Here is a 110172-nt window from a genome sequence, read left to right as displayed (position 1 = left end):
AAGATCGGCGCGACGCTGCTGTTCACCTCGCCCTTCACGCCGATGCTGTTCATGGGCGAGGAGTGGGCGGCCAGCAGCCCGTGGCAGTTCTTCACCAGCCACCCCGAGCCGGAGCTGGCGGCGGCGGTGCAGAACGGCCGGCGCCGCGAGTTCGCCACCCACGGCTGGGCCGAGGCCGAGGTGCCCGACCCGCAGGACCCGGCGACCTTCCAGCGCTCGAAACTCGACTGGGACGAGCTCGGCAAGCCCGGCCACGCCGAGATCCTCGACTACTACTGCCGGCTCATCGCGCTGCGCCGCAGCCGCACCGACCTGTCCGACCCGCGGCTCGATCAGGTCGAGGTCTGGCACGGCGACCAGCACCTGGTGATGAAGCGAGGCAACTGCGCGGTGGCGGTCAACCTGGCCGGCACCCCGCAGACGGTGAGCCTGCGGGACACCCCGCGCAAGGTGCTGCTGGCCTCCTCGGAGGGTGTGGTGCTGCAGCGCGACCGGGTCGAGCTGCCGGCCGAGAGCGCCGTGGTGGTCGCCTTCCGCTGACCGGTTGCATCCCGGACGGTCGTGCTCGACGGCCCGTCCGGGATGCCGAGGCGCCGGAACCTCGGCCTCCCAGGGCGGAGCTACGACCGTCCGGGTGCGGGAAGCTCCGATCAACCGGTCGACGGGACAGCAGCATCCATGGGGGCACGGACGCGCCCGGTTGTCGTCCAGGGCTTCCTTGGCGCGCCGGGTTCCCGGCGCTGCGGAGCGCTAAACCTTCACCCCACGCCACTTTTGGCTGAGCGGATAGGCGAGACCGCGTACACCGTGAACCGCCCCTGTGGGATGAAGATCGGGCGCGGTGTGGCGCATCGGGTTGTACGCGGGCGGGTCGTCCACTTCGGTCCCTAATGTGACCCGGCCGACCGCCCGCCCGTCGACGTAAAGGGCGACGACGCCGTGCTTCATCGTCGCTCCGAGGTAGACCTTGCGGTCGCCGCCGGTCCGGTAGGCCATGATCGACCCGTACACGGTGTCGTAGTCGCGGCGGGGCACCGGCAGATGGCGCGTGAACCGGCCTTTGCCGCAGGTCGACACCAGCAGATCGATCGGCGCGTCCCCGTGCACCCGGATCGCGATGCCCCGGATGTCGAGGCGGTCGCCCTTGGTGCCCATCCCCTTGGAGATCCGTACGGTCACCGGGTGGCGCCCGGGACGGTCGAGCAGCTCGGCTCCGGAGTCCCCACCCCAGATCTCCAGCTCACCGTCGAACGTGCGTCCCTTCGGGTGCAGGAAGCGCTGATGCCGCGACTTGACCACCCGGACACCGAGAGCCGTGGCCACGGCGGCGATCGCGACGACACGGACGGCTCTCATGAACCTGGACTACCCGGCGCGGCCCGGGTGAATCCCCCACCAAGATTCCTGGCCGTAGCATTCGTGCGGCACGATGGGGCCGCCATGAATGGGAGGTGGCTGTGCCCGAAAGCTCGAGCCGGTTCGCGTGGCCGCTGCGCCGGCGCATGCCGGGCCCCGACGGGAGCGCCGAGGACATCGCGGTGCAGGACGTCGCGGAACGCGAGGCGGCCGACCGGCAGTTGCCGCCGCCCGAACCGGAACCGCTGGTCGATCCGCCGCCGCGGTTCAACCTGGCCATGTTCCGGCTGGCCGCGCTGGGGCTCGCGCTCGTGCTCGCCCTGGCCCTGGCCGTGGTGCGGGTCTTCGTGGGCGGGCCGCCGTCGGTGGCCGAGCTGCGGGCCGAGTCCGGCGTGGACACGTGGACCGTCCTGCCCATCGGGGTCAAGGACGACCAGCCGGGCGTGGCCTTCCGCGACAAGAACGGGGTCTGGAGCGGCTTCGACATCGACGTGGCGTACATGATCGCCGAAGATCTGGGTTTCCGCCGCGACGACGTGCGGTTCTACGGCATGGAGAGCGAGGACCGGCTGCGCATGCAGGCGGTCGACCTGGCCGGTAAGCGCGTGCCGGTCAAGATGGTCATCGCCAGCTTCAGCATCACCGCCGAGCGTGAGGCCGAGCCCGGCGTGACCTTCTCGCAGCCCTACCTGTTCACCGAGCAGTCGGTGCTGACACTGACCAAGTCCAAGCACCGTGCGGTCTCCACGCTGCGCGACCTCAAGGGCGACCGGGTCTGCTCGCTGTCCACCGCGACCAGCGTCAAGGCCTTCGTGGGTTACGACATCGACGTGATCAGCCGCAACCGCATGCGGGAATGCATCGCCGACCTGCGCAACGGCGACGTCGACGCCGTCTCCACCGACGCCGCCATCCTGGCCGGCTTCAAAGACCGGTTCCCCAGCGAGTTCCAGCACTGGGATCTGGGTCTGGAGAAGACCGAGGCGTACGGCGTGAACGTCGGCGACAACCTGGCCCTGAAGAAACTCGTCGACCTGACGCTGTACCGCTCGTACACCGACCCCGCCGACTCCCGCTGGGAGAGCGCCTACCAGAGCAACCTCCAGTCCGAGACCGCCAACAACAAGACCACCCCGATCGCCGTCGCCCAGCAGCCCCGCGTGTCCCGGCCCGCCATCCGCGAGCTGCCGTGGGAGGACGTCTTCGGATGACCACCACCTTCGTCCCGCGCCGGCGCCGCGCGCAGCTCAACTGGCTGCTGACCGTCCTGCCCGCCTTCCCGCTGGTGCTGCTCGTCCTGCGGCTGTGGTACCTGAGTCAGCAGGATCTGCCGACGATGCTGCTGCTGGTGCAGTACATCAGCCCGCTCGGCATGATCAGCGCCCTGATCATCACGCTGATCTGGACCGTGCCCGCGGTCATCCTGGTGCTGCGCCTGCTCGGCGGCATCCTGCTGGTCAGCAAGCCGGACGACACCGGGCGGTCGCTGCTGGCCGTGACCGCGCTGCGGATGCCCGACTGGGTGGTGCTGCTGGCCGCGATGCTGGCCGCCTTCACGTGGCAGCTGCGCCTGCTGCCCACCCTCTGCATGCTGATCGTGGCGATCCTCGGCCTCACCGCGGCCCAGCGCTTCCGCGGCGTGCGCCCCCTGATGCTGTGGATCACCCTGGGCGTGCCGATCCTGGTCGGCGTGCTCGTCCTGATCTTCGTCTGGCCCGGCATCACCGCCGCCCTGCGCACCGGCGAGATCTCGACCGCGATCTTGCTCGGCGTGCCACCCCTGCTCGGCCCGTTCCTCACCGGCCCGGTGCCGGCCTCGGCGGCCCGTCTGTTCACCCACTGGCCGGCGGTCGGCGCCGCGCTCATCGCGCCGCTGCTCATCGGCGTCGTCTTCCTCCGCGCGCCCGTCCTGCCCAACAGTGCCGTCGAGGTCGGCCCTTCAGGCAAAGAGATCGAGGTGGTACGAGGTCAGCTGATCAGCGTCGACGACACCTCCACGACGGTGTTGAAGACGACCGGCGAGGTGGAGTTCATCCCCAACGACCAGGTGCGTTCCAAGACCCTGTGCCCCGAGCCGGTACGCCCGCCGGAGAGCAGCGTCGCCGTGCGCGGCTGGCCCCTCTCGGCCTCGGTGCTCTCGTGGATCGCGCCGACACGCCGCGTCACCGAGGTGGACCCGCGATGCCTCGGGCGACCCCTGAATCCCAGCTAGGCGCGTTTTCGGGCGACATGCCGCCGACCACGTGCAGACACGGTTGCAATGATCTGGGAAGCTGCACGCCATGACCTTGCACCTGCGGTGGGCGGCCGTCACCGATCAAGGACATGTCCGGAGCAACAACGAGGACTGTTACTACGCCGGTGACCGGCTCCTCGTCGTGGCCGACGGCATGGGCGGCATGGCCGCCGGCGACCTCGCCAGTCGCCTCGCGATCGAATCCCTGACCCCGCTCGACGTCCCGATCGACGACGATCAGCAGATGGACGCCCTGCACCATGCGCTCGAGGTCGCCAACGGCCGGATCGCCGAGACGGTCGAGGCCGACAACTCGCTGCAGGGCATGGGCACCACGCTCACCGCGGTCATCTTCTCCGGCTCCCGGGCCGCGATGGCCCACGTCGGCGACTCCCGGGCCTACCTGCTGCGCGACAGCCGGCTCAACCAGCTGACCAAGGACGACACGTACGTCCAGATGCTGGTCGACCAGGGCCTGATCCGGCCCGAGGAGGCGGCCGGGCACCCGCGGCGCTCGGTCGTGACCCGGGTCCTTCAGGGCGAGCCGGTCAGCCCGTCGTACGTGATCGTCGAGCCCGAGGCGGGCGACCGCTGGCTGCTGTGCAGCGACGGCCTGACCGCGGTGGTCAGCAACGAGACGATCGAGCAGGAGATGCTCGCGGCCGAGGATCCGAAGTCGTGCTGCGAGCGGCTGCTCGACCTGGCCCTGCGCGGCGGCGGCCCGGACAACGTCACGGTGATTGTCGCCGATCTGACAGCCGGCGACTGACCGTCACGACTGCGGTACCTTACTCCGGTCGCGGATCAGGGGGCCCGCGGCTCGTATCGGGTGGTGATGATGACGGCGCGACTCTTCGTCACGCTGGCGCTCGTCCTCGGTGCCGTCACGGCCGGGGAGCTCACCGGGTCGCGGGGGTGGCGGCTCTTCGAGGACGGCGGGCAGTTGGCCGCGGGCGCGGCCGCGGCCTGGGTGTGTTTCGCGACGGCTCGTGGCCTCGCGGGCATGCACCGGCGGTGGCGGCTCTTCGCCGGCTTCGGGTTGGCCGCGTGGGCGCTGGTCCGGCTCTGGTGGCTGGTCCAGGAGCTGATGGTCCCGGGCCGTCCGGCCGACGGCGTCTCCGACGTCGGCTTCTTCGTGCTGCCCGCCTGCCTGCTGGTCGCCCTGCTGTACGCGCCGTACACGCGGCCGCGGCCCGTTCCGACCTCGGTCCGGCGTGATCAGATCGCGCTGCTGATCGACAGCGTGCTCATCTCCGGGTCGATCCTGGCCCTGCTGTGGTCGGCGGTGCCGTTCGACTGGGGTGGCCGCACCACCGCGATGATCGTGGCCGCCGCCGCGTACCCGGTCGCCGATCTCTTTCTGTTGACCATGGCCGTGCTGCTGTTGCTCACCCAGCCCGGCTCGCGGGCCGGCCGGCAGCCGCTGATCTGGGGCGCGCTGGCGCTGCTGGCCTTCGGCGTCTCCGACACGTTCCGCCTGATCGAGCTGGCCGACGGCGGTCTGTCGCCGCTGGAGTCGGCCGGCTATGTGGCCGGCCCGCTGCTGATCGCGATGGCCGCGCTGAGCCCGGTGGTGGCCGGCGACGGCGCCGCGCCGTTCTCCCACCGGCACGACTGGCTGCACCTGCTGCTGCCGTACATCCCGGTCACCGCCACCGGCGTCATGATCGCGATCAACACGGGCACCGGCAAGCCGCTGTCACCGTTCGAGGCGTACCTGGGCTGGCTGGGCCTGGGCCTGGTGGTGGCCCGGCAGATGTTCACGATCGTCGACAACACGGTGCTGCTCGACCGGGTGTCGGAGGGCCGGCAGCGGCTGCACCACCAGGCGTACCACGACCCGCTGACCGGGGTGGCGAACCGGGCGCTGTTCCACGACCGTCTGGCCCGGGCCGACGGCCGCCCGGTGGCGGTGCTCTTCGCCGACCTCGACGACTTCAAACTGATAAACGACTCGTTCGGCCACGCCATCGGCGACCGCATCCTGCACGCGATCGCCGAGCGCATGCAGCGCTGCGCCGGCCCGGCCGAGCTGGTGGCCCGCCTGGGCGGCGACGAGTTCGCGGTGCTGCTCGACCACCGCCCGGCCGAAGCGGAGGCGGTCGGCCACCGCATCCTGGCCGCGCTGCGCGAGCCGTTCCTGATCGACGGCCACACCATCAGCGTCGGCGCCAGCATCGGCCTGGTGGCGCCGGCGCCGGGCGAGCCGTTGACGGCGGACGCCCTGCTGCGCCGGGCCGACGCGGCGATGTACGCGAGCAAGCGCCGGGGCAAGGGCACGATGGCCCGCTACGCCGGCGCGCAGGACGGCGGCCCGCACGCCGACCTGCCCCACCTGCTGGCGCAGGCCCTGGAGAGCCACCCCGGCGACGCCGGCTTCGAGGTCTTCTACCAGCCGATCGTCCGCTTCACCGACGGCGCCACGGTGGCGGTGGAGGCCCTGGCCCGCTGGACGTCACCGGTGGTGGGCCCGGTCCACCCGGACGTCTTCGTCTCGGTGGCCGAGCGCACCGGCCTGGTGGCGGCGATCGACGACTTCGTCCTCGACCAGGCCTGCGCCGACGCGGCGTCGCTGGCCGTGGTCTTCGGCCGCCCGGTCGACATGCACGTGAACGTCTCGGCGGCCCGCCTGGCCCCCGGCCTGGAAGACGTGGTGGTGGCGGCCCTGACCCGCCACGGCGTCCCCGCCTCCCGCCTGGTCGTGGAGATCACCGAAACCCGCCGCATCTCCGACCTGACAGCGGCCGCCGCGGTGGTGACCCGCTTGCGCTCACACGGCATCAGGGTCGCCCTGGACGACTTCGGCAGCGGTTTCAACGCCTTGGCCCAGCTCCACTCCCTGCCGGTGGACATCGTGAAGCTCGACTCGACCCTGACGGACGTGGACGTGGCCCCCGACCAGGCGGGCGCCCTGTGCCGCTCGGTGGTGACCCTGTGCGACGGCCTGAACATCGCGGTGGTGGCGGAGGGTATCGAAACCCCGTCCCGGGCGGCCGCCCTGGCATCGCTGGGCTGCCTGATGGGCCAGGGCTACCTCTTCGGCCAGCCCGGCCCTTTGCACCGCCTCCAGCCACCCGCGATCCCCGCCCAGCCCACGGCCCCGTCCTCAGCGGCCCAGCTCTCCTGACCGGTACCGCGTCGTCACCCCGAACGCTGTGTCGCGGATCTGCACGAAGGCCAGCTGCGGCAGTTCCGGGGCCAGCGCGGCGTAAAGGTGACGGGCCACCAGTTCGAATGTCGGGCGGAAGGTGAACAGCTCCGTCCATGGGCGAGCCGCGAGGTCGGCGCAGTGCTCTCGAAGGGTCAGCGCCGCCGCGTCGGTGTCGAAGAACCAGCCGCGCTCGGTCAGCTGCTCGTCCTCGAACGCGACGCCGGCCGTGACCACGACCTCCACCCCTTCACCGGACGCCAGGAGCGGCAGGCCTTCCCGGGCCCGGACCGGCGACGGCAGCCCTTGCACCGCCCGGAAGCGATGCTCCACCTCGACGAGATAACTCACGGGACCTCCCTGGCCGACCGGAGCCGGGCTTGGACGCGGGCTTGGACGCGGGCTGGGGCAGCGGGCCGGCGGCGAGGGGATTGGCACGGCGGCTCCCGGGTTGATTGAGGCTTTGGGCGGCGGGTCAGCGGGTCGGTTGCGCTTTGGGGGGCGGGTCAGCGGGTCGGTTGGACTTTGGGTGGCGGGTCAGCGGGAGCGGGTGGGGTCGGCCTGGGTGGCGGGTCAGTGGGAGCGGGGTTTGGCGCGGCGGGTGGGTTCGGCGGTGGTCGGGTCCTCGGGCCAGGGGTGGCGGGGGTAGCGGCCGCGCAGTTCGGCGCGGACCTGGGGGTAGCCCTGCTGCCAGAAGGACGCCAGATCGCGGGTGACGGCGACCGGGCGGCCGGCGGGGGAGAGCAGATGCAGCAGGACCGGCACGCGGCCGTCGGCCAGGCGTGGTGCGTCCCGCCAGCCGAAAGCCTCCTGCACCTTGACGGCGAGCACCGGCGCCTCGACGTCGGAGTAGTCGACCCGCACCCGAGAGCCGCTGGGCACCGGAAGCCGCTCGGGCGCCACCTCATCGAGGCGCCCCGCCACCGACCAGGGCAGCAACCGGCGCAGGCTCGAAGCCACATCGACCTTGCCCAGGTCGGCCCGGCGCCGGGCCGACCCGAGCTCGAGCCAGTCCTCGGCCCGCGCGAGAAGGGCCTCGTCCGACACGTCCGGCCAGGGTTCGCCCATGGCGGCGTGCGCGAAGGCCAGCCGCTCCCGCAGCTCGGTCGCCGTGCGGCTCCAGATCAGCAGCCCCAGCCCTTCACGGTGCAGCCCTTCCACGAGCGCCGCCCGCACCAGCGCCGGATCCGGATCGTTCAGCCGCCGCTCCACGAGCGTGATGGCCCCGAGCCGCCGCACCCGGCGCGCCACGACATCGCCATCCACCCACCCGATCTCGACGGCCTCCACCGCAAGCGTCCCAGCCGCCTCGACCGCCGTGGCTTCATCAAGCGGCGCCGCCGCCCGGATCCGCGCCGTACGCGCCCCCGCCGCCCGATCAGCCGCCGCCACCGCCAGCCAGGTGACCCCGGCCAGCCCCGTGCCCGGCGTCAGCTCCGCCGCGGTCCCACCGGCCATCAGATAGGCCCGCCCACCGGCCTCCCGAACCCGCGCCACCCGCTCCGGATAGGCCAGCCCCACCACAAGCCCCGCCGCCAGATCATCCGGCACCCGCTCACCCCGCCCAGCCTCCGCTCGTCCCTGGCCGCCGTCCTTCGCTCGGCCCGGCACTTCCGGCCCGCCGCCCCGGCTCTGTTTCTGCGGCCCGGAGACCTGGATCTGGGCCGCATGCCCGCCGTGGCCTGCGCGCCCGCCGGTCTGGCCCGCACGCTCGCCGGTCTGGCCTTCGCGCCCGCCGGTCTGGTTTGCGGGCCCGCCGATCTGGTCTGCGGGCCGCCCGCCGGGTCGGCCCTGTTTTTCCCTGTCGTCGGCTTGACCTCGATCGCCGCCTTCCGCGCCGGCCCTGTCGTCGGGCTCGGGGAGGGCGGCGTCGGTCACGTCGGGGATGGTCTCGTCGGTGGGGTTGCGGGTCAGGGCGGCGGTCAGGCGGCGCACCTCGTTGCGCCATGTGGGGTCGGTGGCGCCGCGGGCTCGGCGCCAGGCGGCGACCAGGTCGTCGGTGGTGGTGCGGTCGTCGTCGAGGAGGGCGACGATCTCGGCGGCCCGGCGCGGGCCGACCAACGGGGCGCCGTCGAGCAGGGCGCGGGCCAGGCGGGGGTGGAGGCCGGCGTCGGCCAGGGAGCGGCCGCGCGGCGTGATGCGGCCGGTGTCGTCGACGGCGCCCAGGTCGCGCAGGGTCGCGGTGGCGGACTGCAGGGCGCCGGACGGTGGCGGGTCGGGCAGGGACAGGCCGGTGCCGTCGGGGTGGCCCCACAGGGCCAGATCGAGGGCGAAACCGGTCAGGTCGGCGGCGGCGATCTCCGGCTCGGGCTGGGCCGGTAGCCGGTCGTGCTGCGCCTCGGACCAGCAGCGGTAGACGCGGCCGGGCGCCTCACGGCCCGCGCGCCCGGCGCGCTGCACGGCGGCGGCCCGGGAGACCGGCACCGTCGCCAGGGCGCCCAGCCCGCGCGCGTGATCCATGCGCGGCACCCGGCTCAGCCCAGCGTCGACAACCACCCGAACTCCGGGCACCGTCAGACTGCTCTCGGCCACGGCCGTCGCCAGCACGACCCGCCTCCGCGCGCCCGGCTTCAGCGCGGCGTCCTGCACCGCGCCGGGCTGTCGCCCGTGCAGCGCGATCACCTCGACCCCGGCGTCGGCGCGGCCGCCGCCCAAGCCCGCGCCGCCCAGACTAGCGCCGCCCAAGCCCGCGCTGCCCATGCCCGCGCTGCCCATGCCCGCGCTGCCCATGCCCGCGCTGCCCGCGCCGCCCATGCCCGCGCCGCCCATGCCCGCGCTGCCCATGCCCGCGCTGCCCGCGCCGCCCATGCCCGCGCTGCCCATGCCCGCGCTGCCCGCGCCGCCCAAGCCCGCGCTGCCCGCGCCGCCCAAGCCCGCGCTGCCTGTGCCCGCGCCGCCGCCTTGGGCCGCGCTGGACGCTGGCTGCGTGTGCGGGGCTGAGCGCACGCCCGCGAGCTTGCCGGCTACCACGTCGATCTCGCGCGCGCCGGGGAGGAACACCAGGATGTCGCCGGGGGAGTCGGTCAGGGCCCGGCGCACTGTGGCGGCCACGTGGTCGAGCAGGCGAGGGTCGACGCGCAAGCCCAGTGGGGGTGTGATCGGGGTGGGTGGTGGGCTCCAGCTGACCTCGACCGGGAACAGTGGGGACTCGGCCGCGACGACCGGGGCCTCGCCGAGGATCTGGGACAGCCTGTCGGCGTCGGCCGTGGCTGAGGTGGCCAGGACGGCCAGGTCGGGGCGGAGGGCGGCTCGCACCTCGATCAGGAAGGCCAGGGCCAGGTCGGTGTCGAGGTGGCGTTCGTGGCACTCGTCGAGGATCACGGCTGCCGTGCCGGCCAGCTCCGGGTCGCGCTGGAGGCGGCGCACCAGGACTCCCGTGGTCACGACCTCTATCTCCGTACGGCGGGAAATCTGTCTGTCGCCTCTGACTGTGTAACCCACCCGGTCGCCGACGCGCTCGCCGAGCAGGAACGCCATGCGGCGGGCGGCGGCGCGGGCGGCCAGGCGGCGCGGCTCGGCGACCACGACGCGGCCTTTGCCGTCCGCCAGCGCGAGGGGGACCAGCGTCGTCTTGCCCGTGCCGGGCGGCGCCACCAGCACCGCCGCTCCGGCCGCGGCCAGCGCCTCTCGCACCCGGGGCAGCACCGGGCGGATCGGAAGGGCGGGCAGGGCGTCGTCGGCGATCAGCACCCGACCATCCTCGCTCAGAGGTACGACAAGCTCGCCGAAGGCCGGACCGTCTGGCAATGTGTCTGAAACCGGAAAGGACTGCACCCGTACGAGTTGGCCTGCTTGACTGATCGACTAGAGGAAGGGGTTGCCCGGATGGACGCGGTCGAGGTGTTCAACTCGATGCCCGCCGTACACCTCGGTGAGAACCTCAAAGCCTGCTGCGCGGCGCCCACCTGGGGTGCGACGGTCGTCGCGAGACGGCCCTACCGGGACCGGGCCGCCATTCTGGCCGAGGCCGACGCCGCCTCGCGGGCCTTGAGCTGGGAGGGTGTGCTCACGAGCCTGGCCGCTCACCCGCGCATCGGTGAGCGCGCGGCCGGCGACTCCCAGGAGGCCGCCTGGTCGCGGCTCGAGCAGTCCACCGCCGCGCAGAGCGATGATCAGGCCGAGTTGAGAAAGGTCAATGAGGCGTACGAGCGCAAATTCGGTCATGTCTTTTTGATCTTTGCCAGTGGGCGCTCGCAGGCGGAGATCCTGGCCGCGGCCCGGGAGCGGCTGGGCCACGACGAGGAGACCGAGCGGGCGATCGTGTCGGACGAGCTTCGCAAGATCGCGCTGTTGCGGCTGGAGCGGGTGATCGATGCCCTCGCATGACGGCACGGAACCCGAGTTCCACGTGAAGATCTCCACGCACATCCTCGACACGGTGAGCGGCGAGCCGGCGCGCGATGTCTACGTGCGGCTGGAGCGGCGTGACTCCGAGGGCTGGCAGCAGGTGGCCGACGGGCGTACCGACGACGACGGCCGGCTCCGGTTCCGGGCGCCGATGCGCGAATGGCAGGCGGGCGGCTTCCGCCTCTTCTTCTACGTCGAGCCCTACCTGGGCGACGACTGCTTCTTTCCCGAGGTCACGGTCGCCTTCCACGTCCGTGACCCGGAGCGGCATTACCACGTGCCGCTGCTGCTCAGCCGCTACGGCTACACCACCTATCGAGGGAGCTGACGGGCGTGTCGATCGTGCTCGGGGAGAACCGTTACGGAAAGGCGGAGACGCGGCTGGTCCGCGTGTCCCGTGACGGCGATACGCATTCGCTGATCGACTTCACGGTCGGCGTGGCCCTCTCCGGTGATCTCGCCGCGACCCATCTGACCGGCGACAACGCCGGGGTGCTGCCGACCGACACCATGAAGAACACGGTGTACGCCTTCGCGAAGGAGCACGGTGCCGGCGAGCCGGAGGAGTTCGCGCTGCTCCTGGCCCGGCACTTCGTGACCTCGCAGCCGCAGGTGCGCGCGGCCCGGGTCAGTGTCGAGTCGTTCGGCTGGGAGCGGCTCGGCCCGCACTCGTTCCAGCGGCGCGGCGATCACACCCGTACGGCCGTGGTGACCGTGACCGTCGAACAGACCGAAGTGATCTCGGGGGTGACCGGGTTGACGCTGCTCAACTCGACCGCGTCGGAGTTCCACGGCTTCGTCCGCGACAAATACACCACCCTGCCCGAGACCACCGACCGCATCCTCGCCACCGCCGTCGACGCCCGCTGGCGGCATCTGACCGACGACGCCGACTGGGCGAAATCGTTCGAGGGCGCGCTGGACGCGCTGATCAAGGGCTTCGTCAACACGTACAGCCATTCGCTGCAGCAGACGCTCTTCTCGATGGGCAGTCACGTGCTGCGCACCCGCGACGAGATCGCCGAGATCCGGCTCGTGCTGCCCAACAAGCATCACTACCTGGCCGACCTGTCGCCGTTCGACCTCACCAACGACAACGAGGTCTTCATCGCCGGCGACCGGCCGTACGGGTTGATCGAGGGCACCGTGACCCGCGACGACGTGCCCGAGGCGCTGACGGCGTGGTACCAGTGATCGTCATCGAGAACGTCGCCGTGGCCACGGTCGACGCCGAGGACACCTATCACGCCGACGGGCATGTCGTGGTCGGTGACGACGGCCGGATCGCCGCGGTCGGCGCCGGCCGTTTCCCGGCCGACCTGCCGCGGGTCGACGGCACCGGCTGCCTGGTCACGCCCGGCCTGGTCAACACCCACCACCACCTCTACCAGTGGGCGACCCGCGGGCTGGCCCTCGACGAGACGCTGTTCGGCTGGCTGACCACGCTCTACCCGATCTGGGGCCGGCTCGACGCCGAGATCGTGGGCGCGGCCGCCGGGGCGGGGCTGGGCTGGCTGGCTCTCTCCGGCTGCACCACCTCGATGGACCACCACTACGTCTTCCCGCGCGACGGCGGGGACGTGCTCGAGGCCGAGATCGAGGCGGCGCGGCGGCTGGGGGTGCGCTTCCATCCGACCCGCGGCTCGATGGACCTCAGTCGCAAGGACGGTGGGCTGCCGCCGGACAACGTGGTCGAGAAGACCGACGAGGCGCTGGCCGCCACCGAGGCGGCCATCGACCGCTGGCACGACCCGTCACCGGACGCCATGCTGCAGATCGCGGTGGCGCCCTGCTCGCCGTTCTCGGTGACCGAGCGCCTGATGAGCGAGGCGGCCGAGCTGGCCCGCCGCAAGGGCGTCCGTCTGCACACGCACCTGGCCGAGACGGATGACGAGGAGGACTTCTGCCGGGAGCGCTTCGGATGCACCCCGGTGGAATACGCGGAACGCCTCGGCTGGCTCGGCGACGACGTGTGGCTGGCGCACGGGGTGCACCTCGACGACGCCGCAATCGCCAGACTCGGGGCTACGGGTACGGGGGTGGCACACTGCCCGAGCTCGAACGCGCGCCTCGGCGCCGGGGCGGCCCGGGTCCGTGAGCTGCTCGACCATCGCGTGCCGGTCGGTCTGGGCGTGGACGGCTCGGCCTCGCAGGAGGCGGCCCACCTGGGTGAGGAGTTGCGGCAGGCGCTCTACACGGCCCGGATCCGGGGCGGGCCGGGCGCGCTGAACGCCCGCGAGGCCCTGCGGCTGGGCACGATGGGCGGCGCCCGCTGCCTGGGGCGGCAGGACGACCTGGGCTCGATCGAGGTGGGCAAGCTGGCCGACCTGGTCGTGTGGCGTCTCGACGGTCTCGGCCACGAGGGCATCGACGACAAGCTGGCGGCTCTGGTCTTCGGGCCGGCCGCCCCGGTCGAGCTGTCCCTGGTCGGCGGCCGGCCGATCGTGGAGCGGGGCGAGCTGGTGCACGGCGACGCCGAGACCCTGGCCCGTGAGGCCCGCCGAGCGCACGACCGGCTCCTCCGTACTTAAGGAAGACTTAAGAAAGTTCGCCGATAAAAACGTTATTCAGAATGGAGATCGCGGCCACCTGCGGCGTTGAAAATGGTTATTCCTAAGTCTTTCTCCAAGGTTTGAAATAGGTATCTTCAATCTGCATACTCCCTGGTGAACGGTCCCCCCACTTGTCACCTTTCACCTGGAACGGCAGAACGAAGAATGCGGACTGACTCTCAGCACGTCGCCCCGCCCCATCCGCGCACCCGGCGCCGCGTGACCCGCACCGTCCTCGGCGCGGCCGTCGTCGTGACCCTGGGCGCCAGCGGCGTCTACATCGCCAGCGCCAACGCGGCCGAGACGGTCGTCCCGGGCCGCCTGCAGGCCGAGGCCTTCTCGGCCCAGTCGGGCGCGCAGACGCAGAACACCGACGACAAGGACGGCGGCAAGAACGTCGGCTGGCTCGCGAACGGCGACTGGCTGCGCTACGACAACGTCACCATCGGCTCGACGATCACCGCGCGGATCGCCTCCGACAACGCGGCCGGCGGCTCGATCGAGCTGCGGCTCGGCTCGCCTACCGGCACGCTGCTGACCACGATCCCGGTCGGCCGGACGGGTGGCTGGCAGAAATGGGCCACGCGGACGGCCAACGTGAAGGCGCCGGCCGGCAAGCAGAAGCTGGTCGCGGTCATGAAGAGCCAGCAGTCCTCCGACTTCGTGAACGTCAACTGGTTCACCCTCGGGGCGACCACCCCAGCTACCTCTACGCCTACGACGGCGCCCACCACCCCGCCCACCACCCCGCCTGTTCAGACCGCCGGCTGGGTGACCATGGATCAGGCCAAGTGGAAGGCCCAGCTGGCCGCCTTCAACGCCATGACCCCCAAGGCCATCACCAACAACCCGGTGCGGGTCTCGGAGTTCAACGCCTCCTGCACGGTGAGCCACTCGAAGGCCGACGACCCGATCGTGCTGCCCGGCCTGCCCGGCGGCTCGCACATGCACTCGTTCCTGGGCAACGACGCCACCGACGCCTTCACGACGACGGACACGCTGCTCAAGAACGCCGGATCGAGCTGCAAGCCGCTGCAGGACCGCTCCGCGTACTGGATCCCGACGCTTTACGAGAACGGCAAGGCGATCGAGCCGCACGGCGTCACCGTCTACTACGGCTCGCGTCTGCCCGACCCGACCAAGACCGTGCCGTTCCCGCAGGGCTTCCGCATGATCGTCGGCGACGCGAAGCGCCAGGTCGACACCCCGAAGGGCGCACCGGGCCAGTTCTGGTGCGCCGGCGCCGGCGGCGAGACCGGCCGCAGCGCCGACGGCAACTGGCCGGTCTGCGCCAAGACCGCCGAGCTCACCTTCCAGCTGACCTTCCCGGACTGCTGGGACGGCGTACACCTGGACAGCCCCGACCACAAGTCGCACGTCGGCCCGGCCGACGGTCAGGGCAAGTGCAGCGGCAAGTTCCCGGTGGCGATCCCGTCGCTCTCCTTCGTGATCGGATATCCGAGCTCGGGCAGCAGCGCCGGCTTCAAGCTCTCGTCCGGCAACGCCAGCTCGATGCACGGTGACGCGTTCTTCGCCTGGGACGACGCGGCCCTCGGGCACCGGGTCAAGGACTGCATCGTGCAGAAGGCCAAGTGCAACACCGACGGCAACTTCTGACATAACCGGCTGGGGACAAGGGGCTGTGGACAACCGGGCACCGCCCCTTTTTCTCCATTAACGTACGGAGGAAGCCAGCACCGCGAGAGGAGCCGTCGACGATGACCGAGATCCTGTCCGACGAAGCAGTGGCGTTCGTCGCCGATCTGAACCGGCGGTTCCGCCCTCGCCGTAACGAGCTGCTCGAGGCCCGTCAGCAGCGCCGCTTCGGTTTTCTCCCGGAGACGGCTGACATCCGCGCCGCCGAGTGGAGCGCCCCGCCCGCGCCGGCCGACCTGCGCGACCGCCGCGTCGAGATCACCGGCCCCACCGAGCGCAAGATGACCATCAACGCGCTCAACTCCGGGGCCAAGGTGTGGCTGGCCGACCTGGAGGACGCGAACACCCCGCACTGGCAGAACGTCGTCGACGGCCAGCAGAACCTGCACGACGCCATCCGGCGGACGATCTCTTTGAAGACCGAGGCCAAGACGTACGAGCTGGCAGGCGGCCCCTATCCGACGATCGTCATGCGCCCCCGGGGCTGGCATCTCGACGAGCGTCATCTGCCGGTCGACGGCGAGCCCGCGGTCGGCGCGCTGGTCGACTTCGGCCTCTACTTCTTCCACAACGCCAAGGAACTGGTCGAGCGCGGCAGCGGGCCGTATTTCTACTTGCCGAAGATGGAATCCCACAAGGAAGCCGCCCTGTGGAACGACGTCTTCACCTATGCGCAGGAGACGCTCGGCATCCCGGTCGGCACCATCCGCGCGACCGTGCTGATCGAGACGATCCCGGCCGCGTTCGAGATGGAGGAGATCCTCTACGCGCTGCGCCCACACATCTCGGGCCTCAACGCCGGCCGGTGGGACTACCTGTTCAGCATCATCAAATACTTCCGCGACGACCCGTCGATGATCCTGCCCGACCGCGCCTCGGTGACGATGACCGCGCCGTTCATGCGGGCCTACACCGAGCTGCTGGTCAGCACGTGTCACCGGCGCGGGGCGTTCGCGATGGGCGGCATGGCGGCCTTCATCCCGAGCCGCCGCGACCCGCAGGTCAACGAGGTGGCGCTGGCCAAGGTGCGCGAGGACAAGGAGCGCGAGGCCGGCGACGGCTTCGACGGCTCCTGGGTCGCCCACCCCGACCTGGTCCCGGTCTGTCAGGAGATCTTCGACCGGGTGCTCGGCGACGGCCCCAACCAGCTGGCCAAGCAGCGCCCCGACGTCCAGGTCACCGCCGAGCAGTTGCTCGACGTGGCGAGTACTCCCGGCGAGGTCACCGAGAAGGGTCTGCGCTCCAACGTCTCGGTCGCCCTGCAATATCTGGAGGCGTGGCTGCGCGGCAACGGCGCGGTGGCCATCAACAACCTGATGGAGGACGCGGCCACCGCCGAGATCTCCCGGTCGCAGGTGTGGCAGTGGATCCACAACGGCGTGCGCCTGCCCGACGGCACCGAGATCACGGCCGACCTGGTCGGGCGCATCGAGGACGAGGAGCTCGCCGCCATCCGCGAGAAGATCGGCGACGAGGCGTGGACCGCGAGCCGCTTCGACGACGCCCGCAAACTGTTCGAGCGGGTCGCGCTGGCCGACGACTTCGCCGACTTCCTGACCACCGCCGCGTACGACTCGATCGACTGAGATGCGGCTCACCGGCGACGACTACGCCGAGCTCGACGCCCGGCTGCAGGAGCACGACACCCATCTCCAAAGCCGCTATCCGGGGGAGCGCGCCGGCCGCCAGCCGGTGCACACCGTCTACGTTCCCGCCGACCGCCTCGACGGCTTCCGTGACTGGGGCCCGAGCGCGCTGAAGGCCATGGACGAGTTCGGTTTCCCCTGGCGCGAGGAGGGCGTCGAGGCGAAACTGCGCACCGAGCCGATCGAGGACCTCCGGGTCGACTTCGAGGACGGCTACGGCGTCCGCGACGACGACCAGGAGGACGCCGAGGTCCTTCGGGCCGTCAAGATCCTGCGCGACGGGCCGCGGCCGCCCTTCCTCGGCCTGCGGATCAAGTCGCTCGAGGCGCCGACCCGCCATCGGGCGCTGCGCACGCTCGACCTGTTCCTCGACTCCTATCAGGACACCGACATCGTCGTCACCCTGCCCAAGGTCAGTGGCCCGGCCCAGGTCGAGGCCATGGTGGCCCTGCTCGACAAGCTCGGGGCGCCGATCGGCTTCGAGATCCAGGTCGAGCTGCCCAGCGCCATACTGTCGGCCGACGGCGTGGCCACGGTGGCCCAGCTGATCACCGCCGCCGAGGGGCGCTGCACGGGCCTGCACTACGGCACGTACGACTACAGCGCCGCCGCCGGGGTGGCCGCCGCCTACCAGGCGATGGACCATCCCGCCGCCGACTACGCCAAGGCCGTCATGCAGGTGGCCGCCGCCCAGACCGGTGTCCGGCTCTCCGACGGCTCGACCAACGTCTTGCCGGTGGGCACCCGCGACGAGGTCCACCACGCCTGGGAGCTGCATCACCGCCTCGTGCGCCGCTCGCTCGAAAGGGGCTTCTACCAGGGCTGGGATCTCCATCCGGCCCAGCTGCCGACCCGCTACGCGGCCACGTACGCGTTCTTCCGCGACGGCCGCGACACCGCGATCACCCGGCTGCGCCGCTACGTCGACCGGCAGGACAGCGGCATCGCCGACGAGCCCGCCACCGCCCGCGCCCTGGCCGCCTATCTCCTGCGCGGCCTCGACTGCGGCGCCCTGACCGACGCCGGCTTCTCCCGACCCGAGCTGATGACCTTCCTCTAACGTGATCGACGGGCATCGTTCAAGGAGGCGATCCATAGTCACGGAATGAAGAAACTCGCCCTGATCCTCGGCGCGACGCTCGCCCTGATCTCCGCCGGCGCCTCGGCCCAGGCCACCCCCGGCCGCGGCGACAGCGCGCTGGCCAAGGACCTCGCCGCCGTGACCCGCTCCACCGCGTGGACCCAGCTGTCCGCGCTGAAGCTGAACTTCCCGACGTACCACCCGGAAGGGCTGGTCGTCACCAAGGACCGCTTCTACCTGAGCGCGGTCGAGATCATCGAGCCCACCGTCAAATATCCGGAGCCCGTCGACGGCTACGACCGCACGCCCGGCAAGGGCGTCGGCCACCTGTTCGTCATCGACCGCACCGGCAAGCTGATCAAGGATGTGATCCTCGGCCACGGCATCGTCTACCACCCCGGCGGCATCGACATCGCCGGCGACGACATCCTCGTCCCGGTCGCGCAGTACCGGCCGAACAGCTCGGCCGACATTTACAAAGTCAGCACCCGGACCCTGAAGGCGACCCGTCTCTTCACGGTCCGCGACCACATCGGAGGCATCGTCCACGACCCGACCACCGGCCGCTACGTCGGCAACAACTGGGGCTCGCGCACGTTCTACGAGTGGACGCGCGAGGGTCGCCAGCTGACCACGTGGCCCAACCTGACCAACCTGATCGACTTCCAGGACTGCCAGTACGTGCCCGCCGGCAAGATGGCCTGCGCCGGCATCACCGCGCTCCCGCAGGCCCCGGGCGCCACCGGCAGCTACGAGCTCGGCGGCATCACGCTGATCGACCTGCACCGCCGCGCGATCGTCAACGAGTTCCCGTTCCAGCAGTGGTCCGCCGCCGCCCACGTGCTGACCCGCAACCCCGTCAAGCTCGCCGCCACCGGCTCCACCATCACCATGTGGGCCGCCCCCGACAACGGCGAAGAGGTGGGCGGCACGCAGATCTACACGCTCCAGGCTTCCGTCGGGTAAAACCCCAGAAGCAGACGGCCACGGTACGCAGGGGCAGGCGGGCCAACCGCACCATTGAGCACCCGCCTCCTCAGCGCGACCTTCCTGCCGCTCAAGGCCGTAGCGCGACTTTCGCGCTATTGCATGGCTGGGCCGCGGCTCGCCGGACGCGCCGCCGTACTGCTGGCTTCGCTGATCCGCCAGGCCCAGGCCTCGCCGCATCACGTCGCCGGTTTGGGCGGTTAGGGCAGGCTTCCCCTTGTGCGACATGGGTGATCCGCTACGTTTGCTCGTGTGCGGACGCCGATCAATGTCTCTACATGGGACGGTCCGGCCGATCGTGTGCCCGCGATCCTGGTGCACGGCACCTTCACGTGGGCGGAGCTCACGTTCGAGCACCAGCGGCCGCTGGCCCGGCGCCGGCGAGTGCTGCTGCCCGACCGGCGCGGTTTCGGCGACAGCCCCGATCTCGAGGGCGAGGGCGTCACCAGCGACTACGCGGTCGACGCGGACGATGTCGTCGCCCTGCTGGGTGCGGGCGCTCACCTGGTCGGTCACTCGTACGGGGGCACGGTCGCGATGCTCGCCGCGGCCGCCCGGCCCGATCTGGTCCGGTCGCTGACCCTGATCGAGCCGTGCGCGCATCAGCTGGCCGCCGCCGAGCCGGTCGTGGCCGCCGCCGTCGAGGACGGCCGCCGGTTCATGGCCGGAGCCCGTCGAGGAACCCCGGAGGAGTACGTTGCAACCGCGTATCGTGACGCGACCCCGCCCGAGCCGGCCGACCGTCTGCTCCGCGCGGCGCGGACGGCGCTGGGCGAGCGTCCTTGCTGGCTGGCCGAGCTGGCCGTCACGCCGCTTGCGCAGGCCCCCTTCCCGAAACTGGTGATCCTCGGCGGCTGGGAACGGACCCCGCCCGGCTACCGCCCCGGCATGGCCGCCGTCATGCGCACGGTCGCCGCCACCACCGCCGACCTGATAGGCGCCCGCCTCGCCCGGATCCCCGGCGCCGCCCACGAGCCGCAGCGCGAACAGCCCGCCGCGGTCAACGCCCTCCTCGAGAAGTTGTGGGACGGAACGGAGGAGACGGCATGCCCGTCACCGGACGCCTGATCGGCGACAGCCTGCGGCCCGGGGCCGAGTTCGCGCCGCCCGGCGTGCGCATCGTCCGCGTCTTCCGCCAAGATTTGGAAGGCACGCAGACCGCCACCCAGCCCGCGGCCTGGACCGTCATCGACTTCGAGGCCGACGACGCGGAGGCGGTGGCCGGCGCCCTGGCCGCCGCGCTCAACCCCGACGGCGGCTGGTACGCCGACTTCAGCGACGGCGACGACCACATCATCGTCTTCGCCGGCCGGGTCTTCCGCTGCCCGTCCGGCGACTCCGCGGCCGACGAGGCCGCCAAGTCCTACGGCCGCTCGGTCGGCGTGCCCGAGCATCAGCTCGACTGGGGAAGCGCCTGAGGGGACCGGGGGCGTCCGACGCGAGCCGGTCAGTGCGCCCGCTCGTGGGCGCCGGCCGGGTCGACGTGGATCGTGGCCGTCGCCAGGTGGGGGAGGTGGTGGGCCAGCTCGTGCTCGGCGTCGGCGGCGATGTCGTGGGCGGCCACCAGCGTCAGGTCGGCCGGGACGACGACCGTGGCCTCGGCGTGCAGCTTGTGGCCGATCCAGCGCAGCCGCAACCCCGGGACGTCGTGGACGCCGGGCACGTGGCGCAGGGCGTGTTCGGCCCGGTCGACCAGGGCGGGATCGACCCGGTCCATGAGGCGGTGGTAGATCTGCCGGGCCGCGTCGGCCAGCACGAACGTGATGGCCACGGCGATGGCCAGCCCCACCACCGGGTCGGCCCAGGCCAGGCCGAGCCATGATCCGGCCGCGGCGGCGACCACGGCCAGCGACGCGAAGCCGTCCGTGCGGGCGTGCAGCCCGTCGGCCACCAGCGCGGCCGAGCCGATCCGCCGGCCGACCGTGATGCGGTAGCGGGCGACGACCTCGTTCCCGGCGAAGCCGATCACGCCCGCCGCCAGCACCCATCCGGCGTGTTCCATCGGCCGCGGGTCGAGCAGCCGGTCGACCGCGGTCCAGCCCGCCGCCACCGCCGAGGCCGCGATGACCATCACGATCACCACTCCGGCGAGGTCTTCGGCCCGGCCGAAACCGTAGGTGTAGGCCCTCGTGGCGGCCCTGCGCCCGAGCAGAAAAGCGATTCCCAGGGGTACGGCGGTGAGCGCGTCGGCGACGTTGTGCAGCGTGTCGCCGAGCAGCGCGACCGATCCGGAGAAGCCCACGACGACCGCTTGCAGCGCCGCCGTCACCCCGAGCACCGCCAGCGATATCCACAGGGCCCGCATGCCCTCGGCCGAGGCCTCCATCGCGGGGTCGACCCGCGTCGCCGTGTCGTGCGAATGCGGTCGGTTCATGAACCGACCATACGGCCGACACTAGGCATGCGACAACGCGGTAAAAGCCAATGAGCTGCAAGAACGAGCGAATGGCGCCCGAGGTTGCGCGGGTAGCCGATCATGGCTCAGGAACACAGTCAGTGAGGACGTACGCATGCGGATGAGCAAGGCAGTCAGGGCGGTCGCCGCGGGCACGATGCTGGCGATCGCCGCCGGGTGCAGCGCCTCGGGAGACACGCCGCCGGCCGGCGCCCCGAGCGCGAGCCCGACCGCGACCGCGATCGCGAGCGCGCCGGTGCCGAGCACCCCGGCGCCGGACGCCCACCAGGTGGCCCTGGCCGCCCTGCCGGCCAATCTGCGGGCCCGCATCCCGCAGTTCCCACCCGCGCCCCCGGCGACCAAGGTGACACTGCCGCCCGGCGACTCGGCCGGCTGGTACAGCCGCATCCCGACCGACCAGAAGGTCGCCTTCATCACCATCGACGACGGCTGGGTGAAACATCCCCTCGCCCTGAAGCTGTTCCAGGCCTCGAACGTGCCGATCACCCTGTTCCTCGAGATCAACGCGATCAAGGACAACCCCGATTTCTTCAAGCCCTTGCAGGCGGCCGGCGCCACCATCGAGAACCACACGATCAGCCACCCCAACCTGCGGGGCCGGTCGTACGCGTCGCAGAAGCGCGAGATCTGCGGCGGCGCCGACCAGTTGGCGCAGTACTACGGCCGCCGCCCGGTGCTGTTCCGCCCGCCGGGCGGCACCCACGACGCCACCACGCTGCGGGTGGTCAAGGACTGCGGCATGAAGGCCGCCTTCTACTGGAAGGAGACCACCGACCACGGCGTCGTCTTCTACCAGGAGGGCAAGACCGTCAAGCCCGGCGACATCATCCTGATGCACTTCCGCCCCCGCTTCGTCGACGACTACCTGGCCGTCCTCAACGCCATCCACAAGGCCGGCCTGACCCCGGCCCGGCTGGAGGATTACATCCCCTGAGAACGCGGGGCAGCCGCTAGGCTCGGCGGATGGTCGATCTGGTGCTGCGGTCCCGGCGGGTCGTGACGGGCCATGGGGTGCGGCCGGCGGCGGTGGCGGTCGAGGGCGGCCGGATCGTCGGTGTCGACGACTACGACCAGGTGTACGACGCGGCGATCGACACCGATCTGGGTGAGACCGCGCTGCTGCCGGGCTTGGTCGACACCCACGTGCATGTCAACGAGCCGGGGCGTACGGAGTGGGAAGGCTTCGCCTCGGCCACGCGGGCGGCCGCCGCCGGCGGGGTCACGGTCATCGTCGACATGCCGTTGAACAGTCTGCCGCCCACGGTCAGCGCCGAGGCGCTGGCGATCAAGCAGGACGCGGCCCGGGGGCAGACCCACGTCGACGTGGGGTTCTGGGGCGGCAAGATCCCGGGCAACACGCCGGACCTGCCGGGGCTGCACGCGGCCGGGGTGTTCGGGTTCAAGGCGTTCCTGGCCGACTCGGGCGTGCCGGAGTTCCCACCCGTGTCGGGGGAAGAGCTGACGGCGGCGCTGGCCGCGACGGACGCCCTGTTCGTGGTGCACGCCGAGGATCCGGAGCACCTGACCGCGTTCGCGTCGTCGGCCTCGTACCGGGACTTCCTGCGGTCGCGGCCGGCCGAGGCCGAGCACGCGGCGGTGGCCACCGCGATCGGTGCGGCCCGGCGCAGCGGCGGGCGGGTGCACATCCTGCATCTCTCGGCGGCCGGCGCGCTTCCGCTCATCGCCGCCGCCCAGGCCGAGGGCGTGCGGGTGACGGCCGAGACGTGCCCGCATTACCTGACGCTCGACGCGGACGCGATCGCCGACGGGGCCACCGAGTTCAAGTGCTGCCCGCCGATCCGGGACGCGGCCAACGCCGACCGGCTGTGGCAGGCCCTGGCCGACGGGCTGATCACCTGCGTGGTCAGCGACCACTCGCCGTGCACGCCGGAGTTGAAGCGGCGCGACACCGGCGACTTCGCGGCGGCCTGGGGCGGCATCGCGTCGGTGCAGCTCGGCCTGCCGGTGATCTGGACGGCGGCCCAGGCCCGCGGCTACACGCTCGGTGACGTCGTGGATTGGATGGCGCGGCGGCCGGCCGACCTGATCGGGCTGCGGGACAAAGGGCGGATAGCGGTGGGCGCGGACGCCGATCTGGTCGCCTTCGACGCCGAGGAGACCTTCGTCGTCCAGCCCGGGCGGCTGCACCACAAAAACCCGGTGACGCCCTATGCCGGAAAGACGTTGCAAGGCGTGGTCCGCACGACGTGGTTGCGCGGGCACGCGGTCACCGGGTCGGCCCCGGCCGGCATGTTCCTGAGCCGAGAGGACGCTTGATGGACGAATTCATCGCGCTTCCCGACCTGGCGTCGAGGGCGTTCGGCGGCGGCGTCGTCTACGCGAACGACGAGTTCTTCGCGGCCGCCGACCATCTGGTGCTGCCCACCGCGCCGGTCTTCGCGCCGAGGACCTTCGACCACAAGGGCCAGGTGTACGACGGGTGGGAGACCCGCCGGCGGCGCCAACCCGGGTCGGACGTGGCGATCGTGCGGCTGGGCGCCCCCGGTGTCATTCGCGGCGTCGATGTGGACACCGCGTTCTTCACGGGCAATTTCCCGCCGTACGCCTCAATCGACGGTTTGGCCGTTGAGGGTTATCCGGCGCCGGCCGAGCTGGTGGAGGCGGAATGGATTCCGCTGGTCGCCAAGTCGCCGCTCGAAGGGGACAGCCGCAATCTGTTCGCGGTGACCGACGAGCGCCGTTTCACGCATGTGCGACTGACGATTCATCCCGATGGGGGAGTGGCCCGTCTGCGGGTGCACGGCACGCCAGTTCCGGACCCCGCGCTTCTGCCGTCCGAGTTCGATGTAGCGGCCATTGCTTACGGAGCCACGGTCACTGACTGCAGCAACACCTTCTACGGCCACCCCGAGAAAATGCTCATGCCGGGCCTGGCGCTGCACATGGGCGACGGCTGGGAGACCTCGCGGCGCCGCGACGACGGCTACGACTGGGTGGAGATCCGGCTGGCCGCGCCCGCGCAGCTTTCCTTTGTGGACCTGGATACCACCCACTTCAAGGGCAATGCGCCCGGGTTCGCCACGTTGATCGGCAAATCCGACAAGTCGAATTGGGCCGAGATTCTCCCGAAGGTCGCGCTGACACCCGACACCCCGCATCGGTTCCGCGTGGAGTCGCCGACGGTCACCCACGTACGACTCGACATCTTCCCGGACGGCGGCATGGCTCGCCTGCGCCTGCACGGCCGCCCCACACCCGGCTTCCTCGACGACAACTTCCGGCGGTGCCACTGATGGCGTACGACGAAATCCTGGCCCAGCGCCTCCGCGACCGGCTCGCCGAGCCGGACGTCACCGAGCGCAAGATGTTCGGCGGTCTGGCCTTCTTCACCAACGGCAACATGACAGTGGGCGTGCACGCCGACGAGCTGATCGTGCGCCTCGGCCCGGACGGCATCGCGGCCGCGCTCACCCGCCCCGGCGTGCGGCCGTTCGAGGTGGGCGGCCGCTCGATGAAGGGGTGGATCCTCGTCGCCGGCGACCATCTCGACGATCCCGAGCTGGACGGCTGGCTGGCCGAGGCGCGCGATTACGCGGGGGCGCTCCCGCCGAAGTGAGCGGGCGGGGCGACGCGGCGCGCCCACTCGGCCGCCTCGTCGCCGGGCAGCGTCCGCGTCACCACCATCTCCGGCAGCATGAGTGGATAGGAACGACCGAGATTCCAGCTTCGGTGGTACGCCGGCGGGTCGAGCACGACCACACGATGATCCCCCAGCAGCGGGATGCCGGCCGGCCGGCCCTCGTTCCAGATCCAGGCCCCGGTGGCGTCGGTCAGGTTGAACTGCCCCTGAATGCCACCCTCGGGCATCAGCTCGCCGTTGGTGGCGGCGGCCACCCAGGCCGGTCGCGGCGCGGTGCCCGGCAGCCGCTCCGGCCCGATCAAGGTGGCGGCCAGCAGCGTGTGAAGCTGAAAGTTGTCGCCGATGCCGCTGATCTTCAGGTCGTACGCCCGGCCGGTCTCCCGATGCAGCACCAGCAGCGGCTCGTCGTCGAGAACCAGTAGCAGGCCGTGCAGCCAGGGCGCGTCCTCGATCCGGTCGCCGACGGCGGTCGTGGCGGCGGTCAGCCGATCACGGTGCGGCAGTGACAGCCGGGCGTTCTTCTGCTGCAACGGAAGCAGAAGGCTGGGAATCCAGGCGTTCACGGTGAACCAGGCCTGGACGACCTCGCCGGCCTCCTCGGGCGCGATGCCCGAGGCCCGGACGACACGCTCGCGCAGCACACGATATTCGGTGGCACCGGACGGCGGGGCGACGTCATCACCGAGCTCGTCGGCGACCGCCGCGAACTGCGCGGCCAGCTCCAGCCCACCGGCCACCCGGTCGGCGAGGACACCGAGCACGGGCAGCGGATCGCCCCCGATCTCGATGAGGGCCGCCACCAGCGAGGCCAGCTGCCCGCCGTTGCCGAGCGCGACCTGCTCGATCGCCGGCGTGAGGCGGACGAGGCCCGCGCTGAGATCCTCGGTCGAGGACTTCTGCGCCTGCCCCACGACGGCACGGAAACTCTTGGTGGAAGCCCGCTCATCAAGCCGGATCACGGCATCAGCAAGCTCGGTGCAGAGATCGGGAAGGGCCCGCGCGCGACGTCCGAACATCGATGCATCGTACGGTTCCCAGTTGTGACCCGAACCGTGACACTGCTCCTGATCGATGCCAACGGCACGCTGCTGGGCGAACTCCCCCCTTTCGAGACCCCGATCCCGTGGTGGCAGGAGGTCTCCGACTTCACCGAGCGGGCCGGCCCCGCCGACTTCCAGGTGCTGCGCCTCCTGCACGGCGACCGCTCGGCCCCACCCGGCGGCCACGTCACCTATCTCGCCCAAGTAACCGAGAAGACCGCAAATATCCGAAAAATCGGGCGCCCATGGAACTCGGACACGCTCAATGCGACCGGCGCGACCGGCGCGACCGGCGCGACCGGCGCGACCGGCGCGACCGGCGCGGGCGCAGGGGGCGTGAGCGTTGAGCTGGGGCCGCAGGCCAAGCGGGCGGCCTATGCCGAGGTCAACGGGCCTGCGGAGTCTCTGGGGTGGGCGGCGGAGGTTCTGCCTGGGGTCACTGCCTATCAGCAGCGGACCTGGAACCTTTCGGCCATCTGGCGGCTTGATGGGGCCGGCGGCAAGACCGAAGCCTGGCTCAAGCAGGTTCCGCGTTTCTTCGGGCATGAGGCGGAGGTCATTCGGCTGCTCGGGGAAGTCGCGCCCGGGCTTGCTCCGAAGCTGATCGCCGCGGGGGAGCAGGGGCGGATGCTTCTGGCGCACGCGCCCGGGGAGGACCGGTACGGCGCCGGGCCTGAAGTGTGCGCCGACATCGCCGCCGCATTCCATCCCATCCAGCACTATTTCGCGGAAAATCCGGCGGGGCTGAGCATCATTCCGGATGCGCGGCTCACCTTCGAGGTCTTTGTGCGCGTCGCCGAGCCGTACGTCAAAAGCATCTCCGGTCTGGGAAAGCTCCTCGACGATCTCCCGCGGCGCATCGCGGCGATCGCGGAATGCGGCCTGCCCGACACGCTCGTCCATGGGGATCTGCACCCGGGGAACGTCCGCACCGATGATCGCGGGCGGCTGACCATCATGGACTGGGGGGACTGCGCGTTCGGCAATCCGGGGTTCGACATTCTGCGGCTCACCGACGACCCCGGCGTGATCGATGCCTGGTGCCGGCGCTGGGAGGCGACCGGAGCCGATCCTCGGCGGGCCATCGAGCTGCTCCGGCCGCTGGCCCCGCTGCGTAGCGCCGTCGTCTATGCCGGGTTCCTCGAAAATATCGAGCCGTCTGAATTTCCCTATCACGCGGAAGACGTTTCCGCCGCGCTGGCCGCCGCCGCCTCTATCGTGGGGGAGTGAGCCGGCGGGGGTTCCTCGAACAGATCCGGCAGGGCGGTGTGTCCCTGAGCCCGGAGCTGGCCGCCGCGTTCGCCGCCGTGCCCCGCGAGGCCTTCGTCCCGGACGGCTTCCAGCGCCGCGACGGCACGTGGGCCAAGCCGTCCGACGCCGACTTCCTCGAGCTGATCTACAAGGATGACGTGCTGGTCACCAAGGTCGACGGGCGGACGCCGATCAGTTCGTCCAGTCAGCCCTCGCTCATGGCCATGATGATCGAGGCGCTCGACGTCCGGCCGGGTCACCGCGTGCTCGAGATCGGCGCCGGCACCGGCTACAACGCCGCCCTTCTGGCCTCGCTCGGCGCCGAGGTCGTGAGCGTCGACGTCCAGCCCGATGTCGCCGGCAAGGCTCGTGAGGCTTTGAAAGCAGCCAAGATTGATGGTGTACGGGTGGAGCACGGCGACGGCTACGCCGGATCGGCGGGCGACCGCTTCGACCGTGTCATCGTGACCGTCGGCATCGCCGGCCTCTCCCCGCGGTGGCGGGCCGAGGTCGTCGTCGCCCCGGTCGAGCACGCCGGCACCCACCCGGTCCTGGCCGTCCGCGACCGGGCCGGCACGGTCGTCACCCCGTCCGGGTTCATGACCGCCGCCGGCCCGCTCACCGCGGCGCATCCCTTCCCGGCCCCGGCCGCCCCGGGCACGCTGGCCGAGTTCACCGACTACGAGGGGCCGTGCTTCGACCCGCCGCTGGAGCCGCTCACCTACCGCGACCTCTGGTACGCGGCCGGCGTCTGGAACCGCCGGACCACCCTCGCCGCCGTGCCCCACCGCGAGCAGAACGCCCTGATCATCCTCGACCTGACCCGCACCGGCGGCGCCGTGGTCCTGCCCGACGGCAGCGTGCTGGCCGGTGGCGCCGAGGCTGCCGCCTGGGCCGCCGAGGCCGCCGCCCTCCGCGACCGCTGGCTCGGCGCCGGCCGCCCGCCGATGCGTGCCTGGCGCGTCGGTCTCGCCCCGGCCGGCGATCCGGAGGCCCCGATCCTGGTCCCGTCGTCCTGGGAGTTGACCCGATGAGCCGTGTGGACGTGGTCCGGGCCTGGCTGCGCGATCGGGGCGCCGAAAAGATCCCGCACGCGGGCGGGTCCCTCTACGAGCACCTCAACCGCGTCCGCGACCGGGTCGAGGGGCACGGCCTCGGCGAGGACGAGCAACTGGCCGCGCTCACCCACGCCGCGTACGGGACCGACGGTTTTCCGGTCGTCCTGCTCGACGTGGCCGACCGGCAGCAGCTCCGGTCGCTGATCGGGCGGGAGGCCGAGGCGATGGTCTACCGGTACGGCGGGTGCGACCGCGGGCGCACGTGGCGGGCGCTGCCGTCGACGTGCACGGTCTGGAGCCGCTTCACCGGGCACGCCGAGTCGCCGACCCCGGCGCAGCTGCGCGCCTTCGCCGACCTGAGCATCGTCAACGAGCTCGACGTCTACGAGCGGTCGCCCGAGATCGCGGCCAAGGCGGGCGACTACTTCCGGTCGCTCTTCCCGACCTGGGCGCCGCTCGCCTCACCGGCCGTGATGGCCGACTGTCACCGCACGCTCACCATCGGCCCGCCCGGCGGTCACTGAGCGAGCGCCCGTCCGGGTCGTACATGAGCCGGTAGGCCGGCACCGCCCAGATCCGCTGATACCACGGCAGCTTCGACGTCTCGTGCGGCATGATCTGGCCCGGCGGCCGCGGGCCCTTGCCGCCCTCGTCGTGCCACTGCTTCAGGCGGTCGGCGGTGCTGGTCATCACCCGTACCACCGAAACCGGATCCACCAGGTCCTCATCGGACTCCCGGCCGAGATGCTCGCGCGTCAGGGCGAGCCGCAGATCGCGCGGGAAGCGGCGGGCCCCGTCACCCAGCCCGGCCGGGTCGCGCGGCTCCCGCTCGTCGAGCGTGTCGTCGAAGATGGCGTTGGAGAGCTCGCTGTCGTGCGTCCACGAGCGCCGGTTGAAGTTGTCGCTGCCCACGCTGCACCACACGTCGTCGATCACGCAGACCTTGGCGTGCACGTAGATCGGTGTGCTCTCGCTGTTCTCCAGGTCGAGGACGTGCACGCGGTCGGGTGCGGCCATCCGGCACAGCTGGATCGCCTGCTCGCGGCCGACCTCGTTCGGCGGCAGCGCGAACCGCCCGTCGACGTCCGGGTGCCGGGGGACGACGGCGATCAGGTGCAGCTCCGGATTGTCCGTCAGCGCGTCGGCGAACAGCTGGGCCACCTCGGCCGACCACAGGTACTGATCCTCCAGGTAGATCAGCTTCCGGGCCCGCTTGATCGCCTTGGTGTAGCCGCGCGCGATGGTCTGCTCGCCGTTCGACGCGAACTTGTACGGCGGGCGCATGGCCGGATAGGTCCGCAGGACCTGGATGGCGAGCGGCCCGCACTCGGGCGGGTCCGGCGGCTGCTCCGGCAGGCGGTCGGCGCGCAGGTCGGCGCCCTTGAGCTTGTCGGTGACGGTGGAGATCGGGCCGTTCTGGTCGAGCGGCGTCGGATCGTTCCACCGCTCGCGGAACGTCAGGTCGAGCGCGCCCACGACCGGCCCGCGCAGCGCGAGCTGCACATCGTGCCAGGGCGGGGTCTTCCCGTACGCCTTGGCCATCGCGACCGCCTGGGGATCACCGAGATGGCGTTCGTCGTCACGACGGCTGTGGCAGAGATCGATGCCACCGGCGAAGGCGATGTCACGCTCGGGCTGCCCGGGGTGGCGGAGGATCACCAGTTTCTGGTGATGGGAGCCGCCGCGCCGGACCCGCTGGTCGAGCAGCACCTCCCCGCCCGCGGCCTCGATCTCGTCGCCGAGGTTGCGGTTCTCCTCCTCGCTGTAGGCGAGCTTGTCCACGTGGGAACGCCAGAGCAGCCCCTTGACCACCACGCCCCGCTTGGCCGCCGCGCCGAAGAGCTCGACGATCGTCGGCCCGTCGTCGCGCATCCGCTCGTCGGGGTCACCACGCCAGTCGGTGAAGAACAGGTGGTCACCCTCTTGGAGGCTTTCAACCTCCGTTACCAGGCGGTCAAAATAGGCTTTACCGTGAATTAGCGGTTCAGCCGCGTTTCCGGCGACCCAGGTGGGTATGGAGGAGTCCGGGTTGTCACGCTCCTGCGCACTGAGGAACCAGTCAGGCAACGGCACGTCCAACAACCTAAGCCCCCTCGCCGGACCGCGCACCCCGACCGGAGGACCCACTGATGAGCAGTGAGCCGCTGACGACCACCACCGCCGCCACCACCGAAACCGCCCAGGCCGCCGAGAAGGGCCTGCTCATCGCGGTCCTCCTCATCGTCCTGTTCGGTGTCGGAGCCATGCTGTTCATGGCCTAGTCGAGAACCCACTCGTCCTCGCGGATGATCTCCACCACACCCTTGGGGCCGCGGCCGGTGACGGTGATGCCGTCGCCGCCGATCACCACGTCGGTGTGCACGCTCGACATGTTCAGGCCGGCCTCGGCGCGCTGCTTCTCGCTCAGCGCCAGGCCGCCGTCGATCGCGAACGGGAAGCTCTGACCCCACGCGACGTGGCAGCCGGCGTTCTCGTCGAACAGGGTGTTGTGAAAGACGATGCCGGCCCGCGCGATGCGGCTGTCCCGGTCGACCAGCGACACCTCACCCAGGGACCGCGCCCCCGCGTCGGAGTCGAGCTGAGCCCGTACGACATCAGCTCCGGAATCCGCGGTGACCTCGGTGATCCGGCCGCCGGCGAAGGTCACCCGCAGCCCGGTGACCAGCGCCCCGCCCAGCACCAGCGGCTTCGTCAGCCGGATGACGCCGTCCGCGCGCGATTTGTCGGGGCTGGTGAAGACCTCCTCGGTCGGGATGTTCGGCATGTAGGGCACGCCGGCCGGGTCGACCAGCCCGCCGCCGGTCCAGCGCGTGCCCGGCAGCAGACCCACCGTCAGGTCGGTGCCCTCACCCACGTACCGGACCTCGGTCAGCTCGAGCTCGTCCAGCCGCCGCGCCCGCTCACCCAGCGTCGCCGACCGCTCGCGCCAGGCCTCGACCGGGTCGCCGGCGTCGAGCCGCATGGCCGTGCCCACGGCCTCCCACAGCCGGTCCATGTCGGGCTCGCCGAAGATCTGCCGCGCCCAGCCCGGATTGGGCGCGCCCACAGCGGTCCACCGGACGCCGTCGAACAGCGCCCGCCGCATGGCCTGCGACTCCTGGACCGGGATGGCCGCCGCCTTGGCCGGGTCGGCCCCGTCGAGCAGATGCGGGTCGGCGTCACCCATCAGGCGGATGAACGCCACGCCTTCCTTGCGCCACCACTCGGTGCGCTCCAGCGCCCACGGCCGGTTCGCCGTCAGTTGCTCCAGCGTCTGATGGTCGACCGCCTGCCGCCGGATCGGCCCGTCGTCCCAGTCGACCTCGACCCAGCCCGCCCCGGCCCCGTAGGCCGCGGCGACCACGGCCCGGGCGATCTCCAGGTGCGCCGTGTCACTCCTGACCACCACTCCCTGCCCGGGCTGCACGTTGACGCCCACCCGAACCACCAGATCCGCGAACCGCTCGACCAAGCTCATGGGCCCGAGCCTAGGACTCGAGCGCTCTTGGCGGTGGTTCGGCACCGCTGAACAGGGTATGGAGACCTGGTGGAAAATGACGTCAATGACCGGTTCGTACGCGTCCGGGGCGCCGCCGAGCACAACCTTCGGAACGCCGACGTCGACATTCCCCGCGACGCCATGGTCGCCTTGGTCGCGCGGATCGAGGTGCTGCTCCACCTCGGCCTGGGGTACCTCAGCCTCGGGCGCCGTTCCACGACGTTGTCGCCGGGCGAGGCGCAGCGCCTGCGCATCGCCACCCAGTTGCGTTCGGGGCAGTTCGGGGTCGTCTACGTGCTCGACGAGCCCTCCGCGGGTCTGCACCCGGCCGACGCGGAGCCGCTGCACGACGTGTCCGCCGACCTGCCCGAGCCCGACGTCGACGTGCGGGACGTGGCCGGGCTCGTCGGGTCGAACTGCTGTTCCTGCCCGGTACCTACGCGCCGTGCCCCGCCTGCCACGGCGCGCGGTACAACGCGGAGACGCTGGAGGTGACCTACCGCGGAAAGACCATCGCGGACGTGCTGGCGATGTCCGTCGACGACGCCGCCAAGTTCCTCGCCGACGTCCCGGAGACCTCCCGGGCCGTCAGCGCCTCGACCACGCTCACGCCAACGCTGGAACCTGTACGACCGAAAAGTGGGACGTGGTTAGCACCGCTTCGGTCAGGCGAATACCGGTGACGTGCTCCGCGAGATTGAATGCCCGGCTGGAAGCCTCCTCGTCAAAGACGTATTCCGGATCGTCCGGATCGTCGGGACCAAGGTTGAATCCCATCGACCTGAGAACATCGAGCAAGGCGTCCGGATCGCTGCCTTCGCGCCAGGAAGCGTTCCTGAAGTCGAAGGAAACGCGGATCTCCCCGTCCTTCGTCCAGATGAACAACTCGTCGTTGTTCTCGGAGTGATACACGGTAGCGACGTCGGTGCCCTGCGACAGCGTCTCGAGGATCTCCTCGTCGGTGCCGAGCTGGCTGTACTGTTCGACGATCAGCGCGCCGCCCGTCAGCTGGGTGACTGCCACGGAGAACGTTTGCTCGTTCAGATCCTCAAGCCCGGTGATCCGCCCCACCACAGACCCGCCGAGAGCCTTCGCGACCTCGTCTTCAGTGCGACCCTTGACAAAAGTCAAGCAGGACTCCACCGAGAGGCCCGGCCCCGTGACCTCGAACCACCCGTAGTTGTTCACGGCGATCATCAAACCATGGCTCATGAACTGACCCCGCTGATGGCATGCGTGGAGGAGCGCAGACTGCTGACGGCCGCTCTCTGCCTCAGCGGGTGGCCGCCCTGCGCTTCGCGAGGTAGGGCAGCACGAACAGGTACAGGCCGGAGAAGAAGAGCAGGGTCAGCGGCAGCAACGGCACGTAGGAGATCCAGAGAATGGGATCCTCCCGCGCCAAGGCCACGGTGGTCGCGATGACCGTCACGGTGAAGGTGGCGGCGAGCCAACGGTGAATTTGCCGGATCCACTTGTTCATGCCGGTCACGCTAGGGGTGAGGACATGACCGGCGCTTCTCGAAAACTGACCGGCCCGCCTGCTCGACTCTTAAAGCAGCCGGTACAGGGTCAGGGCGGCCAGCGACGGCGCGTCCACGATGTCGCCGCCGCGGAGCATCGCCGTGATCTCGTCGTCGGTGACCGCCCGATGGACCATGTCCTGCTCGGTCGCCTCCCGGTTCGGTTCGCCCTCGGCCAGCTCGGTCGCGAGATAGACGTCGAAACCCTGGGTCGAGTAGCCGTACGCCTCGTAGAGGTGACCGAGGTGGGTCATCTTCCCGGCCCGCAGCCCGGTCTCCTCGGCCAGCTCCTGCCGGGCCAGCGCCGTCTGATCACCGCCCTTGCCGGCGCCCCAGCCGCCCTGCGGGAACTCCCACGCGCGCCGCCCCACCGGATAGCGGAACTGCTCGACCATCCAGAACCCCCGCGACCAGCGCGGCAGCACGAGCGCGAAGTCGGGCTTCTCCACCACGCCGTAGATGCCGGGACTGCCGTCCGGCCGCTGGACCTGGTCCTCCCGCACGGTCATCCACTGGTTGCGGTAGACGACGCGACTGCTCACCTGCTTCATGGTTTCCTTCCGTGCACCCGCTCGACCGTTCCCGCCTTGAGGCGCTGAGATTCGACGATCTCAAAGCCCGCTTGACGTACGGCGGGGAGCTGCCGCCGGGTGAAGTGCTCCCCGGCCGTGGGAATCGTGACGCGTTCCAGCAGCCACTGCGCGGCCCGCACCGGGGCGACGCCGCCGATGTGGTCGAGCAGCAGGAGGCGCCCACCCCGTACGAGAACGCGCTTCATCTCGCCGATCGCCGCGACCGGATCGGGGATCGTGCACAGGCCGAGCGCGCACACCACGGTGTCGAAGGTGGCGTCGCCGAACGGCAGGTGCTCGGCGTCGCCGAGCACCCTTCTCAGCCCGGCCCGGGGCGCGATGGTCAGCATGCCGGCGCTCAGGTCGACGCCGGTCACGGTGACGCCGGGCGGATAGTGGGGCAGTTGCCGTCCGGTGCCGACGGCGACCTCCAAAACCCGGCCGGTTGCCCGCGCCCCGAGCCACTCGCGGCCGCCGGTGAACCAGCGGCGCTCGAGGAACTCGATCTGCCGGTCGTAGCGCGGCGCCGACCGGTCCCAGACCCGCCGCTGCTTGTCGGTCACCGGATCACGTCGATGAGCTCGGCCGCGGAAGTCGAGCGTGGACGGTCGCTGACCTGGCCGTCGCCGAGCTCGACGACCCGCCACCGCCCGTCCGTGCGCAGGGCCAGGTCGACGGTGACGAAGGGCAGGGCGGGGACGGCGCCCTTCAGGAACGACACGTCGATGTCGGGCGGCAACTGATCGGCGGTGTCCGGGTGGGCGGTGATCAGCCGGCATTCGCCGCCGACCCACCACGTGCGCGCCTCGGCGCCGGTGAACTCCTCGAAACGCCGCAGCACGAAACCGCCGGTGAAGTCGTCGCCGCGGAGCTCGCGGAACCGGCGGGCGACGGCGTGGGCTTTCTCGGCGTCGGCCAGATCGGGGATGTACGCGGCCTCGTGCCAGTAGTGCTTCATCGACTTGGTGTAGTCGCGCAGCACCGCGGGCCCGCTGTTGCCGAGGGCGGCCCGGGCCTGGTCGAAGTCACCCCAGGCCGACTCCGGGGTGAAGGGGGCGAGCGCCTCGTACCAGCCGGGCAGCTCATGGCCCTGGCGATACTGCTCGGGGCTGGTCCGCAGGCGGCCGCCACAGGCCTCGGCCAGTCCGGCGTAGGCCTCGCTGGTGAGCATCCATCCGCGATAGACGGCCGGTTCGTCTTCTTGGAAGTCGACCGTCTTCGCGTGGCCCGCGGCCAGGGCATCGTGGTCGACCAGCGTCACCGTGTGGCCGGCGGCGCGGGCGGCGGCGGCCTCCTCGGCGAAGTGCTCGTCGGCGCGGCGCGGATTCAGGACGTCACGAGGCACCAGCAGCATCATGAGCCTTTGATAGCAGGCTTCCGCCGACAACGGTGACCGCGCGGCCGCTCAAATCGGCCCGGCCCAGGCGGGCCGGCCAGTACGGGGTGAGGGCGGTGTGCGCGCCGCCGGTCACCGGGTCCTCGGGGATGCCGTCGGCCGGCGCGAAGAGCGACACGAAGTCGTGGTGCTTTCCGGGTGACGGCCAATGGCGCCCTAGCGGCTCTCCAACAGGAAGCCCTGGTCGCGGAAGGTTTCCACCAGGGTCGCCTCACTCCCGGGCGGGCCCTGGAGGTAGCAGGCGACCGATTTGTCGCTGTCCTCCCACCAGATCGCCCACGGAACCCCCTCCGGCGTTCTGGTGCGCGGGTAGCTGTAGAAACGGCCGTGCAGATCGGAGTCCTGCCGATACCAGGAGTCGCGCCACCCACCCGCATCCTCCAGGTCCTGGTTGGCCTCGCTCGCCGGGCGGTCCTTGGCCATCGTGGTGCTGTCCGGCCATTGCGCGCAGAACAGGTTCATGGAGGAGCCCGGGATGGGGCATTTGTCCATGAGCTGCTTGGTGTTCTTCTTGCTGTAGGGCGAGCAGTCGACGTCGCGCCAGAAGGCCTCGTACGTCTCCGGAAGCGAGAGCGCCACGGCCGCGGCCGACGTGGGCGGCGGCGTGGAGGCCTCCGGCGTCCGCGACCCGGCGGACAGGCCTGGAACGATCCAGACCAGCACGCCCGCGATGGCGACGGCCCCGACGAGAGCGGCCACCGCCTTCACGGTGTTCCCCCGCCCCGGCGGCGCGACTTTCCCCGCCGCGTTACCCGGCGGGGCTTTCCCCGCGCCCACGCCACCGGGCGCGGCCTTTCCCATGTCGGCGCGGCCCGGCGGGGAGGCGGGGCGCTCCACCTTGGTCGGCGACGGCTGCGCGGGCCGGGCGCCGGCCGGCGGCTGGTGGGGGCGCCCGCCGAACAGCAGCACGCGCGCCTGGGCGGCCGTCGGCCGGCTCTCCGGGTTCTTGCGCAGGCACGCCCGGACGCTGGTCAGCAGGGGCTCGTCGAGACCCTCGAGCCGGGGGCGCCGGGACAGGATCGCGTGTGCCAGCTGCTCGCGGTTGTCGCCCGGGAACGCGTGCTGGCCGGTGGCCGCGAACACCATGGTCGAGCCCCACGCGAACAGGTCGGCCGCCGAGGTCAGCGGATCGTTGGCGATCTGCTCCGGCGCCATGTACGGGAACGAGCCGGCGATCTCACCGACCCGCAGCGTCGAGTCGAGCGCCTGCGCGATCCCGAAGTCGATCACCCGGGCGCCGCCCTGCCCGAGGATGATGTTGGCCGGCTTGAAGTCGCAGTGCACGATGCCGGCCTGGTGGATCGCCTCCAGCGCGGTCAGCGCCTGCATGGCCACCTGAAGCAGGTCGCTGTCCTTGAGCGGCCCGTTCTCCCGTACGTGCTCGTCCAGGGTGAGGCCTTCGATGTATTCACTGATGATGTACGGCAGCTCGCCCACCACATCGAAGTCGAGCACCTTGGCCGTCACGAACTGCGCGACCTTGCGCGCGTTCACCAGCTCGCGGTCGAGGTTCCGTTTGAGGGTGCCACTCGGATCCCAGTCCACCCGCAGAACCTTCGCGGCGACCCGCCTCCCGTTCGGGTCGGCGGCCAGATAGACCTCACCCTGCCCGCCCCGCCCGATCCGGGCCAGGGTCGTGTAGGGCCCGATCCGCGCCGGATCGTGCGGCCCCAGCTTCGCCGGTCGCGACATGGGCGCCTCCAGACAAGCGAACACCCATTGTGTGCAGGTGATCACTCTGCGCGCAACGGCCGCCTTTGTCAGGTGCTGTACGTGCCGTCCCAGGGCTCACCGAACCCGAGCCGGTCCGGATAGAGCTCGGCCCACGCGCCCCGCTCCGAATCCGACTCGTCGATCAGGCCGAACGTCACGCCGTCGTAGCGCACCCGGAACGGCCGGACGGCGATGTCACCGGGCGAGGCGCCCGGGAGCCCGTCCAGCAGCCGAGCGAAGATCGCGTCGGCCTCGGTGCGAAGGTCGCCGCGCAGAAACGGCGCCTTTCCGATGAGGACGATCTCGGAGCCGAGGTGGTGGCCGTCGTGATCGAAGCGATGGACGTAGGCGTACCAGTAAAGCCGCTCCCGCTCCCGGTCGGGAGCCTCGTCGTCGTCCCGGCGAGCCCCGTGAACGTTGGCGAAGTACTGCCCGTCGGCGTAGGTCCCGATCGTCTGCACGTGGTACTCGTCGCGGACCATCGGAATCACGGCGGGCAGCGGCATGGCAGCGAGGATAGCCGCGCTAACGGTCGTCCCGGTCGGTGGGCAGCGGACGGGTCGTGGTGGCGCCGTCCGGCGGGATCACCTGCGTCTCGTCGGCGCCGATGACGATCGTGTCGTCCCGCCCGGGATTGACGATCGTGGTGTCGCCCGCCCCTGAAGTGATCACGGTAATGGTCTCGTCATCGCTGCTGGGCGAGGCAGGGGTGTCCGCTGGGGAGCCGGCGGAAGTGGACGAGCGCGGTGGCGGGATCACCTGGGTCTCGTCCGCGGAGGCGGGAGCGGAGGTGGGGCCGGGGGTGGACGGTGGGACGGCGACGGTCGTGGGATCCGGGGCCGAAGCCGGGGCCGGGGCGGGGGTCTGCTCGCGCTGGGCGGCGTAGGCGCGGGCCTGGTCGCGGATGGTGGTGGACTCGGTGGCGGCCCGGGTCAGCCACTGCTCCCAGCGGGACTGCATGGGGCGGATCAGGCCGCCGCCCACGCCGACGATGATGACGCCGGCGATGGTGGCCAGGACGGCTGTCAGCACGGGCTGGGTGACCGAGGTGGCGATGCCCACCTGGTCGAGGGCGGCTATCACGCCGAGCGTGATGACCACGACGGAGACGGCACGGGCCAGGACGCGGGCGTACGGCAGGGCGCCCAGAGCGCTCACGATCAGGTCGGCCGCGGCCCGGCCGATGGCCACGGCCACCACGATGATGACGATGGCCACGAACGCGCGGGGCAGCCACGCGATGACGGTCGCGAGCAGGTCACTGACCGGGTTCGGGCCCCACAGGCCGAAGGCCGCCTGCAAGGCGAACAGCAGGACCGCGTAGAAGACGATCTTCCCGCAGAGGACGCTCGGCGTGATCTTCACGCGGGACAGGGGCGAGCGGTCCAGGCCGGCGCGGGCCAGGCCCTTGGTGGCCGCCGTCCGGAGCAGCCGGGCCACCAGCCATCCGATTCCGACGATGGCGGCGAACCCCAGCGCCGTCGGGACGAACAGCAGCACCGAACGCCACATGTCTTCCATCGCGCCTCCTCACTCTCCTCGCGACCATAGGGCGCAACGACCGAGTCGGCACGGGGACGTTCAGGAGCAGGCGTTTCCGTTGATCGTGCAGCCGCTGGGCAGGTCGTCGCCGTCGGACTGCATGCCGAAGGTGAAGGTCACCGAGTTCCGGGCGCCGATGGTGGCACCGCTGAAGGTGACCCGGCTGCCGCTCGCCGACGCCGAGACGCCGCCACTGAGGACACTGATCGTGGCGCCGCTCGGGATGGTGAGCCTGACCTGCCAGTCTGTGACGGCCGCCGAGTTGGGGTTGTTCACGGTGACCGTGCCCTCGTACCCACCGTCACCGCTGTTGTCGAACCCGTAGACCGCGGTCAGCGGAGCCGAGGCGGGCGTGGTCGGCGCGGGCACGAGCGTCTTGGTCGGCTTCGGGGCTGCGGTGGTCGTGGGTTTCACCGTGACCGGCGTGTTGAGCACGGGCGGTGGCGCTGTCGCGGCCTTCGTGGTCGGCGCCGTGGTGGCCGAGGGTGACGCGGTGGCGGACGGCGACGCGCTGGTGCTCGCGGGCGAGGCCGAAGCCGACGGCGCCGTGGTCGTGGCCTCGGTGGTGGGAGCGTCCACCGTGGGTTCGGCCTCCTCGACCGGCGCCGACGTGGCCACGGCCGCAGTGGTGGGCGCCGGCGACGAGTCCGGCCGCAACACGATGTAGCCGGCCGCCCCCGCCAGGAACACGCCGGCCGCCGCCAGCGCGACCACTCCGGCCCGGCGCCGGTTCCCTTCCCGGTGGCTGCGAGGCTCGGCCCGCGGCGTGGACAGATCGATCATGGCGGTCTCACCCGCCACGGTCCCGTTCTCAGTCTCACTCCAGGGCCCCGCGAACAGCGCGGTCTCGGCCTCCGCGAGCCGCCCACCCGCCGCCGCATCGGCCCGCCCCACCCAGGGGTCACTCTCCGCCGATTCGGCCTTCACACCCTCTTGCCGGTACGAGTCCTCGCCCTCCGCAAAGCGCGCGTACGGGTCGGCCTCGACACCCTCGTGCTCGTACGTCTCGGAGCCCGGCCCGAAAGCCGACCCCTCCCGCCCGTACGAGCCGTCGTTCATCCCCAGGCCGGCGCCATCACGCGGATAGGCCTCAGCCTCCGGCCCCAGCCCGCCGGCCGGCGCCTCGGAGAAATCCTGGTCATACGCACCGTCCGGCGGCCCGAAGGCGTCCCGGCCCCGCGCATAGGCGTCACCCTCCGGCCCGTACGCACCCGCGTCCCGCCCGTACTCGTCGACGTCCCGCTCGTATCCCGCGCCACCAGGCCCGTAGGTCTCGTTCCGGGCGTAGGCGTCGTGACCCGCCGGGTAGTTGCCGTCATGGCCGGCGGAATAGCTCCCGTCGTGGCCGGCGGGGTAGCTCTCGCCGTGACCCGCCGGGTAGTTCCCATCGTGGCCGGCGGGGTAGCCCTCGTTGTGGTCCGCGGGGTAGGCGTCGTTCTGGCCGAAGGCGTCGTAGCCGTTCGCGGGGGGCTCCTCGCGTCCCATCGACGTCGGATACGCTTCATTAGCGACATATCCGTTATATCCGGCTGCCTGGTCGCGGTCGTATCCGTCGCCCTCGGCCGGATAGGCATAGCCGTTCGGCTCGGCCCACGTCTCGTCCGCCGCCGCGGCGCCGTTCCACTCGGCGCCGCCGGTGCGCTGATGGGGGATCTCGCCGGTCCGGGGTGGCTGCTCCTGCGTACCGGAAGCCTGTCCTGGCCATGAAGCCGCCGGCTCCGGCCACGAAGCGTCGCGGCGGGGCGGCCATGACGGGTCGAACGAGGGCCGGGGCGCCTCGAACCGCGTCGTCTCCGCGGCGGAAGGCGGAGCGGCGGAAGGCGGAGCGGCGGAAGGCGGCGCGGCGGAGAAGGAGGCGTCGGTGCCCGGGCTCTGCCGCACGTCGGCGCGGTAGTCCGGTGCGCCATGGCGGGGGCGGCGGTCCTCGGTCACGGCCGCGACTATAAGTGAGCAAGTTAAGGACGGCGACGCGCTCCGGAGCAACAATCGGCTACCCTCAGTGACTTCGCGCGGGGTGGGCTGGGCACGCTCCGGATAGTGCGGACTGGTCGTACCGTCAAGAATCGGACGGTTGGCCGGTGCGGCATCGTCCGAATGGCGGAGTCGGGATACGCTTTCGAGCATGGCCGGCAGCACGGGTGGGGTGAGCCCTTCAGTCATGCCTGAGCTGCCTTCGGCGTCGCGTCTCGTGCACGAGGCCGACTGGTCGTCGACCGCCCTCGGCGCCCGCGACGGCTGGGACCCGGCCGTCGCCGCGACCATCGAGCTGATCCTGGGCTCGCCGATGCCGATGGCGTACAGCCATGGTGACGACTTCCTGCTGATCTACAACGACGCGTACGCGGACCTGATCGGCTCCCTGCATCCTTCCGCGCTGGGCCGCCCGGCCGCCGAGGCCTTCGGTGACCTGTGGCGCGCCCCCGGCCTGGGCGGCGCCGTGCAGGACGTCTACCGCACCGGCCAGCCCTTCCTCGAGGCCGAGACCCAGCTGACCGTGGTCCGCGGCCCGGCCGGCCGGCCCGAGCAGGCCTTCTTCACGCGCGGCCACTCCGTCGTGCTCGACCGGCGGGGCGAGATCGCCGGCGTGCTGACCGTGGCCGCCGAGACCACCCAGGTCACCCGCCGGCTGCAGAGCCTGGGCGACCTGACCGCCCGGCTGGCCGGAGCGCTCACCGTCGACGACGTGGCCCGGGTCGTGCTCGGCTACGCCTCGGCCTCGTTCGACGTCGACCACTGCGTCTTCGCCGTCGACGACGGCGGCGCCTACCGCTATGTGCGCCGCATCCGCGGCGAGATGCTCGACGAGGCCGACGAGCGCCTGCCCCCGGTGTGGAAACGCGCGGCCAACGACCCCCGGGCCCCGCTGGTGGCCGCGGCGACCAGCGGCACGCCCTCTTTCGTGACCGACGGCGAGCCGTTGCGGGAGGTCGCCACCGACCGTCACGAGCAGCGGGTCCGGTCGCTGGCCTCGCTGCCGCTGCGGACCGCGTCGCTGACCGGCGCGCTGACCGTCGGCTACCGCCACGCGCACACCTGGCTGCCGGCCGAGCGCGCGCTGCTGCACGCGGCGGCCCAGTTGGTCGGCCAGGCGGCCGAGCGGGCCCGCCGGTTCGAGGCCCAGCACGGCACGGCCCAGCTGTTGCAGCGGAGCATGCTGCCGGAGCATCTGCCCGAGTTGGACACGTTCCGCATCGCCGCCCGCTACGACGTCGGTGTGGACGGCAACGCGGCCGGCGGTGACTTCTACGACGCGTTCACCCTGCTCGACGGCCGTCTGGCCATGGTGCTCGGTGACGTCGCGGGGCACGACGTGCGGGCCGCGGCCGTGATGGGCCAGGTGCGGGCGGCCCTGCGGGCGATGGCGCTGACCGATCCGGCCCCGCCGAGCGTCCTGGCCGGACTCGACCGGCTGGTCGGCTCGCTGGGCGCCGAGTCGCGCAACGAGGAGATCTTCGTGACGGTCGTGTACGGGGTGCTCGATCCCGCCGACGGCACGATCACGATGTCCAGCGCCGGCCATCCGCCGCCGGTGCTGCGCCGGGCCGGGGTGGCCGGCGAGGCGCCCACGGCCGAGCTGGTCAAGGTGCCGCCGGGCGCGCCGCTGGGCCTGGGCGGCCGCTGGCAGACCGGTCAGGTGCGGCTCGAGCCGGGCGACACCATCCTGATGTTCAGCGACGGTGTCGTGGAGCGCCGCGGCCGCGCGCTCAACGACGGCCTGGACGCGCTGGTCGCGGTGACCGCCTCGGCGGCCAGTGGCGATCCGCGGAACTTGTGTGCGCTGGCGACGACCGCGGTGCCGGGCGCGACCGACGACGACGTCGCCGTGCTCGCGGTGGAGCGTGCGGTCGCGATGAGCCGGTCGGCGACCATGCTGGTGCCGGCCGAGCCGACCGGGCCGTCCCGGGTCCGGCAGTGGATGACCACCCGGCTTCGGGAGTGGAGCCTGCCCGAGGCGGTGATCGGCGCCGCCATCCTGTGCACGAGCGAGCTGACCACCAACGCGCTGCTGCACGCGGGCACGCCGGCTCAGGTGCACATCGACCTGAACGCGGAGCGGCTGCTGGTCTCGGTGGCCGACACGGGCACCCGGGGCACGGTGATCCGTGCGCACACGGACACGATGAGCAGTCGTGGGCGCGGGCTCGGTTTGATTGAAGAGTTGAGCGATTCGTGGGGCACCGACCCGTCGGTGCGGGGGTCGACGGTGTGGTTCGAGATGCTCGTGCCGCCCAGGAGCGCTCCCACGGCCGGCGACTCGTCAGCAGATTAACGATCACGTTACATGTAACGTACGTACGGTCACCTTGTGTAGCGGAAAGACGTTCTAAAGCGGACATTGAACCCCGGGGTAGTGACGGCGCGTATTCATTGCCGTAGAGTCATTCGCAAATCGGGGACGTCCACGTTGGAGCGGTATATGCGGATCAGAGGCTTTGCGCCGTCCACGCCCTGCTGGGTGGAGCTCACCACGTCGAACCCGGATGAAGCCGCCGGTTTCTACGGCGGACTCTTCGGCTGGCGGCTCGACGGTGATCGATTCATGCTCGACGGCCGCGCGGTGGCCGGGCTCAGCCGGAGCCGGTCGGATCGGCCCGAGGGCTGGCTGACCTATCTGGCCGCCCCCGATCTCGAGGGCACGGCCGAGCGTGTCGCGCAGGCGTACGGAAGAGCCTTGACCTGGCCCGAGGAGCGCGACGGGGCCCGCAGCGCGATCGTCGCCGACGGCGCCGGCGCGGTCTTCGGTCTGTGGCAGGCGGCGGGCTTCTCGGGCATGCAGGAGCGCGGCGTGCCGGGCACGATGGCCTGGGCCGACCTGCTGACCGACGACGTGGCCACGGCGACGTCGTTCTACGCGCGGGTCTTCGGCTGGACGCTGACCCACGAGTTCGGCAGCGGCGAGTGGCTGACCGAGGCCCACGACTCGGTGGCCGGGCTGATCACCGGCCGCTACGGCGCCCGCTGGCAGCCGTCATTCCAGGTCGCCGACTGCTCGGACGCCATCGACCGGGTCGCCGGGCTGGGTGGCCGCGTGGTCAACGGGCCGGTCGAGCTGGGCCTGGGCTGCTACGCCGAGATCATCGACCCGTTCGGCGGGTCGTTCGCGGTGACCTCGCCGGTCGCCCGTGAGGTGCGGCTCGACGTCGCCTACAACGACATCATCGGCATGGAGTTGACGTACGGCGGGTAAGAGAACAGGCGTTCGAAGGAGGAGAGCTGATGACGACGACGAACGCCGAGAAAGACCCGTCGGACTGGACCACCGGTGACGAGCCGGCGACCGGCGCCCAGGAGTCTTACCTGCACACTCTCGCCACCGAGGCGAAAGAAGAGGTGCCGGACGGCCTGACCAAGGCTGAGGCGTCGGAGAAGATCGACGAGTTGCAGGAGAAGACCGGCCGCGGCCGCTGATCAAAAGGGCCGACCCACGTGGGTCGGCCCTTTTTCCGCCCTCCTCGTCAACTTTGGTTGACACCGGTGGACTGTCAACGTAAGTTGACAGCATGACCGAAGCAACCGATCTCGCCGCGGCGGCCAGCAGCGCCGATCCCCGGGTCGGGCTGCGCGCCGTCGTGGCCCTGCGCCGCCTGCTCGAGGGTCTCGAGCATCTCCAGGTGGCCAACGCCCGCCGTAAGGGCTGGTCCTGGCAGGAGATCGCCGACGCGCTCGAGGTGACCCGCCAGGGCGTACACAAAAAGCACGCGCGGTTGATGCCGGCGCAGGATCCACGGGAGGACTGACATGTTCGAGCGATTCACCACCGCGGCCCGCGAGGTCGTCATCCGGGCCCAGCAGGAGGCTCGCGCGCTGGGCCACGGCCACATCGGCACCGAGCACGTGCTGATCGCGCTGGTCGCCGATCCGGACGGCGCCGTCGCCACGGCTCTCAGAGACAAAGGCGTGACTGCTGATTTCGTACGGGATGAAGCGCGCCGAAAAGTCGAACGGACCCCGCCCCTCTCGCCGGTCGACGCCGACGCCGAGGACAAGGCCGCCCTCAAGGCGATCGGGATCGACCTCGACGCCGTACGGGCCGCGATCGAGCAGAACTTCGGCGCCGGCGCCCTCAAGCTTCCCCGCCCCGCGCCGAAGAAGCGCGGGCTGTTCGGCCGCTTCTACGCCGGCACCAACCACGTTCCGTTCACCAAGCGCAACAAGAAGGTGCTGGAGCTGTCGCTGCGCGAGGCGATCCGGCTCAACCAGAAGTTCATCGCCCCCGAGCACATCGCGCTCGGCCTGATCCGTGAGGGCGAGGGCCTGGCCATGCTGATCCTGAGCGAGAAGGAGGTCGACTTCGATCGCCTCCGCGACGACCTCACCCGCTCCCTGCGGAGCCAGGCCGCCTAGCGGTAATAGAGGCGCAACTGGTGGCCGTCGGCCGTGCGGTGCCAGCCGACGTCGCCCAGCGCCTCGATGTCGGGCCGCCGGGTGAGCCACTCGGAGGCCATCGCGAAGGCCTCGGCCGGCGTCCGCCCGATGAAGACGACCCGGCGCTCCCACTCCTCGAAGACGGTGGGCGCGCCGGTCACGGCGGCCGCCGTCGTCGTCCCGCGCGGGCCGGTCACCACCGCCGTGGGCCCGATGCGCCGCCCGTTGCGTACACCCTGAACGAACCAGTCGTTGACCGTCTCGTCGTGCTCCACGGTCCAGCCGTCGAGGCGGCCGATGTCGTCCGCGATGACCCGCCGGGCCCGATCGAGCGCCGCGTCGAGCGTGGCGAAGTCGATGTCCTCACCGTTGTACTCGACCCGGTACGCCATGCGTGGTGATGATAGGGCCAGATCAGCTGATTGGCCCATTCATTCCGTCACGCGATCACCACAGAATGCATCCGAAGCCGGATCCACATCAGACTTCGGAAAGGCAGCCGATGAGGGTACCTCCGCCGGGAGGCGGGCCGCGCCGCGACGGGCCACCGCACGCGGGCGAGCTGTTCACCGATCGCGAGTCCGAGTCGCAGGCCTTCCGGTCGACGCTGAAACGCTTCCGGCGGATGCTCGACAGCGACGACGAGGTCGGCGCGGCCCGGCACAACGTGCTCACCTTCTACGGCATGGGCGGCATCGGCAAGACCGCCCTCTCCGAAAGGCTGGAGGCCTGGGTACGCCGCGGCCTGCCGATCGTCAACGGCTGGGGCGCCCTGCCGTCGACCAAGGTCGACGCCACCGCCCGCATCGATCTGCACGGCTCGGCCGGTCAGATGGACCTGCCGGCGGCGCTGCTCGCCATGCGGGCGGGCCTGGCCCACGTCCGCCGCCGGTGGCCGGTCTTCGACCTGGCCTTCGCCGCGTACTGGTCGGCCGTGCGGCCGGGTGAGCCACTGCCCGCCTTCCGCGGCCGCGACGAACTGGAGAACGTGGTCGCGGAGACCGCCGGCGAGATCCTCAAGGACCTCGGCTCGGCGGCCGAATGGATCGTCGGCACGCCCACCACGCTCGGCGTGCGCGGCGTGCGCAAACTGGTCGGCGAGCTGCGGCGGCAGCGGGAGCTGCGACTGGCCATCGAGGCGTATCCGGGCTTCGAGGACTTCCTGCTGCGCTGCGCCGACGAGCCCAGCCCGACCGAGCCGCGGCCGGCGCTCGCCTGCGAGATCGCGGCCGCGCTCTCCTGGGAGCTCGCCCAGATCACCCCGGCCCCGTTGCTCGTGGTCTTCGTCGACACCACCGAGAGGCTCGCCCTCGACCCGCGGCGGGTCTCCGAGGGACATCTCAACAAGCTGGTGCACGGCATGCCGAACGTGCTGTTCGTACTGACCGGGCGCGAGATGATCGACTGGTACGACGAGAAGCAGGTCGACGTGGTCCACCGCGGCCCCTGGACCTGGCCCGGGCTGGTGCCGGGCGCGGACGACAACCCCCGCCAGCATCTGGTCGGCAACCTGTCGCCGGCCGACACCCGGGCGCTGATCCTGCGGGCCCGCGAGCGGCAGGACCTGCCGATGGACGACGACGTGGTGGACGAGCTCGTCCGCTCCTCGGCCGGTCTGCCGCAATATCTCGAGCTGGCCCGGCAGGTCGCCCTCTCGATCAAGGACGCCGGCCCGGGGCGCCGGGTCGAGGCGTCCGACGTCACGGGGTCGCTCGGCTCGCTGGTCATGCGCATCCTCGACGACGTGCCGCCCGACGAGCAGCGGGCCATCCGGGCCGCCGCCCTGTTCCGGCTCTTCGACCCGGGCCTGATCGCCGCCGCGGCCGGCGTCGACCACGGCTGCGCCGAGCGCGCGGTCCGCCGCCCGATGATCGACCGGCACGGCGGTGGCCGCTTCCCGTACCGGATGCACGACGCGGTCCGGGAGGCCATCCGCAAGGCCGACCACCAGATCGCCCACGGCTGGTCGGAACGCGACTGGGAGCTGGCCGCCGGCCGGGCCGCGGCCGAGGTCCGCCGGCTGCACGACGAGGCCAAGGATCGCGGGGACAACCGGGCCGTCCTCGACCTGGTCGGCCTGGCCGTCGTGCTGGTCTGCGAGCAGCGGACCGACCTCGGTCCGCCGCCCAGCGAGACGTACGTGGACTGGCTGTCCCGGGCCATCGTGTTCAGCCCGTCGGTGCAGGGCCTGCGGTCGCGGGTGCCGGCGGAGAGCGAGACGGCGTACGGGCGTCTCGTGCTCGACTTCATCCGGGCCAAGGACATCGAGACGCCGTTCGACGAGCGCATCGCGCTGCTCCGCGGCATCTTCGACGCCGACCACGCCCTCGCCGTCCCGGCCGGCCGGCACCTCGGTTACGCCCTGCGCGGCCGTTACCGATGGGGCGAGTCGCTCGCGGTCTTCGACGAGCTGGTCGCCCGGTCGCCCAGCCGGATCAACCTGGCCCAGGGCCCGCTGACGCTGAGCATGGCCCGCCGCTTCGCCGACGCCCGGACGGCGGGGGCGGGCACCAAGTCGGAGGGGCACATCCGGCGGATGGCCGAATACGCGCACGGCCGGCCCGAGCGCTACTTCGCCGAGGTGGCCGACAAGGTCGAGATGCTGCGGTCGGCCGGCCGTCAGCGCGAGCACCTGGAAGAACTGGGCACGCTGCTCGCGCGCAAGGCGCTCCTGCGCGACGACGTCCATCTGGACGAGGTCCTGGAGTTCGCCGAGCAGGCGGAGCTGGCCGGTCATGTGGTGGCGACCCGCAGCGCGCTGCTGGCCACGGTCCTGCTGCACCGCTCCGATCCGGCCGACATCGCCGCGGCGATCGGCCGGCTCCGGGTCCTGGACGAGATGTCCCAGGGACGGATCGGATTTCGCTACGCGACGGCCGAGGCCTGCACCGCGCTGCTCGCCGGCGACCACGACCGCTTGGCGCGGCTGCGCGACGAGCTCGCCGGGCCCTCCACCCGCGGTCGCGACATCATCCCGGTCGAGTGCCTGCTGCGGTCGTCCGGACTCCCGCTCCCGGACGTGCCGACCCAGTGGCTCGAGCCGGTCGACGACGTGGTCCGGCGCTGGGCCGGCCATTTCCGGCAGTACGTGGCCCGGCGCGCTCAGCCCTCCTGAAGCCTCAACCTCATCGCGGGGTCGGCGGTGCGGCGGAAGCCGAGCGACTCGTAGAGCGGCTCACCGTCGGAGGAGGCGCGCAGGTCGACCCGGTGGATGCCCTGGGCGCGGAACCAGGCGATGAGCGCGGTCAGGCAGGCTCGGGAATGGCCGCGGCGGCGCTCGTCCGGGTCGGTGACGACGCTGAAGACGTAGCCCATCCGGCCGGCCGGGTCGCCGGGGCCGCCGAGGCGCTGCTCGATGGTGCCGACGGCGCAGGCCGCGAGGCCGCCCCCGGCGCGGTCGACCACGAAGGCGGTGAGGACCGGCTCGGGCTCGGACAGCTTCTTGACCAGGGTCTGGCGGGCCGGCTCGCGCCAGTCGTCGTCCCAGCTCGTGCCGCGGTCGAAGCTCCGCAACATCACGGCGCGGAGCCGGACCAGCTCCGCCGCGTCCCCGGGAACGGCCTGGCGCGCAGTCATGCAGATCATGCTAGGCGACGCTTGTTATTTCAGATTTGAAAGAGATACAGTATTTGTCATGGCCGAACCGCTGTCCGACGCCGAGGCGATCGCCTGGCGCACCTTCATCGAGAGCTCGTGGGCGCTGCACACCCACCTCGAGGACGAGTTGCGCGCCGACACCGGTCTCAGCATGAACGATTACCACGTTCTCGTGGTGCTCTCCGAGGCCCCCGAGCACCGGCTCCGCATGGGCGAGCTGGCCGGCCGCCTGGTCTTCTCGCCGAGCCGCATCACGTACCAGATCAGCTCCATGGTCAAGCGCGGCCTGGTCCGCAAGCAGCCCTGTCCCGAGGACGGCCGGGGCCAGGAGGCCGTGCTGACCGACGAGGGGCTGGCCGCCCTCGAGGCCGCCGCCCCCATGCACCTGGTCACCGTCCGCGACAGCTTCATCAACCGCCTCGACCCCGACGAGCTCGAAGTGATCACCCGCGTGTTCAGCAAAGTAAGGAAGTCCTGAGATGCCCGCCATCACCGTCGACGACGTCCTCGTCCTGCCCCGGCTTCCGCAGCTCGACCAGACCGCGGCCGTCCGCCCGGTCCGCCGCCTGACCACCGCCCCTCAGGGCTACGAGGGTGAGGGTTTCCCGGTCCGGCGCGCCTTCGCGGGCGTACCCCTGGAAGAACTTGACCCTTTCATCCACCTCGACCAGATGGGTGAGGTCGACTACGCGCCGGGCGAGCCCAAGGGCACGCCGTGGCACCCGCACCGCGGCTTCGAGACCGTCACCTACATGATCGACGGCATCATGGACCACCAGGACTCCCTGGGCGGCGGCGGCACGATCACCAACAGCGACACCCAGTGGATGACGGCCGGCCGCGGCATCCTGCACATCGAGGCCCCGCCGGAGCACCTGGTCACGAGCGGCGGCCTGTTCCACGGCCTCCAGCTGTGGGTGAACCTGCCCAGCGCGGCCAAGATGATCGACCCGAAGTACCAGGACATCCGAGGCAGGGAATCCGCCCTGCTCACCACCCCCGACGGCGGCAGCCTGATCCGGGTCATCGCCGGCGAGGTGGCCGGCCACCAGGGTCCCGGCTCCACCTTCACCCCGATCAACCTGGCCCACGTCACGCTGCAGCCCGGCGCCCAGCTCGACCTGCCGTGGCAGCGCACGTACAACGCCCTGGTCTACGTGCTGTCCGGCCGCGGAACGGTCGGCGCCGACAAGCGCCCGATCCGGATGGGCCAGCTCGCCACCCACGGCACGGGCGACTCGATCCGGGTCAACGCCCACGACGAGATGGACCTGTTCATCATGGGCGGCCGCCCCATCGGCGAGCCGGTGGCCATGTACGGGCCCTTCGTCATGAACACGAAGGCCGAGCTCAAGCAGGCCTTCGAGGACTACCAGAAGGGCCGCCTGGGCGTCGTCCCCGCCGTCCGGATGCCGCACACCGACTGAGCCGTACGACGGGGATGACGGCCGTTACGGCGTGATGACCTCGGTGCGCTCGCAGCCCACGAAGACGTCGGCCGGGTCCGGCACCAGGCGCAGGTCGGAGACGCAGTGGTCGGCGCCCGCGCCGCCGTCGAGGGTGCCGCCGCCATGCGCGGTGATGTCGTCGTCGCCGCCGAGGCCCAGCACCCGGTCGTGACCGCCGCGGCCGTCGATGACGTTACGGCCCGCGTTGCCGCTCAGCACGTCGTCGACGATCGTGCCGACCAGGTTCTCCACGTCGGCGGCGATGGTGTCGCGGGCGCCGGCCGGCCCGTCCTCGGAGCTGCCGTCGTCGCCGGCCGCGCCGTCGAGGTCGGCCGTCACGCCGAGCCGGCTGCCGACCTCGGAGTACGTGGCCGTGTCGGAGCCGCCGCCGCCCTGGAGCACGTCGGCCCCGAAGCCGCCGCTGAGCGTGTCGTCGCCGGATCCGCCGGTCACCCGGTCGTCGCCGTCGCCCGCCTTGATCGAAGCGGCGATGCCGGTGGCGTTGACGACCGTGTCGGCGCCGTCGAGGCTGCGCAGCGAGATGCCGAACGTGCTGGTCGCGGCCTGGCAGCGGGCCTGGTGGGCGTCGACGAGCGTGCAGCCGGCGCCCGCGGTGAGCGTGCCGGCCGGGTTGGTCACGGTCAGCACCCCGCCGCTGACCGCGACCGTGATCCGGTCGTTCACGCCGATCGTCGTGTCGTACTTGAGGATCCCGGCCGAGCGGACCACGCCCGGCTGGCAGTCCCCGTAACAGCCGGGGGTCGCGGCCACAGCGGGCGCGGCCGACAGCGCGGCCCCGAGCAGGGTCGCGCCGCCGAGCGCCGGAATCAGATGGTGACGGAACACGTCGTCCTCCCTTGTCGATGGAGCCGCCACCGTGGCACCGGGCGCTGACGTGCCGCTGAAGCGCGGCTGTGACGAAGTAGCACAGTCGGCTGAGCGACTGACCGGGCCCGCCGTGCCGGGACGCCGCTAGCGTGGCCGCGTGCAGGTGCGGCTGCTCGGCCCCGTCGAGGTCGAGGTCGACGGGACGCCGGGCCCGGTGCGGGGCCGGCGCCGCCAGGCCCTGCTCTGCATGCTGGCCCTGCACCGGGGCCGGGTGGTCAGCGCCGACCGGCTGGTCGACGTGGTCTGGCACGACGCGCCGGGCGAGGTTTCCGGCAACACCCTGCAGAGCCACGTCTCCCAGCTGCGCCACCTGCTCGGCGGCCGGGACGCCATCGTCGCCCGGTCGCCCGGCTATCTGCTCGATCTTCCCCGCGGCGCGGTCGACGCCGAGGTCGCCGAGGACCTCGTCGAGCGGGCCCTGCGCTCGGCCGACGTGACCGAGCGGGCCCGGCGCACCCGTCAGGCGCTCGATCTGTGGCGCGGACCGCCGCTGGACGGCGTGGCCGGGCTGCCCGGCCTCGACGATCACGCCGACCGGCTGGCCACGCTGCGGCTGCGGGCGGTGTACGCGTCGTTCGAGGCCCGCCTGGCGCTGGGCCGCCACGCCGAGGTGCTGTCCGAGCTGGAACGGCACGCCCGCGACCATCCCTTGGACGAGCGGCTGCACGGCCAGCTGATCCTGGCCCTCTACCGCGCCGAGCGGCAGGCCGACGCGCTGGCCGCCTATCGCCGGCTGAGCCGCTCCCTCGACGAGGAGCTGGGCATCAGGCCGAGCCCGTCGCTGCGTGACCTCGAGGCCGCGGTGCGCAGGCAGGACCCGCGGCTGGCCGCTCCGGCGCCGCCGGTCGCCCGCGCCCGGACCCGGGTGGGCACGGCCCTGGTCGGCCGCGACGCCGAGAAGGCCGTGGTGTGCGCGGCGGTGGAGGCGGCGGCCGGCGGCGCCGGGGGAGCGGTGTTCGTGGTGGGCGAGCCCGGCGTCGGCAAGAGCCGGCTCGCCGACGAGGCCGCGCGGCAGGCCGGGGAGTCGGACCTGACCGTCCTGCGGGGCCGGTCCGCCGCGCCCCGCATGCAGTTCCGCGCCCTCACCGAGGCCCTGCTGTCGGTGCTGCGGCGCACCGGACTGCCCGACGATCCGGCGCTGCTGCCGTACCGGCCGGCGCTGGCCCGCCTGCTGCCCGAGTGGCGCGCCGACGGCGCCGGCGAGGCGGGCGATTCGCTGGTGGTGCTGGCCGAGGCCGTGCTGCGCCTGGCGGTGTCGCTGAGCCGGCCCCGCGGCTGCGTCCTGATCCTGGAGGACCTGCACGACGCCGACCCGGAGACCCTGGCCGTGGTCGACTACCTGGTCGACAACGCCGCCCGGGAACCGGTGCTGGTGGTCGGCACCGCCCGCGGCGACCCCGGCCCGGCGCTGAGCATGGTCGCCGCGGCCCGGCACCGCCGCGCGGCCCGGGTGCTGGAGCTGTGCCGGCTGCCCGCCGGCGCGGTCGCCGAGCTGGCCGGGGCCTGCCTCGACGCGCCGGCCGAGGCCGTGCCGGAACCGGTGATCGAGCAGCTGCTGGCCAGCGCCGACGGCATCCCGCTGCACGTCGAGGAGCTGCTGGCCACCATGGTCGGCGAGGGCGTGCTGACCCGCCGCGACGGCCGGTGGGAGGTCGACGGCCCGGTCTGCCCGCCCGTACCGCCGAGCCTGCGGTCCACCCTGACCGGCCGGGTGGACCGGCTCGGCCCGGACGCCCGGACCGTGCTGGCCGCGGCGTCGCTGCTCGGCCGCCGGTTCCCGGCCGCGGCGGCCGGCGCGGCGGCCGCCCTGGAGACGACCGCCCTGCTCGACGGCCTGCGCGAGGCGGTCGGGGCGCAGCTGCTGGTGCCGCAGGCCGAGGCGGACTGGTACGCGTTCCGGCACGCTCTGATCGCCGACGCGCTCCAGGCCCGGATGTTGCCGATGGAACGGGCCGTGCTGGCCCGCCGCGCCGCCGGATGGCTGAGCGGCGCGGCCCCGTTCGACGGCGTGGAGCAGCTGACCGCCGAGCTGTGGATGACCGCCGGGGAGCCGGTCCGCGCGGCCGCCCAGTGGGCCGAGGCGGGCCGCCGGGCCGCCGCCCGCGGGGCCGTCTCCACCGCCGCCGAGCTGCTCGAACGAGCGCTGTCCGAGCCCGGCGCCGACCCGGACGGCACGGTGGCGGCCGAGCTGGTCCGGGTCTACGCGCTGGCCGGGCGGGTGGACGACGCGGAGAAGCTGGCGGCCGGCATGGACCGCGGCGCCGCGCCCGTCCACCTGCACCTGGCCCAGGTCGCCGCGGCCGCCGGCCACTGGCAGCAGGGCCTGCGCGAGCTGGCCGAGGCACGCCGCCTGCTCGGCGACGACCCGGAGCCGCGGGCGCGGGCCCGGATGGACGCGCTCGCCGCGGAGCTGGTCTTCGGCGACCCGGCGGTGGCCGGCCGCCGCGACACCGCCCGGCGGCTGGCCGGGCGGGCGCTGCGAGCGGCCGAGGCGACCGGTCAGCCGGACGTCGCGTGCAGCGCCCTGGAGACCCTGGGCCGGTGCGCGCGGCTGGACGACCTCGAGAAGGCGGACGCCCTCTATGAGCGCGGCCTGGCCACGGCCGAGGCGAACGGGCTGGTCACCTGGCGGATGAACCTGCTCTACCACCTGGGCGCCGACCACGGCATCCGCGCGGCCGACCCGGGCCGGCTGGTGGAGGCGCTGGAGGTGGCCAACCGGGCCGGCGCGGTGGTCACGGCGCTCAACATCGAGCTGGAGCTGGCGATCGTGCGGCTGTGCCGCGGCGAGTACAAGGAGGCCGAGGAGGCGACCGCCCGTGGCGAGCGGACCGCGACCGGGCTGCGGCTGGACCACACCGCCCTCGTCGCGCTGGGCGAGCGGGTGATGGTGGCCGCCCATCGCGGCGACGGGGCGCAGGTCGAGGCGCTGCACGCACGTTACCGGCGGCTGGGTGGGGACAAAGACGACTTCGGTTCGGCCGTACGCGGTCTCGGGCTGGCCTTTGATCACCTGTTGCACGAGCGGGTGCCGGACGCCCTGGCCGAGCTACGGGCCGCGGCGGCCGAGGAGGCCCGCCGGCCCACGTCGTACCTCTCGCTGATCCACGGCCCGCACCTGTTCCTCTCCGTCCTGGCCGGCGGCGGCACCGAGGCCGACGGCGCCGCGATGGCCCGGTCGGCGCAGGGCCGCGCCCGCTGGAACCAGCAGTTCCTGGCCCTGTCCGAGGCGCTGCTGCACGGCCGGGCCGGCCGGCGCGACGAGGCCGGGGCCGCGATCACCCGGTTCCTGGCCCTGGCCGAGCCGTACCCGCTGGCCCGGCACCTGGGCCTGCGGCTGATCGCGCCGGAGGCGGCCGGCGGCGCCTGGGGCGACCCGGCGTCGTGGCTGCGGATGGCGGCGGCCCACTTCCACGGCACCGCGCCGGTCGTCGCCCGGGCCTGCCGGGCCGCCCTGCGCCGCAGCGGCGCCTCGGTGCCGCAGCATCGGCGGGGCAGCGACGCGTTGCCGGGGCCGGTCCGGGAGCGGGGCATCACGGTCCGCGAGTACGAGGTGCTGCGGCTTCTCGTCGACCGGCTCGACAACCGGGAGATCAGCCGCCGGTTGTTCCTGTCGCCGCGGACCGTCGAGAAACACGTCGCCCACGTGATCGCCAAGCTGGGCGCGGCCGACCGGGCCGGCGCCGCGGCCTTCCTCGAATATGGGTGAGGCCGCCGGTAATAGGCGTACGCACGAGCCCGTCCCTCCCGCCGCCCGAGCAGCACCATGGCCTTTTCCAGGGAAAGGGCACGGGACATGATCACTCAATCGGTCGCGCTGCTGCTGGCGGCGACGACCATGGCGGCGCCGGTCACCAAATGGCACACCGCACCACCGTTTCCGCTGCCGGCCGGCGCGACCGACACGATCCTTCAGGACGTGACCGCCGCGGTGCCGGGCGAGGTGTGGTTCGCCGGCTCCTGGCGGGACTCCGGCGGCACGTTGCATCCGCTGACCGCCCGCTGGAGCGGATCGGCCTGGCGGCCGGTTCCCGCACCCGGCACCCAGATTCTCACCGCGATCGACGCCGTCGGCGCCGGCGACGTGTGGGCGGTGGGCAGCACCACCGAGCCGGGCGACTCGACACCGGTGGTGCTGCACTATGTGGACTCGGCCTGGAGCGCGGTCCCGACCGAGCAGACTCCGGCCGACTCGGCGCTGGCCGACGTCGACCTGCGAACCGCCGACGACGGCTGGGCGGCCGGCACCTCGGGCGCGTCCCCGCTGATCCTTCGCTGGTCGTCGGAGCGCTGGACGCGTACGCCGGTGCCTGACCTCGGCGCACCGGCCCGGCTCACGTCGGTGTTCGCCCGCGGACCGGCCGACGCGTGGGCGGTCGGCTCCCGGCAGCGCGACGACGGCCGGGACGCCCCCCTGGCCCTGCACTGGGACGGCGTCGCCTGGCAGGCGGTCGACGTTCCGGACCTCGCGGCGGGGGAGCTGACCAGCGTGGCGGGGGCCGGAACCGAAGTGTGGGCGGCCGGCACCCGCTGCGGGGACACCGAGCTGACACCGTGCACCGCGCTGGTCGTGCGCCGCTCCGGCGACACGTGGCAGCAGTTGCCGCCGGTCGCCGGCACGGAGGTGACCGGGCTCGTCCCGTTCGCCGCCGGCGACGTGTGGACGGTCGGCTACACCATCACGGCGACCGACGTCGAGATCGGCCACGTCGAGCACTGGGACGGCCGGCGCTTCTCGGTCGACCCGAGCCCGCTGCCCGGCCCCGGCGGCACCGACCCCAACGGCCAGCCCGCCTCGGCCACCCCGATCGCCGCCGGAGCGGGCGACCGAAGCTCCGGACGCGTCTGGGCCGTCGGCTGGTCGACCGGCCCCATCCGGGTGCCGAACGTGATCTACCGCGACTGAGCTCTTCAGCCTCGTTTCAGCGGCCGCACGTCAGCGGGAACTCAGCGCCACCGCAGCGCCCGGTGCCATGGTGCCGGACGACCCGGGCCGATCCGGGTCGTCCGGCACAAGGCAAGGAGAGACCCTCATGGAACGACGAAAGCGCGCGATCAGGTTCCTGGTCGCGGCGGCGGCCGGAATGGCCCTGCTGCTCGGCTCGGCCGGCGCGGCCGCGGCCGCACCGGCCACCCCGGCCCCGTTGGCCGGCGCCACCCTGACCGGCGCGTCGATCACGTTCAACACGTTCAACGACGACAAGGACAACGACACCTTCGTCCGCGTCACCGTCAACGGCGACAACGGCCTGGCCGCGGTGACCAGCGGCTTCTTCGGCCTCTTCCCCGACCAGAGCACCAAGGGCCCGTTCAATATGACGGTCCGCTCGGGCGTCCGCTGGGAGTCGCTGACCGACAACCACGTCATCATCACGATCACCCCGAACGGCAACGACACGTGGAAGTTCGGCTTCCAGGTCAACCTGTTCTTCTCGGACGGTTCGGTGGAGCCCGAGTTCCTCGACTTCACCACCCTGAGCCAGAGCTCCCGCACCGGCGACTACGAGTTCGTCTTCTGATCCGGATCACGAGCAGCGGCAGCGGCCCCTGCCATCATGCATCGATGAGCTTCGAGTGGCAGACGGTCTGGCGAACCACAACAGACCTCGACCCACGCCTGCTCCGCCGATGGCATGCGGGGCCGCTGACCGCGTTCGCGTGGCACTCGGACGACCGGCGACCGTTGTTGGCTGTCGGTTGCCGGGACTGGGTACGCATCTGGGACCTCGTCTCGGGGCCGGTGCTCGATCTGCCCGTGGACACGATGGTGTTGAGTCTGGCGTTTGCCTCCTCGGATGCCGGACCGGTACTGATCAGTGGCGACCTTGACGGGCTTCGCGTCTGGAACGTCGAGTCGGGTGCCCTGGTCGCCTCGGATCTCGGCCTCGGGCAGGTGCGTGATCTCGGCGTGGTCGAGACTAGCGCCGCGATAGCGGCCGGACGGCTGGTCGACGGCCGCCCGGTCGCGATGGCCGGCGGACGGGCATGACCGGCTCACCATGATCGAGAACGGGCGAATCCGACTCTCGATCCGGTGAACGGATCGGCGCGGCTCACCGCGACGGCCAGGCGCGTGGCGTGAACTGGCCCCAGACGAAGTACAAGTTCGGTGACGTCCAGCTGGCTGTGGTGGCGGGTGCGGCTGTGGGATCCCGAGACGTCGGCGCCGGCCGGGCCGTCCCTGGCCGGGCCGGTCTCCGCGGCCCGTCTGAGATCTGTGCGGTGGCAGGGGCGGGAGATGCTTCTGACCGGCTCGGAGGACGAAGGAGTCGTGGCGTTGTGGGACCTTGACCAGCCGGTCGACCGGGCTCCTGGCCATGAGGAGCGGATCATCCGTATCTCCCGCGCGGAACCGGCCGATGTCATCGTCAGCATCGACGACGCCGCGGTGATGGTGGCTCGTGACTGTGCCGACGGCAGTGTGCTGAGCAGGGTCGCGGTTCCCGGCTTCGAGCGACCGCACTTCGTGCAAGCCTGGTCCGGCGGTGCCGGCTTGGCCGCGGCCTTCGGGGCGGGCAACGACCACCACCCCGATCCCTGCCTTCATCGGGTGGATCTGCCCTCCGGGGAGCTGTGCCGTCCCGAACCGGACCTCGGGGTCAGCCGGATCCGCCGCGCGCTTCGAACTCGGGTAAACGGCCAGGCCGTGCTGGTCACGTTGGCTGGACACAAGCGTCCGCGGGTATGGCGAGCGGATGATCTCGAGATCCTCGGCGAGGTGGCGACGGAAGTCGAGTTCGCCAGCGGCTTTGTCTCGGCGACCACATCCGACGGCCGTCCTGTTCTGGCCGTCACCACCCGGTCCGACGGGATGTTGATCTGCCCTCTCGACGACCTGACCGCTCCGCCGCTGGTCGTTCCGGCGGTCGGCGACGACGTGGCGATCGCGGCCGTCGGTTCCCGCGTCGTGGTGCGCCGGCGCGACGGCGCGGCCCCGCGGGCCTGGGACACCTCGGGGAATCTGCTGGCTGCCGGGGTGCGGCGGCCGTCGCCGGTCACGCACGCGGCCGTGCGGTCGTGGCCTCAGGTGTACGTGGCTCACGCGGACGACACGGTCTCTTTGGTCGACCTGGAGGCCGGGCGAGATGTCGGCCCGCCGCTGCTGCTGCCGGGATATGAGGAAGGCCGGTGCCGGGGGATCCCCTGGCACCGGCCTTCGAAAATGAAAGGTCGGTCTACGGCGTTGCTACGGGCGGCAGCTCAGTTGGCGATGGTCAGGGTCTGGGCGAGGGCGCACACCGCCAGCAGGCGGCACAGGACCCAGTCGCTCTCCGACCAGTCGATGACGGTGACCGGCGGGCGCCAGCCGTGGGTGAAGGCAGCGTCGCGGACGCCCTCGGCGTAGGCGGCCAGCAGGACCGCGGTGAGCGGGCGGACGTCGGCCGACAGGCTGTCGCGGATGCCCGCGGCGTGCTGGTCGACGATGGCCATCAGGCCGGGGTTGGCGTCGGCGGCCGGGAGGCCGGAGACACCCACCGTGTCGTGCAGCTCGGTCAGAGCGGCGTGGGCGGAGCGGAGAGCAGCACGGGCGGCGGCGCCGGAGAACAAACCATTCATGAGAAGAAAGTTAGAGACGCCGGGGTAGCTGACGGTTCTCCGAACGGGTGCAGCTCGGTTGAAGCTGTTCTCGCGGGGAAAGATCCGAGCATGGATGAGAACCACCGCCGGCCGGCGGGCCTGGACGACACCACTGTCGAGGCGCTGGGCAAGCTGAGCGAGGCGCTGGAGACGACCGAGCACGCCCGCGGGCACCTCTACGCGATGCATCAGCTCACGGGGGCGGCGGACTTCCAGCTCGACGAGGCCGTGTCGCTGCTGCGCGAGGCCGGGCACGACGCGCTGGCCGACCGGGTCGAGGAGGAGCTCATCGGGCGCAACGTCATCCCCGGCCGCTGGACGTTCCAGATCATCGAGGAGTACGACGACGGGTACTACGCCGAGTTCCGCGCCCTCGAGAAGGCGGCGCGGGACGAGCTGGCGGCCGGGCGGCGCCATCTGTACGAGGCTGAGCTCAAAGAGAAGCGCCGCACCCATGGGCGACCGGGCCACGAGTCTCGCTGAGGGCGAGCGTGGCCACGAAAAAGCGGGCCCGAAGGCCCGCGAACAGCTGTTACTCGACCGGCTCGACGGCCGGGCGGCGGCGCTGGGCGTCGTCGGCGAGGATGACGGTGGCCACGACCAGGGCGACGACGACGGCGAAGAGCCAGGAGGCGTCGTCGACGAATTTGGCGGCCAGCGGGGCCTGGAAGGCGGCCAGGAGGAAGCCCAGCCAGGCCAGTTGACGCTGGCGGTCGGTGAGGAATCCGGCAGAACGCATTCGGACAGTCTGGCTCGGAAAGGGCGGATCGCCGTCACCCGTTCGGCCGATTTTGCGTTGGTCCGATCGTGCCCCGAGTGTTGCGTCAAGGTCGCTCAACATCGTTGTTTCTGCTGGTCGGAGCCTTGCTCCTGGGTGGCTGTCAGAAGCCCACGATCGCTTCGCAAGCCCCCGGCCGAGTGGCCGTGGGAGCGCTCCAAGGGCGTACCCAGGCGATTTTGGTCGTTGACGACGCCGCCTCGCGGGTGCAGGTGATCATGGCCAGCCTGCCGGGTTTGCTCTATCGGGTCAGCACACCGGCCGGCGCCGGCCTGGAGCCACATGTCCGTGTGGAGGGCATGTCGGTGCGGGCCGGCCTGCGGGCCACCGGGACCGATGGGCCGCACGAGGTGCGCATCGTGCTCAACCGGGACGTCCGCTGGGGCATCCGGCTGCCCGCAGGGGCGGGGGAGCAGCAGCTCGACCTGGCCCGGGGCCGTGTCACGCGGGTCGACCTGGGCGCCTCCGGGCTGATCGAGCTGCGCCTGCCCGAGCCGGTCGGCACGGTGCCGGTCACGCTGGCCGGCGGCGTGGGAACGCTCTCGGTCACCATGCCGGCCGGTGCGCCGCTGCGGATCGGGCTCGACCAGGGCGCCGGCTCGGCCACCACGCCCTGGACGGTCGCCGAGTCGCTTCCGGCCGGGACCTATCTCGGACCCGCGATCTGGCCGGCGGCCCGGCATCGCTACGCGCTGCGGGCCATCGACGGGATAGGTTTCCTGACCGTACGCAGGTCGACCACCCAGTCCGGCAAGCCGCGGGCCTAGTTCGGCCCGGTGTGGGGCGTGGTGCCCGGGCGGTCGGTCGTGACCTCCGTACCCTCCTCGTTGTCCGAAGGGTCGTTCTGCCCGTCGGTGTCCCAGGAGGCCATCGCCTTGTCGAGCTCGGCGAGGGGCAACTTCTCCTCGTCGCGCCACACGCCGTCGTCTGCGGGATGCGTCATGATCCGTACATACCCGTTCCCGGCACACGAAAACGGCCGCCCGAAGGCGGCCGTTCGCGATGAGATGATCAGGCGCCGGGGCGGTCGACCTGGCCGCGCCAGCCGCCCGTCTCCATGCCGCCACGGTTCTCGATGTACTCCTTGAACCGCTTGAGGTCGCCCTTCACGCGGCGGTCGACGATGCCGAGCTTGTCGCCCGCGTTCTCGACCAGGCCCTGCGGGTCGTAGTCCATCTGGACCGTGACCCGGGTGTGCGTGTCGTCGAGCCGGTGGAAGGTGACCACGCCGGCCTGCTTCTCACCCTCGGTCGACTTCCAGGCCACCCGCTCGTCCGGGAGCTGTTCGGTGATCTCGGCGTCGAACTCCCGCTTGACCCCGGCGATCTCGGTCTTCCAGTGCGTGTGGGTCGCGTCGAGCTGACGGATCTCGTTCACGCCCTCCATGAACCGGGGGAACTCCTCGAACTGGGTCCACTGGTTGTAAGCGGCTCGCACCGGCACGTCGACGTCAACGGACTCGGTAACCGTACTCACGGTGTCTCCTCCTCATGATGTTTCCCCGCCTTGCTGCCTTCAGACGTGCCCGGGGAGGAAGGAGCTAAACGCGGGGCGAGCGGAGTTTGTGGATCTTCGTCGCCGGCCTGGCGCAGCCGCTGGCGCAGAATCTCGGCGTTGACCTGCACACCGAGCAGCAACGCGGTGTTGGACAGATAAATCCAGACGAGGAACGCCACAATGGCGCCGAGGCTGCCGTACGTGCGGTTGTAGGACCCGAAGTTCGCCACGTACAGGCCGAAGCCGAACGACGCGAGCGACCAGGCTCCCAGCGCCACCGCACCGCCCACGGTCAGCCAGCGGAAGCGGGGCGTCTTCACGTTCGGCGCGATCCAGAACATCAGCGACAGCACCACCATCGCGATCACCACCAGCACCGGCCAGCGGCCCACCGACCACACCTGCCGGGTCGTCTCGCCGGCGTGCAGGGCGTTGCCGACCGCGTCCACCAGCGGGCCGCTGATCACCAGACCGGCACCGACCGCGGCCAGCAGCACGAGGGCCACCGCGGCCAGCACGATCTGCAGGATCTCCAGCTTCCACCAGACACGGCCCTCCTGGACCCCGTAGATGCGGTTGGAGGCGCGGGTGAACGTACCCACATAACCCGAAGCCGACCAGACCGCGAGCAGCAGACCGAAGCCGAACAGGACCTTGGCCGAGGACTGCTGGACCAGCAGCGACTGGATCACCGAGATCAGGCTCTCGTTGCCGACCACCGAGCCGATGCCGAGGTCGCGCAGGATGCTCAGGGTCGCGTCGAGCACGGTCGAGCCGTCGGTGACCAGGTTGATCAGCGCGACGATGACGACCAGCGACGGGATCAGCGCCATGAAGCTCTGATAGGTCATCGCGGCCGCGAAGTCGGAGCAGTCGTCCTCGACGTAGCCGACGAGGCTCCGCCAGCCGATCGAGCGCCAGCTCCGCCAGCTCAGCTGACGCAACTTGCGGGGGAGGGGCCGGGGCGTGATGTCCGCGGCGTGCGCCTCGGATTCCCGGTCGAGCGTCGGCTCAGCCACTCTCCGGCTGCTACCCGGGCGCGATGAGTGACAAACGCCGCCGGAAGGGTACGACGTACGCGATGGAGACTGCAGACGCGATCATCGTGGGCGCGGGCCACAACGGCCTGGTCGCCGCCAACCTGTTGGCCGACGCCGGATGGTCGGTGGTGGTGCTCGAGGCCACCCCGCAGCCCGGCGGGGCGGTGCGGTCCGGCTTCGTGACCGCGCCCGGATATCTCAGTGACCTTTTCAGTTCCTTCTACCCCCTCGGATACGCGTCGCCGGTGCTGCGCGACCTGCACCTCGACCTGGAGTGGACCCGCTCGCCGGACGTGCTCACCCACCTGCTGCCGGACGGCCGGGCGGCGACGATCAACACCGATGTCGTACGGACGATGGAGTCGGTCGAGCGGTTCGCGCCCGGTGACGGCGAGCGCTGGAAGAACGCGTACGACGACTGGCGCAACGTCTCGGCCCCGATGCTCGACACCATCCTCACACCGTTCCCGCCGGTGCGCGGCGGTCTTTCGCTGTTGCGCGCACTGGGCAGTGTGGACGCGCTGCGGCTGGCCCGGCGGCTGGTGCTCTCGGTGCGGGAGCTGGGCTCGGAGCTGTTCAGCGGCGAGGGCGCGACGCTGCTGATGGCCGGCTGCGCCCTGCACACCGACCTCTCGCCGGAGGAGGCCGGCGGCGGCGTCTACGGCTGGCTGCTGGCCATGCTCGGCCAGGAGCACGGCTGGCCGGTGCCGGTCGGCGGCGCCCAGCGGATCACCGACGCCCTGGTCTCGCGATTGCGATCAAAGGGCGGCGAGATTGTGTACGACGCCCCGGCCGCCCGGGTGCTGATCGCGCGCGGCACGGCCGTCGGGGTCAGAACGGCCGGCGGCCGCGACTTCCGGGCCCGGCGGGCCGTGATCGCCGACGTGCCCGCGCCCGCCCTGTACCTCGACCTGGTCGGCGAGCGCTGGCTGCCGTCGCGGCTGGTCGAGGATCTCGCCCACTTCCGCTGGGACGGCGCCACGGTCAAGGTCGACTGGGCCGTCCGTACGAAGATGCCCTGGAAGAACCCGGCCGCCGCGGGCGCCGGCACCGTGCACCTGGGCGCCGACCTCAACGGCCTCACCCGCTACGCGGCCCGGCTCGCCACCGACCAGGTGCCGGACCACCCGTTCATGCTGCTGGGCCAGATGACCACGGCCGACCCGGGCCGCTCACCCGAGGGCACCGAATCGGTCTGGTCGTACACCCACCTGCCCCACCGCGAGCACTGGGAGCCCGACGAGATCGCCGCCCACGTCGACCGCATGGAGGCGACCGTCGAGGAGTACGCCCCGGGCTTCCTGGCCCAGGTCGAGGGCCGCAACGTCTACTCACCGGCCGACATGCAGCGCGAGAACCCGTCCCTGGTCGGCGGTGCCCTCGGCGGCGGCACGGCGGCCGCCTTCCAGCAGCTCTTCCTGCGCCCGATCCCCGGCATCGGACGCGCCGACACCCCGGTCGACCGCCTCTACATGGCCAGCTCGTCGGCCCACCCGGGCGGCGGCGTCCACGGCGCCCCCGGCGCCAACGCGGCCCGGGCCGCCCTGGCCCGGTACCGCGTCCCCGGCTACCGCTCAGTCATCAACGGGGCGCATCGCGCTGTGTATGGCGGGTAGAGCGCTCGGCGATGTCGGCCAGGCGGCGCAGGGTCTCGATGTTGCGGCGGTGCAGCACCAGGTCGTTGAGCTTGTTGCGCACCGCCAGCAGCGGGCCGCGCTCGAAGTCCTCCTCGATCGTCACCTTGGTCGCGCCGCCGGGCGCGGGCTCGAGCTTGATGTCGACCACGGCCTCGCCCAGCGGCCAGAGGCCGGCGTTGAGCCGGAGCCGCTTGTCCGGCTCGACGATCAGCACCTCGGACTTGTCGTGCAGGGAGAGCGGCCATGGTCCGGCCTTGTGGTGCAGACGGCTGCCCACGGCGGGCCAGCTCTCGTCGACGTCACGGATGTGCACGGTGCCGACCACCCAGTCGCTGTAGGTCCAGCCGTCGGCGAGGACGGCGAACACACGATCGGGCGGGGCCTGGACGGTACGCTGCACGATAGCCACGGCCAGGACATACCCTACGGGAACAGTCTGTAACGGATAGGTCAGGTTTACGGATGTTGCCGTAGGGCAAGGTCTCCGGCGAACACCTGCCCGACCGGAGGGACCACGTGCGCATCGCCATGATCTCCGAGCACGCCAGCCCCCTGGGCGACGGCGGCCAGCACACCCACGTCGCCGATCTCTCCACGGCTCTGGCCGAGATCGGTCACGAGGTCCGCGTCTACACCCGTCGCGACTCACCGGACGTCGCCGACGTGGTCACCACGCCGGGCGGCATCCACGTCGTCCACATCCCCGCCGGGCCCGCCCGCGCGGTGCCCGCCGACCTGCTGCTCCCGCACATGGGCGAGTTCGCCCGCCTGCTCGAGGACGAGTGGCGCACCGGCGACTGGCACCCCGACGTCGCCCACGCCCACTTCTGGACCAGCGGCCTGGCCGCGGTCACCGCCGCCCGCCAGTTCGGCATCCCGGTGGTGCAGTCGTTCCACGAGCTCGGGCTGCCCTCGCTCAGCGGCGGCGCCGACCGGCCCTCGCGCTCGGGTTACGAGCGGGCCCTGGGCCGGGCCGTCGACCGCGTCGTCGCCCAATCGCAGGACGAGGTCAGCGGCCTCGTACGCATCGGCGTGCCCCGCGCCCGCCTGACCGTCGTTCCGGCCGGCGTCGACAGCATCCGGTTCAGCCCCGAGGGCCCCGCGGTCGAGCGTGACCCCGAGCGCCCCCGCATCCTCTCCGTCGGCAAGCTCGTCGAGCGCAAGGGTTTCGGCGACGTCATCCAGGCCATGCGCTACGTGCCCGGCGCCGAGGTGGTCGTCGTCGGCGGCCCGCCGGCCGAGGAGCTCAAGGCCGACCCGGGCGCGGCCACGCTGCGCGCGCTGGCCGAGAAATTCCAGGTCGGCGACCGGTTCAAGCTGGTCGGCCGGGTGCCGTCACGGGAGATGCCGGCCTGGTACCGCTCGGCCGACCTGCTGGTGGCGGCCCCGTGGCAGGAGCAGTTCGAGCCGGCGGCCCTGGAGGCCATGGCCTGCGGCGTCCCGGTGATCGGCACGACCGTCGGCGGTCTGACCGAGACGGTGGTCGACGGCCTGACCGGCGACCTCGTGCCGCCGCGTGACCCGCGCGCGCTCGGCGGCGCCCTGCGGCGCCTGGTCAACGACAAGGTCCGGCGCTTCGCGTACGGCACGGCGGCCCTCGACCGCGCCCGCCAGGCCTATTCCTGGAAGCGCGTCGCGGCCCAGATCGGCTCGGTCTACTCGGCCGTCACCGGCTCGCGCCGCGGCAGCAACACCGAAGCAATGGTCTGACCTCGGGCCGCTGCCTTTCCGACAGTCGCCGAGGCGACTGAGGCCTTCGGCCCGCGCCCGGGCATGGTGACGCTGGGGACATGCCGATCCTTCAGCGTGTCACCTGTCCGGACGACCCGAGGCTGATGCTCGAGCAGCGCATGTGCGTCGCACCGGTGTCGAAGATCGTCAAGGGCCGCCTCACCGAGCCCGAGCCCGAGCGGCGCGAGTGCGAGGACCCACGGTGCCTGACCCTGACCACCCGGCAGACGTTGGAACTGTTCCTGGATCCGTTCGACTGCGACGACCCGGACGTGTCCCGGCCCCTGCTGAACGGCGGCATCCGGGTGACCGACCTGGTGCACGTCTTCGACCGCAGTGGTCAGGGCCGTGGGTTCCACAGCGGTGAGTTCCGGTGGGAGGCGGGCCCCCTACTGGCGTTCGGCCGGTTGTCGGGCATCACCAACGCCGGCACCCACCACGAGCCGGTGATGGACTGCCAGCGGTGCGAGGACCCCGGCTTCCTCCAGGGGCGGCTCTGCGGCTCGATCGCCCGGGCCGAGGACCCCGCGCTGCGCGGCGCCCAGATCTTCGCGAACTACGCGCTGCGCGCCGACCGGGTGGAGGGCGACGGCCTCCACGCGCAGGACGTGCGGGGCACGATCGAGGGCGTGCTCGTCCGCGGTTGCGGCTGCTGCTAGGCGGGCAGCGGTGGAGGTTCGCATCCACCAACCGGTGGATGGAGGGTTTCGCTTGCCGGTCGATTCGGGACACCCGTTGTGACCGCGATTCTCGATGCATGACAGTCATCGAGGTCCAGAATCTGCGAAAGGCGTACGGGGACACCGTCGCGGTGCGGGACGTCTCGTTCTCGGTCGAGCGGGGAGAGATCTTCGGCATTCTCGGCCCCAACGGTGCCGGCAAGACGACCACGGTCGAGTGTGTCAGCGGTCTGCGCAGGGGTGACGGCGGCACGATTCGCGTGCTCGGCCGGGCGCCGGCCGACACCGAGCTGCGCCGGCTGGTCGGTGTGCAGCTGCAGGAGAGCCAGCTGCCGGACAAGCTCAGCGGGCGTGAGGCGCTCGAGCTCTTCAGTTCCTTCTATCCGAGCCCGGCCGACTGGCAGGCGCTCGCCCGTGATCTCGACGTGCCGCTGGCCACCCGCTACGCCAAGATGTCGGGCGGTCAGAAGCAGCGGCTGTCGATCGCGCTCGCGCTGGTCGGCAATCCCGAGATCGCCATCCTGGACGAGCTCACCACCGGGCTCGATCCGCAGGCTCGCCGCCACACGTGGGGTCTCATCGAGGCCGTCCGTGATCGGGGGGTGACGATCCTGCTGGTCACGCACTTCATGGAGGAGGCCGAGCGGCTCTGCGACCGGCTGGCGGTGATCGACCACGGTGCGGTCGTCGCGCTGGACACGCCGGCCGGGCTGATCGCCGGGACCAGCACCGAGCAGCGGATCCGCTTCCGCCCGTCGGCGCCGGTCGACACGGCGCTGCTCGAGGCCCGCCCGGAGGTGCGCCAGGTGGTGCGGCACGGCTCGCAGCTCGAGGTGGTCGGCACCGGCAACCTGCTGCACGCGGTCACCTCGGTGCTCGCCGTCAACGACATCATCGCCAACGACCTGCGCATCGAGCAGGCCAGCCTGGACGACGCGTTCGTCCGGCTGACCGGCCGGTCCGACTCGGGGGAGTAACCACCATGCGCGTGTTCACCAAGTTGACCCTGACCGAGCTGCGGCTGTTCCTGCGGGAGCCGATGTCCGCCTTCTTCGTCATCATCTTCCCGACGGTGCTGGTGGTCATCCTCGGCTGCATCCCGGCGTTCCGGGAGCCGCAGGACAGCCTGGACGGCGGCCGGGTCATCGACCTCTACGTCGGCATCGCGGTGGTGCTGACCCTGGCCATGGTCGCCATCCAGATCGCGCCGGCCGTGCTGGCGACCTATCGGGAACGCGGGGTGCTGCGCCGGTTCGCCACCACGCCGGTGTCACCGCTGAAGCTGCTCGGCGCGCAGCTCGTGACGAACCTGCTGTGCGCGGTCGTCGCCACCGGGCTCGTGCTGGCGGTCGGCCGGATCGCCTTCGACGTGCCGCTGGCCTCGCAGTTCGCCGGCTTCGTGCTCACCTTCCTGCTCAGCGCGGCCGGCGTGCTGGCGATCGGCCTGGTCATCGCCGCGCTGGTGCCGTCCGGCAAGGCCGGCAACTCGGTCGGCACGTTGCTGTTCTTCCCGCTGATGTTCTTCGCCGGGCTGTGGACACCGCGCGAGGTGATGCCGGAGGCGCTGCGCACCGTCGCCGACTTCACGCCGCTGGGCGCGGCCGAGCGTGCCCTCAACGACACCATGACGGGACATTGGCCGGCCGCGATCTCGGTTACGGTTCTTCTCGGGTACGTGGTGGTGTTCGGGTTCCTCGCGGTCCGATGGTTCCGCTGGTCCTGAGAGGGTTGACGGTGACGGTCATGGCAGCGGGCAGAAAGTCGGATCGGCTGATCACGGTAGTGCCGTACATAGCCCTGGTCTGTTCGATCGGTCTCATCGCGCTGGGTGACCTGGCCGGCGTCCCGCACCAGCCGTGGCCGGTCATCGGCGGCGCGCTCGCCGTGACCGCGGCCTGGCTGTTCTGGTGGGTCACGATGCACCCGGAGTGGGAACAGCATCGCGGCAAGATGGCCGTCTTCTTCGGCGGCCTGATCGTCTTGATCTTCGTGCTCGTCTGGTCCAGCCCGCTGTTCGGCTTCTTCGCCTGGACCGGCTACCTGTTCACGGCGTACGCCTTGCGGAGCCGGTGGATGGTCGCGGGCGGCGTGCTGGTCGCGATACCCACCGGCCTCTCCCAGGCGGGCGGCTTCTACGTGCTCGACGAGAAGTCGGCCTGGCCGGTCATCGCCGTGCTGCTCGTGATCAACATCGGCGTCTCCGGACTGATGATCAAAGTGACGGCCAAGGCCGACGAGCGGGCCGCCCGGCAGGTCCAGGTCATCGACGAGCTGGCCGAGGCCAACGCCAGGCTGGCCGAGGCGCTCAAGGAGAACGAGGGCCTGCACGCCCAGCTGATGGTGCAGGCCCGCGAGGCCGGCAAGCTCGACGAGCGGCAGCGGATGGCCGGCGAGATCCACGACGTGCTCGCACAGGGGCTGACCGGCATCGTCACCCAGCTCGAGGCGGCCGGCTCGCCCGGCGCCGACCGCGACCGGCATCTCGAGGCGGCCAAGAAACTGGCCCGCGACAGCCTCACCGAGGCCCGCCGCTCGGTGCACGCGCTGCGGCCGCGCACGCTCGACGCGGCCGCGCTGCCGGACGCGATCGGCGAGGTCATGACCAGCTGGTCGCGGCTCAGCGGGGTCGGCGCCGAGCTGGTCACCACGGGCCCGGCCCGGCCGCTGCTGCCCGAGATCGAGACGACCCTTCTGCGTACGGCGCAGGAGGCCCTGGCCAACGTCGCCCGGCACGCGTCGGCGGAACGGGTGACGCTCACCCTGTCCTACATGGAGGATGTGGTCACCCTGGACGTGCACGACGACGGCGCCGGCTTCGACCCGGCCGCCCCGCGCACCAGCGGCGAGAAGGGCGGCTACGGCCTGGTCGCGATGAAGGAGCGGCTGCGCCGCATCGCGGGCACGCTCGAGGTGGAGTCGGAGCCGGGCGGCGGCACGGCGCTGTCGGCCTGCGTGCCGGCCCTGTTCGCCGGGGCCGCCGCGTGATCGGCCTGCTGATCGTCGACGACCATCCGGTGGTACGCGACGGGCTGCGCGGCATGTTCGCCGGCGACGACCGGTTCGCCGTGCTGGGTGAGGCCGGCGACGGCCAGGAGGCGCTGGCGGTGGCCGGCTCGGTCGACCCGGACGTGGTCCTGCTCGACCTGCGGATGCCGGTCATGGACGGGGTGAGCACGATTCGCGCGCTCGCCGGGCAGGGGTCGCGGGCGCGTGTGCTGGTGCTGACGACGTACGACACCGATAGTGACGTTCTTCCGGCGATCAAAGCGGGTGCGACCGGCTATCTGCTGAAGGACACGCCGCGGGAGGAGCTCTTCCGGGCGGTCGTGGCGGCGCATCGGGGCGAGTCGGTGCTGTCGCCGGCGGTGGCCGGGCGTCTGATGGGGACGCTGCGCTCGCCGGCCAAGGAGCCGCTGAGTCAGCGCGAGGTCGAGGTGCTCAAGCTGATCTCCCAGGGGCACTCGAACCGCGAGGCGGCCAAGCTCCTGCACATCAGCGAAGCCACGGTGAAGACGCATTTGCTGCACGCGTACGCAAAGCTGGGCGTTCGCGACCGGGCGGCGGCGGTGGCGGCCGCTTTCGAGCGCGGCCTGCTCTGACGTCGTCCCGGCTACTGGGAGAACTTGCCACGAACACTCTCCGTTTCCTATTCTCACCAAACCAACTTGGTATGTGGGATATCTAGGGAAACGGCGGTTAGGGACATGCGCAAGCTCTTGCTCCTCGCCCTGGTCGGCCTGGGCGCCCAGCTGGTCGACGGCAGCCTGGGCATGGCCTACGGCGTCACCTCGACCACGTTGCTGCTGGCGATCGGCACCAGCCCGGCCGCCGCCTCGGCCACCGTTCACCTCGCCGAGATCGGCACCACCCTGGTGTCCGGGGTGTCGCACTGGAAGTTCGGCAACGTCGACTGGAAGGTCGTCCTCAAGATCGGCGTACCCGGCGCGATCGGCGCGTTCGCGGGCGCGACCTTCCTGTCGAACCTGTCGACCGAGACCGCGGCCCCGCTGATGTCGATCATCCTGCTGGCGCTGGGCCTGTACGTCTTCATCCGCTTCACCACGCAGGGCCTGCCCAAGGACCGTCTCGGCAAGCCGCTGCGCAAGCGGTTCCTGGCCCCGCTCGGCATCGTGGCCGGCTTCGTCGACTCCACCGGTGGCGGCGGCTGGGGCCCGGTCGGCACCCCGGCCATCCTGGCCAGCGGCCGGCTCGAGCCGCGCAAGACCATCGGCTCCATCGACACCAGCGAGTTCCTGGTGGCGGTGGCGGCCAGCCTCGGCTTCATCGTCGGCATCGGCAACGAGAACATCAACTACACCTGGGTGCTGGCCCTGCTGATCGGCGGCGTCATCGCCGCCCCGATCGCCGCCTGGCTCGTCCGGCACATCCCGCCGCGGGTGCTCGGCTCCCTGGTCGGCGGCCTGATCATCCTGACCAACACGCGCACCCTGCTGCGCAGCGACTGGATCGACGCGCCGGACGGCGTCCGCTACACCTTCTACGCGGTGATCTACGTCGTGTGGGCGGCCGCGATCGCCTATTCGGTCGCGCAGTACCGCAAGCACCGCGCCGAGGACGAGGCCATCATCGCCGAGGCCGAGGCGCTCGTCGCCACCGACGACCGCCCCGACGAGAAGACCCCGGCCCCGGCCGCCTGACCTTCTCGGTCACCCTTTCCCGCTATGCCGGGGTCCCCCGGTAGGTGCCGAACTGCCAGAGGTTGCCCTCGGGGTCGCGGGCCGCGAAATCGCGGGAGCCGTAGTCGGTGTCGTAGGGGGCCTTGATGATGTCGGCGCCGGCCTTGGCCGCCCGCTCGTGCAGGGCGTCGATGTCGTCGGCCACCACGTAGCAGCCGAAGGTGCCCGGCTGGAGCTTCCAGATGCCGCCGTCCTTGACGTCGCCGAGCATGATGCCGCCGCCGAGCGGCCAGGCCAGCTCGGCGTGGGCCACCCCGGACTCGTCGCCGTGCACGACGGTCTCGGTGAAGCCGAACGCGTCGACGAGGAAGCGGATCAGGGCACGCGCGTCGGTGGCCACCAGCGTCGGCCACACCTGAGGTCGAGGTTCAGTCATACCGCTCATGGTGCGCGGCCGCGCCGGCCATGGCTTGGACAAAACCGAACTCGTCGGCCAGCCACTCTGATGGCGCGCATCCGGCGAGCGCGTGGAACTCGCGTACAAGATGGGACTGATCGAAGAAACCGAAGCCGGAGGCGAGGTCGGCGAACCGGGTGCCCGGACGCAGAGCCCGGCGCGCCCGGTCGAAGCGCGCCACCCGGGCCGCCTCCTTGGGCCGCAGCCCGACCTCGGCCCGGAAACGATCGGTGAGGTGACGCCCGCTCCAGCCCACCTCAGCCGCGACCGCGGTGACACTCACGTGGCCCGTCACCAGACGCTTCCAGGCGTACGCGACCTCGGGCCTGACCACCTCACGCGTCCCCATCCGGCGGCACAGCGCCCCGTCGACCACCGCGAACCGCTCCGGCCACGACCCCGCCGCGGACAGCCGCTCCCGGATCTCGGCGATCAGAGCGGCATCGAGCACGGCCGACGCCGGAACGTCCAAGCTTGACAATTCGCCCGCCGGCACACCGAGCAGCGCCCGGCACCCCAGCGGCCGCAGAGCCACCTGCACCCCCGACTGCCGTCCCTCGTGACGGATGATCGCCGGTCCCAGATGGAGCCCGCCGATCAGCGCGTCATAACTGCCGGCCCGCTGCCGCGGATCCGGATGGGCGTCGACGATCAACGGCTCGTCCATCGTGAAGATCAGTGTCAGGTGCGGCGACGGCAGCCCTCGATGCAGCCCGGGAGCGATGCCACGCTGCCGATATCCCGAATAGAAGGCGACATGCGGCCGCAGCCGGGCCGACGGCCACCCGCTCGCATACTCGTCGACGACGGACACGTGTCGAGCATGACACGATGCGACGATGCCGAATGCCACAGTGATCGGAGCGGGAGTGGGCGGCCTCGCCGCGGCGGTGGCCCTGACCCGCCAGGGCTGGACGGTCACGGTCCTGGAGAGGGCCGCCGCCCTCGAGAACGTCGGAGCCGGACTGGCCGTCGCCCCCAACGGCCTGCGCGCCCTCGACGTGCTCGGCCTGGGGGAGCGGGTGCGCGCGCAGGCCGCCCTCCAGGGCACGGCCGGGATCCAGCGCCCCGACGGCCGCTGGATCTCCCGCACCGACGCCTCCGCCGCCGAGACCCGCTTCGGCCTGCCCACGATCGTCATCCACCGGGCCACCCTGATCCAGCTGCTGTCCGAGGCCGCTGTGTCCGGCGGCGTCACGCTCCGCCTGAACACCCCGGTCGAGGACGCCGAAGTGCCGGGTGATCTTGTGGTTGCGGCCGACGGGCTTCATTCGGCCGTACGGCGAAAGCTCTTCCCGAGCGCGCCGGGCCCCACCTACACGGGCATGACGAGCTGGCGTTTCATCGTGCCCAGGCCCGCCGGCGAGCTGGAGATGTCGGAGACGTGGGGCGACGGCGCCGTGGTCGGCGTGGTCAACCTGGGCGACGACCGCGTCTACTGCTACGCGACCGCACCGGCCCCGCCCGGCGAACGGGCCGACGACGAACGCGCCGAGCTGCTGCGCTGGTTCGGCGGCTGGCACGAGCCGATCCCGTCGCTGATGTCGGCCGCCACCGAGATCATCCGTACCGACATCCGCTGCCTGGACACGCCGCTGCCGGCCTTCCACAAGGGACGGGTGGCGCTGCTGGGCGACGCCGCCCACGCCATGACCCCGAACCTGGGCCAGGGCGCCTGCCAGGCCCTGGAGGACGCCGTGGTGCTGGCCGCCCACGCCGGCGACCTGGCGGCCTACTCGGACCAGCGGGCACCGCGCACCGCGGACGTCGCCGCCGCGTCCCGGCGCGTCGGCCGCCTGGCCGGCTTGCGCGGCCCGGCGGCGTCCCTGCGCAACGCGGGCATGGCGGTCGCCGGCAAGCTCGGCCCCAACCTGGTGTTGCGCCAGATGGACCCGGTCTTCAGCTGGCGGCCGCCGCCCGCGCGCTGATCAGTCGGTAAGCGAGCCGGCGGCCGCCGCCCGCGTGCTGATCAGTCGGCCAGCGCCTTGGCCAGGTCGTCGCGGAAGGCGCGCTCGTTGTCGGTGACGGTCTCGCCGCCGATGCCGAGGACGCCGCCGGTGGAGGCGGCGCCGACGACGCTTTCCGCGATCTCGACGAGCCAGTGCTTGTACGTCTCGGCGTCGGCCTGGTCGGCCTTGACCGTCAGCAGGGCGTTCGCCTCGGCGGCCCGGCCCAGCACGTCCTCGGCGTACGCGATCGGGTCACCGGGCTCGATGACCGGCGGCTCCTCGCCCAGGTCGGGGTCGCCGACCCGGGACACGATGGCGCCGGCCACGGCCACGACGAGCGGGCTGGCCGAGGCGCGGGCGTCCGAGATGACGTCGAGGCCGGCCGCGCTCTCCTGCCGGGTCTTGCGCGTGCTGTCCGGCGAGGCGGCGCTGGCCGCGGTGAGCACCGACTGGGGAAGGCCGACCAGCAGCCCCCACTCGGCGTCGGTGAAGCCCAGCTTCGAGTACAGCGGCTCGTCACTCACAGGTGATTCCTTACGTCCGGCGGTCAGTAGGCCCCTGCTCTTATACCCCACCGACACGTTCCCGACGCGGCGGGCACGGGCGTCGTCAGACCTTCAGAACGTCGATGTCGTACAGGGCGACCGAGGCATCGCGGGAAACAAGCGTCAAGCCTTCCGTGGCCGCCTGGGCCACCAGCATGCGGTCGAACGGGTCTCGGTGGTGAAGGGGCAGGCGTCCCGCGGCGATGGCGTGACTGCTGGTGACCGGCAGCTCGCGGAAGCCGATGTCGCGCACTCGTTCGGCCAGATCAGCTGGGCCGGCGAGCTTGCCTGTGGCCTGCTTGATGGTGATTTCCCACAGGCTGACCGGCGACAGGTAGATGTCAGGATCGTGGCGTAGCCGGTCCAGGAAGTCCTCGCCCAGGGTGTCGTCGCCAGTGATCGCCCACAAAACGACATGGGTGTCGAGAAGCAAGCTCATTCGCCGAGGCCGAACTCTGCGGCGATCTCGGCATTTGTTGCTGGTGAGTCCCAATCATCCGACAAGTCGAGCTTGCCAGAAAGTGAGCCGATGGCCGTGCGGTTGACCCGGCGCACCAGGGGCACGACCTTTGCTACGGGGGTTCCCGCACGGTCGATGATGATCTCTTCGCCGTGTTCGACCCGCTCGATGATGCGCGAGAGATGCGTCTTGGCGTCGTGCATGTTGTAGTGCACTGCTTCTGCTGACATCGCCCACCTCCGCGGTTAGCTAACAGCTTAGTCGACCGCGCCTGGTGGATGCGGGCCCGGACGCCGGCGGCCGGCCCTCCGGCCCGGGGCGCCGGCGTCCGGGCCGGTCTCAGGCGGCCAGCGGCTGGGGCTCGGGGGTGGGTACCACCGTGCCGGCGATGAGTTCGGCGGCGGCCTGGCCGCAGGCCCGGGTGGCGCCGTAGGTGGCGATGTGGATCGCGCCCAGCACCGTCACCGGCAGGCCCATCTCGACGACGATCGCGTCGGGGCGGGCGGCCAGCAGCGTGGTCAGGGCCTCGGCCTGCCACGGGTGGCGGTGGACGTCGCGGGCCACCACCACGAGCGGGCGGTCGCCGGCCGCGGCCAGCGCGGCGGCCGGGTCGTCGTCCTCGGTCAGGCGGGCCGTCTCGGTGCCGGGGAGCAGCTCGTCCAGCGGGGCGCTCAGGCCCCACGGGGTCTCGGCGCCGATGGCGATGTTGCGGGGCGGGGCGAACTCCACCACGTACGCCGGCGCGGTGATCGGCAGGGTGGGCGCGTCCTCGGTGCGGGTCACCCGGACGGCCCGGCGGGCGGCGTCGAAGCCGATGCCGATACCGGACGCCGCAGAAAGCCCGTCCAAGACCGCCCCACCGCCGCCCTTGACCGGACTGAAGGCCATCGACACCACCTCGGGGCCCGCGTCGGCCACGGCCCGGGCGCCGGTCGCGGTCTGTGTGCGGGTGGTCCACTCGCCGAGCTTGCGGACGCGGGCGGCGGCGTCGCGCAGCCGCTGTTCGGGCAGGGTGCCGTCGAGCACCGCGGCCACGATGGCGTCGCGCAGCTCGGTCGCCGTGTGCTCCTCGGCGTGGTCACCGCCGACGCAGATCGCGTCGACGCCGGCGGCCAGGGCGCGGACGGTGGCGCCGGTCAGGCCGTACTTGCGGCGCACGCCCTGCATCTCGATGCCGTCCGTGACGATCAGGCCCCCGAAACCCAGCTCCTCGCGGAGCAGGCCGGTGAGGATGCGGCGGCTGAGCGTCGCCGGGAGTTCTTTGTCGTACGCCGGTACGAGCAGATGACCCGTCATGACCACCTGGACGCCGGCCTCGATCGCGGCCCGGAACGGCACCAGCTCACAGTCGGCCAGCTGCTGCCGGTCGCGGTCGATGAGCGGTACGTCGTGGTGCGAGTCGACGCTGGTGTCGCCGTGGCCGGGGAAGTGCTTGGCGCAGGCGGCGACGCCGGCCGCCTGCAGGCCGCGCACGAAGGCGGCCGAATGGCGAGCGACCAGCTGCGCCTCGGCGCCGAAGGCCCGTACACCGATGACCGGGTTTGCGGGGTTGCTGTTGACGTCGGCGTCGGGCGCGTAGTCGAGCGTGATGCCGGCCTTGGCCAGGTCGTCGCCGAGATCGCGGGCGACGGCCTCGGTCAGCGCGGCGTCGTCGATCGCGCCCAGCGCCAGGTTGCCCGGGCGGGAGCTGCCCAGCCGCGACTCGAAGCGGGTGACGTCGCCGGCCTCCTCGTCGATGGCGACCAGGACGTCCGGGCGCTCGGCCCGCAGCTGTGCCGTCAGCGCCGCGACCTGGGCCGGCGACTCGACGTTGCGGGCGAACAGCGCGACACCGCCGAGCCCTTCGCCGAGCCAGCGGCGGACCCAGTCGGGTGCGCTGGTGCCGACGAATCCCGGCTGGAGCACCGTCGCGGCAAGCTCCGGCAATTCGCCAAATTTCGGCATTTGTCCCCCGTACGTCCCGGTTGCCTGGTCGCGTGCGGTCCCAATGGTCACATCGCTCCGCGATTTAGTCAACAAACCTTTCTATTAGCTGGGACATGGCCGGGGCTCGGTAGGCTGTCGCCGTGACTGCCATCCCCCTCGCCGCCTCGGGTGTCGACTGGTCCGAGGTGCATGCCGTCCGCCTGCTCGGCGTCGCCCTGGCCGCGCTGATCCTGCTCTGGGCGATCCGCCGCATGTTCGGTGGCAAAAAATAGGGGTATCTCCGGCGGTATGCGCATCGGATACTTCCTGTCTTGCGAGGAATACACCCCGGCCGAGCTGATCGAGCAGGCGCGCGGCGCCGAGCAGGCCGGCTTCCAAGCCCTCTGGATCTCCGACCACTACCACCCGTGGGTGGACGCCCAGGGCCAGAGCGCCTTCGTCTGGTCGATGATCGGCGCGCTCAGCCAGGCCGCGCCCAGCCTGGAGATCACCACGGCGGTGACCTGCCCGACCGTACGCATCCACCCGGCCGTGATCGCCCAGGCCGCCGCCACCAGCGCCGTGCTGACCGGTGGCAAGTTCCGGCTGGGGGTCGGCACCGGTGAGGCTCTCAACGAGCACATCTTCGGCGACGCGTGGCCCGAGTTGGACGTACGGCTGGAAATGCTCGAAGAATCCATCGAGATCATGCGGGGTCTGTGGGAGGGCGGGAACTACTCGCACCACGGCAAGCACTACACAGTGGAGAACGCCCGGATCTACACGCTGCCGTCGTCGCCGGTCGAGATCCACATCTCCGGGTTCGGGCCCAAGGCGACCGAGGTGGCCGGGCGACTCGGCGACGGCTACGTGAGCGTCATGCCCGACGCCGACCTCGTGTCGCGTTTCCGCTCGTCCGGCGGCGGCAAGAAGGTCGTCCAGGGCGGGTTCAAAGCCGCCTTCGCCTCGTTCGAGGAGGAGGGGGCGCGTATCGCGTACGAGAAATGGCCGAACTCCGGCGTGCCCGGCGAGCTCTCCCAGGTGTTGCCGTCGCCCAAGCACTTCGAGCAGGCGTCCGAGCTCGTCACCCAGGACATGGTCAAGGAGAGCTTCGTCTGCGGCAACGACCCGCGAGCCCACCGCGAGATGATCGAGAAGTACGAGAAGGCCGGGTTCGACGAGGTGTACGTGGCCAACACCGGGCCGAACTACCAGGGGCTTTTCGACCTGTACGCCAAGGAGATCCTCTAGGCGTTTGCGGAGCCGGACACCGGGGCACAATGGCCGCTCGATGAAGATCCCCGTCTACGGACCCCGCCTGCGCAAGGTCGCCCGCAAGCACTTCGGGTGGCCCTCCCTGCGCCCCGGCCAGTTCAAGCCGATGCGCGCCGTGCTGCGGCGCCGCGACGCCCTGGTCGTCCTGCCCACCGGCGCCGGCAAGTCGGCGATCTATCAGATCCCGGCGGTCCTGCTGCCCGGCCCGACCGTGGTGATCTCGCCACTGCTCGCGCTGCAGCAGGACCAGATCGCCGCCCTCAACGAGCGCGACGACCCGGCCGTCCGCGCCGTGCGGGTGAGCTCGGCCGAGACGCCGGCGCAGCAGCGCGCGGCCATCGCCGAGATCGCCGAAGGGAAGGCGGAGTTCCTCTTCATCACCCCGGAACAGCTCAGCGACCCGGAACGGATGGCCGAGGTGCGCGCGCTGCGGCCCGGCCTGGTCGCGGTCGACGAGGCGCACTGCATCTCGTCGTGGGGCCACGACTTCCGCCCCGAGTTCCTCGCCCTGGGCGACCTGATCAAGGGCATCGGCCGCCCGCCGGTGCTCGCCCTGACCGCGACCGCCTCGCCGCCGGTCCGTGACGACATCATCGAACGGCTGCACCTGAACAAGCCCGAGATCCACGTGTCGGGCCTGGACCGCCGCAACCTGTTCCTGGAGGCGGCGTACTGCCCCGACGAGAACTACCGCTGGCGCAAGCTGACGGCGCTGTTGGACTCGGCCGCCCGCCCCGGCATCATCTACGTGCCGACGCGCCGCGCGTCGGAGGAACTGGCGGAGAAGCTGACCGAGGCCGGCTACCCGGCCGAGTTCTACCACGGCGGCATGGCCGGCGGTGCCCGCGAGCAGAAGCACGAGGACTTCACGAACGACAAGGTCGACATCATGGTGGCCACGTCGGCGTTCGGCATGGGCATCGACAAGCCCAACATCAGGTGGGTGGCCCACATGGCCCTGCCCGACTCGCCCGACAGCTACTTCCAGGAGATCGGCCGGGCCGGCCGCGACGACGATCCGGCCCAGGCGCTGCTGCTGTGGCGGGCCGAGGACGAGGCCATCCAGCGCTTCTTCAACGGCGGCGCCCCCGACGAGAAGGAGCTGCGCGAACTGGCGGCCGCCGTCCGATCCGGCCCGTCGACGAAAGCGGAGCTGAAGGAGAAGACGGGCCTGGGCCCGAGGAAGCTGTCGGCCTACCTGGCCCTGCTGGAAGAAGTGGGAGCGTCGGTGACGGGCCGGGGCAACCGCATCACGGTGCCGGTCTTCGCCCCTCTGCCGGCGGCGGCAGCGGCCGCGGCCTTGAAGGTCCACGAACGCCAGCAGACGCTCGACAGCTCCCGAACCGACATGATGAGGGGCTTCGCCCAAACCCGGGCCTGCCGTACGCAGACACTGCTGGCCTACTTCGGCGAGGAGCTGAAGAAGCCGTGCGGCCACTGCGACAACTGCGCCGAGGGCTCGGCCGAGGAGATCGAGCAGGCTTCGGGAGACGAGCCGTTCGCCATCCACAGCAAGGTCCGCCACGCCGAGTGGGGCGAGGGCATGGTGATGGGTTACGAGGAGGAGCGGGTGACGGTCCTGTTCGACGAGGTCGGCTACAAGACCCTGTCGGTGCCGGTCGTCCTCGAGAACACCCTACTGACCGCGGTGTGAGGCCCACTCCTCGAAGCTCGTCCACCCGGCGCGGGCCGCACCGAGCGGAACCAGCGAGTCCCGCACGATCGGCACCCCGAAGTAGCTCGCGCCGGCGCTCGGCTTGACCGGCCGCTCGTCGCCCTGAGCGGCGAGCACCGGCCCGACGAACCGGGCGAAGGGCGCGCGCTCCGGCCCGGCGACCTCGACCGCACCACCGACCGGTGCGGCCAGGACGACCTCCACGAGAATCCCGGCGACATCGGCCGCGGCGATCGGCTGGAGGTCGGCGGTGGGCAGAACGATCACGTCGTCCTGGGCCATGCCGGCGCCGATGGTGCTCAGGTTCTCGAAGAACTGGGTGGCCCGCACGACGGTGAAGGGAAGCCCCGACTCGGCGACGAGCCGCTCCTGCGCGGCTTTGGCGTTCAGATAGCCCGGGTACGGGAGCCGGTCGACCCCGACGATCGACAGCACCACGTGGTGCCGCACCCCGGCCGCTCGCCCGGCGTCGAGCAGAGTGCGGGTCGAGGTGGTGAAGAAGTCCATGACCACGTCGGGCTCGAAGACCGCCCGATTCGTCACGTCGACGACGGCGTCGGCCCCCGCGAACGCCTCGGCCACACCTTGCCCGCTGATCGTGTCCACGCCGGCCTGCGGCGCGGCGACCACCGCGTCGTGCCCGCGCCCCCGCAGCAACTCGACAACCTGCGACCCGATGAGCCCGGTACCCCCGGCGACGACGATGCGCATGATTCCACCCCTGACTCGGGCCACCCTGTGCCCGCAACGTTGAAGATCGACAACATCGTGGTGACCACGCCGGTGCACGAAAACGTGACAGGCGAGGGCCGGGGCCGGGCTCTACTGCGTGACGCGGGCGGCGAGTGCCTTCCGGGCCCAGGCGAAGGACATGCGGTGGGATTCGCGCTTGGAGTCGACGCTGGGCTCGTCGACCTCGATCATGAAGTCGCCGTCGTACGAGGTGGGGATGGCGGCCAGGACGGCGTCGAAGTCGACCACGCCCAAGCCCGGTTCGGCCCAGAGGCGCTTGGATGCCGTGGCCTCCCGGTAGGACAGGGTGCGGTTGGTCAGGTGGTCGGGGAAGCAGTCCTTGATGTGGATGCCGCCCAGGCGGTCGGCGTAGCGGTGGATGAACGGGGCCGGGTCGATGCCGGCCCAGCGCAGGTGGCCGGTGTCGGGGCCGAAGCCGATCACGTCGGGGCCCAGGTCGTCCAGGAGGCTGGTGATGTCGTGTTCGGTTTCGAAGATGCCGCCCACGTGGGAGTGGTGCAACGGGCGCAGGCCCTCGGCGGCCAAGGCGCGGCAGATTTCGCCGCACATGTCGATGGCTCTTGTCAGGCGTGACGCGTCGAAGCCGGCGCCCACCGCCGGGTGCTCGAGGCGTTCCGGGCGGCCCATCGAGGAGACCATCGTGCGGTCCAGGCCCAGGGCCACCTGGGTGGCGGCGAAACGCTTGGCCTTCTCGATCTCGCCGGGGAGGCTGACCGTCTCGTCGAACGGGGAGTTGAAGAGGCTCAGCGACGGTTGCAGACCGTAGCCGGCTATCCAGCCACGGTACGCGTCGGCGGTCATGTCGTCGGGAACGTCGGCTTTGACCGCCGTGAATCCGATCTGCTGGAAGTCGGCGAACGCCTCGGCCAGGACGGCACGCGTCTTGCCGGCGGTGGCCCAATAGGGGATGGGGTTGGCGGCTATGCGGCTCATGCCAGTTTCACCGGCTTTCCGGTGCGGGCCGACTCGTAGGCGCCGGTGATGGCGGCTATCGATTGGCGGTTGGTTTCCAGGTCGACCACCAGGCGGTCGGTTCCTTCCAAGGCGCCCAGGAAGTTCAGGTATTGCAGGCGGTGGGCGTCCGAGAGGGAGCCCGGGTTGGCGGCGGCCACGGAATCGGTGTCGGTGGCCGACACGGTCCGGGTGCCGCCCATCAGCTTCTCCTCGATGGACTCCCCGACGGGGGTGGCGTGGAAGAAGGCCAGCTGGTCGTTGTCGATGACGGCGGAGCCGCGGTCGCCGTGCACGTGCAGGCGGGCGCTCAAGCCGGGGTAGGCCGACGTGGTGGCGTGCAGGACGCCGAGCGCGCCGGACTCGAAGCGGACGACACCGGCCGCCACGTCCTCGACCTCGATGCGCTCGTGGGCCAGCGTGCCGGCGTACGCGAAGACCTCGACGGGTTTGCCCAGGGCGGCCACCAGCAGGTCGACCGTGTGGACGCCCTGGTTCATCAGCGCACCGCCGCCGTCGAGGTCCCACGTGCCGCGCCAGTCGCCGGAGTCGTAGTAGCTCTGGCCGCGCCACCAGTCGATCGCCGCGATACCCGAGCTGACTCGCCCGAACTCTCCAGCGGCGATAGCGGAGAGGACGCGCACCGTCGACGGATCGAAGCGATGCTGCGAGATCACCGTGACCAACTTGCCGGCCTTGTCCCGGGCGCGAATGATCTCGTCGGTACGCGCGACGGTGATCTCGGCCGGCTTCTCGATGATGACGTGCTTGCCGGCGGCCAGCGCTTCGATCGCCACCGGGCCGTGCAGGCCGGTCGGCGTGCAGACGACCACGATGTCGATCTCCTCGGCGGCCAGGGCGTCACCCAGGGACGGGTAGGGCCGTCCGCCGTGGACCGAGGTCAGCGTGGCCGCCCTTTCGACGACCACGTCCGCGACCGCGACGAGTTCCACGGCGGCGGAAAGCTGACTGATGACCATTCCGTGATGGCGCCCGATGACGCCGGCGCCGGCCAGGGCGATGCGGTAGCGGCTCATGCGTACTCGATCTCCTCTTTCTTCAGCAGGCCGGTGAAGGCCTGCCACGCGGTGCGGAACAGCTCGGGCCCGGAAAAGCCGCCGTGGGCGTGCCCCGCCGCGAGGTGCGGCTCCAGCGAGAAGAACCCGTCGAATCCGTCGTGGCGCAGCGCCCGAATGGTCGCCGCGAGCTCGCCGTCGCCCTCACCGGCCGGCACCACCGTGCCGTCGGCGAACAGAGCGTCCTTGATCTGTATGTACTCCACGTGCGGCCGCAGCATCGCGTAACCGTCCGTGTAGGGCCGGACGCCGACCTGCACGAAGTTGGCCGGGTCCCAGGCCAGCCGCAGATAGGGCGAGCCGACCGACCGGATCAGGTCGAGGCAGCGTGCGGGCACGTCCCCGTAGATCTCCTTCTCGTTCTCGTGCAGCAGGATCAGGTCGGCCTCCTCGGCCACCCGCACCAGCGCCCGCATCCGCTCGATCACTTCGGAGCGGTGGTCGGCCGGATCCGCGCCGGGCCGCAGGAAGAACGAGAAGATCCGGATGTACGGGGCGTCGAGCAGCTTCGCCACCTCGGCCGCGTGCCGCATCCGTTCGAGATGCGGCGCGAAGTCCTCGTCGATGAAGATCTTCCCGATCGGCGATCCGATGCTGGACACCTTCAGCCCGTACCGCGAAAGCGTCTTCCGCATCTCGGCGAGTTGCGAGCCGGACAGGTCGAGGATGTTGACGTCCCAGGCGCTGCGCACCTCGAGATGGCGCAGGCCGAGCCCGGTCGCGACCTCGCACTGCTCGGTGAAGTCGGGGGAGATCTCGTCGGAGAAGCCGGAGAGAGTCCACATGGTGCAGCCCTTTCAGATGTTCTGTCGGTAGATCTCGTCGACCAGGCGCAGGGACTTCATCCCCTCTTCAAGATCAATTGCAAAGGCTTCCCCGGTACGCAGGCGGCGGTAGAAGTCGGCGATGAGAAGCTCATGCGAGGCGCCCCAGTAGTCACGCCCACCGGATTCGGCCCGGCGCTCGGCGATCACCTCGACCCGACCGTCCGCGTGCCGGATCGTCAGATCGCCCCGGATGACCAGCGTCGCCGCCGCGGTAGTGATCTCAATGGTCACCGGCGAGTCCACGGCATTGGCCACCGTGGAGAAGAAAACGCTGCGAGCGCCCGGCGCAGGCAGCTTGCCACCCGCGGCCGCCGGCCCTCCGCCGAGCGGCCCGACCCTGGCGTGATCAAGGACTGCGGTCACGGTGTCTTCGACTTCGCGGCCCGCGAAATGACCGATCTGGGAGGATATATCGGTCACGTCCCCGAGGAGCCATTGCAGGAGATCGAGCGTGTGGATCGCCTGGTTGATCAGGACGCCGCCGCCACTGCGCCCCATCTGTCCGCGCCAAGGGCGGGCCTGGTAATACGCGTCGTCGCGGTGCCACATGACCGTCGCCGAGGCGCCGATGACCGGGCCCAGCGAGCCCGACAGCAACAGCTCCCGGGCCGCCACCGACGCCAGGTTGTAGCGGTTCTGCAAGCACACCCCGACCGCCACCGACGGGTTGTCCTTCGCCGCCGCGAGCAATTCGTCGGCCGCCGCGACCGTGTGCGCCACCGGTTTCTCCAGCAGCACGTGCACACCCCGGGCCAGGGCGTCCAGGGCCACCGGCACATGCTGATCATGGGGAGTGCAGATGTGCACGGCGTCCGGGCGTACCTCATCAAGCAGCACCCGATGGTCGCGATAGCGACCCTCCGACGTCGCGACCAGATCCAGGCCGAGAGAGGACAGGGCGGCCAGATGCACCACCGACACCGTGCCGAGGCCGATCACCGCCACCCTCACTTGACGCTCCCCGCGGTCAGGCCGCCGACCAGATAGCGCTGGAACGCCAGGTAGAGCAGCACCACCGGCAGCGCGCAGATCAGCGCCGCCGCCATCATCTGCGAGTAGACCGGCAGCGCGCCGCCCTCCTGGGCCGAGCCGAAGATCGACAGGGCGACCGCCGCCGTGTGCGTCTCGGGCCGGGTCAGCACCGAGGCGAACAGCACGTCGTTCCAGCCGAGCAGGAAGGCGAAGATCCCCGCCACCACGATCGCCGGCAGGCTGAGCGGGAAGATGATCCGCCACAGGATGACCACCGTGGACGCGCCGTCCGTGCGGGCCGCCTCCTCCAGTTCGCGGGGCAGCCCGCGCAGATAGGTGACCATCACCCAGGTCGAGAACGGCAGCGCGAAGGTCAGGTAGGCCACGAACAGCCCCCACCTCGTGCCGATCACGGTCAGCCCCAGATAGTTGCCGGCCGAGGAGAACAGCACGAAGACCGGCAGCAGCATCAGCGTGCCCGGGATGCTCTGCAGGCCGACCAGGCCGCGCAGGATCGTGAGCCGCCCGAGGAAGCTGTACCGCACCAGCACGTACGCCGTCGTGGTGCCGAGCAGGGCCGAGGCCACCGCCGTACAGGAACAGACGATCAGGCTGTTGACGATGCCGGTCGACAGGTCGGCCGTGGTCCAGATCTTGGTGTAGCTCTCCAGACTCCACGAGCTCGGCCAGAACTCGCCCGAGGCCACGCCGACGTCGGAGTTGAGCGAGGCCAGCACGATGTACGACACGGGGATCAGCACCATCGCGCACAGCAGCACGGTCAGGGTCGCGAGCATCGGCCGCGGCAGCAACCGGGTGGCTTCCGCTGAGGCACTCACCGCTGTACCTCCTTGGCGTGCCCTCCTGGTCCTACGGACGCTTCGCTGACTTCGGTGCAGTCGGTCATCGCCGGCCCCCTTCTTCATGTACGTCGAGACGGACGGCCCGCAGGTAGACGTACAACGGGATCGCGATGATGATCAGCGACACCACCGCCATGGCCGCGCTGAGCCCGAACCGCAGGCTCTGGAAGCTGGTGACGTAGACCAGCATCGGCATCACGTTCACGTCGTCCGGCGCGGGCGCCCCGAACAGCACGAACGGCAGCGTGAAGTTGTTGATGTGGTTGAGCGTGGCCAGCAGGCAGGCCAGCAGGACCGGCCCGCGCAGGTAGGGCAGGATCACCCGGCGCAGCTTCGGCCACCAGGTCACCCCGTCCACCGCCGACGCCTCGTGCACCTCGTGGTCGACCGACTGCAGCGCCGCCAGCGCCATCAGATAGATGAACGGCCACGCCGCCCAGATCTCCACCAACACCAGCGTCCAGTACGACTTCGGGCCGCTCAGCCACAAACCGCCGTCCACGCCCACTTTGGACAACCACGCGTTCACCACGCCGTCCGGTTGCAGCATCGTCCGCCAGACCGAGGCGACGACGAAGGAGGGGAGGACGTACGGGATCAGGAAGGCGGCCCGGACCAGACCGCGCCCCCGGTAGGCGTTCTGGGTGACCAGCGCCGCCGCGATGCCGATGGGCACGGTCACCGCGGTCGACAGCACCGAGAACGAGACGCTGATCCAGATCGAGTGCAGCAGGCCCGAGTCGAACGACTCGACGTAGTTGTCGAGCCCGATGAACGGCGCCTCGATCCACCGGCGCAGCGTGTACTGGTCGAGGTCGAGCAGCGACAGGTAGACGGCCAGGGCCAGTGGGATCAGCACAATCAGGATCAGGAGGATCCCGCCGGGGGTGAGCAGCCACAGCGGGCGCTGCTGTTGCGTCACGCCCTTGCGCTTGTGAGGTGGCGGAGCCTTCTGCTCCGGCCGGACCAGGGTGGTCATCACTTGGCCCGGTCGAGCGCGGACTGTGCGGACTTCTGCGCCTCGGCCACCCGCGACTCGATCTGAGCCGGGCTGATCGAGCCCTTGGCCAGGTCGGGCAGCGACTGCACGGCCACGTTGGTCAGCGCCAGCTGGATGTCACTCCAGGCGCCGGTGAACGGCGTGGCCACCGACTTCTTCGCGGCCTCGGTGACCGGGCCGAGCGTCTCGTCGCTCGACAGCGTCTGCAGGGCGGCCGCGTTGGCCGGCAGGTTGCCGAACTTCTTGTAGTAGTCGAGCTGCACCTCCTGGTCGGTGACGAGCTTGACGTACTCGAAAGCGAGGTCCTTGTTCTTGGAGTAGTCGGCGACGAGCAGGTTGTCGCCGGAGAGGATGCTGGCGGCCTCGACGCCGTTGGCCGGGCGGCTGGTGGCGCCGGGCGGCACGGTCGGCAGCAGGGCGAACTTCCACTTGCCCTTGACCGCGCCCTGGTTGAGCGAGTTGGCGGCGGTCGTCGTGGTCAGCGCGAAATAGCCGGTCTTGCCCTTGGCGAACGCGGCCACGGCCTGCGGGTTGGTCCAGCCGACGGCGGCCGGGTCGACCACCTTGTCCTGGGCCAGCCAGCCGAAGTAGGTCTCGTACGCCTTCTGCACGGTCGGGTCCGCCAGGCGGGCCGTCTTGCCGTCGACCAGCGGGTTGCCGGCCTGGGCCGACATGCCCCAGACGAACTTCCACGGGTCGAAGTTGTCCTTGTAGGCGATGGCCAGGCCGTACTGATCGCCCTTGGTCATCTGTTTGGCCTGTTGTCCCAGCTCGTCCCACGTCGTGGCGGGCTTGTCGATGCCGGCGGCTTTCAAGATCTCGGTGTTGTACGCCATCACGAACGGCCGGCTGACCCACGGGATCCCGACCTGGTTCTGCTCGTCCGGCCCCGAGATGCCCAGCGTGGCCGGGTTGAACTTCTCCTTGCCGCCGATCTTCTTCCACTCGTCGTCGCCCAGCTTGACGAAGGCGCCGGTCGAGTAGGCGGTCGGCGTGAAGGTGGTGCCCACCGCGTACACGTCGGGCCCGGAACCGGCGACCACCGAGGTCTGTATCTTCGTGAGCTCGTCGTTGGCGCTGGCGAACGTCTCGAACTTCACCTCGGCGCCGGTCTGCGCCTTGAACTTGGCGCTGATGTCCTTCTGCCAGGCCTGGAACTCGTCCGGATACTGGGTGTTGGCGCCGATCAGGACGTTGAGCGTCTTGCCGTCCCCGCCGCCGCTGTCGTCACCGCCGCCACAGGCCGTCAGCGCGACGGCCAGAACCGTCGCACCGGCCAGCGCCGTCGCCGCACGCATCTTTCCCATCTCGATCTCCTCCGCGCTGCCGGTGCGGGGTGGTGACCCGCATCACTGTTACGCGATGGTTTCGTCGAGCGTGCGGCGGCGGCAAAGAGTTGCCAGTTGTTGCTCAGTCGAGCGTCCCGTCGGTCAGATGAGCCAGCGGTTCTTCTGGACCAGGGGAAGCTGCGCCCACCAGCGGCCGAAACCCCAGGTGTGCCCCGCGTAGGTCAGGGCCAGGACGACCGTGCCGATCGCGTAGATCACGTGGTAGTCGACGAGCGGGTTGCTCGATCCGGCGTTGCGGGCCAGAGGCCACTCCGCCGCCCACATGAGGGCCATCATGACGATCGTGGCGCCGGCGGCGATCCGCATGCCGATGCCGAGGACCAGCGCGAGCCCGATGCCGAGCAGCCCGAGCATGAACGCCCAGTCGGCCCAGGTTGCCCCCGCGATGTCGCGGAAGAAGCCCTGCAGCGGCCCGACTTCGACGTTCGACAGGAAGCCCTTGGCCGGCGAGCCACCGTTGACCCAGGCCCGCTCGGCCGGGGTGGCGAATCCGAACCCGAAGGTCTTGTCCAGGAAGGCCCACAGGAAGACCAGGCCGGTCGAGATGCGCAGGACGGCGAGGGCACGGGCGGCGGTCTTGGTGAGCATGGCGCCCGGCGCCTCGACGGTCTCGAGGTGGTTGACGCGGCTCTCAGCGGTGGCGTTCATCGTTCCTCCTCAATCGCTTGCACCACTGAGACTCCTCCCTGGCCTGTGATTTCACCCGGGCCGAATCTCCCGACCGGCCCGGGACTTTGGTCCCGGGCCGCGCGCCGCCCGATGCGCCAAGATGGACTCATGAGAGCCAAGGACGTGATGACCAGCCCCGTTCTCACCGTCGCGCCGGCCGCGCCCGTCGAGGAAGCGGTAGCCCTGCTCACCTCGCACGGCGTGACCGCCCTCCCGGTCGTCACCGAGGCCGGCGACCTGGTCGGCATGGTCAGCGAGGGCGACCTGCTGCGCCACCGCGTGCCGGTCGACCGGACAGCGCACATGCTGGCCCCGCCGTCGCCCGCCCTCGACCGTCCGGCCTCCGTCGCCGAGGCCATGACCCCGGCCCCGATCACCACGTGGCCCGGCGCCGACCTGGCCGACATCGCCGAGGCCATGCTGGCCGGTGACGTCCGCAGCATCCCCGTCCTCGACGACGGCGCGGTGGTGGGCATCGTGAGCCGCCGGGACATCCTGCGGGCGATGGTCCGTACGGACGAGGCCCTGGCCGCCGAGGTCCAGCACCGCCTCGACGAGTACGCCCCGCGCTGGACCGCGACCGTGAAGGCCGGTGCCGCCACCGTCACCGGCCCCTTCGGCGACGACACCGAGCGGGCCGTCGTGACCGCGCTGACCCGCACGGTCGCGGGCGTCGTCGCGGTGCACCTCGAGGGCTGACACGTTGATCACCGCACGCGTACGATCTCGGCGCCGCCCCTGGCCCCGGTACCGAGAAGAGTCACCATGCGCCCCACCCTGCCGCTGCTCCTGATCGCCGCCCTCGGCTCGCTGACGGCCTGCCACGCGCCCGCCCACGGCAGCACGGCCGCGCCGGCCCAGTCGCCGACCGTTTCGCCTGCGCCCCCGACCACCAAGCCGGCGCCGTCCCCGAAACCGGTCAAGCCGAAGGTCAGCAAGGCCGCCCTCGACTACTTCTTCACCGTCGGCTTGGAAGCGAAGGCCGACTCGGTCGTCAACAAGTGGACCGACGAGGTGGTCACCGTCCGCCCGCACGGCTTCACCAGCGCCGCCACGACCTGCCTGACCAAGACGATCACCGACTTCAACGCCTTGACGAAGACCACCGACCTGCGCCTGGCCGACGGCCCCGGCGACATCGAGATCTACGTCGCGCCGCTCAGCAAGTTCCGCTCCCTGGACTCCGGCTACGGCTACGCGGCCGACGACATCGCCTACTTCAGCACCGACTGGGACCAGGACCACCAGATCGACAAGGCCACCATCCTGATCCGCGCCGACGAGACCACCGCGGCCGAGCGCTGCCGCCTGATCCGGGGCGAGCTGACCGAGTCCATGGGCCTGACCGAGGAGTCGGACAAGCACCCGAGCAGCATCTTCTACAGCGAGTACTCGAGCGCCCCGTCCCAGTACTCGGCGTTGGACAAGGCAGTGATCCGCCTGATGTACGACGGCGCCATCCACCCCGGCGACAACCGGAAGACCATCACCGCCAACGTCACGGTCGGCTGACCCTCCACGATGGCCGACTTCTTCGCGGTCCTGGTGAAGGGGTGAGGTCAGCGCCTCCGGCGGGCTGTGCGGGCCCGGGCGGTGGAGCGGCGGACGACGAGGCGGACGGGCAGGACCAAGGGCTGGCCGCTGGGGCGGGCGCCCTGGGTTATGGCTATGCAGTTGCTCATGCCGGTGAAGCCCATGCGGTACAGCGGGGAGGCGATCGTCGTCAGTTGGGGCTCGACCAGCTCGTCGAAGATGATGTTGTCGAAGCCGACGACGCTGACCTGCTCGGGGACGCCGATGCCGAGCTGGCGCAGGCCCTTGAGGACGCCGATGGCCAGCTGGTCGTTGTAGGCCTGGACCGCCGTCGCCTCCAGCTCGGCCACGCGCAGGGCCGCGCTCAGACCCGCCAGGACCGTCGGGCCGTACGGGCCCACGCGCCGGGCGTCCAGATGCAGCTCGGCCGCGGCCTGTCGCAGGGCGCGCCAGCGGACGCCGTCGGACCAGCTGGTCTCGGGGCCGGCCACGTACGTGATCCGCTCGTGGCCCAGCTCGGCCAGATGTTCCACCGCTCGTTTGATGCCGCGCTCGGCGTCGTTGAGGACGCAGTTGGCCTCGGGAATGATGCGGTTGAGGAGCACCACCGGCTTGCGTCGGGCCACCATGCGCAGGGCCGAGTCGGTCATCCGGGAGCTGGCGATCACCACGCCGTCCACCTGCTCGAGTTCCTGCTCGATGGTCTGGCGCTCGACCCGCGGCGATTCGTTGGTGTGCGACAGGATCAGTTGATATCCGGCGTCGCGGGCGGCCTCGTAGGCCCCCTTGATGATGTCGCCGTAGAACGGGTTGGTGACGTCGGCGATGACCAGCGCGATCGCCTTCCGCGGCGCCTCCTCGACGGCGCTGCTGCGCTTGGCCGGGCGCACCCGGTAGCCGAGCCGGTCCGCCGCCTCGAACACCCGCTCGGCGGTGTCGGCGTTGACGCGCCCGGGCCGCGCGTAGGCGCGGGACACCGTGGACGGCGCCACCCCGGCCTCGCGAGCCACGTCGTAAATCGTCGGGCGGCCCATTTCACCGATGTTAATTGATCCACACCGATGAAACACCAGGTCCACCAAAGATGATCTTGGACGAATGGACGACTGCGCCGGTGCGCGAGGTCGGCTGGAATGAGGCGGCTACAAAGATCAACAAACGGAGACCCATGTCGTACGATCCCTCACCGCCGCCCTACCAGGGCGACGGCCACCCGCCCGTCCCGCCCGACGCCGCCCCGATCAGCCCCTACCCGCCTCCCGGAACGCCAGGGATCACGGGCACCTATCAACCACAGGTCGTTTACCCGGCGATGGGGCCGGTGGTCGTGATCGGTAATCCGGCGCCCACCTCGGGCTACGCCGTGGCCTCGATGGTCCTGGGCATCGTGGGGATCCTCGGTGGATGGTGTACCTTCGCGGTTCCGTGCGTCCTCGCCGTGGTGCTCGGGCACGCCGCGCTCCACGAGATGAAGCGGGTCCGCAAGGAAGGGCGGGGGATGGCCATCGCCGGGCTGGTGCTCGGCTATGTCTGCCTGGCCCCCGCCGCCCTCATCTTCTTCTGGGTCTTCCTCGCCGGTGCGCTGGGCGTCGCCGGCGCCGCGTGAAGCAGGGCGGAAAAGCGGGGCCGGGCCGGACAGGTCAGCTGGGTGACGTGTCCGGCGGGCGGCGCGGCCAGGCGGTGCCGTGGCCGGGGCGTCTCAGTGGGGGAGAGCGCGCGGCACCAGGCGGGTCAGCTGGGTGACGTGGGCGGCGTTCAGCTCCTCCAACGAGTGGGCGCCCAGCAGTTTCATCGTGCGGATGATCTGGTCGGTGAGGATCTGGATGGTGCGGTCGACGCCGGCCCGGCCGCCGGCCATCAGGCCGTAGAGATAGGCGCGGCCGATGAAGGTGAACTTGGCGCCCAGGGCGATGGCGGCCACGATGTCGGCGCCGTTCATGATGCCGGTGTCGACGCTGACCTCGACGTCGTTGCCGACCTCGCGGACCACCGACGGGAGCAGGTGGAACGGGATGGGGGCGCGGTCGAGCTGGCGGCCGCCGTGGTTGGACAGGACGATGCCGTCGACGCCGAAGTCGGCCAGCTTGCGGGCGTCCTCGACCGTCTGCACGCCCTTGACCGCCAGCTTGTGCGGCCACATCTCGCGGATGACGCGCAGGTCCTCGTAGCTGATCGTCGGGTCCATCGCCGCGTCCAGCAGCTCGCCGACCGTTCCTCCCGTGGCCGACAGGGAGGCGAACTCGAGTTTCGGCGTGGTCAGGAAGTCGTACCACCACCAGGGGCGGGGGATCGCGTTGGCGATCGTCTTCACGCCCAGCTGGGGCGGGATGGAGAAGCCGTTGCGCTTGTCGCGCAGGCGGGCGCCGGCCACGGGGGTGTCGACCGTGAAGAACAGGGTGTCGAAGCCCGCCTTGGCGGCGCGCTCGGTCAAGGCGTACGAGATCTCGCGCTTGTTCATGACGTAGAGCTGGAACCAGTTGCGGCCGGTCGGGTTGGCCTCCTTGACCGTCTCGATGCTCGTGGTGCCGAGCGTGGAGAGGGTGAAGGGGATGCCCGCGGCGCCGGCCGCGGACGCGCCGGCCGTCTCGCCCTCGGTCTGCATGAGGCGGGTGAAACCGGTGGGGGCGATGCCGAACGGCAGGGCCGACGGGCCGCCGAAGACCGTGGTCGAGGTGTCGACGTTCGCCACGTCGCGCAGGACGTTCGGGTGGAACTCGATGTCTTTGAACGCCTGGCGGGCCCGGGCCAGGGACAGCTCACCCTCGGCGGCGCCGTCGGTGTAGTCGAAGGCGGCGCGCGGGGTGCGGCGCTTGGCGATCAGGCGGAGGTCTTCGATCGTCAGCGCGGCCTCGAGGCGCCCGGCGCGCCCGAGCCGCGGCTTCTTGAACTGCATGAGCTCGAAGATCTCGGCGGGTTTGGGGAACTGACGTTGTACCACCGGTGTCTCCTCAGGCGCGGGACCTATGAGACTAGTACCGCCCGGACCAGTGCGGACAGCTCGGGCCACAGGTCGACAGCGGCGCCGATGGTCAGCTCGGGGGTGAAGTCGTCGCCGTGGCCGCCCAGGATGACGCCGGCCTCGCGGGCGATCAGGGCGCCGGCCGCGATGTCCCACAGGTTCGTGTCGAGGCACAGGCCGCCGTCGAGGCGCCCGGCGGCCTGATAGGCCAGGTTGAGGGCGGCCGGCAGGCGGCGGATGTCGCCGGAGACCGGCAGCAGATCGCGGATGACCTTGCCGGCGCGGTCCTTGGTGGCCGGGTTGGGCTGGAAGCTGATGCCGACCAGCGCCTTGTCGAGCGACGGGCCTCCGGTCACCTGCAACGAAACACCGTTGAGGAACGCGCCGCCGCCGTCGACCGCGCTGAACGTCTCGTCCGCGACCGGCTCGTGCACGACCGCGACCCGGGGCTGATCACCCTCGTAGAGGGCCACGCAGACCGACCACGGGCCGGTGCGGCTGATGTAGTTGCGGGTGCCGTCGAGCGGGTCGACCACCCACATCCAGCCGCTCGTGCCGGGCCGGCCGTGGCCCTCCTCGGCCTGCACCGCGTCGTCCGGCCAGGCCGCGGTGATCGCGTCGACGATGAGGCGCTCGCTGGCGATGTCGACGTCGGAGACGACGTCGTTGGCGTGCGCCTTGGGCGCGCCGACCCGCAGGGTGTCGTGCCGCTCGAGCTGCAAGCGGCCGGCCTGGACGGCGACGGTGGCGGCGAGGTCACGCGCCGCGGCAAGATCCCGGTTCATCGGGGGCCAGACTAGCGGTAGTCGGCGACCAGGTCCTCGTACTCGGGGTGCTCGGCGACGAACTGGGCGAAGAACGGGCAGGAGGGTACGACCTGCACGCCGCGGGCGCGGAATTCGTCGAGGGTACGGGCGGCCAGCTCATTGCCGAGGCCGCGACCGCGCAGAGCCGGGTCGATCTCGCTGTGCACGATGATCGCCACGCCGTCGCGCATCCGGTAGTCGGCCTTGCCGCCCCACTCGCCGTCGACCGTGAGCTCGAAGCGGCGGTGGGAGGGGTTGTCCCGTACAGCGATGTCGCTCATTGCCCAAATGTAGGGTCGCGGGGGCCCCGTACCCTTGCAAGGGTGTTGAAACCCACCCGGCGAATCGCCGCCGCACTCACCTCAGCCGCCCTCGGCCTCGCGTTGCTCACCGGTTGCAGCAGCGACAACGTCGACTGCGGACTCGACCAGTGCACCGTGACGATCCAGCGGGAGACGAGCGCCAGCGCGAGCTTCCTCGGTGTCGAGGCGAAATTCATCAGCGCCGACGCCAACACGGTCACCCTCGAGGTGGCCGGCGAGCAGATCAGTCTGACCAAGGGCCAGCAGGCCGTCGAGGTCGCCGGCCTGCAGGTGCAGCTCGACAGCGTCACCGCCGAGACAATCGGACTTCAGGTGTCAAAGGCCTGATCGGTTTGGAGATCTTGCGTTCTGGTGACATTCGGAAGCATGACAAGCACCGCCTCTGACGCCAAGTACGCAGCCTCTCGGGCCGCCGACAGTAAGCCGCTGGAGTATCTGGCCCGGGGCGGCTTCATCGGCTACGGCATCATCCACCTCATCTTCGCCTGGATCGCTCTCCAGGTGGCCTTCCAGGGCTCCTCCCAGGAGAGCGACCAGTCGGGCGCCCTGCAGACGCTGGCCGGCAACGGCCTCGGCAAGACGCTCCTGGTCGTCATCGCGATCGGCATGGCCGCGATGGCGATCTGGCAGGCGTTCGAGGCGATCATCGGCGAGAGCGGCGAGCAGAACCGCACGGCCATCGCCGAGCGCGTCCTCTCCGGCGTCCGCGCCGTCCTGTACGGCTACCTCGCCTTCCTCGCGGTCAAGATCCTCCAGGGCTCGAACGCCTCGATGGGCGACAACTCGCAGAGCAAGTCGTCCACCTTGATGGACAGCACCGGCGGCCGATGGCTGATCGGGCTGGCCGGTCTCGTGGTCCTCGGTGTCGGCGTCGGCATGGCGATCTACGGCCTGAAGCGCAAGTTCGTCAAGCACCTCAACACCCAGGAGATGACGCACGGCACGCGCCAGCCGATCATCCGCCTGGGCATGGCCGGGTACGCGGCCAAGGGCGTCGCCTACGCGATCGCCGGTGTCCTGTTCGTCGTCGCCGCCGTCACCTACGACCCGGAGAAGGCCCGCGGCCTCGACGCCGCGCTCAAGACGCTGGCCGGCAACTCGTGGGGCGTCTGGCTGCTGGCCCTGATCGCGGTCGGGATCGCCGCTTTCGGCGTCTACTGCATCGCGCAGGCCAAGTACCGCAAAGTGTGAGCAATTCCCTCTTCCGCTGCGAGACAGTTGCGGGGACCGGCGACCTGGGCAAGGTAGGTCGCCGTTCCCCGCTTTCTGCGACAGGAGAGGAATGTGCCTGACGTACTCAAGGCCGCGCTGATCGTTCTCGGGTCGGCCGGCCTCGCCATAGTGGTGGTGGAGATCCTGCACCGGCTGGTCACCAAGGCCGGTCACCGGTCGGCCGTCGCGGCCGACCTGGCCCGCACGGCCCACCGCCCGTTCCTGGCCTCGGCCACGGTCTTCGCCGTGCAGCAGGCCATCCGGGCCGGCGCCGGCGAGTTCCCGGCGCGGGCGGGCGTGCTGCACACCCTGGTCATCCTGTTCATCGCCTCGTTCGCCTGGCTGGTGGCCGCGCTGCTGCTGGTGCTGGAGGACGCCGCGCTCAACCGCTGGCGTCTCGACGTGCCGGACAACCTCAGGCGCCGCCGCTTCAAGACGCAGGTGGTGATCCTGCGCCGGGTCACCGTGGCCGCCATCGTGATCATCGCGCTAGGCGTGGCGCTGATGACCTTCCCGAACATCCGGGCCCTCGGCGCCAGCGTGCTGGCCTCGGCCGGCATCGTCAGCGTGGTCGCGGCCCTGGCCGCGCAGAGCACGCTCGGCAACGTCTTCGCCGGGCTGCAGCTGGCCTTCAGCGACGCCGTGCGGGTCGACGACGTGGTGGTGGTCGAGGGGGAGTGGGGCCGCATCGAGGAGCTCACCCTCACCTATGTGGCGGTGCAGATCTGGGACGACCGGCGGCTCATCCTGCCCACCTCCTACTTCACGACCAAACCCTTTCAGAATTGGACGCGTACGGGTTCCGCGGTGCTCGGCACGGCGGAGGTCGACGTGGACTGGGCCACCGACATCGAGCCGCTGCGCTCGGAGCTGCGCACCACATGCGAGGGCTCGGAGCTGTGGGACGGCCGGGTCTGTGTGCTCCAGGTGACCGACGCGGTCGGCGGGATGGTGCGCCTGCGGGCGCTGGTGAGCGCGAACGACGCCGGCGCGCTGTGGGATCTGCGCTGCCTGGTCCGCGAGCGGCTGGTGAACTTCATCTGGCGGCACCAGCGCGACTCGATGCCGCGGGTGCGGGCCGACCTGAGCCAGCCCGGCCCGGCCGGGCCCGTACGCCCGGTCCCCAAGCCCGATCCCGACTCGCCGGACTCGCGGGTCTTCTCCGGTGGGGACGACGGTGACAGCCGGGGTATCGCCTTCGGCGGCCCGGAGGAGCCGGTTGCGGCAACCGTCCAGCGTTGATCACTTCTGCCGGGTTTCCAGCAACAGGATTGACTCTCCGGTGATCAGGGCATACACCGAGACACGGAAGGAGGTCACCATGGCCGATGTTCTGAACGGCAGTGAGGCCAAACCGCTCGCCGATCAGTCCACCGCCGAGTTGGTGCAGCGCGCGAGCGACCAGGTCAGCAGGCTGGTCCGGGACGAGATAGCGCTGGCCAAGGCGGAACTCGCGGAGAAGGGCAAGCACGCCGGCATCGGGATCGGCCTGTTCGCCGGGGGCGGCGTCTTCGCCCTGTACGGCGTGGGTGCCCTCATCGCGACGCTGATCATCGTGTTCAGCCTGTTCCTCGATCTGTGGCTGGCGGCCCTGATCGTCACGGTCGCGCTCTTCGTGATCGCCGGCGTGTTGGCGCTGATCGGCAAGAAGCAGGTGTCCAAGGCGGTGCCGCCGGAGCCGAGCGCCGCGATCGAGAGCGTCAAGGCCGACGTCGATCAGGTCAAGCTGGCGGTCGCCAAGGAGCGGAACAAGGCATGAGCGTGGACGACAAGAGCCAGACCCCGGTGCCGAAACCGACGGTGGAGGAGCTCCGGGCCGAGATCAAGCAGACCCGGGCCGAGCTCGGTGAGACCGTGCAGGCGCTGGCCGCCAAGGCCGACGTCAAGGCGCGGGCCAAGGACCAGGTCGAGCAGACGAAGCAGCGCGTCCTCGACAAAGTGCGCTCGACCGCCGACAAGGTCAACCAGACTGGCGAGGAGGCGGTGCGCACGAGTCCCGTACCGCTGCAGTTGGTCGTGGCCGGTGTGGTCGCGATCGTGGGTGTCATTCTGATCGTTCGAGGGAGGCGCCGGTGAGCGGCAAGGTTTCCAAGCTCGCCTACAAGCCGGTCGGGATTCTGCTGGGCATCGGGGCGGGCGCGGTCGCCGGCTTCGTCTTCAAAGAGGTCTGGAAGGTGGCCTCCGGAGACGACGACGCACCGAACGCCACCGATGAGGACCGTGGATGGGGCGAGATTCTCGCGGCGGCCGCGTTGCAGGGTGCGATCTTCGCACTCGTGAAGGCGGCCGTCGATCGGGGCGGCGCCGCCGGTGTTCGGAAACTGACTGGTCAATGGCCTGACTGAAGTCGGGTTAAGAGGCGACGGCCTCCCACATCGCGAGAGCGAAGTGGGGGGCCCTTTCTTGGTTAGGTCAGACGAATCCGCTGACCTTTTTCGTATTGGCTTGGGGGGAGCTTTACGAGGCTCTTTTCAGGTACAGTGTGCCCAGTTTTTGCGTAAGTGGTTCGCTGCTTCCGCCATGCGTCAGTGATCCAGCCGGGATCAATGATCTTGACGGATGGGACGTCCTCTGAAAGGCCGCCTCACGGCGCCGCTGCTCGAAAACGGTCATCGGCCCGGGGTATCACGGGGCCGGCATTTTCAGAAGGAGAGTTCAGCATGGCGCAAGGAACCGTGAAGTGGTTCAACGCAGACAAGGGCTTCGGCTTCATCACCGTTGACGGCGGGGGTGCTGACGTGTTCGTCCACTTCTCGGCCATCCAGACGAGCGGTTACCGCACGCTGGAGGAGAACCAGCGGGTCGAGTTCGAGATCGCCCAGGGCCAGAAGGGCCCGCAGGCGGAGCAGGTTCGCCCGCTCTGAGACCCTGCCGGCCCTAGGCCGGCTGCCGATCGCCTGGCGGAGGTCGGCGTTCTAAATCGATGAATCCCCCGCATCCGGCCTCGGATGCGGGGGATTCGCTCTTTCCCAGAGCTTTTAGAGGCGCTTGGAACGAGCCCGCGCGCGCTCACCCAGAATGATCGAAATCAGTCCCGCGACGGCGATGACGGGGCCGACGATCGACCAGATGGCGACACCGCTCATCCGGCTGTCGGTGATGATGTCCAGGCCCTGCAGTGTCCACAGAGCACCGACGACCAGCCCCAACACCCCTAAAGACATGAGAAGCCAGCCTTTGAGCTTTTTTGGGGTCGTTGCCGCTTCGTTCACCATCTGTCGTGCACCTGCGGACGAATCAGCTCGTCATAGACGGCGGTGACCGCCTCGTGCGTCTCCGCGGACAACGGGGCGAGCTCGGCGGCGGCGGCATTGGCGTGCGCCTGCGACTGGTTGCGGGCGCCCGGAATGACGACCGTGACGGCCGGCTGGTCGATGATCCAGCGCAACGCGAACTGCGCCATGGTGGCGCCCTCGGGCACGAACGGCCGCAGCCGCGACACCGCCTCGAGGCCGGTCGCGAAGTCCACGCCGGAGAAGGTCTCGCCGACGTCGAACGACTCGCCGTGCCGGTTGTAGTTGCGGTGGTCGTTGGCCGCGAAGGTGGTGCTCTCGTCGTACTTGCCGGAGAGCAGGCCACTGGCCAGCGGCACCCGGGCGATGATGCCCACTCCGGCCTCGGCCGCGGCCGGCAGCACCCGCTCGAGCGGCTTGAGCCGGAACGCGTTGAGGATGATCTGCACGCTGGCCGTGCCCGGGCGGGCGATGGCGGCCAGGGCCTCGTCGACCTTCTCGACGCTCACCCCGTACGCCTTGATCCGCTTCTCCTGGACGAGCGTGTCGAGGGCGTCGTAGACGGCGTCGGTCGAGAAGACCGGCGTCGGCGGGCAGTGCAGCTGGACCAGGTCGAGGGTGTCGACGCCCAGGTTGGCCCGGGACCGGTCGGTCCAGGCCCGGAAGTTGTCGAGCGTGTAGTTGCCGGGCTCCTGGGCGACGCGGCGTCCCATCTTGGTCGCGACGGTGAGCTGCGGCTTGTCCTTGATGAACGAGCCGATGATCTGCTCGCTGCGGCCGTCGCCGTAGACGTCGGCCGTATCGATGAAGGTGACGCCGGAGTCCACCGCGGCCTGCAGGGTCGCGTGCGCGTCGGACTCGCTCACCTCACCCCAGTCGGCCCCGAGCTGCCAGGCGCCCAGGCCGATGACCCCGACCGTCCGTCCCATCCTGCGAAAACTTCGATTCTCCACAGGTTCGCACCCTACCGTTCTCCTGATAGTTTGCTTGCAAAACGTACGTACGGTTTGGGAGGAACGATCATGTGGGATCCGGCCGTCTACTCGCGGTACGGCGCCGAGCGCTCGCGCCCCTTCTTCGACCTGGTCACCCGCGTCGGCGCCTCCTCGCCGCGAGCGGTCGTGGATCTCGGCTGCGGCCCCGGCGAGCTGACGCTCTCGCTGGCCGAGAGGTGGCCGTCGGCCCGCCTGACCGGCATCGACTCCTCACCCGAGATGATCGAGAAGGCGCGGGCACAGGCCGGCGTCACCCCGTCACCCGAGGCGAGCGGCGAGGCGCGGGCGCATGCTCGGCCGGCGAGGTTCGAGATCGGTGACGTCCGTGACTACCGGCCCGCCGAGGACGTGGACGTGCTGGTCACCAACGCGACGCTGCAGTGGGTGCCGGGGCATCAGGATCTGCTGGCCCGGTGGGCGGGGGAGCTGCCGGCCGGCGCGTGGCTGGCCATGCAGGTGCCGGGCAACTTCCAGGCGCCCTCGCACCGGCTGCTGCGCGAGGTCGGCCGCCGCTACGGGCTGGGCGACGTGCTGCGCGAGGCGCCCGTCGACGACCCGGTCGACTACGCGGGGCTGCTGGTGGCCGCTGGGGCCGATGTCGACGCGTGGGAGACGACTTACGTACACCTGCTGCCTGTCAACGAAGACGAGCACCCGGTGCTGCGGTGGATGGAGGGCACGGCATTGCGTCCCGTCAAGGCCGCGCTGGACGAGAATGCTTGGCAGTCGTTCCGTGCCGACCTGGCGCGGGAACTGGCCGGCGCCTACCCGGCGGCCGGCGGACATGTAGCGTTCCCGTTCCGCCGCGTCTTCGTGGTGGCCCGGACCGCTCGTTAGGAAAGGGACCGTATGACCGAGCTGACCTCGTTCATCGCCGGCCTGCCCAAGGCCGAGCTGCACGTCCACCACGTCGGCTCGGCGTCGCCGCGGATCGTCGCCGAGCTGGCCGCGCGCCACGAGGGCAGCACGCCGGTGCCGGCCGACCCGGCCGCGCTGGCCGACTACTTCGCCTTCCGCGACTTCGCCCACTTCATCGAGGTCTACCTCAGCGTCGTCGACCTCATCCGCGACGACGAGGACGTGCGGACGCTGACCTACGAGGTGGCCCGCGAGCTCGCCCGCCAGCAGGTCCGGTACGCGGAGCTGACCATCACCCCGTACTCCAGCGTGCGGCGCGGCATCGCCGCCCCGGCCTTCTGCGCGGCGATCGAGGACGCCCGGCGGGCCGCCGCGAAGGAGTTCGGCGTCGAGCTGCGCTGGTGCTTCGACATTCCCGGCGAGGCCGGTCTGCCCGCGGCCGAGGAGACGCTGCGGATCGCGCTCGAGGAGCAGCCCGACGGCCTGATCAGTTTCGGGCTGGGCGGCCCCGAGATCGGCGTGCCCCGGCCGCAGTTCAAGCCGTTCTTCGACAAGGCCCGCGCGGCCGGGCTGCACAGCGTGCCGCACGCCGGCGAGACCACCGGCCCGGAGACGATCTGGGACGCGCTGCGCGAGCTCGGCGCCGAGCGCATCGGGCACGGCATCTCGGCCGCGCAGGACCCGGCGCTGATGGCGCACCTGGCCGAGAACGGCATCCCGCTGGAGATCTCGCCGACCTCCAACCTGCGGACCCGGGCCGTGCCGTCGCTCGACGAGCACCCGCTGGCCACGCTGGTCGGCGCGGGCGTGCCGGTGAGCATCAACTCCGACGACCCGCCGATGTTCGGCACCACGCTGGATCAGGAGTACGCGGCGGCCGCGCGGCTGCTCGGCCTGGACGCCCGCGGCGTGGCCGGGCTGGCCCGGGCCGGCGCCGAGCAGAGCTTCCTCGCGCCGGAGCGGAAGAAGACCCTGCTCGCCGAGATCGACGATTACACGGAGCGCAACGCGTAAAGGGGCTCCTGCCACACCGCCAGCACGACCACGATCCCGATGGTCAGGATCGCGATCACGCGGATCAGGCGGCGCTTGTTGAACCTGGCCGGGCCCTCCTCGGGCTCTGCCAGGGGCTTGCTCAACGTGCTGGGCATGGATACCTCCCGGTCTAGTCGGGTACCGCCGTCCAACTCTGGTGACGCTGGCCGTTGCCTTTCTGGAGCACGAGCACGCGGTGGGCGCCGAAACGCTGGCCGCCCACCCCGGCGACCAGGTCGCCCTCGGTGGTACGCAGGGTGAATCCGTACGGCGAGGCCTGCAGGGTCCAGGCGGCGCCGCCCGCGGCGCAGTCGACCTGGACGAGCGGGGCGCCGGCGACCACGTCGCCGCCGAGCGGGCCCGCGCACTTGCCGGTGGCCCGCGACACCAGGGAGTAGCTGCCGCCGTCGGCCGGCACCAGCTGCCACTGCTGCTGGGCGTCGTCGTCGGTGCCGCTGAGGGTGATCGGGGTGTCCAGGGCCGCCCGGGCCGCGTAGAGGTCGGCGGCGCCGCCGGTGAGCGCGTTGGTCAGGGTGAACCACGAGCTCTGGGCCGGGCGGGCGGCGGGCGCCGTCTCGGCGGTGGCCCGGGCCGCGTACCGCCCGGTGGATTTGACCGTGACCTGGTATTTCGAGGCCGGCGCGAGGCCGATCAGGCGGGCCCGGGTCGCCTTGGTGGTGGCGATCGGCTGGTTGTCCACCCAGACCTCGTAGGTGGCGGTCTCGGAGGCGGCGCTCCACGTCAGCCGGACCGAGCTGCTCGTCGCGTCGCGGACCTCGACCACGGCCTGGACCGCGCTGCCCTCCTGAACGCCGCTGCGGGCCGGGACCTTCGTCGTCGGGACCGAACTCGGCGTGACGGTCGGCGTGACCAGCAGGGCCGCCGGCTCGATCTCCGGTTCCCCGGTGGTCTCCTCGTCCGGAACGGCCGGGCTCTCGCTCGGGGACTGCGACGGCGACGACGGCGGGGCGTCGCCACCGCCGTCGGCCGGGCCGGGGCCGGCACTGGGCGTCCCGGTGGGCGCCGGCGTCGTGCTCGCGCTGGGCTCGGGCGAGGGCGGCGCCGTGGTCGCGGTGGCCTCCGGGGCGGCCGTCTCGGCCGGCTCGGGGGCGCCGGGCGCGTCCGGGATGTCGTCGCCGCCGTCGCTGCGCAGCAGGAACTCGCTCTGCGCGACGTTCCAGTTCTTGGCCAGGTAGCTGCCCGGCCTGGGGTCGGTGCTGAAGTAGTCGTCGTGGCCGCAGTCGAGGCGCGTCTCGTGTTTCTTGGGGCAGACGGTGCGCACCTGCTTGCCGGAGCGGTCGGGGCCGCAGAGCAGGTCGTAGTCGTCGAGGCAGTTGCCCAGGCCGCTGGAGTTGGGTGAGCCGGCCTGCATCGCGCCGAGCGAGCGGGTCAGCTCCTGCGCGGCCATGGCCGAGCTCCAGCAACCGGCGTCGACCCGGCCGTAGGAGGGGCCGCCGTTGTTGCGGTTGCTCAGACCCGGGCGCCGGTCGGCGACGTAGGTGGCGATGCCGCAGTAGACGTTCGCGTCGGCGAACAGCAGATATTTGCGGTCGGTGCGGTTGTAGCCGAGGGTGCGCAGCGCGGCGATGCTGCCGGCGAACGACTCGAGCCCGCCGGTGGGCAGCTGCACCTCGGTGACGTCGACCCGGCACTGCGGGGTGGTCACGAAGCGGACGTGCCGCGAGCCGCCGGTCTCGCCCGCGCTCTCGTCGAAGATCTGGTCGACACCGGCCGACCACGTGCGGATCGAGCCGAGGAACTCGGTGTAGCGGCTGGGCGTGCCGAACTCGTGCAGGTAGATGACCTGGACCCGCTTGCCGCTGCGGCCGTCGCCCTCGCAGGCCACGTCGTGCGCGCCGATGATGAAGTCGGCGTCGCCGGGCGCGGCGTCGGGGATCAGGGCCGGCGCGTCGGCGGTCAGCGCGCTGCCGCCCTCGTCGCGGGCGATCTCGGCGTCGGCCGGCACGAAATCGGCCGGCTCGCGCCCCGGCGGCACCGGCTCGGGGGCTTTGTCGGTGACCGGGCTGACGTCGCTGCGCACCTTGAGACCGGCCGGGGCCGAGTCGGGCCCGTGCGTGCAGGTCTGGTCGTCGACCTGGTAGGACCCGGCGCAGACGGTGCCCGCCTTGGCCGGCCGCAGCCCGTCGTAGACCAGGCCCTGGTCGGGCACGTCACGCGGCATCGAGGTCAGCGCCAGGTCGCGGGTGGGCGCCGTGCCGGCCACGTTGTCCACCACGCTGGGGCCGACCACGCCGCCGACACCCAGCAGCGCGAGGCCGAGGGCGATGGGCAGCAGCCGGTGGCTCCGCGAGCGGGCCGCTCGGCGGTGACCCTTGGGGACCGGCCGGCGGTGGGTGGACAACTCAGCTCCTTGCCTGACGGGTGCGCGGTGGGAGGTGGTGATGGGGCGACCACCTCTCACCGCGCGGGGGCCTCCGCGGCTCGTCTCGTGGGGACGGAGCGCGCCGGGAGACCGGATGGGATCGGAGGGAAGGTTGCCAGCCCGGGAGCGCAGAGGGAACCCCTTTAATACAGATCTAAGCAACGATTCGGTCCCGTTCACCCGTCAGCGAGACGGCTTGCCGCCGCGCTCGCGGGCGAGGCGCCCGACCAGGCCGAAACGGTTCACCTGCTTGGGTGTCGCCTCGGCGTCGGCGAGCAGCATGACGACGCTGGCGCCGCCCATCGCGGCCCGGTCGAGGTCGACCGATCCGCCGGCGGCCTGGGCCGCGCGGCGGGCGATGTCGAGCCCGAGGCCGGTCGAACCCTGGTTGCTCTGCCCGCGTCGCATCGCACTCTCCGGATCGGGGATTCCAGGCCCGGCGTCGTCGACCCGGACAGCCACCCAGCCGTCCCGCCGGGAGATGCCCACCTCGAACGCCGTGCCCTGAGGGGTGTAGCGGAACACATTACCCAGAATCGCGTCGAGGGCGGCCGCCAGCTCGGTCCGGGCCACCGGCACCGGGATGCGCATCTGCGCGCCCACCACCCGGTAGGTGCGGTTCTGGTCGTCGGCCAGGGCCGACCAGAACGTCATCCGTTCGCGTACCACCTCGCTGACGTCGCAGACGCCGGACTCGGGCGCCGAGGCCACCTGGGCCGCGACCGCCTGCCGTGTCGTGTTGATCAGCTGGTTGACCTCGCCCTCGAGGGTGACGATGGCCTGCCGGATGCGGCGGATGCCGCGCCGCCGGTCGACCTCGTCGGCCGACAGGTCGATGATCTGGGTGTCGTCGGGGTCGAGCGCCTCGGCGTCCAGCCGCAGCGCGGTCAGCGGCGTGCGCAGCCGGTGCGACAGGTCGGCCACCATCTCCCGCTCGTTCGTGCGCGAGCTCACCAGGCGGTCGGCCATCCGGTTGAACGCGTAGCCGGCCTCGGCCAGCTCGCGCGGCCCCGACGGCGTGATCCGCACGCCGAGATCGCCGCCGCCGACCGCGAGCGCCGCGTGCACGAGGTTGCGGGCCGAGCTCACCGCGCCCCGGGCCAGCCGGTCGACCACGATCACCGCGCCCGCGACCAGGACCAGCGCGATACCGAACAGCAGCCACCAGTCCCGCGCGGTGCCCTCCTGGAGCTCGGCGTCAGGGACGAAGACCTCGACCACTGACGTACGGCTACCGACCGTCACCGGTTGCAGACGGGACACTCCGCCGTCGACGTCCACGGTGATCGTGCCGCCGCCGCTCGCGGCGCGCCGCACGTCATCACCCGGCGCCCGGCCGCCCGCGGTCTGACCGGGCGGATGAACCGTGGTCTGGCCGCCGGCCGCGACGACGGTGGCGGTCACGCCCTTGGCCGGCGCGCCGGAGGCGATGGCACCGGCCACGGTGGCGCTGCGCCGCTCGGCGGCGGCCATGGCCTGGTCGCGGTGGTCGTTGCGCAGCTCCCAGCCGAGCGGGACGAGGAAGACCAGCGCGGCGACGGCGGTGGTGGCGGCCGTCGTGTAGGCCAGCCGGGCCCTCAGTCCGGCGCCACCAACCGGAATCCGACCCCCCGCACGGTGCGCAGGTAGCGAGGTTTCGCCGCGGACTCGCCCAGTTTCCGGCGTAGCCAGTAAAGGTGCACGTCGATCGTCTGGTCCTCGCCGACCGATGGCTGTCGCCATACCTCCTCCAACAGCTCACGGCGCGAGACAACGCGGCCCGGGCGGGCGGCGAGGTACGCCAGCAGGTCGAACTCCTTGCGGGTCAGCGCCAGCGGCTGATCGGCCAGGGTGGCACTGCGCTCGCCGACATCCACCCGCAGCTCGCCCACCTCGTGCACGGCCGGCTGGGCCGTGCGGCTGGCCCGGCCGACGCGCCGCAGCACGGTCGCGATGCGGGCGTCGAGGTGGGCGCCGGTGAACGGCTTGACCATGTAGTCGTCGGCGCCGGCGCGCAGCAGGCGCACGACCGTCTGCTCGTCGTCGCGCGCGGTGGCGATGATGATCGGGACGTCGGTGATGCCCCGCAGCATGCGCAGCGCGTCGGAGCCGTCCAGATCGGGCAGCCCGAGATCGAGCACGACGAGGTCGGGCGTCTCGGCGGCGACCCGGCGCAGCGCGTCGAGCGCCGTGCCGACGGCGTGCACGGCGTGGCCCCGATCGGCGAGCGAACGGAGCATGGCGCCGCGCACGACGTGATCGTCCTCGACGAGCAACACCGTGGCCATGCGAAGAAGGTACTGCCCTCGGCAAGTTGGGCCTAACCGGTCATCCAGGGACACCGGTCGATTACTCGCAGTGACATAATTAGTATCCGTACTGCCGATGTCATTCACACTATTTCCCGGTACGCGGCTGGCGCTGGCGCTCGAGAGCCTGGCCGGCCTGAGCGTGGGCGACGCGCTCGGAGCGCAACACTTCGTGGCCAAGGTCGATCTGAGTGATCCGCCGCCCGCCCCCTGGGAGTGGACCGACGACACCGAGGAAGCCTGCTGCCTGGTCGCCGTGCTCACCGAGGGCGACTTCGACCGCGACGGCTTCGCCGACCTGCTCGGCCGTCACCACGACCCCTACCGCGGCTACGGGCCGGGCGCGGTGGTCATGCTGCGCGAGATCCGGGAGGGTCTGCCCTGGCCGATCGCCGCGGCCGCCGCCTTCGACGGGCAGGGCTCGGCCGGCAACGGCGCCGCCATGCGGGCCGCGCCGCTCGGCGCCTGGCACGCCGACTCGCTCACCCACGCGGCTGCGCAGGGCGCACGGGCGGCCGAGGTGACACATGCGCACGCCGAGGGCATCGCGGGCGGGGTCGCGGTCACGGTCGCGGCGGCCGTGGCGGCGGCGGGGCGGCTCGACGGGCAGCGGCCGCCGCTGCTGCGCGCGGTCGCGGCGCACACCCCCGAAGGGCTCGTGCGGGATGGCCTGGTGGCCGCGGCCCGCATCACCGACCCCGGCGAGGCGGCGTACGAGCTGGGCAACGGCGCCCGGGCCATGGCCCGCGACACCGTGCCGTTCGCGGTGTGGGTGGCCGACCGGTTCCTCGACGACTACCCGGCGGCGATCGGCGCGTGCGTGGCCGCGGGCGGCGACGTGGACACGACCTGCGCCATCGCCGGGGGCATTGTGGCCGCGTACACCGGCCTGGACGGCATCCCACCGGCCTGGCTGTCGGCCCGCGAGCCCTTGCCGGCCTGGCTGGCCGCCGCCACCGAATAGCTACCGCGGGTTCGATCATGTGACTTCGGCCGGGGCCGATCTGCACCGCCGTGACCAAGAGCGAGAACGTGCTGGCCGGTTCGGGCCTGATCGTCGCGGCGGCGTGGTGGCTGATGGAGCCGACCACCCGCGGCGGCGCCGAAGCCGCGGCCATCCTGGTGATGCTGGTGCTGCTCTCGCGCCTGCTGGCCAACCGGAACGAAGGCCTGCGCGCGCTGCGCCGGGCGGTCGCCCGCGAGCACGTGCTCAGCGAGCTCGGCACCGCGCTGATCACCGCCACCGTGCCGGCCGAGGTGCACCGGCTCGCGGTCACCGCCGCCGGCGAGCTGCTGGCCGAGTGCCCCGGCGCCCGCGTCTCGGTCCTCGAGACGACGGACGGCGGGTTCGCCGTCGCCGACTCGGCCGGCGCCGGCACCGCCGCCGTGGTCGGCCGCCAGGTGCCGGTGGCCAGCGCGCCGCCCGAGCTGCTGGCCCGGCTCACGGCCGGCGAGGTGGTCGAGGTGGCCGACATGTCCGAGCAGTACGCCGACGCCGGCGAGGCGCACGCCCGCCCGTACACCCTGATGCCCTTGCGCAACGGAGACCGGTTTCTCGGCGTCCTCAGTGTCAGCGCCGACGGCGAGCTGCCGTCCGAGGTGTTCCAGGCGCTCCAGGCGCTGCGCACCCAGGTGTCGCTGGCGCTGGCCAGCGTGGCCCTGACCGCCGAGCTGACCGAGCGCGCCCTGCACGACCCGCTCACCGGGCTGGCCAACCGCGCGCTGCTGCGCGAGCGGCTCACCGTCGCCCTGTCCCGCTCGCGCCGCAGCGGCCGCCCGGTCGGCGCCCTGCTGCTCGACCTCAACGGCTTCAAGCAGGTGAACGACGTGCACGGCCACGCGGCGGGCGACGACCTGCTCAAGGTGGTGGCCGACCGGCTGCGCGGCTGCGTGCGCACCGAGGACGTGGTCGGCCGTCTCGGCGGCGACGAGTTCGTGATCATCGCCGAGGACCTGCGCTCGGCCCGCGACGCCATGGTGATCGCGGATCGGGTCGTGGCCGCGCTGAACGAGGCCGTCCCGGTCGGGCGCCGGCAGCTCAGCACCCCGGCCAGCGTCGGCATCGCGCTGTCGCACGCCGGCATCAAAGACCCGGACGAGCTGCTGCGCATGGCCGACACGGCGATGTACACGGCCAAGCGGCGCGGCGGCGGATCGTACGAGCTGCACGGCGCCCCGTCGTACGAGCCCTCGCCGGTCGTGCTCCCGGCCGTCGCGACCTTGGACCGGCGGCGGCCTAAGCTGCCCGTGTGACGGACGACGCTGCGTACGCCGAGACGGGGGAGCCGGACGGCCTGGAGCGGCTCTGGATGCCGCACCGGCTGGCCTACGTCACCGGCGAGGACCGCCCCGACGGGTGCCCGTTCTGCCTGGCCCCGGGCCTGCCCGAGGCCGACAGCCTGGTGGTGGCGCGCGGCGAGACCGTCTACGCGATCCTCAACCTGTACCCGTACAACCCGGGCCACCTCATGATCGTCCCGTTCCGGCACGTCGCCGACTACACCGACCTGACCGAGCAGGAGACGGCCGAGCTGGCGGCGATGACCCGCACGGGCATGCGGGTGCTGCGCTCGGTGAGCAGCCCGCACGGCTTCAACATCGGCATGAACCAGGGCTCGATCGCCGGCGCCGGGATCGCCGCCCACCTGCACCAGCACATCGTGCCCCGCTGGGGCGGCGACGCGAACTTCATGCCGGTGATCGGCCGGACGAAGGTCCTGCCCCAGCTCCTGGGCGAGACCCGTCAGCTACTGATCAAGGCCTGGCCGTCGTCGTAAGGGCACGCACCCCGGCGACGATCTGCTCGGCGCTGGGGGCGCTGGCCGGGTCGGTCAGCCACTGGGTGACGATGCCCGACATCAGGGCCATCTGCACCGAGCCGACGCCGCGGGCGGTCGCGTCGTCGATCTGATCCTCGGGCACGCCCAGCGCGATCGCGGCCATGCCCCGCCGCCCGGCGTCGAGCCCGGCCGCGAGCTGCTCGCGCAGTGACGCGTTGTGCTCGGCCTGGATCATCACCTCGACGCTGGCCAGCCAGAGCGGCCGGTCGGCCTCGATCGACTCGATGATCCGCCGCCAGAAGCCGGCCGGTGTGCCGTCGCCGGAGGACAGCGCCTTGCCCAGGGCCTCGCCCCACTCCTGCATGGCCGCGAGCATGGCCGCCGTCATCAGCGCCTCGGTCGAGCCGTAGTGGTAGCCGATCGACCCCAGGTTGGTGCCGGAGAGCGCCACGATGTCGCGCGCCGTGGTCCGGGCGTACCCCTTCTCGTACAGCGCTCGCTTCGCTCCTACCAGCAGGTCTTCCCGGTGCCCCATGTCGCGCATCCTAGTGCGGTGTTCACAAGCCTCTGCTGGAGTGCGCCAGTGAGCTTTGTGAATCCTCGCCCACGCCTGTGAGCGAGCGACTCCCCATCGACATCGATCGGGCGGGCCTCCGCCGGCCAACAGACCCTCCGGCCGCCGCCGTAAGCCGGCGGCGGGGGTCACGCCGTGCCAGGCGGACACCGGGAAGGTGCCGTCCGGCTCGACGGTGCGTGACCATCCCAGCGATGGCATCGGGTGAGATGGTGAATGCGCTACCCGGGGTGCGTGTAGCGATGGTGAACGCCGCGGCGAGGTCACGATGCCCGGCGAACGCACAGTGCGGACAGAACATAGTCCTGCCTCGCGGTTTGATGATCTTCTTTCGGCAAGCCGGGCATGTCGACGAGGTACCGCGCTCGTCGACCAGCGGCTTTCTCCTGCAGCATTCGCAGGGCTCGGTCGAGCTGCCACTGCCGCAGCCGCAAGTTATGCCGCCGCCCGGCGGGCACGTTGAGCACGCCGCGAGGATCGCCGATGGTCAGAGTGCCGATACGGTGCTCGACCGCCCAGCCGATAACTGTTTTGGCTGCCTCGTGTTGCGCTTGCCGGACTCGACGCTGATGCCGTCCCATGACCAGCCGGGCTCGCCGGCGAGCCTTACGCCACCGCCGCGATCCCTGCTGCCCTTTCTTGGGGGCGCGGGCGGCGGTGGCCCGCTGGCGCGCCTTCGCGTCGGACAGGTGCATGCGATGTGCGGCCCGTATTGCGCGTTCGGATACCAGTAACCCCAAACCTTCGCCGCTGACGACTGCGAAGGGGTGGATGACTCCTGGATCGACGCCGGCCACCCGGTTTGGGTCAAGCTTCCGGTCGGCCGGGTAGGTGGCGACGGGCAGCTCCGCGGTGACATCGACGTGGAGGCGGCCGTCGGCATAAAGCAGCGTCACGGACCGCACCGTGGCTGAGGGATACGGCAGCGGCCGGCTCAAGCGCACCAACAGCGGCGGGCGGCCTCGCGCGACGGGCAGTCGCAGTGTTCGTCCATCGAGCTTGAAGGTGCCGTGATACCACCGGACCGGCATCAGTGCGCGCCGACGGCGCGGAAAGCGCACCTCCATCTTGCCGGCTTTGCGGCGGAGTACCGGCGCAGTACCGACCGGGCGCCTGCGCTGTCCAGCTCGCCGAATGTTCCCGGGCCCGATTCGGCGAGCAACCCGTACAACTCTCGAAGGCTCGCTACCGGGACGTCGCCGCGGCGACGCCGCCAGTCGTTGACCTCCAGAACGCACGCCCACACATCACCAGCCGAGTGCATGAGCCCGAAACAGCGTTGCTGCTGCCCGCGTGTCAACCGCAGACCGATCCGCGCTGTGCGGTGCACGACCGGAGCTGCACCCGTCTGGCGACATCTAGGCATGCGTCATATGTATCAGCGACTAGGGCCGAGTGCAATCGGCTTCAGGCGCGAAGAGCCTTCCTTGCATCTATCTATACAAACGTATAAGACGTTTGTATAGTACGACGCATGACGATCCTCATCTCGGGCGCCGGCGTGGCCGGCCCGGCATTGGCTCACTGGTTGACCCGGCAAGGGCGTCGGGTCGAGATCGTGGAGAAGGCCCCTTCGCTGCGGGCCGGCGGCTACAAGGTCGACGTGCGCGGGGCGGCCAGCACCGTGCTCGGGCGGATGGGGCTGCTCGAGGCGGCCAAGAAGGCCGACACCGGGATGCGGCAGATCACGTACGTCAGCAAGCGGGGTAAGACGATCGCGGCGCTGCCGGCCGACCTGATCATGGGGCGGCGTGGAGACGACGTGGAGATCATGCGCGGGGATCTGGGGCGGATCCTGCACGACGCGACCGCGGGGGAGGCCGAGTATCGCTTCGGCGACGCCATCGCCTCGCTCGACGACGGGCCGGACGGTGTCGACGTCACCTTCGCCAGTGGGCGGCGAGGGCGCTACGAGCTGGTCGTCGGCGCCGACGGGTTGCACTCGGCGACTCGGCGGCAGGTGCTCGGTGAGGTGCCGCTGACCCGTCTCGGTG

General features: G+C 71.2%; 120 protein-coding genes (1 of these 120 only partly in view). 66 read left to right on the top strand and 54 right to left on the bottom strand.

Annotation, left to right across the window (positions count from 1 at the left end):
• Positions 1-540 carry the end of a malto-oligosyltrehalose trehalohydrolase gene (gene treZ, locus CRP55_RS35080; RefSeq protein ID WP_097325995.1) on the top strand. It extends 1194 nt beyond the left edge of the window, so 540 of the gene's 1734 nt are visible here — the last part of the coding sequence; the start codon falls outside the window, past its left edge; it ends in the stop codon at positions 538-540.
• Between the two features lie 210 nt (positions 541-750).
• Here treZ and CRP55_RS35075 read toward each other — a convergent pair whose 3' ends face one another.
• Positions 751-1356, bottom strand: a complete 606-nt coding sequence (locus CRP55_RS35075; protein ID WP_097325993.1) for a catalase family protein — start codon at positions 1354-1356, stop codon at positions 751-753.
• Between the two features lie 95 nt (positions 1357-1451).
• Here CRP55_RS35075 and CRP55_RS35070 point away from each other — a divergent pair, with 95 nt between their 5' ends.
• The 4 genes from CRP55_RS35070 (at position 1452) to CRP55_RS35055 (ending at position 6719) form a co-directional block, all read left to right on the top strand.
• Positions 1452-2567: a transporter substrate-binding domain-containing protein gene (locus tag CRP55_RS35070; RefSeq protein ID WP_245923575.1), complete on the top strand. Its 1116-nt coding sequence runs from the start codon at positions 1452-1454 to the stop codon at positions 2565-2567.
• On the top strand, positions 2564-3568 hold the full coding sequence (locus tag CRP55_RS35065) for a hypothetical protein (protein ID WP_097325992.1): 1005 nt from the start codon (positions 2564-2566) through the stop codon (positions 3566-3568). The genes CRP55_RS35070 and CRP55_RS35065 overlap by 4 nt, the downstream gene beginning before the upstream one ends.
• Positions 3569-3638: 70 nt before the next feature.
• Complete coding sequence (locus tag CRP55_RS35060) at positions 3639-4361, top strand: PP2C family protein-serine/threonine phosphatase (protein ID WP_097325991.1); 723 nt, start codon at positions 3639-3641, stop codon at positions 4359-4361.
• A 69-nt stretch (positions 4362-4430) separates the two neighbouring features.
• On the top strand, positions 4431-6719 hold the full coding sequence (locus tag CRP55_RS35055) for an EAL domain-containing protein (RefSeq protein ID WP_097326101.1): 2289 nt from the start codon (positions 4431-4433) through the stop codon (positions 6717-6719).
• Here the strand turns inward: CRP55_RS35055 and CRP55_RS35050 are convergent.
• Both CRP55_RS35050 and CRP55_RS56555 read right to left on the bottom strand, forming a co-directional pair.
• On the bottom strand, positions 6699-7091 hold the full coding sequence (locus tag CRP55_RS35050) for a hypothetical protein (protein WP_097325989.1): 393 nt from the start codon (positions 7089-7091) through the stop codon (positions 6699-6701). The genes CRP55_RS35055 and CRP55_RS35050 overlap by 21 nt on opposite strands.
• A gap of 222 nt (positions 7092-7313) precedes the next feature.
• Positions 7314-10430, bottom strand: coding sequence for an ATP-dependent RNA helicase (locus CRP55_RS56555; RefSeq protein WP_245923574.1), 3117 nt, complete (start codon positions 10428-10430; stop codon positions 7314-7316).
• Between the two features lie 102 nt (positions 10431-10532).
• On the opposite strand from CRP55_RS56555, the gene uraD reads away from it, so the two are divergent.
• The 10 genes from uraD to CRP55_RS34990 all read left to right on the top strand — a co-directional run bounded on the left by uraD (position 10533) and on the right by CRP55_RS34990 (position 20427).
• Positions 10533-11066 carry a 2-oxo-4-hydroxy-4-carboxy-5-ureidoimidazoline decarboxylase gene (uraD, locus tag CRP55_RS35035; protein ID WP_245923573.1) on the top strand — a complete coding sequence of 178 codons (534 nt, stop codon included), beginning with the start codon at positions 10533-10535 and terminating at the stop codon, positions 11064-11066.
• Positions 11053-11415, top strand: a complete 363-nt coding sequence (uraH, locus tag CRP55_RS35030) for a hydroxyisourate hydrolase (protein WP_097325986.1) — start codon at positions 11053-11055, stop codon at positions 11413-11415. The genes uraD and uraH overlap by 14 nt, the downstream gene beginning before the upstream one ends.
• Positions 11416-11420: 5 nt before the next feature.
• A complete protein-coding gene (gene pucL / locus CRP55_RS35025) occupies positions 11421-12281 on the top strand; it encodes a factor-independent urate hydroxylase (protein ID WP_097325985.1) in 861 nt (286 codons plus the stop codon).
• Positions 12278-13618, top strand: a complete 1341-nt coding sequence (locus CRP55_RS35020; protein WP_097325983.1) for an 8-oxoguanine deaminase — start codon at positions 12278-12280, stop codon at positions 13616-13618. The genes pucL and CRP55_RS35020 overlap by 4 nt, the downstream gene beginning before the upstream one ends.
• Before the next feature lie 186 nt (positions 13619-13804).
• Positions 13805-15256, top strand: a complete 1452-nt coding sequence (locus CRP55_RS35015) for a DUF1996 domain-containing protein (protein ID WP_097325981.1) — start codon at positions 13805-13807, stop codon at positions 15254-15256.
• Positions 15257-15312: 56 nt separating this feature from the next.
• Positions 15313-16881, top strand: a complete 1569-nt coding sequence (aceB, locus tag CRP55_RS35010) for a malate synthase A (RefSeq protein WP_281260839.1) — start codon at positions 15313-15315, stop codon at positions 16879-16881.
• 1 nt (position 16882) lies between these two features.
• Positions 16883-18001 (top strand): DUF6986 family protein, encoded by a 1119-nt coding sequence (locus CRP55_RS35005; RefSeq protein ID WP_097325978.1) that lies wholly within the window; start codon positions 16883-16885, stop codon positions 17999-18001.
• 45 nt (positions 18002-18046) lie between these two features.
• Positions 18047-18988 (top strand): DUF6454 family protein, encoded by a 942-nt coding sequence (locus CRP55_RS35000; RefSeq protein WP_097325976.1) that lies wholly within the window; start codon positions 18047-18049, stop codon positions 18986-18988.
• Positions 18989-19261: 273 nt separating this feature from the next.
• Positions 19262-20077: an alpha/beta fold hydrolase gene (locus tag CRP55_RS34995; RefSeq protein WP_218854777.1), complete on the top strand. Its 816-nt coding sequence runs from the start codon at positions 19262-19264 to the stop codon at positions 20075-20077.
• Entirely contained in the window at positions 20056-20427 is a 372-nt protein-coding gene (locus tag CRP55_RS34990) for a hypothetical protein (RefSeq protein ID WP_097325975.1), read from the top strand. Before CRP55_RS34995 ends, CRP55_RS34990 begins: the two co-directional genes overlap by 22 nt.
• Before the next feature lie 29 nt (positions 20428-20456).
• Here the strand turns inward: CRP55_RS34990 and CRP55_RS34985 are convergent, their stop codons facing one another.
• Complete coding sequence (locus tag CRP55_RS34985) at positions 20457-21383, bottom strand: cation diffusion facilitator family transporter (RefSeq protein WP_097325973.1); 927 nt, start codon at positions 21381-21383, stop codon at positions 20457-20459.
• Positions 21384-21519: 136 nt separating this feature from the next.
• Between CRP55_RS34985 and CRP55_RS34980 the strand changes: the two genes are divergently transcribed.
• From CRP55_RS34980 to CRP55_RS34965, 4 genes are read left to right on the top strand one after another with little or no spacing between them, the layout of a single operon-like run.
• Positions 21520-22359: a polysaccharide deacetylase family protein gene (locus tag CRP55_RS34980; protein ID WP_245923572.1), complete on the top strand. Its 840-nt coding sequence runs from the start codon at positions 21520-21522 to the stop codon at positions 22357-22359.
• Positions 22360-22388: 29 nt separating this feature from the next.
• Positions 22389-23702, top strand: coding sequence for an allantoinase AllB (gene allB, locus CRP55_RS34975; protein WP_097325972.1), 1314 nt, complete (start codon positions 22389-22391; stop codon positions 23700-23702).
• Positions 23702-24679: an allantoicase gene (alc, locus tag CRP55_RS34970; RefSeq protein WP_097325970.1), complete on the top strand. Its 978-nt coding sequence runs from the start codon at positions 23702-23704 to the stop codon at positions 24677-24679. The genes allB and alc overlap by 1 nt, the downstream gene beginning before the upstream one ends.
• A complete protein-coding gene (locus tag CRP55_RS34965; RefSeq protein WP_097325968.1) occupies positions 24679-25002 on the top strand; it encodes a TfoX/Sxy family protein in 324 nt (107 codons plus the stop codon). Before alc ends, CRP55_RS34965 begins: the two co-directional genes overlap by 1 nt.
• On the opposite strand, the gene CRP55_RS34960 is transcribed toward CRP55_RS34965, so the two are convergent.
• A complete protein-coding gene (locus CRP55_RS34960) occupies positions 24975-26042 on the bottom strand; it encodes a hypothetical protein (RefSeq protein WP_143235114.1) in 1068 nt (355 codons plus the stop codon). The two genes, CRP55_RS34965 and CRP55_RS34960, sit on opposite strands and share 28 nt — an antisense overlap.
• Before the next feature lie 24 nt (positions 26043-26066).
• On the opposite strand from CRP55_RS34960, the gene CRP55_RS34955 reads away from it, so the two are divergent.
• From CRP55_RS34955 to CRP55_RS34945, 3 genes are read left to right on the top strand one after another with little or no spacing between them, the layout of a single operon-like run.
• Positions 26067-27296, top strand: coding sequence for an aminoglycoside phosphotransferase family protein (locus CRP55_RS34955; RefSeq protein WP_097325964.1), 1230 nt, complete (start codon positions 26067-26069; stop codon positions 27294-27296).
• Positions 27293-28351 (top strand): protein-L-isoaspartate O-methyltransferase family protein, encoded by a 1059-nt coding sequence (locus tag CRP55_RS34950; RefSeq protein WP_097325961.1) that lies wholly within the window; start codon positions 27293-27295, stop codon positions 28349-28351. Before CRP55_RS34955 ends, CRP55_RS34950 begins: the two co-directional genes overlap by 4 nt.
• Positions 28348-28899: a DUF6817 domain-containing protein gene (locus CRP55_RS34945; RefSeq protein ID WP_097325960.1), complete on the top strand. Its 552-nt coding sequence runs from the start codon at positions 28348-28350 to the stop codon at positions 28897-28899. Before CRP55_RS34950 ends, CRP55_RS34945 begins: the two co-directional genes overlap by 4 nt.
• On the opposite strand, the gene CRP55_RS34940 is transcribed toward CRP55_RS34945, so the two are convergent.
• Positions 28871-30448 (bottom strand): phospholipase D family protein, encoded by a 1578-nt coding sequence (locus CRP55_RS34940; RefSeq protein ID WP_097325958.1) that lies wholly within the window; start codon positions 30446-30448, stop codon positions 28871-28873. The genes CRP55_RS34945 and CRP55_RS34940 overlap by 29 nt on opposite strands.
• Positions 30449-30504: 56 nt before the next feature.
• Between CRP55_RS34940 and CRP55_RS55825 the strand changes: the two genes are divergently transcribed.
• Positions 30505-30636, top strand: a complete 132-nt coding sequence (locus tag CRP55_RS55825; protein ID WP_281260838.1) for a hypothetical protein — start codon at positions 30505-30507, stop codon at positions 30634-30636.
• Here the strand turns inward: CRP55_RS55825 and CRP55_RS34935 are convergent.
• Positions 30633-31832 carry an aminopeptidase gene (locus CRP55_RS34935; protein ID WP_097325955.1) on the bottom strand — a complete coding sequence of 400 codons (1200 nt, stop codon included), beginning with the start codon at positions 31830-31832 and terminating at the stop codon, positions 30633-30635. The two genes, CRP55_RS55825 and CRP55_RS34935, sit on opposite strands and share 4 nt — an antisense overlap.
• 69 nt (positions 31833-31901) lie before the next feature.
• Here CRP55_RS34935 and CRP55_RS34930 point away from each other — a divergent pair, with 69 nt between their 5' ends.
• The gene (locus CRP55_RS34930) at positions 31902-32348 is read left to right on the top strand and encodes a P-loop NTPase family protein (protein ID WP_218854776.1); all 447 of its coding nucleotides are present in this window, start codon (positions 31902-31904) and stop codon (positions 32346-32348) included.
• 111 nt (positions 32349-32459) lie between these two features.
• On the opposite strand, the gene CRP55_RS34925 is transcribed toward CRP55_RS34930, so the two are convergent.
• The 10 genes from CRP55_RS34925 to CRP55_RS34885 form a co-directional block, all read right to left on the bottom strand.
• Positions 32460-33065, bottom strand: coding sequence for a DUF6461 domain-containing protein (locus tag CRP55_RS34925; protein ID WP_143235112.1), 606 nt, complete (start codon positions 33063-33065; stop codon positions 32460-32462).
• A gap of 61 nt (positions 33066-33126) precedes the next feature.
• On the bottom strand, positions 33127-33333 hold the full coding sequence (locus CRP55_RS34920; RefSeq protein WP_097326097.1) for a hypothetical protein: 207 nt from the start codon (positions 33331-33333) through the stop codon (positions 33127-33129).
• A gap of 69 nt (positions 33334-33402) precedes the next feature.
• On the bottom strand, positions 33403-33924 hold the full coding sequence (locus CRP55_RS34915; protein WP_097325952.1) for an NUDIX domain-containing protein: 522 nt from the start codon (positions 33922-33924) through the stop codon (positions 33403-33405).
• Positions 33921-34508 carry a class I SAM-dependent methyltransferase gene (locus CRP55_RS34910; RefSeq protein ID WP_218854775.1) on the bottom strand — a complete coding sequence of 196 codons (588 nt, stop codon included), beginning with the start codon at positions 34506-34508 and terminating at the stop codon, positions 33921-33923. The genes CRP55_RS34915 and CRP55_RS34910 overlap by 4 nt, the downstream gene beginning before the upstream one ends.
• Positions 34505-35302 (bottom strand): ATP-grasp domain-containing protein, encoded by a 798-nt coding sequence (locus CRP55_RS54070; RefSeq protein ID WP_218854774.1) that lies wholly within the window; start codon positions 35300-35302, stop codon positions 34505-34507. The genes CRP55_RS34910 and CRP55_RS54070 overlap by 4 nt, the downstream gene beginning before the upstream one ends.
• Entirely contained in the window at positions 35280-35459 is a 180-nt protein-coding gene (locus CRP55_RS34905) for a PhzF family phenazine biosynthesis protein (protein ID WP_097325948.1), read from the bottom strand. Before CRP55_RS34905 ends, CRP55_RS54070 begins: the two co-directional genes overlap by 23 nt.
• Before the next feature lie 38 nt (positions 35460-35497).
• Positions 35498-37033, bottom strand: coding sequence for a serine/threonine-protein kinase (locus CRP55_RS34900; RefSeq protein ID WP_097325946.1), 1536 nt, complete (start codon positions 37031-37033; stop codon positions 35498-35500).
• Between the two features lie 68 nt (positions 37034-37101).
• A complete protein-coding gene (locus CRP55_RS34895) occupies positions 37102-37560 on the bottom strand; it encodes a hypothetical protein (protein WP_097325944.1) in 459 nt (152 codons plus the stop codon).
• A gap of 19 nt (positions 37561-37579) precedes the next feature.
• Positions 37580-38575 carry a mechanosensitive ion channel family protein gene (locus CRP55_RS34890; RefSeq protein ID WP_245923571.1) on the bottom strand — a complete coding sequence of 332 codons (996 nt, stop codon included), beginning with the start codon at positions 38573-38575 and terminating at the stop codon, positions 37580-37582.
• Between the two features lie 60 nt (positions 38576-38635).
• Entirely contained in the window at positions 38636-40528 is a 1893-nt protein-coding gene (locus CRP55_RS34885) for a cellulose binding domain-containing protein (protein WP_097325940.1), read from the bottom strand.
• Positions 40529-40718: 190 nt separating this feature from the next.
• Between CRP55_RS34885 and CRP55_RS34880 the strand changes: the two genes are divergently transcribed.
• The 5 genes from CRP55_RS34880 to CRP55_RS34860 all read left to right on the top strand — a co-directional run bounded on the left by CRP55_RS34880 (position 40719) and on the right by CRP55_RS34860 (position 44941).
• Positions 40719-42866 (top strand): ATP-binding SpoIIE family protein phosphatase, encoded by a 2148-nt coding sequence (locus CRP55_RS34880; RefSeq protein WP_097325938.1) that lies wholly within the window; start codon positions 40719-40721, stop codon positions 42864-42866.
• 147 nt (positions 42867-43013) lie between these two features.
• On the top strand, positions 43014-43784 hold the full coding sequence (locus CRP55_RS34875) for a VOC family protein (protein ID WP_097325936.1): 771 nt from the start codon (positions 43014-43016) through the stop codon (positions 43782-43784).
• 29 nt (positions 43785-43813) lie between these two features.
• The gene (locus CRP55_RS34870) at positions 43814-44005 is read left to right on the top strand and encodes a DUF3072 domain-containing protein (protein WP_097325934.1); all 192 of its coding nucleotides are present in this window, start codon (positions 43814-43816) and stop codon (positions 44003-44005) included.
• A 92-nt stretch (positions 44006-44097) separates the two neighbouring features.
• The gene (locus tag CRP55_RS34865) at positions 44098-44334 is read left to right on the top strand and encodes a helix-turn-helix domain-containing protein (protein ID WP_097325932.1); all 237 of its coding nucleotides are present in this window, start codon (positions 44098-44100) and stop codon (positions 44332-44334) included.
• A 1-nt stretch (position 44335) separates the two neighbouring features.
• Positions 44336-44941 (top strand): Clp protease N-terminal domain-containing protein, encoded by a 606-nt coding sequence (locus tag CRP55_RS34860; protein WP_097325930.1) that lies wholly within the window; start codon positions 44336-44338, stop codon positions 44939-44941.
• On the opposite strand, the gene CRP55_RS34855 is transcribed toward CRP55_RS34860, so the two are convergent.
• Positions 44938-45354 carry a hypothetical protein gene (locus tag CRP55_RS34855; RefSeq protein ID WP_097325928.1) on the bottom strand — a complete coding sequence of 139 codons (417 nt, stop codon included), beginning with the start codon at positions 45352-45354 and terminating at the stop codon, positions 44938-44940. The genes CRP55_RS34860 and CRP55_RS34855 overlap by 4 nt on opposite strands.
• 110 nt (positions 45355-45464) lie before the next feature.
• Here CRP55_RS34855 and CRP55_RS34850 point away from each other — a divergent pair, with 110 nt between their 5' ends.
• A complete protein-coding gene (locus CRP55_RS34850; RefSeq protein ID WP_097325926.1) occupies positions 45465-48077 on the top strand; it encodes a hypothetical protein in 2613 nt (870 codons plus the stop codon).
• On the opposite strand, the gene CRP55_RS34845 is transcribed toward CRP55_RS34850, so the two are convergent.
• Positions 48065-48538, bottom strand: coding sequence for a GNAT family N-acetyltransferase (locus tag CRP55_RS34845; protein WP_218854773.1), 474 nt, complete (start codon positions 48536-48538; stop codon positions 48065-48067). The genes CRP55_RS34850 and CRP55_RS34845 overlap by 13 nt on opposite strands.
• Positions 48539-48596: 58 nt before the next feature.
• On the opposite strand from CRP55_RS34845, the gene CRP55_RS34840 reads away from it, so the two are divergent.
• Both CRP55_RS34840 and CRP55_RS34835 read left to right on the top strand, forming a co-directional pair.
• Positions 48597-49037: a MarR family winged helix-turn-helix transcriptional regulator gene (locus CRP55_RS34840; RefSeq protein WP_097325922.1), complete on the top strand. Its 441-nt coding sequence runs from the start codon at positions 48597-48599 to the stop codon at positions 49035-49037.
• A 1-nt stretch (position 49038) separates the two neighbouring features.
• On the top strand, positions 49039-49986 hold the full coding sequence (locus tag CRP55_RS34835) for a pirin family protein (protein WP_097325920.1): 948 nt from the start codon (positions 49039-49041) through the stop codon (positions 49984-49986).
• 24 nt (positions 49987-50010) lie between these two features.
• Here the strand turns inward: CRP55_RS34835 and CRP55_RS34830 are convergent, their stop codons facing one another.
• Positions 50011-50853, bottom strand: coding sequence for a calcium-binding protein (locus CRP55_RS34830; RefSeq protein ID WP_097325919.1), 843 nt, complete (start codon positions 50851-50853; stop codon positions 50011-50013).
• A 139-nt stretch (positions 50854-50992) separates the two neighbouring features.
• Between CRP55_RS34830 and CRP55_RS34825 the strand changes: the two genes are divergently transcribed.
• The 4 genes from CRP55_RS34825 to CRP55_RS34810 all read left to right on the top strand — a co-directional run bounded on the left by CRP55_RS34825 (position 50993) and on the right by CRP55_RS34810 (position 56884).
• Entirely contained in the window at positions 50993-54604 is a 3612-nt protein-coding gene (locus tag CRP55_RS34825) for an ATP-binding protein (protein ID WP_097325916.1), read from the top strand.
• Between the two features lie 87 nt (positions 54605-54691).
• The gene (locus CRP55_RS34820) at positions 54692-55801 is read left to right on the top strand and encodes a hypothetical protein (protein ID WP_097325914.1); all 1110 of its coding nucleotides are present in this window, start codon (positions 54692-54694) and stop codon (positions 55799-55801) included.
• Between the two features lie 127 nt (positions 55802-55928).
• Positions 55929-56414, top strand: coding sequence for a hypothetical protein (locus CRP55_RS34815; protein WP_097325912.1), 486 nt, complete (start codon positions 55929-55931; stop codon positions 56412-56414).
• A gap of 44 nt (positions 56415-56458) precedes the next feature.
• Entirely contained in the window at positions 56459-56884 is a 426-nt protein-coding gene (locus CRP55_RS34810) for a WD40 repeat domain-containing protein (protein ID WP_097325911.1), read from the top strand.
• A 1211-nt stretch (positions 56885-58095) separates the two neighbouring features.
• Here the strand turns inward: CRP55_RS34810 and CRP55_RS34805 are convergent.
• Positions 58096-58452, bottom strand: a complete 357-nt coding sequence (locus CRP55_RS34805; RefSeq protein ID WP_097325909.1) for a DUF6401 family natural product biosynthesis protein — start codon at positions 58450-58452, stop codon at positions 58096-58098.
• Between the two features lie 90 nt (positions 58453-58542).
• Between CRP55_RS34805 and CRP55_RS34800 the strand changes: the two genes are divergently transcribed.
• On the top strand, positions 58543-58956 hold the full coding sequence (locus CRP55_RS34800; RefSeq protein ID WP_097325908.1) for a hypothetical protein: 414 nt from the start codon (positions 58543-58545) through the stop codon (positions 58954-58956).
• Between the two features lie 49 nt (positions 58957-59005).
• Here the strand turns inward: CRP55_RS34800 and CRP55_RS34795 are convergent, their stop codons facing one another.
• The gene (locus tag CRP55_RS34795; RefSeq protein ID WP_097325906.1) at positions 59006-59212 is read right to left on the bottom strand and encodes a hypothetical protein; all 207 of its coding nucleotides are present in this window, start codon (positions 59210-59212) and stop codon (positions 59006-59008) included.
• 218 nt (positions 59213-59430) lie between these two features.
• Here CRP55_RS34795 and CRP55_RS34790 point away from each other — a divergent pair, with 218 nt between their 5' ends.
• Entirely contained in the window at positions 59431-60018 is a 588-nt protein-coding gene (locus CRP55_RS34790; protein WP_245923570.1) for a hypothetical protein, read from the top strand.
• On the opposite strand, the gene CRP55_RS34785 is transcribed toward CRP55_RS34790, so the two are convergent.
• The 3 genes from CRP55_RS34785 to CRP55_RS34775 form a co-directional block, all read right to left on the bottom strand.
• Entirely contained in the window at positions 60015-60194 is a 180-nt protein-coding gene (locus tag CRP55_RS34785; protein ID WP_097325902.1) for a hypothetical protein, read from the bottom strand. The two genes, CRP55_RS34790 and CRP55_RS34785, sit on opposite strands and share 4 nt — an antisense overlap.
• A 68-nt stretch (positions 60195-60262) precedes the next feature.
• Positions 60263-60727, bottom strand: coding sequence for an SRPBCC family protein (locus CRP55_RS34780; protein WP_097325900.1), 465 nt, complete (start codon positions 60725-60727; stop codon positions 60263-60265).
• Positions 60724-61767 carry a YihY/virulence factor BrkB family protein gene (locus tag CRP55_RS34775; protein WP_245923569.1) on the bottom strand — a complete coding sequence of 348 codons (1044 nt, stop codon included), beginning with the start codon at positions 61765-61767 and terminating at the stop codon, positions 60724-60726. The genes CRP55_RS34780 and CRP55_RS34775 overlap by 4 nt, the downstream gene beginning before the upstream one ends.
• Positions 61768-61829: 62 nt before the next feature.
• On the opposite strand from CRP55_RS34775, the gene CRP55_RS34770 reads away from it, so the two are divergent.
• Positions 61830-63404, top strand: coding sequence for a phytoene desaturase family protein (locus tag CRP55_RS34770; RefSeq protein WP_097325898.1), 1575 nt, complete (start codon positions 61830-61832; stop codon positions 63402-63404).
• Here the strand turns inward: CRP55_RS34770 and CRP55_RS34765 are convergent.
• The gene (locus CRP55_RS34765) at positions 63370-63834 is read right to left on the bottom strand and encodes an SRPBCC family protein (RefSeq protein WP_097325895.1); all 465 of its coding nucleotides are present in this window, start codon (positions 63832-63834) and stop codon (positions 63370-63372) included. The genes CRP55_RS34770 and CRP55_RS34765 overlap by 35 nt on opposite strands.
• A gap of 107 nt (positions 63835-63941) precedes the next feature.
• Between CRP55_RS34765 and CRP55_RS34760 the strand changes: the two genes are divergently transcribed.
• The 7 genes from CRP55_RS34760 (at position 63942) to CRP55_RS34730 (ending at position 70494) form a co-directional block, all read left to right on the top strand.
• Positions 63942-65135, top strand: a complete 1194-nt coding sequence (locus tag CRP55_RS34760) for a glycosyltransferase (protein WP_097325893.1) — start codon at positions 63942-63944, stop codon at positions 65133-65135.
• A gap of 80 nt (positions 65136-65215) precedes the next feature.
• Entirely contained in the window at positions 65216-65815 is a 600-nt protein-coding gene (locus tag CRP55_RS34755) for a hypothetical protein (RefSeq protein WP_097325888.1), read from the top strand.
• Positions 65816-65913: 98 nt separating this feature from the next.
• Positions 65914-66813, top strand: coding sequence for an ABC transporter ATP-binding protein (locus CRP55_RS34750; RefSeq protein WP_097325885.1), 900 nt, complete (start codon positions 65914-65916; stop codon positions 66811-66813).
• Positions 66814-66818: 5 nt separating this feature from the next.
• Complete coding sequence (locus CRP55_RS34745) at positions 66819-67559, top strand: ABC transporter permease (RefSeq protein ID WP_097325884.1); 741 nt, start codon at positions 66819-66821, stop codon at positions 67557-67559.
• Between the two features lie 20 nt (positions 67560-67579).
• On the top strand, positions 67580-68821 hold the full coding sequence (locus tag CRP55_RS34740; protein WP_097326095.1) for a sensor histidine kinase: 1242 nt from the start codon (positions 67580-67582) through the stop codon (positions 68819-68821).
• Complete coding sequence (locus CRP55_RS34735; protein WP_097325882.1) at positions 68818-69435, top strand: response regulator; 618 nt, start codon at positions 68818-68820, stop codon at positions 69433-69435. The genes CRP55_RS34740 and CRP55_RS34735 overlap by 4 nt, the downstream gene beginning before the upstream one ends.
• 105 nt (positions 69436-69540) lie before the next feature.
• Entirely contained in the window at positions 69541-70494 is a 954-nt protein-coding gene (locus tag CRP55_RS34730) for a sulfite exporter TauE/SafE family protein (RefSeq protein WP_097325880.1), read from the top strand.
• Between the two features lie 22 nt (positions 70495-70516).
• Here the strand turns inward: CRP55_RS34730 and CRP55_RS34725 are convergent, their stop codons facing one another.
• Positions 70517-70909 (bottom strand): VOC family protein, encoded by a 393-nt coding sequence (locus CRP55_RS34725; protein WP_245923568.1) that lies wholly within the window; start codon positions 70907-70909, stop codon positions 70517-70519.
• Positions 70902-71744, bottom strand: a complete 843-nt coding sequence (locus CRP55_RS34720) for an AraC family transcriptional regulator (RefSeq protein WP_097325877.1) — start codon at positions 71742-71744, stop codon at positions 70902-70904. Before CRP55_RS34720 ends, CRP55_RS34725 begins: the two co-directional genes overlap by 8 nt.
• A 25-nt stretch (positions 71745-71769) precedes the next feature.
• Between CRP55_RS34720 and CRP55_RS34715 the strand changes: the two genes are divergently transcribed.
• On the top strand, positions 71770-72858 hold the full coding sequence (locus tag CRP55_RS34715) for an FAD-dependent monooxygenase (protein ID WP_097325874.1): 1089 nt from the start codon (positions 71770-71772) through the stop codon (positions 72856-72858).
• Positions 72859-72899: 41 nt separating this feature from the next.
• Here the strand turns inward: CRP55_RS34715 and CRP55_RS34710 are convergent, their stop codons facing one another.
• From CRP55_RS34710 to CRP55_RS34695, 4 genes are all read right to left on the bottom strand, one after another.
• A complete protein-coding gene (locus tag CRP55_RS34710; protein WP_097325873.1) occupies positions 72900-73403 on the bottom strand; it encodes a hypothetical protein in 504 nt (167 codons plus the stop codon).
• A gap of 85 nt (positions 73404-73488) precedes the next feature.
• Positions 73489-73863, bottom strand: a complete 375-nt coding sequence (locus tag CRP55_RS34705) for a type II toxin-antitoxin system VapC family toxin (protein ID WP_097325871.1) — start codon at positions 73861-73863, stop codon at positions 73489-73491.
• Entirely contained in the window at positions 73860-74114 is a 255-nt protein-coding gene (locus CRP55_RS34700; RefSeq protein WP_097325869.1) for a type II toxin-antitoxin system Phd/YefM family antitoxin, read from the bottom strand. Before CRP55_RS34700 ends, CRP55_RS34705 begins: the two co-directional genes overlap by 4 nt.
• A 109-nt stretch (positions 74115-74223) precedes the next feature.
• Entirely contained in the window at positions 74224-75828 is a 1605-nt protein-coding gene (locus tag CRP55_RS34695) for a glycoside hydrolase family 3 protein (protein WP_097325867.1), read from the bottom strand.
• A gap of 122 nt (positions 75829-75950) precedes the next feature.
• On the opposite strand from CRP55_RS34695, the gene CRP55_RS55820 reads away from it, so the two are divergent.
• From CRP55_RS55820 to CRP55_RS34685, 3 genes are read left to right on the top strand one after another with little or no spacing between them, the layout of a single operon-like run.
• Complete coding sequence (locus tag CRP55_RS55820; RefSeq protein ID WP_281260836.1) at positions 75951-76082, top strand: hypothetical protein; 132 nt, start codon at positions 75951-75953, stop codon at positions 76080-76082.
• A 16-nt stretch (positions 76083-76098) separates the two neighbouring features.
• Positions 76099-77040, top strand: coding sequence for a TIGR03557 family F420-dependent LLM class oxidoreductase (locus CRP55_RS34690; RefSeq protein WP_097325865.1), 942 nt, complete (start codon positions 76099-76101; stop codon positions 77038-77040).
• Positions 77041-77080: 40 nt separating this feature from the next.
• On the top strand, positions 77081-78718 hold the full coding sequence (locus CRP55_RS34685) for a RecQ family ATP-dependent DNA helicase (protein ID WP_097325863.1): 1638 nt from the start codon (positions 77081-77083) through the stop codon (positions 78716-78718).
• Here CRP55_RS34685 and CRP55_RS34680 read toward each other — a convergent pair.
• The 9 genes from CRP55_RS34680 to CRP55_RS34640 form a co-directional block, all read right to left on the bottom strand.
• On the bottom strand, positions 78701-79450 hold the full coding sequence (locus CRP55_RS34680) for an SDR family oxidoreductase (protein WP_097325861.1): 750 nt from the start codon (positions 79448-79450) through the stop codon (positions 78701-78703). The two genes, CRP55_RS34685 and CRP55_RS34680, sit on opposite strands and share 18 nt — an antisense overlap.
• Positions 79451-79561: 111 nt before the next feature.
• Positions 79562-80425 (bottom strand): sugar phosphate isomerase/epimerase family protein, encoded by an 864-nt coding sequence (locus tag CRP55_RS34675; RefSeq protein ID WP_097325859.1) that lies wholly within the window; start codon positions 80423-80425, stop codon positions 79562-79564.
• Positions 80422-81480: a Gfo/Idh/MocA family protein gene (locus CRP55_RS34670; protein WP_097325857.1), complete on the bottom strand. Its 1059-nt coding sequence runs from the start codon at positions 81478-81480 to the stop codon at positions 80422-80424. Before CRP55_RS34670 ends, CRP55_RS34675 begins: the two co-directional genes overlap by 4 nt.
• The gene (locus CRP55_RS34665; protein WP_097325855.1) at positions 81477-82304 is read right to left on the bottom strand and encodes a sugar phosphate isomerase/epimerase family protein; all 828 of its coding nucleotides are present in this window, start codon (positions 82302-82304) and stop codon (positions 81477-81479) included. The genes CRP55_RS34670 and CRP55_RS34665 overlap by 4 nt, the downstream gene beginning before the upstream one ends.
• A gap of 12 nt (positions 82305-82316) precedes the next feature.
• Positions 82317-83291, bottom strand: a complete 975-nt coding sequence (locus CRP55_RS34660; RefSeq protein WP_097325854.1) for a Gfo/Idh/MocA family protein — start codon at positions 83289-83291, stop codon at positions 82317-82319.
• 2 nt (positions 83292-83293) lie between these two features.
• Entirely contained in the window at positions 83294-84157 is an 864-nt protein-coding gene (locus tag CRP55_RS34655; RefSeq protein ID WP_218854772.1) for a carbohydrate ABC transporter permease, read from the bottom strand.
• Positions 84158-84221: 64 nt separating this feature from the next.
• Positions 84222-85160, bottom strand: coding sequence for a carbohydrate ABC transporter permease (locus tag CRP55_RS34650; protein WP_097325850.1), 939 nt, complete (start codon positions 85158-85160; stop codon positions 84222-84224).
• Positions 85160-86488, bottom strand: coding sequence for an ABC transporter substrate-binding protein (locus CRP55_RS34645; RefSeq protein ID WP_245923567.1), 1329 nt, complete (start codon positions 86486-86488; stop codon positions 85160-85162). The genes CRP55_RS34650 and CRP55_RS34645 overlap by 1 nt, the downstream gene beginning before the upstream one ends.
• 123 nt (positions 86489-86611) lie before the next feature.
• Positions 86612-87178 (bottom strand): DoxX family membrane protein, encoded by a 567-nt coding sequence (locus tag CRP55_RS34640; protein WP_097325848.1) that lies wholly within the window; start codon positions 87176-87178, stop codon positions 86612-86614.
• A gap of 129 nt (positions 87179-87307) precedes the next feature.
• On the opposite strand from CRP55_RS34640, the gene CRP55_RS34635 reads away from it, so the two are divergent.
• Both CRP55_RS34635 and CRP55_RS34630 read left to right on the top strand, forming a co-directional pair.
• Complete coding sequence (locus tag CRP55_RS34635) at positions 87308-87898, top strand: CBS domain-containing protein (protein ID WP_097325846.1); 591 nt, start codon at positions 87308-87310, stop codon at positions 87896-87898.
• A 66-nt stretch (positions 87899-87964) separates the two neighbouring features.
• Entirely contained in the window at positions 87965-88711 is a 747-nt protein-coding gene (locus CRP55_RS34630; protein WP_097325844.1) for a DUF2927 domain-containing protein, read from the top strand.
• 47 nt (positions 88712-88758) lie between these two features.
• Here the strand turns inward: CRP55_RS34630 and CRP55_RS34625 are convergent, their stop codons facing one another.
• Complete coding sequence (locus CRP55_RS34625; protein WP_097325842.1) at positions 88759-89766, bottom strand: LacI family DNA-binding transcriptional regulator; 1008 nt, start codon at positions 89764-89766, stop codon at positions 88759-88761.
• Positions 89767-89900: 134 nt separating this feature from the next.
• Here CRP55_RS34625 and CRP55_RS34620 point away from each other — a divergent pair, with 134 nt between their 5' ends.
• A complete protein-coding gene (locus CRP55_RS34620; RefSeq protein ID WP_179855457.1) occupies positions 89901-90338 on the top strand; it encodes a DUF4190 domain-containing protein in 438 nt (145 codons plus the stop codon).
• A gap of 93 nt (positions 90339-90431) precedes the next feature.
• Here the strand turns inward: CRP55_RS34620 and CRP55_RS34615 are convergent, their stop codons facing one another.
• The 3 genes from CRP55_RS34615 to CRP55_RS34605 are packed head-to-tail and all read right to left on the bottom strand — an operon-like array spanning position 90432 to position 92778.
• Positions 90432-91670 carry an alpha-hydroxy acid oxidase gene (locus tag CRP55_RS34615; protein ID WP_097325839.1) on the bottom strand — a complete coding sequence of 413 codons (1239 nt, stop codon included), beginning with the start codon at positions 91668-91670 and terminating at the stop codon, positions 90432-90434.
• A gap of 23 nt (positions 91671-91693) precedes the next feature.
• A complete protein-coding gene (locus CRP55_RS34610; protein ID WP_097325838.1) occupies positions 91694-92476 on the bottom strand; it encodes an inositol monophosphatase family protein in 783 nt (260 codons plus the stop codon).
• Positions 92477-92487: 11 nt separating this feature from the next.
• Positions 92488-92778: a GNAT family N-acetyltransferase gene (locus tag CRP55_RS34605; RefSeq protein ID WP_097325836.1), complete on the bottom strand. Its 291-nt coding sequence runs from the start codon at positions 92776-92778 to the stop codon at positions 92488-92490.
• A gap of 42 nt (positions 92779-92820) precedes the next feature.
• Here CRP55_RS34605 and CRP55_RS34600 point away from each other — a divergent pair, with 42 nt between their 5' ends.
• The 7 genes from CRP55_RS34600 to CRP55_RS34570 all read left to right on the top strand — a co-directional run bounded on the left by CRP55_RS34600 (position 92821) and on the right by CRP55_RS34570 (position 96896).
• Positions 92821-93147: a hypothetical protein gene (locus CRP55_RS34600; protein ID WP_097325834.1), complete on the top strand. Its 327-nt coding sequence runs from the start codon at positions 92821-92823 to the stop codon at positions 93145-93147.
• 39 nt (positions 93148-93186) lie between these two features.
• On the top strand, positions 93187-94011 hold the full coding sequence (locus CRP55_RS34595) for a DUF1206 domain-containing protein (protein WP_097325832.1): 825 nt from the start codon (positions 93187-93189) through the stop codon (positions 94009-94011).
• Positions 94012-94104: 93 nt separating this feature from the next.
• Positions 94105-95274 carry a mechanosensitive ion channel family protein gene (locus CRP55_RS34590; protein WP_097325830.1) on the top strand — a complete coding sequence of 390 codons (1170 nt, stop codon included), beginning with the start codon at positions 94105-94107 and terminating at the stop codon, positions 95272-95274.
• A 79-nt stretch (positions 95275-95353) separates the two neighbouring features.
• Positions 95354-95791 carry a phage holin family protein gene (locus tag CRP55_RS34585; protein WP_097325828.1) on the top strand — a complete coding sequence of 146 codons (438 nt, stop codon included), beginning with the start codon at positions 95354-95356 and terminating at the stop codon, positions 95789-95791.
• Complete coding sequence (locus tag CRP55_RS34580) at positions 95788-96108, top strand: DUF3618 domain-containing protein (RefSeq protein ID WP_097325826.1); 321 nt, start codon at positions 95788-95790, stop codon at positions 96106-96108. The genes CRP55_RS34585 and CRP55_RS34580 overlap by 4 nt, the downstream gene beginning before the upstream one ends.
• Positions 96105-96377: a DUF4235 domain-containing protein gene (locus CRP55_RS34575; protein ID WP_097325825.1), complete on the top strand. Its 273-nt coding sequence runs from the start codon at positions 96105-96107 to the stop codon at positions 96375-96377. The genes CRP55_RS34580 and CRP55_RS34575 overlap by 4 nt, the downstream gene beginning before the upstream one ends.
• A 315-nt stretch (positions 96378-96692) precedes the next feature.
• Positions 96693-96896, top strand: coding sequence for a cold-shock protein (locus CRP55_RS34570; protein WP_011905669.1), 204 nt, complete (start codon positions 96693-96695; stop codon positions 96894-96896).
• 114 nt (positions 96897-97010) lie between these two features.
• On the opposite strand, the gene CRP55_RS34565 is transcribed toward CRP55_RS34570, so the two are convergent.
• Both CRP55_RS34565 and CRP55_RS34560 read right to left on the bottom strand, forming a co-directional pair.
• Positions 97011-97247: a hypothetical protein gene (locus CRP55_RS34565; RefSeq protein WP_097325823.1), complete on the bottom strand. Its 237-nt coding sequence runs from the start codon at positions 97245-97247 to the stop codon at positions 97011-97013.
• The gene (locus CRP55_RS34560) at positions 97241-98218 is read right to left on the bottom strand and encodes an aldo/keto reductase (protein ID WP_097325821.1); all 978 of its coding nucleotides are present in this window, start codon (positions 98216-98218) and stop codon (positions 97241-97243) included. Before CRP55_RS34560 ends, CRP55_RS34565 begins: the two co-directional genes overlap by 7 nt.
• 69 nt (positions 98219-98287) lie before the next feature.
• Here CRP55_RS34560 and CRP55_RS34555 point away from each other — a divergent pair, with 69 nt between their 5' ends.
• Both CRP55_RS34555 and CRP55_RS34550 read left to right on the top strand, forming a co-directional pair.
• A complete protein-coding gene (locus CRP55_RS34555; RefSeq protein ID WP_097325819.1) occupies positions 98288-99097 on the top strand; it encodes a trans-aconitate 2-methyltransferase in 810 nt (269 codons plus the stop codon).
• Positions 99098-99109: 12 nt separating this feature from the next.
• Positions 99110-100132 carry an adenosine deaminase gene (locus tag CRP55_RS34550; protein ID WP_097325817.1) on the top strand — a complete coding sequence of 341 codons (1023 nt, stop codon included), beginning with the start codon at positions 99110-99112 and terminating at the stop codon, positions 100130-100132.
• Here the strand turns inward: CRP55_RS34550 and CRP55_RS53425 are convergent.
• From CRP55_RS53425 to CRP55_RS34535, 4 genes are all read right to left on the bottom strand, one after another.
• Positions 100111-100269, bottom strand: a complete 159-nt coding sequence (locus CRP55_RS53425) for a hypothetical protein (RefSeq protein ID WP_179855454.1) — start codon at positions 100267-100269, stop codon at positions 100111-100113. The genes CRP55_RS34550 and CRP55_RS53425 overlap by 22 nt on opposite strands.
• A gap of 14 nt (positions 100270-100283) precedes the next feature.
• Positions 100284-102515 (bottom strand): RICIN domain-containing protein, encoded by a 2232-nt coding sequence (locus CRP55_RS34545; protein WP_245923566.1) that lies wholly within the window; start codon positions 102513-102515, stop codon positions 100284-100286.
• Positions 102516-102719: 204 nt separating this feature from the next.
• Complete coding sequence (locus CRP55_RS34540) at positions 102720-104009, bottom strand: sensor histidine kinase (protein ID WP_097325815.1); 1290 nt, start codon at positions 104007-104009, stop codon at positions 102720-102722.
• A gap of 104 nt (positions 104010-104113) precedes the next feature.
• Complete coding sequence (locus CRP55_RS34535) at positions 104114-104803, bottom strand: response regulator transcription factor (RefSeq protein WP_097325813.1); 690 nt, start codon at positions 104801-104803, stop codon at positions 104114-104116.
• A 97-nt stretch (positions 104804-104900) separates the two neighbouring features.
• Between CRP55_RS34535 and CRP55_RS34530 the strand changes: the two genes are divergently transcribed.
• The 3 genes from CRP55_RS34530 to CRP55_RS34520 are packed head-to-tail and all read left to right on the top strand — an operon-like array spanning position 104901 to position 107601.
• Complete coding sequence (locus CRP55_RS34530; RefSeq protein ID WP_097325811.1) at positions 104901-105788, top strand: ADP-ribosylglycohydrolase family protein; 888 nt, start codon at positions 104901-104903, stop codon at positions 105786-105788.
• Positions 105789-105838: 50 nt separating this feature from the next.
• Positions 105839-107077 (top strand): GGDEF domain-containing protein, encoded by a 1239-nt coding sequence (locus CRP55_RS34525; protein ID WP_097325809.1) that lies wholly within the window; start codon positions 105839-105841, stop codon positions 107075-107077.
• A gap of 56 nt (positions 107078-107133) precedes the next feature.
• Positions 107134-107601 carry an HIT family protein gene (locus CRP55_RS34520; protein WP_097326091.1) on the top strand — a complete coding sequence of 156 codons (468 nt, stop codon included), beginning with the start codon at positions 107134-107136 and terminating at the stop codon, positions 107599-107601.
• On the opposite strand, the gene CRP55_RS34515 is transcribed toward CRP55_RS34520, so the two are convergent.
• Genes CRP55_RS34515 through CRP55_RS34505 form a run of 3 tightly spaced genes read right to left on the bottom strand, consistent with a single transcriptional unit; the run spans position 107579 to position 109074 of the window.
• Positions 107579-108139, bottom strand: coding sequence for a TetR family transcriptional regulator (locus CRP55_RS34515; protein WP_097326089.1), 561 nt, complete (start codon positions 108137-108139; stop codon positions 107579-107581). The two genes, CRP55_RS34520 and CRP55_RS34515, sit on opposite strands and share 23 nt — an antisense overlap.
• 22 nt (positions 108140-108161) lie before the next feature.
• Positions 108162-108500, bottom strand: coding sequence for a hypothetical protein (locus CRP55_RS56325; protein ID WP_369076909.1), 339 nt, complete (start codon positions 108498-108500; stop codon positions 108162-108164).
• Positions 108442-109074, bottom strand: coding sequence for a transposase (locus CRP55_RS34505; RefSeq protein WP_179855456.1), 633 nt, complete (start codon positions 109072-109074; stop codon positions 108442-108444). Before CRP55_RS34505 ends, CRP55_RS56325 begins: the two co-directional genes overlap by 59 nt.
• Positions 109075-109652: 578 nt before the next feature.
• Here CRP55_RS34505 and CRP55_RS34500 point away from each other — a divergent pair.
• Positions 109653-110172, top strand: a 520-nt coding sequence (locus CRP55_RS34500; RefSeq protein WP_179855455.1) for an FAD-dependent monooxygenase, incomplete at its 3' end; no start/stop codon positions are given.

The sequence above is a fragment of the Paractinoplanes atraurantiacus genome (assembly GCF_900215205.1).
In the GTDB taxonomy this organism is placed as follows: Bacteria; Actinomycetota; Actinomycetes; order Mycobacteriales; family Micromonosporaceae; genus Actinoplanes; species Actinoplanes atraurantiacus.
Note: the sequence above shows the minus strand (reverse complement) of the source record. Positions and strands in the feature narration are given on the sequence as shown.

Excerpts from the sequence above, each read along its gene's own strand:
- CRP55_RS35075 (WP_097325993.1), bottom strand. The coding sequence starts at position 1,356 with ATGAGAGCCGTCCGTGTCGTCGCGATCGCCGCCGTGGCCACGGCTCTC.
- CRP55_RS35065 (WP_097325992.1), top strand. The coding sequence starts at position 2,564 with ATGACCACCACCTTCGTCCCGCGCCGGCGCCGCGCGCAGCTCAACTGG.
- CRP55_RS35060 (WP_097325991.1), top strand. The coding sequence starts at position 3,639 with ATGACCTTGCACCTGCGGTGGGCGGCCGTCACCGATCAAGGACATGTC.
- CRP55_RS35055 (WP_097326101.1), top strand. The coding sequence starts at position 4,431 with ATGACGGCGCGACTCTTCGTCACGCTGGCGCTCGTCCTCGGTGCCGTC.
- uraH (WP_097325986.1), top strand. The coding sequence starts at position 11,053 with ATGCCCTCGCATGACGGCACGGAACCCGAGTTCCACGTGAAGATCTCC.
- CRP55_RS35015 (WP_097325981.1), top strand. The coding sequence starts at position 13,805 with ATGCGGACTGACTCTCAGCACGTCGCCCCGCCCCATCCGCGCACCCGG.
- CRP55_RS35005 (WP_097325978.1), top strand. The coding sequence starts at position 16,883 with ATGCGGCTCACCGGCGACGACTACGCCGAGCTCGACGCCCGGCTGCAG.
- CRP55_RS35000 (WP_097325976.1), top strand. The coding sequence starts at position 18,047 with ATGAAGAAACTCGCCCTGATCCTCGGCGCGACGCTCGCCCTGATCTCC.
- CRP55_RS34990 (WP_097325975.1), top strand. The coding sequence starts at position 20,056 with ATGCCCGTCACCGGACGCCTGATCGGCGACAGCCTGCGGCCCGGGGCC.
- CRP55_RS34985 (WP_097325973.1), bottom strand. The coding sequence starts at position 21,383 with ATGAACCGACCGCATTCGCACGACACGGCGACGCGGGTCGACCCCGCG.
- CRP55_RS34980 (WP_245923572.1), top strand. The coding sequence starts at position 21,520 with ATGCGGATGAGCAAGGCAGTCAGGGCGGTCGCCGCGGGCACGATGCTG.
- allB (WP_097325972.1), top strand. The coding sequence starts at position 22,389 with ATGGTCGATCTGGTGCTGCGGTCCCGGCGGGTCGTGACGGGCCATGGG.
- alc (WP_097325970.1), top strand. The coding sequence starts at position 23,702 with ATGGACGAATTCATCGCGCTTCCCGACCTGGCGTCGAGGGCGTTCGGC.
- CRP55_RS34965 (WP_097325968.1), top strand. The coding sequence starts at position 24,679 with ATGGCGTACGACGAAATCCTGGCCCAGCGCCTCCGCGACCGGCTCGCC.
- CRP55_RS34960 (WP_143235114.1), bottom strand. The coding sequence starts at position 26,042 with ATGTTCGGACGTCGCGCGCGGGCCCTTCCCGATCTCTGCACCGAGCTT.
- CRP55_RS34945 (WP_097325960.1), top strand. The coding sequence starts at position 28,348 with ATGAGCCGTGTGGACGTGGTCCGGGCCTGGCTGCGCGATCGGGGCGCC.
- CRP55_RS55825 (WP_281260838.1), top strand. The coding sequence starts at position 30,505 with ATGAGCAGTGAGCCGCTGACGACCACCACCGCCGCCACCACCGAAACC.
- CRP55_RS34935 (WP_097325955.1), bottom strand. The coding sequence starts at position 31,832 with ATGAGCTTGGTCGAGCGGTTCGCGGATCTGGTGGTTCGGGTGGGCGTC.
- CRP55_RS34925 (WP_143235112.1), bottom strand. The coding sequence starts at position 33,065 with ATGAGCCATGGTTTGATGATCGCCGTGAACAACTACGGGTGGTTCGAG.
- CRP55_RS34920 (WP_097326097.1), bottom strand. The coding sequence starts at position 33,333 with ATGAACAAGTGGATCCGGCAAATTCACCGTTGGCTCGCCGCCACCTTC.
- CRP55_RS34915 (WP_097325952.1), bottom strand. The coding sequence starts at position 33,924 with ATGAAGCAGGTGAGCAGTCGCGTCGTCTACCGCAACCAGTGGATGACC.
- CRP55_RS54070 (WP_218854774.1), bottom strand. The coding sequence starts at position 35,302 with ATGATGCTGCTGGTGCCTCGTGACGTCCTGAATCCGCGCCGCGCCGAC.
- CRP55_RS34900 (WP_097325946.1), bottom strand. The coding sequence starts at position 37,033 with ATGTCGCGACCGGCGAAGCTGGGGCCGCACGATCCGGCGCGGATCGGG.
- CRP55_RS34895 (WP_097325944.1), bottom strand. The coding sequence starts at position 37,560 with ATGCCGCTGCCCGCCGTGATTCCGATGGTCCGCGACGAGTACCACGTG.
- CRP55_RS34890 (WP_245923571.1), bottom strand. The coding sequence starts at position 38,575 with ATGGAAGACATGTGGCGTTCGGTGCTGCTGTTCGTCCCGACGGCGCTG.
- CRP55_RS34880 (WP_097325938.1), top strand. The coding sequence starts at position 40,719 with ATGGCCGGCAGCACGGGTGGGGTGAGCCCTTCAGTCATGCCTGAGCTG.
- CRP55_RS34875 (WP_097325936.1), top strand. The coding sequence starts at position 43,014 with ATGCGGATCAGAGGCTTTGCGCCGTCCACGCCCTGCTGGGTGGAGCTC.
- CRP55_RS34870 (WP_097325934.1), top strand. The coding sequence starts at position 43,814 with ATGACGACGACGAACGCCGAGAAAGACCCGTCGGACTGGACCACCGGT.
- CRP55_RS34865 (WP_097325932.1), top strand. The coding sequence starts at position 44,098 with ATGACCGAAGCAACCGATCTCGCCGCGGCGGCCAGCAGCGCCGATCCC.
- CRP55_RS34860 (WP_097325930.1), top strand. The coding sequence starts at position 44,336 with ATGTTCGAGCGATTCACCACCGCGGCCCGCGAGGTCGTCATCCGGGCC.
- CRP55_RS34855 (WP_097325928.1), bottom strand. The coding sequence starts at position 45,354 with ATGGCGTACCGGGTCGAGTACAACGGTGAGGACATCGACTTCGCCACG.
- CRP55_RS34850 (WP_097325926.1), top strand. The coding sequence starts at position 45,465 with ATGAGGGTACCTCCGCCGGGAGGCGGGCCGCGCCGCGACGGGCCACCG.
- CRP55_RS34845 (WP_218854773.1), bottom strand. The coding sequence starts at position 48,538 with ATGACTGCGCGCCAGGCCGTTCCCGGGGACGCGGCGGAGCTGGTCCGG.
- CRP55_RS34840 (WP_097325922.1), top strand. The coding sequence starts at position 48,597 with ATGGCCGAACCGCTGTCCGACGCCGAGGCGATCGCCTGGCGCACCTTC.
- CRP55_RS34835 (WP_097325920.1), top strand. The coding sequence starts at position 49,039 with ATGCCCGCCATCACCGTCGACGACGTCCTCGTCCTGCCCCGGCTTCCG.
- CRP55_RS34820 (WP_097325914.1), top strand. The coding sequence starts at position 54,692 with ATGATCACTCAATCGGTCGCGCTGCTGCTGGCGGCGACGACCATGGCG.
- CRP55_RS34815 (WP_097325912.1), top strand. The coding sequence starts at position 55,929 with ATGGAACGACGAAAGCGCGCGATCAGGTTCCTGGTCGCGGCGGCGGCC.
- CRP55_RS34810 (WP_097325911.1), top strand. The coding sequence starts at position 56,459 with ATGAGCTTCGAGTGGCAGACGGTCTGGCGAACCACAACAGACCTCGAC.
- CRP55_RS34805 (WP_097325909.1), bottom strand. The coding sequence starts at position 58,452 with ATGAATGGTTTGTTCTCCGGCGCCGCCGCCCGTGCTGCTCTCCGCTCC.
- CRP55_RS34800 (WP_097325908.1), top strand. The coding sequence starts at position 58,543 with ATGGATGAGAACCACCGCCGGCCGGCGGGCCTGGACGACACCACTGTC.
- CRP55_RS34795 (WP_097325906.1), bottom strand. The coding sequence starts at position 59,212 with ATGCGTTCTGCCGGATTCCTCACCGACCGCCAGCGTCAACTGGCCTGG.
- CRP55_RS34785 (WP_097325902.1), bottom strand. The coding sequence starts at position 60,194 with ATGACGCATCCCGCAGACGACGGCGTGTGGCGCGACGAGGAGAAGTTG.
- CRP55_RS34770 (WP_097325898.1), top strand. The coding sequence starts at position 61,830 with ATGGAGACTGCAGACGCGATCATCGTGGGCGCGGGCCACAACGGCCTG.
- CRP55_RS34755 (WP_097325888.1), top strand. The coding sequence starts at position 65,216 with ATGCCGATCCTTCAGCGTGTCACCTGTCCGGACGACCCGAGGCTGATG.
- CRP55_RS34750 (WP_097325885.1), top strand. The coding sequence starts at position 65,914 with ATGACAGTCATCGAGGTCCAGAATCTGCGAAAGGCGTACGGGGACACC.
- CRP55_RS34745 (WP_097325884.1), top strand. The coding sequence starts at position 66,819 with ATGCGCGTGTTCACCAAGTTGACCCTGACCGAGCTGCGGCTGTTCCTG.
- CRP55_RS34740 (WP_097326095.1), top strand. The coding sequence starts at position 67,580 with ATGGCAGCGGGCAGAAAGTCGGATCGGCTGATCACGGTAGTGCCGTAC.
- CRP55_RS34730 (WP_097325880.1), top strand. The coding sequence starts at position 69,541 with ATGCGCAAGCTCTTGCTCCTCGCCCTGGTCGGCCTGGGCGCCCAGCTG.
- CRP55_RS34725 (WP_245923568.1), bottom strand. The coding sequence starts at position 70,909 with ATGACTGAACCTCGACCTCAGGTGTGGCCGACGCTGGTGGCCACCGAC.
- CRP55_RS34715 (WP_097325874.1), top strand. The coding sequence starts at position 71,770 with ATGCCGAATGCCACAGTGATCGGAGCGGGAGTGGGCGGCCTCGCCGCG.
- CRP55_RS34705 (WP_097325871.1), bottom strand. The coding sequence starts at position 73,863 with ATGAGCTTGCTTCTCGACACCCATGTCGTTTTGTGGGCGATCACTGGC.
- CRP55_RS34700 (WP_097325869.1), bottom strand. The coding sequence starts at position 74,114 with ATGTCAGCAGAAGCAGTGCACTACAACATGCACGACGCCAAGACGCAT.
- CRP55_RS34695 (WP_097325867.1), bottom strand. The coding sequence starts at position 75,828 with ATGCCGAAATTTGGCGAATTGCCGGAGCTTGCCGCGACGGTGCTCCAG.
- CRP55_RS34690 (WP_097325865.1), top strand. The coding sequence starts at position 76,099 with ATGCGCATCGGATACTTCCTGTCTTGCGAGGAATACACCCCGGCCGAG.
- CRP55_RS34685 (WP_097325863.1), top strand. The coding sequence starts at position 77,081 with ATGAAGATCCCCGTCTACGGACCCCGCCTGCGCAAGGTCGCCCGCAAG.
- CRP55_RS34680 (WP_097325861.1), bottom strand. The coding sequence starts at position 79,450 with ATGCGCATCGTCGTCGCCGGGGGTACCGGGCTCATCGGGTCGCAGGTT.
- CRP55_RS34675 (WP_097325859.1), bottom strand. The coding sequence starts at position 80,425 with ATGAGCCGCATAGCCGCCAACCCCATCCCCTATTGGGCCACCGCCGGC.
- CRP55_RS34670 (WP_097325857.1), bottom strand. The coding sequence starts at position 81,480 with ATGAGCCGCTACCGCATCGCCCTGGCCGGCGCCGGCGTCATCGGGCGC.
- CRP55_RS34665 (WP_097325855.1), bottom strand. The coding sequence starts at position 82,304 with ATGTGGACTCTCTCCGGCTTCTCCGACGAGATCTCCCCCGACTTCACC.
- CRP55_RS34650 (WP_097325850.1), bottom strand. The coding sequence starts at position 85,160 with ATGACCACCCTGGTCCGGCCGGAGCAGAAGGCTCCGCCACCTCACAAG.
- CRP55_RS34645 (WP_245923567.1), bottom strand. The coding sequence starts at position 86,488 with ATGGGAAAGATGCGTGCGGCGACGGCGCTGGCCGGTGCGACGGTTCTG.
- CRP55_RS34640 (WP_097325848.1), bottom strand. The coding sequence starts at position 87,178 with ATGAACGCCACCGCTGAGAGCCGCGTCAACCACCTCGAGACCGTCGAG.
- CRP55_RS34635 (WP_097325846.1), top strand. The coding sequence starts at position 87,308 with ATGAGAGCCAAGGACGTGATGACCAGCCCCGTTCTCACCGTCGCGCCG.
- CRP55_RS34630 (WP_097325844.1), top strand. The coding sequence starts at position 87,965 with ATGCGCCCCACCCTGCCGCTGCTCCTGATCGCCGCCCTCGGCTCGCTG.
- CRP55_RS34625 (WP_097325842.1), bottom strand. The coding sequence starts at position 89,766 with ATGGGCCGCCCGACGATTTACGACGTGGCTCGCGAGGCCGGGGTGGCG.
- CRP55_RS34620 (WP_179855457.1), top strand. The coding sequence starts at position 89,901 with ATGTCGTACGATCCCTCACCGCCGCCCTACCAGGGCGACGGCCACCCG.
- CRP55_RS34610 (WP_097325838.1), bottom strand. The coding sequence starts at position 92,476 with ATGAACCGGGATCTTGCCGCGGCGCGTGACCTCGCCGCCACCGTCGCC.
- CRP55_RS34605 (WP_097325836.1), bottom strand. The coding sequence starts at position 92,778 with ATGAGCGACATCGCTGTACGGGACAACCCCTCCCACCGCCGCTTCGAG.
- CRP55_RS34595 (WP_097325832.1), top strand. The coding sequence starts at position 93,187 with ATGACAAGCACCGCCTCTGACGCCAAGTACGCAGCCTCTCGGGCCGCC.
- CRP55_RS34585 (WP_097325828.1), top strand. The coding sequence starts at position 95,354 with ATGGCCGATGTTCTGAACGGCAGTGAGGCCAAACCGCTCGCCGATCAG.
- CRP55_RS34580 (WP_097325826.1), top strand. The coding sequence starts at position 95,788 with ATGAGCGTGGACGACAAGAGCCAGACCCCGGTGCCGAAACCGACGGTG.
- CRP55_RS34570 (WP_011905669.1), top strand. The coding sequence starts at position 96,693 with ATGGCGCAAGGAACCGTGAAGTGGTTCAACGCAGACAAGGGCTTCGGC.
- CRP55_RS34565 (WP_097325823.1), bottom strand. The coding sequence starts at position 97,247 with ATGGTGAACGAAGCGGCAACGACCCCAAAAAAGCTCAAAGGCTGGCTT.
- CRP55_RS34555 (WP_097325819.1), top strand. The coding sequence starts at position 98,288 with ATGTGGGATCCGGCCGTCTACTCGCGGTACGGCGCCGAGCGCTCGCGC.
- CRP55_RS34550 (WP_097325817.1), top strand. The coding sequence starts at position 99,110 with ATGACCGAGCTGACCTCGTTCATCGCCGGCCTGCCCAAGGCCGAGCTG.
- CRP55_RS53425 (WP_179855454.1), bottom strand. The coding sequence starts at position 100,269 with ATGCCCAGCACGTTGAGCAAGCCCCTGGCAGAGCCCGAGGAGGGCCCG.
- CRP55_RS34540 (WP_097325815.1), bottom strand. The coding sequence starts at position 104,009 with ATGGCCGCCGCCGAGCGGCGCAGCGCCACCGTGGCCGGTGCCATCGCC.
- CRP55_RS34535 (WP_097325813.1), bottom strand. The coding sequence starts at position 104,803 with ATGGCCACGGTGTTGCTCGTCGAGGACGATCACGTCGTGCGCGGCGCC.
- CRP55_RS34530 (WP_097325811.1), top strand. The coding sequence starts at position 104,901 with ATGTCATTCACACTATTTCCCGGTACGCGGCTGGCGCTGGCGCTCGAG.
- CRP55_RS34520 (WP_097326091.1), top strand. The coding sequence starts at position 107,134 with ATGCCGCACCGGCTGGCCTACGTCACCGGCGAGGACCGCCCCGACGGG.
- CRP55_RS34515 (WP_097326089.1), bottom strand. The coding sequence starts at position 108,139 with ATGGGGCACCGGGAAGACCTGCTGGTAGGAGCGAAGCGAGCGCTGTAC.